The sequence below is a fragment of the Flavobacterium daemonense genome (genome assembly GCF_007341385.1).
GTDB lineage: Bacteria > Bacteroidota > Bacteroidia > Flavobacteriales > Flavobacteriaceae > Flavobacterium > Flavobacterium daemonense.
The window spans coordinates 1-115343 of record NZ_VJYD01000001.1; the positions used below are offsets into that span (position 1 = coordinate 1).

95 protein-coding genes, 2 pseudogenes and 1 riboswitch (1 of these 98 running past the window's edge) are annotated in these 115343 nt (G+C 35.3%); of the genes and pseudogenes, 53 read left to right on the forward strand and 44 right to left on the reverse strand.

Features of this window, described 5'->3' with window-relative positions; translation table 11 throughout:
• Nucleotides 1-235: 235 nt before the first annotated feature.
• Nucleotides 236-1153: a DsbA family protein gene (locus FND99_RS00005; RefSeq protein ID WP_144335951.1), complete on the reverse strand. Its 918-nt coding sequence runs from the start codon at nt 1151-1153 to the stop codon at nt 236-238.
• A gap of 168 nt (nt 1154-1321) precedes the next feature.
• Here FND99_RS00005 and FND99_RS00010 point away from each other — a divergent pair, with 168 nt between their 5' ends.
• From FND99_RS00010 to FND99_RS00040, 8 genes are all read left to right on the forward strand, one after another.
• Complete coding sequence (locus tag FND99_RS00010) at nt 1322-1639, forward strand: winged helix-turn-helix transcriptional regulator (protein WP_144336382.1); 318 nt, start codon at nt 1322-1324, stop codon at nt 1637-1639.
• A gap of 169 nt (nt 1640-1808) precedes the next feature.
• Complete coding sequence (locus FND99_RS00015; protein WP_144335952.1) at nt 1809-2285, forward strand: TlpA disulfide reductase family protein; 477 nt, start codon at nt 1809-1811, stop codon at nt 2283-2285.
• A 3-nt stretch (nt 2286-2288) separates the two neighbouring features.
• On the forward strand, nt 2289-2900 hold the full coding sequence (locus tag FND99_RS00020; protein WP_144335953.1) for a thioredoxin family protein: 612 nt from the start codon (nt 2289-2291) through the stop codon (nt 2898-2900).
• A 192-nt stretch (nt 2901-3092) separates the two neighbouring features.
• Nucleotides 3093-4901, forward strand: coding sequence for a type VI secretion system Vgr family protein (locus FND99_RS00025; protein ID WP_144335954.1), 1809 nt, complete (start codon nt 3093-3095; stop codon nt 4899-4901).
• A gap of 7 nt (nt 4902-4908) precedes the next feature.
• The gene (locus FND99_RS20130; protein ID WP_162615517.1) at nt 4909-5082 is read left to right on the forward strand and encodes a hypothetical protein; all 174 of its coding nucleotides are present in this window, start codon (nt 4909-4911) and stop codon (nt 5080-5082) included.
• Nucleotides 5083-5085: 3 nt separating this feature from the next.
• On the forward strand, nt 5086-6150 hold the full coding sequence (locus FND99_RS00030) for a DUF2931 family protein (RefSeq protein ID WP_144335955.1): 1065 nt from the start codon (nt 5086-5088) through the stop codon (nt 6148-6150).
• A gap of 37 nt (nt 6151-6187) precedes the next feature.
• Nucleotides 6188-7294 carry a DUF2931 family protein gene (locus FND99_RS00035; protein WP_144335956.1) on the forward strand — a complete coding sequence of 369 codons (1107 nt, stop codon included), beginning with the start codon at nt 6188-6190 and terminating at the stop codon, nt 7292-7294.
• Nucleotides 7295-7296: 2 nt separating this feature from the next.
• Nucleotides 7297-8694 carry a T6SS phospholipase effector Tle1-like catalytic domain-containing protein gene (locus FND99_RS00040; RefSeq protein WP_144335957.1) on the forward strand — a complete coding sequence of 466 codons (1398 nt, stop codon included), beginning with the start codon at nt 7297-7299 and terminating at the stop codon, nt 8692-8694.
• 59 nt (nt 8695-8753) lie between these two features.
• Here FND99_RS00040 and FND99_RS00045 read toward each other — a convergent pair whose 3' ends face one another.
• From FND99_RS00045 to FND99_RS00055, 3 genes are read right to left on the reverse strand one after another with little or no spacing between them, the layout of a single operon-like run.
• Nucleotides 8754-9047: a DUF3861 domain-containing protein gene (locus tag FND99_RS00045; RefSeq protein ID WP_144335958.1), complete on the reverse strand. Its 294-nt coding sequence runs from the start codon at nt 9045-9047 to the stop codon at nt 8754-8756.
• Nucleotides 9048-9065: 18 nt separating this feature from the next.
• Nucleotides 9066-9797 (reverse strand): LytR/AlgR family response regulator transcription factor, encoded by a 732-nt coding sequence (locus FND99_RS00050; RefSeq protein ID WP_144335959.1) that lies wholly within the window; start codon nt 9795-9797, stop codon nt 9066-9068.
• The gene (locus tag FND99_RS00055; RefSeq protein WP_144335960.1) at nt 9794-10840 is read right to left on the reverse strand and encodes a sensor histidine kinase; all 1047 of its coding nucleotides are present in this window, start codon (nt 10838-10840) and stop codon (nt 9794-9796) included. Before FND99_RS00055 ends, FND99_RS00050 begins: the two co-directional genes overlap by 4 nt.
• A gap of 269 nt (nt 10841-11109) precedes the next feature.
• Here FND99_RS00055 and FND99_RS00060 point away from each other — a divergent pair, with 269 nt between their 5' ends.
• From FND99_RS00060 to FND99_RS00070, 3 genes are read left to right on the forward strand one after another with little or no spacing between them, the layout of a single operon-like run.
• Nucleotides 11110-12270, forward strand: coding sequence for an efflux RND transporter periplasmic adaptor subunit (locus FND99_RS00060; protein WP_144335961.1), 1161 nt, complete (start codon nt 11110-11112; stop codon nt 12268-12270).
• 6 nt (nt 12271-12276) lie between these two features.
• Nucleotides 12277-15441 carry an efflux RND transporter permease subunit gene (locus FND99_RS00065; protein ID WP_144335962.1) on the forward strand — a complete coding sequence of 1055 codons (3165 nt, stop codon included), beginning with the start codon at nt 12277-12279 and terminating at the stop codon, nt 15439-15441.
• Nucleotides 15442-15458: 17 nt separating this feature from the next.
• Complete coding sequence (locus FND99_RS00070; RefSeq protein ID WP_144335963.1) at nt 15459-16865, forward strand: efflux transporter outer membrane subunit; 1407 nt, start codon at nt 15459-15461, stop codon at nt 16863-16865.
• Nucleotides 16866-16978: 113 nt separating this feature from the next.
• Here the strand turns inward: FND99_RS00070 and FND99_RS00075 are convergent, their stop codons facing one another.
• The 3 genes from FND99_RS00075 to FND99_RS00085 all read right to left on the reverse strand — a co-directional run bounded on the left by FND99_RS00075 (nt 16979) and on the right by FND99_RS00085 (nt 19538).
• Nucleotides 16979-17743 carry a LytR/AlgR family response regulator transcription factor gene (locus FND99_RS00075; protein WP_162615518.1) on the reverse strand — a complete coding sequence of 255 codons (765 nt, stop codon included), beginning with the start codon at nt 17741-17743 and terminating at the stop codon, nt 16979-16981.
• Complete coding sequence (locus FND99_RS00080) at nt 17724-18785, reverse strand: sensor histidine kinase (protein WP_144335965.1); 1062 nt, start codon at nt 18783-18785, stop codon at nt 17724-17726. The genes FND99_RS00075 and FND99_RS00080 overlap by 20 nt, the downstream gene beginning before the upstream one ends.
• A gap of 147 nt (nt 18786-18932) precedes the next feature.
• Nucleotides 18933-19538 carry a porin family protein gene (locus FND99_RS00085; protein ID WP_144335966.1) on the reverse strand — a complete coding sequence of 202 codons (606 nt, stop codon included), beginning with the start codon at nt 19536-19538 and terminating at the stop codon, nt 18933-18935.
• 377 nt (nt 19539-19915) lie between these two features.
• Between FND99_RS00085 and FND99_RS00090 the strand changes: the two genes are divergently transcribed.
• Nucleotides 19916-20362: a hypothetical protein gene (locus FND99_RS00090; RefSeq protein WP_144335967.1), complete on the forward strand. Its 447-nt coding sequence runs from the start codon at nt 19916-19918 to the stop codon at nt 20360-20362.
• A gap of 79 nt (nt 20363-20441) precedes the next feature.
• On the opposite strand, the gene FND99_RS00095 is transcribed toward FND99_RS00090, so the two are convergent.
• A complete protein-coding gene (locus tag FND99_RS00095; RefSeq protein WP_144335968.1) occupies nt 20442-22790 on the reverse strand; it encodes a mechanosensitive ion channel family protein in 2349 nt (782 codons plus the stop codon).
• Nucleotides 22791-22971: 181 nt separating this feature from the next.
• On the opposite strand from FND99_RS00095, the pseudogene FND99_RS20275 reads away from it, so the two are divergent.
• A pseudogene (locus FND99_RS20275) lies at nt 22972-23610 on the forward strand (Pr6Pr family membrane protein).
• A gap of 47 nt (nt 23611-23657) precedes the next feature.
• On the opposite strand, the gene FND99_RS00105 reads toward FND99_RS20275, so the two are convergent.
• The 4 genes from FND99_RS00105 to FND99_RS00120 all read right to left on the reverse strand — a co-directional run bounded on the left by FND99_RS00105 (nt 23658) and on the right by FND99_RS00120 (nt 28988).
• Nucleotides 23658-24665: an FAD:protein FMN transferase gene (locus FND99_RS00105; protein ID WP_144335970.1), complete on the reverse strand. Its 1008-nt coding sequence runs from the start codon at nt 24663-24665 to the stop codon at nt 23658-23660.
• Nucleotides 24666-24677: 12 nt separating this feature from the next.
• Nucleotides 24678-26861 (reverse strand): PepSY domain-containing protein, encoded by a 2184-nt coding sequence (locus tag FND99_RS00110; RefSeq protein ID WP_144335971.1) that lies wholly within the window; start codon nt 26859-26861, stop codon nt 24678-24680.
• A gap of 48 nt (nt 26862-26909) precedes the next feature.
• A complete protein-coding gene (locus FND99_RS00115) occupies nt 26910-27392 on the reverse strand; it encodes a DUF2271 domain-containing protein (protein WP_144335972.1) in 483 nt (160 codons plus the stop codon).
• 117 nt (nt 27393-27509) lie between these two features.
• Nucleotides 27510-28988 (reverse strand): ankyrin repeat domain-containing protein, encoded by a 1479-nt coding sequence (locus FND99_RS00120; RefSeq protein ID WP_144335973.1) that lies wholly within the window; start codon nt 28986-28988, stop codon nt 27510-27512.
• A gap of 360 nt (nt 28989-29348) precedes the next feature.
• Here FND99_RS00120 and FND99_RS00125 point away from each other — a divergent pair, with 360 nt between their 5' ends.
• The 7 genes from FND99_RS00125 to FND99_RS00155 all read left to right on the forward strand — a co-directional run bounded on the left by FND99_RS00125 (nt 29349) and on the right by FND99_RS00155 (nt 43111).
• Nucleotides 29349-30950 carry a Na+/H+ antiporter gene (locus FND99_RS00125; protein WP_144335974.1) on the forward strand — a complete coding sequence of 534 codons (1602 nt, stop codon included), beginning with the start codon at nt 29349-29351 and terminating at the stop codon, nt 30948-30950.
• Between the two features lie 209 nt (nt 30951-31159).
• A complete protein-coding gene (locus tag FND99_RS00130) occupies nt 31160-32191 on the forward strand; it encodes a LacI family DNA-binding transcriptional regulator (RefSeq protein WP_144335975.1) in 1032 nt (343 codons plus the stop codon).
• Nucleotides 32192-32767: 576 nt separating this feature from the next.
• The gene (locus FND99_RS00135; protein ID WP_144335976.1) at nt 32768-35935 is read left to right on the forward strand and encodes a SusC/RagA family TonB-linked outer membrane protein; all 3168 of its coding nucleotides are present in this window, start codon (nt 32768-32770) and stop codon (nt 35933-35935) included.
• A gap of 13 nt (nt 35936-35948) precedes the next feature.
• Nucleotides 35949-37580: a RagB/SusD family nutrient uptake outer membrane protein gene (locus tag FND99_RS00140; protein ID WP_144335977.1), complete on the forward strand. Its 1632-nt coding sequence runs from the start codon at nt 35949-35951 to the stop codon at nt 37578-37580.
• Between the two features lie 35 nt (nt 37581-37615).
• Entirely contained in the window at nt 37616-38980 is a 1365-nt protein-coding gene (locus FND99_RS00145; protein ID WP_144335978.1) for a glycan-binding surface protein, read from the forward strand.
• Nucleotides 38981-38992: 12 nt separating this feature from the next.
• Nucleotides 38993-41194 carry an endo-1,4-beta-xylanase gene (locus tag FND99_RS00150; protein WP_144335979.1) on the forward strand — a complete coding sequence of 734 codons (2202 nt, stop codon included), beginning with the start codon at nt 38993-38995 and terminating at the stop codon, nt 41192-41194.
• 330 nt (nt 41195-41524) lie between these two features.
• Complete coding sequence (locus FND99_RS00155) at nt 41525-43111, forward strand: GH35 family beta-galactosidase (RefSeq protein WP_246074135.1); 1587 nt, start codon at nt 41525-41527, stop codon at nt 43109-43111.
• Between the two features lie 145 nt (nt 43112-43256).
• On the opposite strand, the gene FND99_RS00160 is transcribed toward FND99_RS00155, so the two are convergent.
• The 6 genes from FND99_RS00160 to FND99_RS00190 form a co-directional block, all read right to left on the reverse strand.
• Complete coding sequence (locus FND99_RS00160; RefSeq protein WP_144335981.1) at nt 43257-43682, reverse strand: DoxX family membrane protein; 426 nt, start codon at nt 43680-43682, stop codon at nt 43257-43259.
• Nucleotides 43683-43797: 115 nt separating this feature from the next.
• Nucleotides 43798-45033 (reverse strand): RNA polymerase sigma factor, encoded by a 1236-nt coding sequence (locus FND99_RS00165; protein ID WP_144335982.1) that lies wholly within the window; start codon nt 45031-45033, stop codon nt 43798-43800.
• 294 nt (nt 45034-45327) lie between these two features.
• Nucleotides 45328-45666: a YciI family protein gene (locus tag FND99_RS00175; protein ID WP_144335984.1), complete on the reverse strand. Its 339-nt coding sequence runs from the start codon at nt 45664-45666 to the stop codon at nt 45328-45330.
• Nucleotides 45667-45958: 292 nt separating this feature from the next.
• A complete protein-coding gene (locus FND99_RS00180) occupies nt 45959-46411 on the reverse strand; it encodes a carboxymuconolactone decarboxylase family protein (RefSeq protein WP_144335985.1) in 453 nt (150 codons plus the stop codon).
• An 83-nt stretch (nt 46412-46494) separates the two neighbouring features.
• Nucleotides 46495-47055, reverse strand: a complete 561-nt coding sequence (locus FND99_RS00185; protein ID WP_144335986.1) for a GNAT family N-acetyltransferase — start codon at nt 47053-47055, stop codon at nt 46495-46497.
• 365 nt (nt 47056-47420) lie between these two features.
• A complete protein-coding gene (locus FND99_RS00190) occupies nt 47421-47618 on the reverse strand; it encodes a hypothetical protein (RefSeq protein ID WP_246074136.1) in 198 nt (65 codons plus the stop codon).
• Nucleotides 47619-48191: 573 nt separating this feature from the next.
• Here FND99_RS00190 and FND99_RS00195 point away from each other — a divergent pair.
• Nucleotides 48192-49205, forward strand: a complete 1014-nt coding sequence (locus FND99_RS00195; RefSeq protein WP_144335988.1) for a zinc-binding alcohol dehydrogenase family protein — start codon at nt 48192-48194, stop codon at nt 49203-49205.
• 170 nt (nt 49206-49375) lie between these two features.
• Here the strand turns inward: FND99_RS00195 and FND99_RS00200 are convergent.
• The 9 genes and pseudogenes from FND99_RS00200 to FND99_RS00240 all read right to left on the reverse strand — a co-directional run.
• A pseudogene (locus FND99_RS00200) lies at nt 49376-49987 on the reverse strand (SDR family NAD(P)-dependent oxidoreductase); the annotation flags it as partial.
• Nucleotides 49988-50242: 255 nt separating this feature from the next.
• Nucleotides 50243-50830 carry a TetR/AcrR family transcriptional regulator gene (locus FND99_RS00205; protein ID WP_144335989.1) on the reverse strand — a complete coding sequence of 196 codons (588 nt, stop codon included), beginning with the start codon at nt 50828-50830 and terminating at the stop codon, nt 50243-50245.
• 69 nt (nt 50831-50899) lie between these two features.
• Nucleotides 50900-52450 carry a DHA2 family efflux MFS transporter permease subunit gene (locus tag FND99_RS00210; protein WP_144335990.1) on the reverse strand — a complete coding sequence of 517 codons (1551 nt, stop codon included), beginning with the start codon at nt 52448-52450 and terminating at the stop codon, nt 50900-50902.
• Between the two features lie 199 nt (nt 52451-52649).
• Nucleotides 52650-53090 (reverse strand): PaaI family thioesterase, encoded by a 441-nt coding sequence (locus tag FND99_RS00215; protein WP_144335991.1) that lies wholly within the window; start codon nt 53088-53090, stop codon nt 52650-52652.
• Nucleotides 53091-53272: 182 nt separating this feature from the next.
• Nucleotides 53273-53863, reverse strand: a complete 591-nt coding sequence (locus FND99_RS00220; protein WP_144335992.1) for a TetR/AcrR family transcriptional regulator — start codon at nt 53861-53863, stop codon at nt 53273-53275.
• Between the two features lie 154 nt (nt 53864-54017).
• Nucleotides 54018-54653 (reverse strand): carbohydrate-binding protein, encoded by a 636-nt coding sequence (locus FND99_RS00225; RefSeq protein WP_144335993.1) that lies wholly within the window; start codon nt 54651-54653, stop codon nt 54018-54020.
• Between the two features lie 13 nt (nt 54654-54666).
• Nucleotides 54667-56130, reverse strand: a complete 1464-nt coding sequence (locus FND99_RS00230) for a glycoside hydrolase family 30 protein (protein ID WP_144335994.1) — start codon at nt 56128-56130, stop codon at nt 54667-54669.
• A 24-nt stretch (nt 56131-56154) separates the two neighbouring features.
• Nucleotides 56155-57150 (reverse strand): L-glyceraldehyde 3-phosphate reductase, encoded by a 996-nt coding sequence (gene mgrA, locus FND99_RS00235; protein ID WP_144335995.1) that lies wholly within the window; start codon nt 57148-57150, stop codon nt 56155-56157.
• Nucleotides 57151-57217: 67 nt separating this feature from the next.
• The gene (locus tag FND99_RS00240) at nt 57218-57640 is read right to left on the reverse strand and encodes a GlcG/HbpS family heme-binding protein (protein ID WP_144335996.1); all 423 of its coding nucleotides are present in this window, start codon (nt 57638-57640) and stop codon (nt 57218-57220) included.
• A 206-nt stretch (nt 57641-57846) separates the two neighbouring features.
• Between FND99_RS00240 and FND99_RS00245 the strand changes: the two genes are divergently transcribed.
• Nucleotides 57847-58440 (forward strand): Crp/Fnr family transcriptional regulator, encoded by a 594-nt coding sequence (locus FND99_RS00245; protein WP_144335997.1) that lies wholly within the window; start codon nt 57847-57849, stop codon nt 58438-58440.
• 1 nt (nt 58441) lies between these two features.
• Here the strand turns inward: FND99_RS00245 and FND99_RS00250 are convergent, their stop codons facing one another.
• On the reverse strand, nt 58442-58789 hold the full coding sequence (locus FND99_RS00250) for a winged helix-turn-helix transcriptional regulator (RefSeq protein WP_144335998.1): 348 nt from the start codon (nt 58787-58789) through the stop codon (nt 58442-58444).
• Nucleotides 58790-59166: 377 nt separating this feature from the next.
• Between FND99_RS00250 and FND99_RS00255 the strand changes: the two genes are divergently transcribed.
• From FND99_RS00255 to FND99_RS00265, 3 genes are all read left to right on the forward strand, one after another.
• Nucleotides 59167-59658, forward strand: coding sequence for a GNAT family N-acetyltransferase (locus FND99_RS00255; protein WP_144335999.1), 492 nt, complete (start codon nt 59167-59169; stop codon nt 59656-59658).
• A 2-nt stretch (nt 59659-59660) separates the two neighbouring features.
• On the forward strand, nt 59661-60146 hold the full coding sequence (locus FND99_RS00260; RefSeq protein WP_144336000.1) for a MarR family winged helix-turn-helix transcriptional regulator: 486 nt from the start codon (nt 59661-59663) through the stop codon (nt 60144-60146).
• Nucleotides 60147-60416: 270 nt separating this feature from the next.
• Nucleotides 60417-61385, forward strand: coding sequence for a hydrogen peroxide-inducible genes activator (locus tag FND99_RS00265; protein ID WP_144336001.1), 969 nt, complete (start codon nt 60417-60419; stop codon nt 61383-61385).
• 246 nt (nt 61386-61631) lie between these two features.
• Here FND99_RS00265 and FND99_RS00270 read toward each other — a convergent pair whose 3' ends face one another.
• The 9 genes from FND99_RS00270 to kaiC all read right to left on the reverse strand — a co-directional run bounded on the left by FND99_RS00270 (nt 61632) and on the right by kaiC (nt 70627).
• Nucleotides 61632-62402, reverse strand: coding sequence for an alpha/beta hydrolase (locus tag FND99_RS00270; RefSeq protein ID WP_144336002.1), 771 nt, complete (start codon nt 62400-62402; stop codon nt 61632-61634).
• A gap of 194 nt (nt 62403-62596) precedes the next feature.
• Complete coding sequence (locus FND99_RS00275; protein WP_144336003.1) at nt 62597-63013, reverse strand: OsmC family protein; 417 nt, start codon at nt 63011-63013, stop codon at nt 62597-62599.
• A gap of 400 nt (nt 63014-63413) precedes the next feature.
• Nucleotides 63414-64073, reverse strand: coding sequence for a hypothetical protein (locus FND99_RS00280; RefSeq protein WP_144336004.1), 660 nt, complete (start codon nt 64071-64073; stop codon nt 63414-63416).
• Between the two features lie 168 nt (nt 64074-64241).
• A complete protein-coding gene (locus FND99_RS00285) occupies nt 64242-66323 on the reverse strand; it encodes an AAA family ATPase (RefSeq protein ID WP_144336005.1) in 2082 nt (693 codons plus the stop codon).
• Between the two features lie 363 nt (nt 66324-66686).
• Nucleotides 66687-67091 (reverse strand): response regulator, encoded by a 405-nt coding sequence (locus tag FND99_RS00290; protein WP_144336006.1) that lies wholly within the window; start codon nt 67089-67091, stop codon nt 66687-66689.
• Between the two features lies 1 nt (nt 67092).
• Nucleotides 67093-68349 (reverse strand): sensor histidine kinase, encoded by a 1257-nt coding sequence (locus tag FND99_RS00295; protein WP_144336007.1) that lies wholly within the window; start codon nt 68347-68349, stop codon nt 67093-67095.
• A 1-nt stretch (nt 68350) separates the two neighbouring features.
• Nucleotides 68351-68650, reverse strand: a complete 300-nt coding sequence (locus FND99_RS00300; protein ID WP_144336008.1) for a circadian clock KaiB family protein — start codon at nt 68648-68650, stop codon at nt 68351-68353.
• A 2-nt stretch (nt 68651-68652) separates the two neighbouring features.
• Entirely contained in the window at nt 68653-68946 is a 294-nt protein-coding gene (locus FND99_RS00305; protein WP_144336009.1) for a circadian clock KaiB family protein, read from the reverse strand.
• Nucleotide 68947: 1 nt separating this feature from the next.
• Complete coding sequence (kaiC, locus tag FND99_RS00310) at nt 68948-70627, reverse strand: circadian clock protein KaiC (RefSeq protein ID WP_144336010.1); 1680 nt, start codon at nt 70625-70627, stop codon at nt 68948-68950.
• Between the two features lie 328 nt (nt 70628-70955).
• On the opposite strand from kaiC, the gene FND99_RS00315 reads away from it, so the two are divergent.
• The 7 genes from FND99_RS00315 (at nt 70956) to FND99_RS00350 (ending at nt 77169) form a co-directional block, all read left to right on the forward strand.
• The gene (locus tag FND99_RS00315) at nt 70956-71699 is read left to right on the forward strand and encodes an SDR family NAD(P)-dependent oxidoreductase (RefSeq protein ID WP_144336011.1); all 744 of its coding nucleotides are present in this window, start codon (nt 70956-70958) and stop codon (nt 71697-71699) included.
• A gap of 328 nt (nt 71700-72027) precedes the next feature.
• Nucleotides 72028-72441, forward strand: coding sequence for a cupin domain-containing protein (locus FND99_RS00320; protein ID WP_144336012.1), 414 nt, complete (start codon nt 72028-72030; stop codon nt 72439-72441).
• Between the two features lie 268 nt (nt 72442-72709).
• Nucleotides 72710-73726: an alpha/beta fold hydrolase gene (locus tag FND99_RS00330; RefSeq protein ID WP_144336013.1), complete on the forward strand. Its 1017-nt coding sequence runs from the start codon at nt 72710-72712 to the stop codon at nt 73724-73726.
• 79 nt (nt 73727-73805) lie between these two features.
• Nucleotides 73806-74216, forward strand: a complete 411-nt coding sequence (locus FND99_RS00335) for an organic hydroperoxide resistance protein (protein ID WP_144336014.1) — start codon at nt 73806-73808, stop codon at nt 74214-74216.
• A gap of 55 nt (nt 74217-74271) precedes the next feature.
• Nucleotides 74272-75030, forward strand: a complete 759-nt coding sequence (locus tag FND99_RS00340; RefSeq protein WP_144336015.1) for a DUF1223 domain-containing protein — start codon at nt 74272-74274, stop codon at nt 75028-75030.
• A gap of 374 nt (nt 75031-75404) precedes the next feature.
• Nucleotides 75405-76421 carry a sensor histidine kinase gene (locus FND99_RS00345; RefSeq protein WP_144336016.1) on the forward strand — a complete coding sequence of 339 codons (1017 nt, stop codon included), beginning with the start codon at nt 75405-75407 and terminating at the stop codon, nt 76419-76421.
• Nucleotides 76402-77169: a LytR/AlgR family response regulator transcription factor gene (locus tag FND99_RS00350; protein WP_144336017.1), complete on the forward strand. Its 768-nt coding sequence runs from the start codon at nt 76402-76404 to the stop codon at nt 77167-77169. Before FND99_RS00345 ends, FND99_RS00350 begins: the two co-directional genes overlap by 20 nt.
• 318 nt (nt 77170-77487) lie before the next feature.
• On the opposite strand, the gene FND99_RS00355 is transcribed toward FND99_RS00350, so the two are convergent.
• A complete protein-coding gene (locus FND99_RS00355) occupies nt 77488-79077 on the reverse strand; it encodes an ABC-F family ATP-binding cassette domain-containing protein (RefSeq protein WP_144336018.1) in 1590 nt (529 codons plus the stop codon).
• Nucleotides 79078-79285: 208 nt separating this feature from the next.
• Entirely contained in the window at nt 79286-79684 is a 399-nt protein-coding gene (locus FND99_RS00360; RefSeq protein WP_144336019.1) for a DoxX family protein, read from the reverse strand.
• A 477-nt stretch (nt 79685-80161) separates the two neighbouring features.
• A riboswitch (SAM riboswitch) is annotated at nt 80162-80262 on the forward strand.
• A 279-nt stretch (nt 80263-80541) separates the two neighbouring features.
• On the opposite strand from FND99_RS00360, the gene FND99_RS00365 reads away from it, so the two are divergent.
• From FND99_RS00365 to FND99_RS00410, 10 genes are all read left to right on the forward strand, one after another.
• A complete protein-coding gene (locus FND99_RS00365; RefSeq protein WP_144336020.1) occupies nt 80542-81531 on the forward strand; it encodes a TlpA disulfide reductase family protein in 990 nt (329 codons plus the stop codon).
• 191 nt (nt 81532-81722) lie between these two features.
• A complete protein-coding gene (locus FND99_RS00370; protein WP_144336021.1) occupies nt 81723-83198 on the forward strand; it encodes an aminotransferase class V-fold PLP-dependent enzyme in 1476 nt (491 codons plus the stop codon).
• A gap of 589 nt (nt 83199-83787) precedes the next feature.
• Nucleotides 83788-84039, forward strand: a complete 252-nt coding sequence (locus FND99_RS00375) for a hypothetical protein (RefSeq protein ID WP_144336022.1) — start codon at nt 83788-83790, stop codon at nt 84037-84039.
• 595 nt (nt 84040-84634) lie between these two features.
• Entirely contained in the window at nt 84635-85840 is a 1206-nt protein-coding gene (locus tag FND99_RS00380) for a DcaP family trimeric outer membrane transporter (RefSeq protein ID WP_246074137.1), read from the forward strand.
• Between the two features lie 44 nt (nt 85841-85884).
• Nucleotides 85885-87333 (forward strand): aspartate ammonia-lyase, encoded by a 1449-nt coding sequence (locus FND99_RS00385; protein ID WP_144336023.1) that lies wholly within the window; start codon nt 85885-85887, stop codon nt 87331-87333.
• A 24-nt stretch (nt 87334-87357) separates the two neighbouring features.
• Nucleotides 87358-88425, forward strand: coding sequence for a type II asparaginase (locus FND99_RS00390; protein WP_144336024.1), 1068 nt, complete (start codon nt 87358-87360; stop codon nt 88423-88425).
• A 126-nt stretch (nt 88426-88551) separates the two neighbouring features.
• Nucleotides 88552-89568 (forward strand): glutaminase A, encoded by a 1017-nt coding sequence (glsA, locus tag FND99_RS00395; RefSeq protein ID WP_144336025.1) that lies wholly within the window; start codon nt 88552-88554, stop codon nt 89566-89568.
• A 29-nt stretch (nt 89569-89597) separates the two neighbouring features.
• Entirely contained in the window at nt 89598-90707 is a 1110-nt protein-coding gene (locus tag FND99_RS00400) for an amidohydrolase family protein (RefSeq protein WP_211356609.1), read from the forward strand.
• 44 nt (nt 90708-90751) lie between these two features.
• Nucleotides 90752-92041, forward strand: a complete 1290-nt coding sequence (locus FND99_RS00405) for a hypothetical protein (RefSeq protein WP_144336026.1) — start codon at nt 90752-90754, stop codon at nt 92039-92041.
• A gap of 135 nt (nt 92042-92176) precedes the next feature.
• Nucleotides 92177-92917 (forward strand): ZIP family metal transporter, encoded by a 741-nt coding sequence (locus FND99_RS00410; RefSeq protein ID WP_144336027.1) that lies wholly within the window; start codon nt 92177-92179, stop codon nt 92915-92917.
• Nucleotides 92918-93095: 178 nt separating this feature from the next.
• On the opposite strand, the gene FND99_RS00415 is transcribed toward FND99_RS00410, so the two are convergent.
• Complete coding sequence (locus tag FND99_RS00415; RefSeq protein ID WP_144336028.1) at nt 93096-94166, reverse strand: BamA/TamA family outer membrane protein; 1071 nt, start codon at nt 94164-94166, stop codon at nt 93096-93098.
• 243 nt (nt 94167-94409) lie between these two features.
• On the opposite strand from FND99_RS00415, the gene FND99_RS00420 reads away from it, so the two are divergent.
• The 11 genes from FND99_RS00420 (at nt 94410) to FND99_RS00470 (ending at nt 107117) form a co-directional block, all read left to right on the forward strand.
• Nucleotides 94410-95744, forward strand: coding sequence for a TolC family protein (locus tag FND99_RS00420; protein WP_144336029.1), 1335 nt, complete (start codon nt 94410-94412; stop codon nt 95742-95744).
• 11 nt (nt 95745-95755) lie between these two features.
• On the forward strand, nt 95756-96817 hold the full coding sequence (locus FND99_RS00425) for an HlyD family secretion protein (protein WP_144336030.1): 1062 nt from the start codon (nt 95756-95758) through the stop codon (nt 96815-96817).
• 3 nt (nt 96818-96820) lie between these two features.
• Nucleotides 96821-98389, forward strand: a complete 1569-nt coding sequence (locus tag FND99_RS00430) for an MFS transporter (protein ID WP_144336031.1) — start codon at nt 96821-96823, stop codon at nt 98387-98389.
• Between the two features lie 30 nt (nt 98390-98419).
• Complete coding sequence (locus FND99_RS00435) at nt 98420-99115, forward strand: ion channel (protein ID WP_144336032.1); 696 nt, start codon at nt 98420-98422, stop codon at nt 99113-99115.
• Nucleotides 99116-99146: 31 nt separating this feature from the next.
• Nucleotides 99147-100241 carry an AI-2E family transporter gene (locus FND99_RS00440; RefSeq protein ID WP_144336033.1) on the forward strand — a complete coding sequence of 365 codons (1095 nt, stop codon included), beginning with the start codon at nt 99147-99149 and terminating at the stop codon, nt 100239-100241.
• A 181-nt stretch (nt 100242-100422) separates the two neighbouring features.
• Nucleotides 100423-101523, forward strand: a complete 1101-nt coding sequence (locus tag FND99_RS00445; protein ID WP_144336034.1) for a hypothetical protein — start codon at nt 100423-100425, stop codon at nt 101521-101523.
• Nucleotides 101524-101548: 25 nt separating this feature from the next.
• The gene (locus FND99_RS00450) at nt 101549-102043 is read left to right on the forward strand and encodes a DUF4280 domain-containing protein (protein ID WP_144336035.1); all 495 of its coding nucleotides are present in this window, start codon (nt 101549-101551) and stop codon (nt 102041-102043) included.
• Entirely contained in the window at nt 102036-104804 is a 2769-nt protein-coding gene (locus FND99_RS00455) for a T6SS phospholipase effector Tle1-like catalytic domain-containing protein (protein WP_144336036.1), read from the forward strand. The genes FND99_RS00450 and FND99_RS00455 overlap by 8 nt, the downstream gene beginning before the upstream one ends.
• Before the next feature lie 78 nt (nt 104805-104882).
• Entirely contained in the window at nt 104883-105818 is a 936-nt protein-coding gene (locus FND99_RS00460; protein WP_246074138.1) for a DUF2931 family protein, read from the forward strand.
• Nucleotides 105819-105886: 68 nt separating this feature from the next.
• On the forward strand, nt 105887-106852 hold the full coding sequence (locus FND99_RS00465) for a DUF2931 family protein (protein ID WP_246074139.1): 966 nt from the start codon (nt 105887-105889) through the stop codon (nt 106850-106852).
• 4 nt (nt 106853-106856) lie between these two features.
• Complete coding sequence (locus FND99_RS00470; protein ID WP_144336039.1) at nt 106857-107117, forward strand: hypothetical protein; 261 nt, start codon at nt 106857-106859, stop codon at nt 107115-107117.
• Nucleotides 107118-107259: 142 nt separating this feature from the next.
• Here FND99_RS00470 and FND99_RS00475 read toward each other — a convergent pair whose 3' ends face one another.
• The 4 genes from FND99_RS00475 to FND99_RS00490 all read right to left on the reverse strand — a co-directional run.
• Nucleotides 107260-107844 carry a hypothetical protein gene (locus tag FND99_RS00475; protein ID WP_246074140.1) on the reverse strand — a complete coding sequence of 195 codons (585 nt, stop codon included), beginning with the start codon at nt 107842-107844 and terminating at the stop codon, nt 107260-107262.
• 150 nt (nt 107845-107994) lie between these two features.
• Nucleotides 107995-109923 carry an OmpA family protein gene (locus FND99_RS00480; protein WP_144336040.1) on the reverse strand — a complete coding sequence of 643 codons (1929 nt, stop codon included), beginning with the start codon at nt 109921-109923 and terminating at the stop codon, nt 107995-107997.
• An 11-nt stretch (nt 109924-109934) separates the two neighbouring features.
• On the reverse strand, nt 109935-110858 hold the full coding sequence (locus FND99_RS00485; RefSeq protein ID WP_144336041.1) for a PorP/SprF family type IX secretion system membrane protein: 924 nt from the start codon (nt 110856-110858) through the stop codon (nt 109935-109937).
• A gap of 20 nt (nt 110859-110878) precedes the next feature.
• A protein-coding gene (locus FND99_RS00490) for a PKD domain-containing protein (protein WP_144336042.1) crosses the window boundary here: on the reverse strand, nt 110879-115343 show its 3' portion. It continues 8333 nt past the right edge of the window; the window shows 4465 of its 12798 coding nt (coding positions 8334-12798); its start codon lies beyond the right edge, outside the window — the gene reads right to left on this strand; its stop codon occupies nt 110879-110881.

Sequence of the window (115343 nt, forward strand, 5' to 3'; positions counted from 1 at the left end):
AACAGTTTACTTTTGCTTCCTTTCTCAATCATAAATCTACTCAAAATTTCAAAAAACAAATCTAAAGGAGGAACGAGAAATCTCCACAAGAAACTCTACAAAGATTGGAGATACTAGGTGCGGAGCTACTTGTGGAGATTTCTCGTTCCTCGAAATGACAAACTTTGTAAACTATGTGTGGAAACTAGTTTCTTCTAATTTCTTTTTTTGATAAAAATTCTATGTTCCAATGTGTTTAATTTTTTTTAAAATACAACGAACCATTTTTTATAGATCGTTTTCCTAATTCACCGCTTTTAAATAATTTTTCCAAAATCACAATAGTTTCAACATAAGGAATATCTAGAATAACCGAATATTCTTTTGGTGCCAATGTTGGATAAATTTCAAAAATGGATAACGGATTTGTATTTTCAATACTTTTCTTTTTTGCTTCAGGAAATGCGGCACGCAAAGCATTTTCGTATTCAGAATATGATTTTGAACCGTAAACCGCAAAACGATTGTTGTTTTGGTCGGCAAAAAACAGTGTTGGAAAACCTCTCACGCCAAGTTTTTTTCCGAGATCTAAATCTTCCTGAAAAAGCTCTTCAGCATCGTCAAAATCTGATTTCATTTTTTGAATATCGAGTCCAGCAATTAGCGCCGCTTCTTCAATATTATTGCATTTTGCAATGTTTTTCTTCTCAAGATATAATTTCTCGCGAAGTACACGCATAAAATGAACCGCTTTTTCTTTGCTCTGCATTTGTGCCGCTTTCATCGTAATGCAAGGAGGATAAGAAGAATCCAACGGATCTTCAAGCCATACATCTCCATCAATTGGCATTTCATAAATTAAGCTGGCTTCATCCCAATGGTGCGCCACATCAGAGGGTTTGCTGATGCCACCGCTGTTGTAGCTCCAGTCTGGCAATAAACCGCCCATTTTGTATTCGATTTCAAAATAATCTCCGTATTCTAGTTTAAGCTTTCTGAGTTGAGGCTCGATTCCCCAGCAAGAGGAGCAAATTGGGTCAGTATAATAAATTATTTTTACAGGTTTGTGTTCTGTTGTAATGACGGCATTTTCAATTGAGTCTTCGCTGAAAGGCATTTCGCAAATTCCTTTTGAGGAATCGCACAGCAACGGATTTGCATTATTTTCGTTCATTTTTTAAATGGGTTAATGACTCACAGAGCATACTGTAGATCAGGATTAATACTAATGATCCTATTTTCATAAAAACTGGTTGGAAAATAGATGCTAGGCATATAAAATTTTATATTTTTATATCAAAGTTCGCAGATGTTTAACCAAAAGTCAATTAGTCAAGAAAATATGACTACAGAAAATAAAGTAGAAAAAGATAGCGGCTGTCCAGCAGAAGGATTGCTGAAATTATTGTCAGGAAAATGGAAACCACAGATTTTTTTATTAGCAGTTGATGGACCAATACGTTTCAACGGACTTTTAAGAGATATCAAAGGTTCAAACAAACAATCTATTTCGGTAGCATTGCGCGAACTCGAAGAATTTGGACTTTTGGATAAAAAAGTCATCAAATTAAAACCACTACATATTGAATACACTTTATCGGAAAAAGCAGAATCATTGATTCCAGTTTTTAGACAATTAGAATCTTTTTTTGAGAAATAAGGCTTTGATTTTTAGATTTTCAAGATTCAATAGAATAAAACTAACCTTTGTTTCTCTGAATCTTTGCACCTCTGTACCTAAAAAATAATTCATTAAATTTTCATTAACAAAAAGTACGTTTTCATTAGTTTATATTTGTAAGAGACAAATCAATTAAACGAACTGTTTTATGAAAATCAAAACTCTTTTATATCTTTTTTTAGTGATCGTTTTTTCGACAGTTTCTTATGGTCAAAATGTAAAGCTTATTACTGTTGATCAACTGAAGGAACGAATTCAAAAGGGAAAAGACAGTATTTATGTAGTCAATTTCTGGGCGACTTGGTGCGCGCCATGCGTGAAAGAATTGCCAAATTTTGAGAAACTTCAGGCCGAATTTAAATCGGAGAAATTGGCGGTATTGTTAGTAAGTGTTGATTTTAAGTCAAAGCTTAATTCAGCCGTAATTCCATTCGTCAAGCGAAAAAACATGCAAAATGAAGTGTTTTTATTGGACGAAAGCAGTCCACAAGAATATATTGACCGAATCGATCCTTCATGGTCAGGAAGTATTCCGGCAACGCTTTTTATAAAAGACGATAAACGAAAATTTGTCGAGACAGAATTCAGTTACGAACAACTATTAACCGAATATAAAAAACTATAAATTATGAAAAAGATTATCACTTTATTAGTACTAGTATTTACGGCTTGGTTATCTCAAGCGCAAACAGGAACGCTGAAAGCAGGAGACGCCGCACCTGATTTTAAACTTAAAAATGTTGACAATAAAGAAGTTTCTTTCGCAAGTTTTCCTAAAGCAAAAGGTTTTATTGTCGTTTTTACTTGCAATACTTGTCCGTACGCAGTGGCTTATGAACAACGAATTATTGATTTAGATAAAAAATTCAGACCACAAGGATATCCAGTAATCGCAATCAACCCAAATGATCCAGAAGCATCAAAAGCAGATGCTTTTAATAAAATGCAGGATTTGGCAAAGGAGAAAAATTATCCGTTCCCATATTTATTTGATCCAGGACAACTTATTACAGATCAGTATGGTGCAAAACATACGCCGCATATTTTTATTGTTTCTAAAACTGCAAAAGGAAATGTGATTGAGTACGTTGGAGCAATTGACAACGATCCAGAAGGAACAAAAACAGAAAAAACAAACTACGCCGAAGACGCAATTGCGGCTTTGCAAAGCAACAAAAAACCTGCTGTAACACAAACTAAAGAAATTGGTTGTACAGTAAAAAGAAAAGCGAAAGCTTAATTTTAGATTATTAATTTGTGAAAAAAGAGCTGTCTCAGAAATGAGATGGCTCTTTTTTTATGGATGAAAATTTAAAAGTCTTATTGTGTTATTAATAAGACTTCACAATGCTTCTCTTTTCGATTTGTAGCTATATGTTTACTAAATAGACATCTTATTTTTATTTAACGAACTAAAACTCGAATCGAACTTATGGGACATTTCTCAGACCAAATACATATTACCATCGGTGGCTTTACGCAGAACATTATCTACTATGATTTGAAGCTTTCGCAGAAAATGGTCGACCATCACTATTTTTCGTTTGTCTGGCAATATACCGGAAAAGCCGTCATAAAGCCCGAAGATCAGGCCAAAGCGATGATGCGCTACAACGGAAGCGAAGTCATCTTCACCTTCAAGAGCGTGACGGGAATCAGGCTGATGAGCAAAGGCATCATTACAGGATTGTCTTCAATTGACCGGAACGGCAGCGCCGTAGGGCTTCACGTAAGCGGGACAAGCCACAGCATCGTGCTGAACGACATGCCAAAATCAAGAACTTTTCTGGAAAGGCGCATGGATGACATTGTGCTGGATATCCTGTATGAAGGCCCGACGGAATTCTATCAGAGGGACGCCATAAGGGCAACCTATCGAAAGGAGTTCAATTATATGGCGCAGTACAACGAAACCAGTTTCGATTTCCTGAAAAGGCTCGCCCAGCGCTATGGTCAGTGGTTTTATTTTGACGGAATGCGCATGCAGTTCGGACAGATCAAATCGTCAAAGACAAGGCTCATCAACGGGGCCTCGCTTCACAGCTTCAAAACCCAGGTCAACATGGCGTCGCACAAGATTCTGCTGACGGGCTATGATTACGGCAAAGCTTCGATTATCAAGAATTCCTCGCTGAGAACCTCCGAGGGAAGCAGGGACAGCTTTGCCTCGAATGTAGGCTTCAATCAGGGATCCGTCGCCCAGCCTGACCTTAGCGCCGGCGCCTACACCAGCAACGCCCGGAACAAGGACGAGATAGACGAAATGGTCGCCCTGCAGACCGCAGGAAGCAATGCCAACAGTGTGTACTACAGCGGCATATCCTATTTCCCGATAGGTCTTGGGCAGATTTTCAAGATTGAAGACCAAGGCACCGAGTATCAGCTTGTGTGCATCGAATCGACCCATCATTCAGAGGTGCACGGCAACTACACCTGCGAGTTCAAGGCCATTCCGGCAGATGTCTCTGCACCGCATTATACCGACACCAAAGCCTTTGCCAGAGCTGAAACCCAGCCGGCAACCATAAAGGACAACAACGATCCCGAGGGATTGGGACGCGTGAGGATTGAGTTCTTTTGGGGCAACGACGGCAGGACAACCGACTGGATCAGGATGATCCAGCCCCACGGCGGAGCAGGAAAAGGCGTTTATTTTATTCCCGAGATCGGCGAGGAAGTCCTGGTTGGCTTTGAAGGCGCAAATGTGCAGTGCCCTTATGTTATGGGTACGCATTATAATGGGAAAGAAAGTTCTGGTTATGCCACTGAAAAAAACGACATGAAAGTAATTCAAACCCGAAGCGGGAACCGCATCATTTCGAATGATGCCACAGGCGATGTTACCATAGAAAGCAAGAAAGGACAAACAATTGCTGTAATTCATGGAGACGGAAACATCAGGTTCAAGGCTCCCAAAAATATTGAACTTGAAGCCGGAGAGGATATTATCATGAATGCTGGACGAGATATTAAAGCTGATGCCAAGGAAAATATTGAAATTGAGGCAGGCAACAACATTTTTCAGGAAGCAGCACATGACATTTTTATTAGTGCAAATGGGGATATTATGGAGAAATCAGATCATAGAATTGAAATTGCTGAAAAAGATTTTTCAAGAACCTCAGATACTTCTAATGAAATTGCTACTGAAGCTAGTCTTTACAGTCATCAAGAGAACATGACAATACAAAGTGGCAAACAAGTTATAATTAATAGTGCCGAAAATTCTAACCTTTTTTAATTAAAGTATGGCAATTACAAAGAGAGCAAAAAATATTTCAATAAAAGTGACTGATGCTCATCAATTGAGCGTTGGCGGTAAGCTTATAAAAAGTGCAAACAAATTAAATTTTGAAGCAATAAAAGGTAATTTGAGTTTAATAAGTGGAAAAAAAATAATGGCACACGGAGAAGAAAAATAAACTATGAAAAAACAAATCATTTTATTGCTTTTAGCAATATCAATAAGTTCATGCTCTGAAAAAAAGTATGAATGGTCCGCAAGTATTTCTGTCCCAAGTGAATATCCTGTAGCAATACAAAGGGGATTAATTGGTAAATCATTTTTCGGTCCCTCTTGCATTAATTCAAGCTGGGGCGAGGGAATAGAAGTAGCAAAAAAACAAGGGTTTACTGCGCCTGATACTTTTGAAATAACATGGCTATCAATGACAGAAAGAAAGTTTTACAAAGGAAAATGGAATTTACCAAAAAATAAAATAAAACAATATCTTGAAAATGGCTTTATAAAAAAGAATAAAAAAATAGACTGTAATAAAATACAGATTGGTCTTGCTCCAAAGGGCTTAGTTATTGTTTGGTTATCAGGAAATCAAGGAATACAAATAGAAATAGGAAGGTATCAGGCGACACAAGTAAATTTAAATTCTGTGGATGTTTATGGTAGTTCTAAATTTATGTTTGAGAAAAATTTCATAGAGGAGAAACTAAATGATTCAAAATTTGTTAATCAAGAAGTTAGAGAAAATATTAAAAAATATGGTTATCCTTCAGCATCACTTTACGATGTATTTAGGGAAAAGTACATTTGGAAACCACAAATTTTACTACCTGATGGATGTAAGATGTCTGAAATTACTTTGAAAATGTGTAATGGAGAAAATGAAATAGGTAATACAATCTTAGATACAAATCAAAAATCGATTCCTTATTTTTTTAAAATAATATGGAAAAATAAAAAAGGTCAGGAATTTATAAGTAGAATAGTTTTTATAAAAGACAGAGAGTATTGGCAAAGATATCTTGTATATGAAAAAGAAAAGTTGCCTTTAAATTTTGACAGAACTTTAATTTTTACTCAATTCAAAGAAAAAATACAAAAAAAACAATCAGTAATAATCGCTGTAAAAATCATTAAAGACTCCGTGTCAGATATTTATTTAGAGCAAGATAGTTATAAATACCCAATTAATGAATTTAGTCAGGAGACAAAAAAAATACTAAAAAATAAACCTTGTATTTGTAAATAGCAATTTAAAGGACTAGTAAATTTTTATAATTAAAGGGATGAAGATAAAGGAGAATTTAAAAAAAGCAAGTGTTTTAGTGGTTTTAGCAATAACAATAAGTTCATGTATGGAAAAAAAATATGAATGGTCAGCAACTGTTTGCGCGCCAAGGGAATATCCTGTAGAAGTATATACAGGAGCAGCAGGAGGCTATTTTTTTAGCCAAATGGGAGGTTTTAGCAATTCTGGCTGGGGAGGCGGAGGAAGAATAAATGATATAAAAGCCCCCTTGCCTGAAAGGTTAGATATGACATGGTTGTCGTATGTAGACAATAAATTTTATACTGGTGATTGGAAGCTTCCTACTGAAAAAATAGAACAGCTCTTTGATGAAGGCTTTTATTCTAAAAGAGGGGCTCAAGCAGAAACGGCACCTTATCAATCTATAAACATTGGTCTTGGACCAAAAGGGATGGTAGTTGTGTGGGTCAGAGCTGGAGTTCATAGACAAGTTGAAGTAGCCCGATTTCAGGCTCATGAAACCACCATAAACCCTAAGCTTATCACTGAAGATGAAAAATATATGTTCAAAGAAGATTATGCTAAAAGGTCTCTAACCTATGAAGGTACTATATCTAAAGATGTACGAGAACAAATTCAACAACATGGTTATCCTGCCCCGGAAGTTTATGAGGCGTATAGAGAAAAATACCTTTGGAAGCCAAAAGTAATCTTGCCTGAAGGTTGCAAAATAACTTCATTATACATTAAAATGTGCAATGGTGAAATTGAAAATCCTTATGACAGACCGATAGATCAAAAACATAGGGCAATTCCTTTTTCTTTCGAAATATACTGGTCAATAGGAAGTGGCAAGATAGAACAAGAATTTGTTTCAAGAATAGCTTTTACTAATGACACAGAATTTTGGGCAAAATATCTTAAAAACAATGGTGAGGATGAAATTCCGGTAGATTTTCCCAAAAATGAAATTAGAGAGTTATTTAAAAAACATATTGATAAAAATAAACCTGTTGAAATGGTTATAAAAATTGATCCAACAAAACAAGAGGATAATAAATGGGTAACCGATTTTTACATAGAACAGGGCGAAAATAAATATAATTTGAATCAAATTTGTCAAGATTCAGGAAAACTTAATTAAAAATGAGTATCGTATTTGGAAATTATACCCCACCTAAAAAGGTATTAAAAACTCTAGATTTAGCCATTGGTATTTTTTTTGATGGCACTAATAATAATATGAACAATACCAATGCCAAAGAGTATTATGATAGACGGGCAAGGGGCGAAAGATTAACACCCAAAGAGGAGATTTCGGCAGAAGCATATAGAAAAAATGGCAAAGATGATAAAAGCAGCAGTTATTATAATGCCTGGTCAAACGTAGCAAGACTTTATGATGCTTATTATCCTGCAAACCTTGCTGTATATGTTGACGGAATTGGTACAGAGACTGAAAAAACCGATTCTGTATTAGGAGCTGGTCTTGGTACTGGTTTTATCTTAAACGGTACTGGTATTTTAGGTAAAGTAGAAGAAGGTTGTAAAAATTTAGCTGACAGGATAGTTCGAATAAGCAAAACTAAAAATAAAGAAATACCAATACTTTATTTAGATGTTTTTGGTTTTAGCCGTGGTGCAGCGGCAGCTAGAGTTTTTCTTAATGAAATTAGTCTAAAGGCTTTTCCTTTATCTGTCAATAGAAAAAATAAAGGCGGTTACCTTGGATACCTTTTAGCTGAAAACGGGATCAAAGTAAGTTTGATTAAAGTACGTTTTTTAGGCCTTTTTGATACCGTCTCATCATATTCTGAAGGAATTACTGTAAATCCTGATTTTGATAATGATACCAAAGAACTTCCGCTGAATAATTTAGCTAAAGCAAAAACCGTAATGCATTTTACAGCTTCAGATGAGCATCGTAAAAATTTTTCACTTACCAAAACCAGAGTAGGAAAAGAAAGAGAGTTTCCAGGTGTGCATTCTGATGTTGGAGGGAGTTACAATGATGGCTTTGAAGTGGTTAAGGCTATTGAGAAAAATAACAAAGAAGAGTTAGAAAAACTTTCCCAGACTTTAGTAAATAAATCTTGGTATTTAGAGGATCAATTAGAAATTTCTTTTTTTGGGCCAGTGCATGAACTAATGGGTATACGAGAATTAAAAAAAACATACAGTTATATTCCGCTTCATTTTATGGCAGAATCTGCAATAGCAACACAAAAAATACCTTTTAATATGACCAAATTAAAAACTAATAAATATAATATTTCTAATGATGCTTTGCTTATGCGGGTAAAAAAACGTCTGCGAGATTATGTTTTGGGAGAAGGAAAACCCTATACATTTAAATGGTATGGAGATATTCACGAAAAATATAAAGGTGTGCAGGAAGGCGACCGAAATTTTGGTGCTTATCAACAGGAAGTACAAGAACAAAAAGATTTACGAAAACTTCGAAATCAATATTTGCATTGGTCAGCCGACTGTGGCTCTCTTGGTATGGAACCAGCAAAAGACAGGAAACGTAAAACGTTTTAGAAAAGCTTATGATTTATAAATAAACAAAAAAACGCCTCAATCAAGCCGTTTTTCCATTTCTACAAACTCTTCAATTTCTTCATAAAAACCGGAAAAACTTCATTCAATTCATCGAATAAAGGGTTTTTGCGGTGTTTTAGTTTGATTTCGCTGAATAATTTTAGTCCGAGGGCAAATTGAGTAGCTTCATTGGGATCGTCGAATACGTTTTTGTCTTTTATTTTTTGAATGATGCCAAAAATCTCATCGTGGTTAGAAAATTCAATTCCGAGTTCTTTTGCGGGTTTGGTTTCTCCGTTTGCGTATTCTTTTAAGCTTAATGTTAAATAGTATTTGTTTGATCTTTTTTCCATGATAATTAAAAATCTATTTTATTTCAACCATTTGTCAACGATGGTTTTGAATGGCTCTTTGTATTGTTCTCCAACAGAAATTTCGGTTTTTCCGATAAAAACAGAATGCTTGCTGATCGCACTGATTTTGTCTAGTGACACAATAAACGAACGATGAATTCGCATGAATTTTGCCGATGGCAGTTTTTCCTCTAAAGCTTTTAAAGAAATCAACGAAAGAACCGTTTTTTGCGAATCGTCGAGATGAACTTTTACATAATCTTTTAAACTTTCGATGAATAGAATATCTTTTAAAGAAATTCTAACCCAATTATACTCGACTTTAAGGAAAATAAATTCATCATCGGTTGTTATGGGTTGAAAGTTGTTTGCGCTTTCTTCGGTTATTTGCAAAATTTTATTGGCGGCGCGCAGAAACTCTTCGTAGCTGAAAGGCTTTAAAAGATAATCAACCGCATTTACTTTGTATCCCTCAATTGCATAATGATTGTACGCAGTCGTAAAAACTATTTTTGGCATTAATCCCGGTGTATCCTGCAAAAGTCTCGCCAGTTCCATGCCTGTTAAATTTGGCATATTAATATCCAGAAAGACAATATCGGGCTGTTTTTCTCTAATCAAACCCATCGCTTCGACGGCATTATCACAGCTTGCGGTCAATTCCAAAAACGGAGTTTGTTCAATAAAAGTTTCCACAAGCTTTAATGCTAATGGTTCATCGTCAACTGCTATACATTTTAATATCATCATTCTTCTAAATTTAGCTGCAGTTTTACATTATATTTTCCATTTTCAGCAACTCCAGCTTTTAAGCTGTGTTTGTTTGGATAAATCAACTGAAGTCGGCGCTTCGTATTAGTCAAGCCAATGCCACCTTCGCTTGTCGTTCCTGATTTTTCAAAATATGTATTTTCAACTTCAAATTCGAGTTCGCTTCCGTTTTGGCGAAGCTTGATATAAATTTCGCTTTTGTCTGTAGCGTGAACCCCGTGTTTAAAGGCATTTTCAACCAAAGGAAGCAATAACATCGAAACAATCGGGAAATCATGCAATTTCTGCGGAATATCAGTAGTAATTGTCAATTTGCTGTTGGCACGAAGTTTCATCAAAGCGATAAAATCTCTCATAAATTCAGCTTCTTTGAGTAAAGTTGTGCGTTCTTCTGTGCTGTAAAGCAGGTAACGCATCATTCGACTTAACGTATGAAGCGCATTTCTGGAATCTTCAATATCTGTGTAAGTTAATGAGTAAATACTGTTTAGCGAATTGAAAAAAAAGTGCGGATTAATTTGTGCCTTCAGCATTGCTAATTCGGCCATGGTTTTATCCTGTTCTAATTTTTGTTTGTGCTGCGCTGCTTTTTGCCAATATTGCAGCATTGCCCAACTTGTACTGATTCCTAAAACCAATAAAGTGAGCGTAAGAACGTAGTTGTCAAAATAGGGGTTTTTGTATTTTTTGAATCCTAAAACCAAGCTGATTTTATTATGAAGATCGGTTTCTGAGGTATATAAAAAGGCAATAAACTGCATAACAACAATGGCAAGAAAAGTCCAAATCAAAAACGGCGATGTATTGTCTTTAATAATGGTTTGCGGAACTACGATTTTGGCATTGGTATAAAAAACAACAATCAGCAAAAACAATACAATCATCTGCCAAAGCCAAAAAACATCTGGAAGAACAACATTCCAAGTTAAAGGAATGTAAAACAGCATAATAAAGCCCAGCGATAACCACCCGAGAATGTGCAGTCCGGTAAATAAATAGGGTCTGTAAATATTTGAAGCCATTATATTTTTTGATTATTTAAAGACAATATTACATTTTATTTGAATACGATCTAGAACCAATCGTCCAAAATAACATTACAGCCACCAGAAACCATTTTTTGACCGACGAGCCATCAAATTAAACACTTGTTTAATTCTTGAAAAAAGTCCGTCGTGTGTCAGGCTCTCTCTATCGATTGTCGTTTGCTGTTCGTCTATTCTAAAAATTTCGCGTGTTCTATTTTAGTTCTTTTGCTTATTAATAAATAGATAATTACACATTTTTGACAATGAATAAGCAATCATTTTTAAGCATTTTCGCAGCATCAGTTCTTATCGCTTCTTGCGGTAAAAATGACAAATCGGCTCAAGCCGGAGCTGCGCCACAGGTGAAGGAGTATAAAACGCTGACACTGCAGCCTGAATCTGCAACATTATACAGCGATTATCCTGCCAGTATTCAAGGACAGCAAAATATAGAAATTCGTCCCAGAGTTGAAGGTTATATTGATAAGATTTTTGTTGATGAAGGTGCGGTTGTAAAAGCGGGACAGCCTTTGTTCAAAATAAGTGCGCCAGAATATGAACAGCAAGTTCGTACGGCAACCGCGAGTATTAAAAGCGCTCAGGCGGAAGTAAGTGCGGCTAAACTGGCAGTCAATAAAGTGCGACCATTGGTTGAAAAAGGAATTATCAGTAAATACGATTTAGAATCGGCACAATATACGTATGAATCGGCTATGGCGACTTTGGCTCAGGCAAATGCAGCTTTGGTCAATGCTAAAACAAATTTAGGTTATACAACTGTAACAAGTCCGGTAAATGGAGTTGTAGGTTCAATTCCGTTTCGTTTAGGAAGTTTGGTTAGTTCAAATACTGCCGAGCCTTTGACTACGGTTTCAAGCATAGGAAATGTATATGCTTATTTTGCCATCAATGAAAAAAAGCTTTTGAATTTTACAGAAGGAACTACTCCAGGTAAAACATTGGCACAAAAAATCCAAAATATGCCTTCAGTTTCATTAGTGCTTTCTGACGGAACTCCTTATCCGGAAAAAGGCCGAGTAGAAACGGTAAACGGATTAATTAATACCGAAACGGGTTCGGTTACTTTTAGAGCACGTTTTGCTAACCCGAGAAGCATTATCAGAAGCGGAAGCAGTACAACCGTGAGAATTCCGAATGAAGTAAAAGATGGACTAATTATTCCGCAAAGCGCAACTTACGAACTTCAGGATAAAATATTTGCTGTTACAGTTGGAAAAGATGGTAAAACAAAAAGTAACAATATTACCATTTTAGAGAACAGCGCTGGAAACTATTATGTGGTAACCAGCGGTTTAAAAGCTGGAGATCAAATTGTTCTTGAAGGAGTGGCAACACTGAAAGACGGAACAGAAATCAAGAGTCAAAATCAAAATGCCGATCAAGTTTACGCCGATTTAAAATAAAAGCAAATGTTTAAAAAATTCATACAACGACCTGTACTTTCAACAGTAATCTCTGTTATTATTGTTATTTTAGGGGTTTTAGGATTAATTGAGCTTCCTATATCTCAATATCCAGATATTGCGCCGCCAACAGTAAATGTTTCGGCGAGTTATACAGGTGCCAATGCCGATGTGGTATTGAAAAGTATTGTAATTCCGTTGGAAGAGCAAATTAATGGTGTGGAAAACATGACGTACATGACTTCTACAGCCACAAATGACGGAAATGCATCTATAAAAATCTTTTTTAAAGTAGGAACAAATCCTGATTTAGCTGCGGTAAACGTGCAAAACCGAGTTTCGAGAGCGACAAGTTTATTGCCTGTAGAGGTAACTCAAGCGGGTGTAACCGTTACTAAAAGTCAGAGCAGTAACTTGCTGATTTTCTCTTTATATAGCGATGATAAAGCTTACGATCAAACTTTTCTTCAAAATTATGCTAAGATCAATTTGGTGCCTCAAATTCAGCGTGTAGTTGGAGTAGGAGATGTAACCGTTTTTGGAGCCAAAGATTATTCAATGAGAATCTGGTTGCGACCAGACGTAATGCAGCAATATAAATTAATTCCGAGTGATATTTCGGCTGCTTTGGCAGAACAAAATATCGAAGCAGCACCGGGGAAATTTGGTGAAAACGGAAATCAGGCATTTCAATATGTAATTAAATACAAAGGTCGTTTAACAAGCGCTAAAGAATTTGAAGACATTGTCATAAAATCGGTTGGAAACGGGCAAATGCTGCGTTTGAAGGATATTGCCAAAGTTGAATTAGGATCTTTAAGTTATTCATCAACAATTAAAACAAACGGTGTTGAATCGGCAGCAATGGCGATCAGTCAAACTCCGGGTTCAAACGCGCGTGACGTAATCATCAATTCTAAAAAACTAATTGAAGAAGCAGCGAAGAGTTTTCCAAAAGGAATGAAATATACCATTATGGTCGATGTCAATGAAAATTTGGATGCTTCGATCGAGAAAGTAATCCATACTTTGATTGAAGCTTTTATTCTGGTTTTCATCGTAGTTTTCATTTTCCTTCAGGATTTTAGATCGACTTTAATTCCGGCAATTGCAGTTCCGGTTGCGATTGTGGGAACGTTTTTCTTCCTGAATTTATTCGGATTTACGATCAACTTATTGACGCTTTTTGCGATGGTTCTTGCCATTGGTATTGTCGTCGATGATGCGATTGTGGTCGTCGAGGCCGTTCACGCCAAACTCGATCACGGCTATAAATCGGCAAAAAAAGCGACCATTCATGCGATGGACGAAATTTCGGGAGCGATTATTTCGATTACATTGGTAATGGCGGCGGTATTTATTCCGGTAACTTTCATCAATGGATCTACAGGAGTTTTCTACAAACAATTTGGTATTACGCTGGCGGTTGCGATTATTCTTTCCGCAGTAAACGCCTTGACCTTGAGTCCGGCTTTGTGTGCACTTTTGTTGAAACCACATGCAGATGATCATAAGCATAAAAGTTATTTACAGCGTTTTTACACCTCATTCAATGTTGCGTTTGATAATGTAACCGAAAGATACAAACGTTCTGTACGTTTCCTTTCTGTGAAAAAATGGATTGCTTTAGCGGCAATTATTATTGCTGGTTTGTCTTTATTTTATATGATGAAAACTACGCCATCTGCATTCGTTCCGTCAGAAGATCAGGGAACTGTATTTGCGAATATCAGTTTGCCACCATCGGCTTCTATGGAACGTTCTGATATAATTGCGAAAAGAGTCGATAGTATAGCAAAGACGATTCCGGGAGTTAAAAATACGCTTAGAATTGTGGGACAAAACTTTACAGCTGGAGCCGGAAGTGCATACAGTATGGTTATTGTGAAATTGAAACCGTGGGACGAACGTGATTTGAGTGTTGATGATGTTATCGGACAGCTTTTTGCGAAAACGAGCGGTATTCGCGAAGCCAACATTTTCTTTATTTCACCGCCAACGATTCAAGGTTTTGGTCAAAGTGGCGGATTTGAATTCCAATTGCAGGATAAAGGCGGACATACAACGGCCGAATTTTATAAAGTCAATAATGAGTTTTTGGCAAAACTTTCAGAATGTCCTGAAATTCAATATACAACAACGCCTTTTAATCCTGGTTTCCCTCAGTATATGATGGATATTAATTTGGCGAAAGCCAAAGATGCAGGAGTTTCGGTAAACACAATTCTGTCAACAATGCAAGGATATTATGGCGGATTGTATGCATCGAATTTCAATAAATTCGGGAAACAGTATCGTGTTATGATTCAAGCTTCTCCAGAATTTAGAACCAATAAAGAAGGTTTGAATAAAATATTTGTTCGAAATAATGCCGGAACTATGGCGCCAATTACAGAATTTGTAAATATGACGAGGGTTTTTGGTCCCGAATCAATTTCAAGATTCAACCTGTTTACGTCGATTTCGATTACTGGAGCGCCAAAACCGGGCTACAGTTCGGGAGACGCCATTAAAGCCATTCAAGAAGTTGCAGCTGAAAATCTTCCGGCAGGCTACGGGTATGAATTTTCAGGCTTAACGCGTGAAGAATTGGCATCGGGAAGTGAAACAATTTTCATATTTATTCTGTGTCTGGTATTTGTTTACTTCTTGTTAAGTGCTCAGTATGAGAGTTATATTTTGCCATTTGCAGTATTGTTCTCAATTCCATTTGGACTGGCGGGAGCGTATTTGTTCTCGATTATTTTCAAATTAAACAGTAATATTTACCTGCAGATTTCCTTGATCATGTTGATCGGACTTTTAGCGAAGAACGGTATTTTGATTGTCGAATTTGCTTTGGACAGAAGACGAAAAGGACTTCCAATCGTTCAAGCTGCAATTGAAGGAGCTGTAGCGCGTTTACGACCAATTTTGATGACCTCATTTGCCTTTATTTTAGGTTTAGTTCCGCTGATGTTTGCTTCTGGCGCAGGAGCCGTAGGAAACAGATCAATTGGTACAGGAGCGGTCGGCGGAATGTTGATTGGAACCATTTTAGGAGTTTTTGTGATTCCGGTTTTGTTTATCATTTTCCAGACATTACAGGAAAAAGTAAGTGGACCAGCAAAAGATGGTTATGATGATGACGATGATGACGACGATCATTTATTAGAAGCGCATAAAGCATAAAATTTAATTCAAAAGAAATGACACATAGTTCAAATAAATATATTTTGATGTTAACAGCAGCCGCACTTTTGAGTGCGTGCTCTGTTACCAAAAAGTACGAACGCCCCACAACATTATCGACAGATAAATTATATAGAGACCAAACGTCTTTAGATACAACAACAATTGCCGATATGCCATGGCAGACTGTTTTTAAAGATGAAAAACTGAACGCCTTGATTCAAAAAGGATTGGATCAGAATTTGAATCTTAAAAATGCAATTGAAAACATTGTGCAAGCAAGAGCTTCTTTGCAACAAAGTAAATTAGCGTATTATCCAACTTTGCAGTTGGATGCGAATGCAACGCATAACAAACAATCTAAGGCGGCGCTTAATTTCCCAGCGGGAATTAACATCAATACATTGACAACAACCTATAAATTAGGTTTAAGCACTTCATGGGAAGCTGATATTTGGGGAAAATTGAGCAGTTCAAAAAGAGCGGCTCTAGCAACTTATTTGGCTTCTGATGCTGCAAAACAAGCTGTTCAGACACAATTGATTTCGGATATTGCAAACAATTATTTTTTGTTGCTTTCGTATGACAAGCAATTGAAAATTACGCAAGAAACACTTGAAAGCCGTATCAAAAATGTCGAAACAATTAAAGAATTAAAAGAAGGCGCAATCGTGACCGGCGCTGCAGTTGTGCAGAGTGAAGCCAATCAGCATGCGGCCGAGGTTTTGATTCCCGATTTAAAACAAAGGATTCGCGAAACTGAAAATGCAATCAATATTTTGTTGGGACAAGCTTCTGGACCAATAGAAAGGGGAGATTTAGCATCGCAAATTGTTCCTGAAAAATTGGCTCTGGGAGTTTCTTCTCAATTATTGGAGAATCGTCCAGATGTTCGTCAAGCGGAATTTAATTTCAGAAATGCGTTTGAAATGACCAATATGGCGAAAACCTATTTTTACCCAAGTTTGACACTTACGGCAAGTGGTGGTTTTTCGAATTTGCAATTGACTGACTTTTTCACCAATTCTGTTTTCTATTCAATTATAGGAGGTTTAACGCAGCCAATATTCAATAAAGGGCTTAATAAAATGCGATTGACACAAGCGCAGTCACAACAAGTACAAGCGTATAATAATTTTCAGCAAAGCCTTTTAACGGCTGGTCAGGAAGTTTCAAATGCTTTGTATGCGTATCAAATGGCAGCAGAAAAAGAAGATTCAAGAACCAAACAAATTGAAGCTTTGATAAAAGCAGTCGATTATACCAAACAGTTGCTGGAATACAGTTCTGCGACCAATTATACAGACGTTTTGACATCAGAACAAAATCTTTTGGCGGCGCAATTGAGCGGTGTCAACGATAATTTGCAGAAACTGCAGGCGGTTGTTGATTTGTACCGAGCTTTGGGTGGCGGTTGGAAATAGATTTTGATTAAAATTTATTACTCTTAATTGAATTGTTAAAACGAAAATGCCTCCAGAATTGAGGCATTTTTTTATTATTGTATGTTCAAAAGTATTTTTGTTTCAATATGCACTTAATTTTCTGTTAGCCAGATTAATAATTTTCCTCTTTTTTCTCTGCTTACAATAATATCTTTTTTGAAAGGAAAAGATAAATTAATCTTGAGTTTTCTCGGAAAATAATCCGTTGCTTCTGTAATGACATTACGATTTACAAGAAATTGTCGATTCATTCTAAAAAAATCCAAACCTGCTTTATGTTCCAGTTCTTCAAGACTTTCAGTCATTGCAAAAGAGCTTCCAGAATTGGTATGCAAATAGGTTATTTCATTTTCAAGAAAAAACAAAGCTATTTTGTCTAATGTAAATGGCAGTAATCGATCTCTGTATTTGACCATGATAGTGCCACTGCTATTTTTGTTTTTTGCTTCTAATGTTGCTATTGTGGCTTCATATTTTAAAGCAATACTTCCTGCCATTACCTTTTGCATATTTTGAAATTTAAGAAGTGCTTTTTCCAATGATTCAGCGCTAAAAGGTTTTAAAATGTATTCAATTCCATTTATTCTAAAGGCTTCTAAAGCGTATTCATCAAAAGCAGTGCAAAAGATAACCGGAACTTCAATGCTTATTACTTTTGCAATATCAAAACTTAATCCGTCGCCAAGTTGAATATCACTAAATATAAGGTCTGGCTGCGAATTTTTAGAAAAATAATCAATAGCTTCTTTTACTGAACTTAGAATACTTACAATTTCAATATCTGGTTTTATTTGTTTTAAATTACTGGCAAGATCTTCGGCAACAAGCAGTTCATCTTCAATTATTACTATTTTCATGAGGCATGATTTTAAAGCTGACCGAAAAAGATTTTCCGTCATTCTTAATTATAATTTCTTCTTCTGTCCATAACTGATAACGTTCAGCTAAATTACTCAAACCACTTTTTGTAGAGGTTTCCCCAGCATTTCTAGGATTTATAGCATTAAATACGCTGATATAATTATCATGTTGTTCTATTAATAATTTTAACGGACTTTCTTTGGTTAATATATTGTGTTTTATAGCATTTTCGAGTAAAGGCTGAAGAGAAAAAGATGGAACAAATCCTTTTAACATTTCTGTTTTTTCAATTTTTAGATTCCATTCTAAAGCTTCGCCAAAACGAATCTTTTGCATTTCCATATAATTTTTGCAAATTTCTAATTCTTCTGCAAGAGTTGTAGTGTGGCTATTGTTTAAAGATACTGCAGAACGAAGAAAATCAGCTAGTTGTAATAAATAGATTTCACCTAGTTTTGGATCTTTTTTATATAAAGCCTTTAAGGTATTGAGAGAATTAAATAAAAAATGTGGATGAATTTGCTGTTTTAATAATAGATTTTCTGCTTGCGTACTTCGAAGTTGCAAACGTGAATTTTCGAGTTCAGTCTGAATTTTATTTTGACGAAAAATAACAAAATTATGAAGAAATAAAATGATCGTAGTCAATACAATTGATATGGCTATAAAAGCAGCCAGAAGTTTATAATTTTGAAGATGACTCGGAATTTTAGCTAGATATGAAAAAATAGGCCATAGGCTTAAATAAATTGCAATACCAGAAATATAACTGAGAGTGAATCTACAAAACTGAAATTTAAACAAATCATCCGGAAATTTTTTAGCACTGAATTTTAAAATCCATACCAATAAATTACTGGTAATAAACATGTAACAAGCAGTTTTAATTGCTAAAAAAAACAATGCCGAAAGCATCTCTTCAAATAAAAAAAGTAATATTAAAGTAAATGGAAAGGTAAGACCGACTAAAAGCATATTCAATCGCCGAATTTCTTTTATATTATATGGAGCGATGGTTTTTTTAATGTTGCTTATCATAAGAATTAATTATCTAATTAATATGTTTTTCATTTTTATTTAGGCTATGAAATTTACAAATATCTTATTATAAAATTGATATTATTCTGTACATAAAATTCCGACCACAAAGTTGTACTCGGAATTTATATGCAGTTTTTTATCAAATCAAAAGATATATGATAAACTCACTTGTGCTGTATTGTTTTGAAAATTAGTGTTGATGCCTGCTGTTTTAACTTTACTTACATCTGTTAGAGACAAATAATATCTAGCTCCAATTCCAAGTCCGTTTTGAAATTGGTAACCAATTCCTGCAGCAAGACCTCCATCAATCTGTTGGGCAAATTTTGTATTGGAGTTAATTCCAAGACTTTTAAAATCTTCATCGATCAAAATTCCAATTTGTGGACCTGCTTCAAAATATATACCCAAATTGGTTTTGTATTTTAAAAGAATTGGAACAGTAACGTAAGAAAGTTTTATATCTTGGCCATCTGTAAGTCCACCTTTAATTTTTGCTCCTTGAGTAGAATATAAAAATTCTTCTTGTACAGCAAAGTTATCGTTGAATTTATATCCTACAATTGCACCTGCATGAAATCCTGTTAGGCCTTCAGTATCGAAATCGGCATTTTTAAAGTTGCTATAATTGGCTCCCGTTTTTACACCAAAATAAAGGCGATCTGCTATATTTTTAAAAAAACTTTGACTAAATCCGCTTGTACATGTAAGAAGAATACAACCAATGAATATTTTTTTGACGTTTTTCATAATTTAAAAATTTTGTTTAATACTAATTATTGTTTTACGGAGGCCAAAATTATAATGACTTCATTTAAAGTAGATGTAAAATGAAGGCGAGACGGACAAAATTTAGGGTGAAACGGATTTTGAAAACTGTTTTTTAAGGATTTCCTTTGATACTAGTGAAAAACGCTAATTTATTTTAAACATTTTTACCTTCTATAGATCTTTTAAAAACGAAAAAACCTAGATTTAAAGAAGATTTTTTTTTAGAATCTATATCGACTGAGAGACACTTTTCGTCGATTGGTTTGGTGATTTTGTATATTGATAGCTGAAAAAACAAATTTTGGCATTACTTTAGATTAATATCTCTCATAATTAATATTTTAAATTTTAAAAAGATGAAAAAGTTAGTATTCGCCTTAATGCTTTTTACAAGTGTTTTTGCTCAGGCTCAGGTTTCAGTTAATGTAAATATAGGAACGCCTCCAAATTGGGGTCCAGTTGGTTACGATAACAGCAGATACTATTATTTGCCAGACATTGATGTTTATTATGATGTAAATCAAAGTGCATTTATTTATGACAACAGTGGAAGATGGGTACGCGAAAAAAGACTTCCAGAAAGATACAGAAATTATGATTTGTACTCAGGCTACAAAGTGGTTTTGAATGATTACAGAGGAGATGCTCCTTACACGTATCATAGCAAACACAGAGCAGAATATCCAAAAGGATATCACGGAAAACCTCAGAAAAACAGAGGTGAAAAACCTGAGAAACATGATAACGGGAAACACAAAGGAAACGACAAACATCATTCAGATCATGACCACGATTACCATTAATAAAATTTAAACTTGATTAAAAAACGTCCCGAATTTCGGGACGTTTTTTTTATTTTAAATAGTTTTGATTAATCAGATATTAAGTAGAAAAGGTCAATCCTTTTGCTTTAAAATTGCTGAACAAAACCTGGCGTGCACTGCTAATACTTTCTTCGGTACGGTAAATACTGCACCAAAATTTAATCAAGAGTTTATATTTTCCATCAGAAATTGCCGTGTAGAATATTTGAGGCGCTTTTTCAAGATTAATTAGCGGAATATTTTCAAGTGCTTGCATGACAATTTCATTTATAGCATCTGGAGTAGTGTCGCCAGTAATCTCGATTGAAATTTCGACAAGTTTAAAATTGTCGGTATACGTCCAGTTTGTAATGTTTTGCGATAGTAAATTTCCATTCGGAATAATAATTTCGGCACCATTTGGCGCATTGATTTTTGTAGTTCTTAATCCCATTGATTTCACTCGTCCAGATTCGGAACTAATTTCGATAACGTCACCAATCTGAATCGGTTTGTCAAAAATCAAAATGACACCCGATACAAAATTATTGACCACATTTTGAAGCCCAAGTCCAACCCCAACCCCAAGTGCGCCTAAAAGAATACTTAGTTTGTCTAATGGCATTCCTGAAGCCGCAACGGCTAAAAGATAACCGGCAATCAAAACAAGAAGTCTGGTAATTAGTAATTTAGAATGTTGCCTTTTGTTGACGTTTTCTTCGTTTTCATCATCGATTTCACCAAAAAAGTAAGCTACATATTTTTGAAGAAGATGCGCAATCCAAATAATGATAAAGAATAAAACAATATTTCCTAAAGTAAACGTAATGCTTCCGATCGTGTTTGGATGGCTTAATAAATCTCCTAAAGAAGTTCGAAGTGATTCCCAAATATTTAGATTAGAAGCAATCACCACAAGCCACATATAGCTGAGAACGATGACAAAAGGCTTTTTTAAAGTGTCCGATAAACTTTCGTAATCAAAAATCTTTTCTAAACCGCGCTTAATTCTTGTCGTATAGATTTGAAGCAGAATAACTTCCAGAATGATCTTTAATAAAACACTCAGTGCAACAATCTGCGTAAGCGAAATAAAAGCCGTAAGTGTGAGCATATTAGAAAGAGAAACTCTTCCAAAAAGATTATAAAGGATCGATAAACCATTAAAACCAATAAAAATAATGCTTGCCCATTTAAAGAATCCTTTGATATACAATTGATCTTTAATGCTTTTGATTTGCACCAATCCATATCGTATTCCCAGAATATTAATTACAATGAAAGCACAACGTTGTATAAAACCAACTTCTATAAATAAATCAAGAAAGCAAAGCGTGAAGAAAAGTCCCATCAAAAGCAACCAATTTTTCATTGATTGTGCTGACCATTTATTTTTGAAAAGTATCGTAAGAACGCCAAGCAAAATAAGCTGAAGCATTTCTAAAAACAGAGCAGGAGCATATAAATTACTGACAACGGCAATATTAAGTCCAATTACAAGAACAGGAATCAACACACCTCGATTTAAATAATTAAAGTTAAAAAGAGTCAGATTTTCAGCGTATCCGTTTTCTTTCAGGTATTTTATATTTCGGAAAATGTACCAAAACAAAATTCCCATAAAGAACAATAAAGTAATTAATCCGCCGGCGCGGTAACTGAGATAATAGGAAGCAACGCTTTTCTCAATAATTACTTTTGCTCTTATATTTTGCGATACTTTTTTCTTAGGTACAGAATCGTTTGTACTCCATAAAAACGGATATTCTTTCCTAAGAATACTAATTCCAGATTGTTCCAGTTTGTTTTCAACAGTAATCAAGGCGTTTGATACTGCAATTTTTCTTTCAACAGTCAGCTTTTTTTTGTTGTTTAAAATCCCTTGATTTTTAGTCATCAAACTGTCTGTTGCCAGATATCTTTTTTTAAGGTTGGCGAATTCCTTTTTGAATTGCTTACGGCGAACAGTATCTTTTATGAGTTCCATAAAAGTTTTGTCTTTATGCAAATCGACAAACCTAGTTTTGATTTTTTCTAGATTCGCATTTCGGGAATTGATGGCCGCATTTTGGTCTTCCAGTTCCTGCTGAATCTCTTTCAGAACAATGCGATACATTTGCTGATTACGCACATTCGGATTTGCACCTTTTAAACTTGTTAAGATGAGATCAATTTTGCTTTGCGTTCTTTTGATTTCACCAAATAAATGATGTGTTGCGCCATCAAAATCGGCATCATTGTAGGCAGACTCCATAACCTCGCCCGCTTTTTCAATTGCCATCAGGTAATCGCTGTCGGTTGTGGTTTTTTCAAATAATTTTGGATGGTTTTCTTTTTTCTGCGGAGTTGTTTGCGAATGTGCAATTGGCACAAAAAATAAGACTGCTAATAAGGCGAATAAGTAGAGATAATTTCTTTTTAGAATCATAATTTAAGAATGAAATTTGGGTTTTCAAATTTAATTTTTTTTGCCAATTTCTAAGCTCTAATTAAGTAAATATTAGGAAAAATCAACATTAATTTTTTTGCTTTTTTAATGAAATTTATAAAATGAGATATAGCAATTCGAAATAAAATTTTTATTTTAGTAAGCTCACTTTAAGTAAAATATGGGAAAACAAAATACCACAAAAAGAAAGATTTTGCCGAGTATTATTTTTATCTTGGAATTGTACGCACTGCCTGTACAATTTTATTTATTATTAAATGGATCTGAATTTACTTTTTTCAGTGCAACAGTGCGCTTTTTTAGTTTTTTTACTATTCTGACCAATTCAATAGTTTTCTTATGGGCAGGAATGTTTTTATTTAAAGGAAAATCGAACAGTAAATCTTTTTTTTCAAGATATACAACAATCACTGCTATAACAGTTTACATCATGATTGTTGGAATTGTTTTTAATGTACTTTTACGTTCTATTGCTCATTTAGATGGCCAACATCGTATTGTCAGCGAAATTTTTCATGCCGTTGTACCGTCTTTATTCTTTATTTATTGGTTTTTTGTTGTCCCTATAGAAAAGATCTCTTTTAAGGTTATTTTGCTTTGGCTGATTTATCCGATTATTTACATGATTTAGACTCTGCTTCACGGAATTTCGACCAATTTTTATCCTTACCCTTTTGTTGATGTAACAAAAATAGGCTTTGAAAAAGCAATTATAAATGGATTTTTTGTACTGATAGCGTTTGTAATTTTATCTAGTATTCTGATTTTCATTTCTAATAAAAGAAATAAAATTATCTAAAAAAAACTCAGTAGCTTAGAATCTTAGCACCTTAGTACCTAAAAAAATTAAAATTTAGCCTTAAAATGCTTTATATTAAAATTTTTAGACTTGATTACCTTTCCTTTATCCGTAATCATCAAGCAAGAATATTCAGGGTATTTTTGAATTAAAAGCAAGCCTTCTTTTTGGCCTAAAACCATTGACGAAGTGCTTAATCCGTTTGCAGTTTCGGCATTTGGACCAAAAACAGTTACGCTGCACAAACCCGTTGCAGGATAGCCCGTTGCCGGGTTAATAATATGCGAATAACGTTTTCCATTAAAAACAACAAATTTTTCATAACTGCCTGAAGTAGTAACAGCTTGTTCTTCAAGCGGAACAACTGCCAAAAGCTTTTCAGGATTAAACGGATTTGTAATACCAATTTTCCACGGTTTTCCGTTTGGTTGTTTTCCCCAAGTGCTCATGTCGCCAGAACCGTTTATTATTCCTGCTTTTATCCCTTTTGCAATCATCATGGCGCGACATTTATCGGTGGCATAACCTTCTCCTAGAGCACCAAAACCAATTTTCATTCCCTGAAGTTTAAGGAAAATTGTTGACTGAACGCTGTCCAAAATAATGTTTTTATAGCCAACTTTCTCAACCGATTTTTTTATGGCTTCCGCCGAAGGCATTTCGGTCATGGAGCCGTCAAATTTCCAGATTCTGTCCATAGCGGCAAAGCTCACATCAAATCCACCATTGGTTATTTCAGATAATTTTATGGCTCTTTTTGCAAGTTCAAAAACTTCTCGGTCGACTTTTATAGGCTTTATTCCAGCATTTTGATTGACTTGAGAAACTTGAGAATCGGGTTTCCAGTCGGATATTAAGTTTTCAATTCTAGTAATTTCAGCAATTACTTCATTTATATTTTGTTCTGCTTCAAGCGAATCTTTGGCAACAATCGAAATATCAAATCTTCCGCCCATTAAAAGAGTAGTTCTTTTTCGCAACACTTGAGCATTGCCTGAAAAGAAGGATAAGATTGCAAAAAATAATAGTAACCAATATACTAATTTTGGTTTCATGATATAAATATTTTAATAGCAATCAGTTAAAAGCTGTCTGTTATTTTTATAATAAGATACGTTTTTAAGTCCGTTTGAAAGACATAATTCATCTAAAATAGTTTCAACATCTTTTTGCATTGCAAGCGAACCACAAATCATGATAGTGCCATTTTCTTTTAATAAATCAACAAAAAAGCTAGCATCTCTCTTTATTAAATCCATTACATAAAAATGTTCTGCTTCACGCGAAAAGGCCAAATGAAAATTTTGAAGCAGTTTTTTCTCCATCATTTCCGATGCGAATTTTTTGTAGCCAGAAACCATTTCCGTTTCCATTCGGAATCCAGAATACAAATGCGTTTCAGTTTTTCTCTTGTTTTGTTTGATCATTCCAAGAAATGGCGCAATTCCAGTTCCGTTAGAAATAAAAGCCACTTTTGATGTTTTCTTCGGAAAATGAAAAGCTTGATTATTGATGATTCTTCCTTTTATAACTTTCCCGACTTCTAAATTATTTAAGAAACCAGAACCCAATCCGTGCGGATGAAGTTTAACAACTAATTGTATGTTTCCAGTATGATTTCCAATCGAGTAGAGGCGTTCTCTGTTGTCATTTGCCGGATAAACTGCCAATAAATCTCCAGAAGTAAATTTGGTTCTTGCATTCGCTCTCAGCGTCACCAAGAAAGTCTGTTCTGATTCAGAAACTAAAGTTTTGTCTAAAACCATTAATTTCTGCAATCCTTTTGGAACATGACTGTAAAGCGAAGGTGTAGTTGCCAATGAAATTCCGGTTTTGGCGCTCCACAATTTCACCCATTCTACAAATTCTACCGCCGATTTATCATTGACAGTCTGCAATTCCAAGAAACGCTCCGTCCAGTTTTGTTTTTCTAAAAGCTGATCCATTTCAACGGCAAAACCGCAAAAGTCAGGATACGATTTTGAACCAAAACCAACCACAGAAAAATTGATTTTCTGTTCCTGATTGTGTTTTTTTAATAGCGAAACAAATTTTCCTCCATTAGATGGTGCGTCGCCTAAACCGTGTGTTGAAGAAAAAGCGATTATATGTTCTGCTTTTGGGAAAACTGTATAATTGTTTAGTTCCGAAATATGCGCTTTGTGTCCTTGATCGATTAATTGTTTCAGAATCGAATTGGCAAAACGCAACGTGCTTCCGTTTTCAGACCCCGCTAAAATAATGATCGAACTTTCGGCAGCTTTGAATTTGTTTTTAATTCGGCTCGCTCTTCGTTTTAACGTAATCGCAAAACCAGAATAAATAAAAAATAGTATATTAAGGCATGCGATTGCTAAAATAACCGCCCAAATGGCATTTATTCTTCCAGTATGAATATCAAGAGTTAAAGCTGCTAACTGAACCGTCATTGGTGAAAGCTTCTCTGTAATTATAGCTCCTGTAACTTGATTAACTTCAATTTCGCGGTCTTTTAATTCAATGATATAATATTCTTCGGGATCATCTGTAAAAGGAAATTCAATTTTCTTTACATCTTTCAAAAGCGTTTTTTCAAATACAGAAGTTTTTTTGGCTTCCGCCGAAAGTTCTGTTTTTACAGGCTTTGGCTTTTCATCTCCCATGAAAAAGTTGAATCTTTCGAGAGAAAGATAAGTTCCTGTAAGCGCAATAATTAAAATCGGAATTAAAGCTAATCTTCCAAAAACAACGTGGTAATATTGCGCAAAATATTCTTTGATTACTTTCGAAAAGAAATTACGAATTCCTCTTTGACGGCTCAAAACAAGCATAAATCCTGAAATTGCAATCAGAAACAATAAAAACGAAATTACGCCAACAAAAAAACGCCCCGTTTCGTGAAGAAACAAAGAGCGGTGAAGACTTGTAATCCATTGGATAAATTCACTTTTTTTTGCAGGAGTTCCTAGCGTTTTTCCTGTTTTTGCATCAATATAAGCGTTGATGTCATTTCCATCATCATCAATTGCTTGAAGTGTTACAAATTGATTGTAATCGATATTTACTTCTGTAATTTCAGCATATTTCTTTTTTAAAACAGGAAGCGTCTGACCAAGAGTCAATGAATCAAAATTTTCTGTTTTGTATGGCAAAGTCTTTTCCTGAACAGCATCTACAGCCAAAATGATTCCAGTTACGGATGCCAGCAGTAAAAACAAAGAAGAAAACAAAGCCAAGGCTAAGTGTGTGTAACGCCAAAAAGAAAGTGTCATTGAATGAAAGCTAAAAGGTAATCAAATGTAAATTGGGAATGTAAGGTATTAAATTTTGTTTAATCTTACATATCTGATGTAGCCTTTTCCTTCAGTTTTATCAGCAAGACCAGCTGTTGTCAATGGAATTTCAAGATCACTTACGTAATATTTTTGGTCCTCAACAGCCGACTCAAATCGTAGTTTATAACCTTTATTCAATTTAGAATCATCGATTTCAAAAGTGGTAACACTGCGGTCGCCTCCAGTAACTGACGCACCTGAAATAGCGCTAACATCATCACCTTTTGAAGTATGAAATTTGTTCCATTCTTTCAATGATTTGTACCATTTTTTATCATCGCCCATTACATAAAGAGTTTTCTCGTATTCGCCTTTTGGATTGATTAAAGAAACTACGATATATGCGCCTTCTCCCATATAATTTGCCATTTGAAGCATACATTTATATTTGCTTGTTTGCGCATTAGACTGAAAAGAAATAAGGCAGATAAGTGTTGCAGTAAGTGCGATTTTGAATATTGATTTCATTTTAATTATTAATTGTTATTTGTGAAATGTAATATGTGAAATGTAATATGTGAAAAAATGAGTAAAAATTCGAAATCTACTTTTCATTTCTCACATATTACATTTCACAAAAAAAAATTATTTTAAAAATTCAATTGATATATTTTGTTTTGTAAGCGACTCGTTTTCTTTAGCTAAAGCGTAAGCACTTTCGTCAAACTCAGTTGTGATTTCTTTTTTAGCACCAATTGAAAGCAAGTACTTTAAAATCGTATCGTCTTTTGCGACCATCGCAGCTTTATGAAGTGCTGTGATTCCGTTTTTGTTTTTAGCATTTACATCAATATTTAAAACAGCTAATTTTTTCAGTAAAGAAAGATCGTTTTTCGCTGCTGCAAAATGATATAAAGTACTTCCATCTTTTTGAGGTGAAGCAAGATTCAAGCCTTTTTCCTGTAATAATTTTGCTTTTGCATCAAAAGTATCTTGTTTAGGATCTGGTTTGTAAGCTTGTACCAAGTAAAAACCTAAATTGTTTCCGTCTTTATCCAAAACTTTTACATCAGCGCCTTTTGCTAATAAAAGAGCAACAGCATCTGGAGTTCCAGATTTAACTGCCATTGTCAATGCCGATTCTCCTTTTGGATTTTGCAAATTGATGTTTTTTGCAACAGGCAATAATATCTCAAGCGAACCATTTTCTCTAGCTCCCGCAGCAAGCATAAATGGCGCATTTCCATCGCTGTTTACTTTGTTTGCATCCACATTTTTTGAAAGGAAGTACGCAATGATTTCTTTCTGGTTTGGTTTTGCGGCCAATAAATGAAGTACATTTTCCCCCGATTTACTAGTTACAGTTGGTTTTAATTTCAAATCTTCAACTAGAAATTTGTATGCGTCAAGCGAAGTTGTTTCTCTGCGGTTTCCTTGTGTTGCAAACAAAAGTGCGTTGTCAGTAGGTTTTACTTTTCTGTCTAATAATTTTTTCAGAAGCGCGATATTTCCTGTTCTAGCTGCATAATCAAATGCAGTGCTGCCGTTTTTGTCGGTATCTTTAAGCGAAAGACCTTTTGTAGTTAAAAAATCGGCAAGTTTTAAATCTTTGTCAGATGCGATGCCTAAAAGCAATAAATTTTCTCCGTCTTTATATTTTTTCTTCGGATCAATTCCAGCTTTAAAGAAAGCCTCATAAAGCGCCGGATCAGATTGTCCGCTTGTCGCAGCAAAAACTAAAGGCGTAGTGCCGTGGCTGTCTTCAAAATTAACATCAGATCCTTTTGAGATTAAATACTGAACTAATTCGGTATTGCCTCTGTAAGCAGCCCAATGAAGGTAAATACGATTATCGTGCGTAGATTTGTTGATTGGATTTCCTGGTTGGTCTAAAAGGAAAGTTATAGTTGCAAAAGGTGCATCGTTATTGATCGCTAATGTTGTAACGTCAAAAGCATTTGCATTGGCTTCAGCCGGATTATTTCCTTTGGCGATTTCAGCTTTAACTGTATTTACATCTGGAGTGGTTTTCCAAAATGAAGCATCTAATAAAGTATTTTTTTGCTGTGCATTAACGAAAAAAGCGGTAGTTAATGCCAAATAAAGAAAGATATTCTTTTTCATATTTTGGTATTTGTTGTTTTTCAGTACGTTAAGATTTGTTTGTTCTTTTTGATGAAAATCATTTGTGAAAACGATTCTATTTAGAATAAATAAAAATAACGCAAATGTAAAAATTAATATCAGTAAATCAATTTATTTGGCTCAGAAACTTTGCTCTTAAGCATATTTTAAGAGTTTTTTTATCTCATTCAGCTTTTATAAGACCTATAAAGGGGATAAAAGTTTAATTTCATTTTAAAATTATTTCTAAAACAAAAAAGAAGATAATAATCATTAAATATTAATTTAGTAGCCGTTTCCCAATCCCGTCCCAAAGTTTTAGGATTGGAATAAAATTTGAAAACCAAAAACAATCTGTAAATGGAGAATATTACTGTAATCATAATGTTGCTGTTTGGAGTCGCTTTTTTGAGCTTAATAAGCAAAAGATATAATTTTCCAATTCCTATCGTACTGGTACTTTGCGGTGTAGCCATCAGTGCAGTTCCTGGACTTCCTGTTGTCGCTTTAAATCCAGAAGTGGTTTTTATTATCTTTTTGCCACCGCTTTTATATCATGCAGCTTGGTACACAAGCTGGTACGAGTTTAAAAAAACGATTCGCCCAATTACGCTTGCTGCCGTGGGACTTGTTTTGTTTACTACATTTGCTGTCGCTGTTGCCGCACATATGCTTATAGATGATATCTCTTGGCCGTTAGCATTTTTGCTTGGCGCTATTGTTTCGCCTCCAGATGCTGTTTCTGCAACTTCGATTACAAAAGGACTTGGATTGCACCCAAGATTGATTGCCATTCTGGAAGGCGAAAGTTTGCTCAACGACGCGAGCGGACTTGTAGCGTACAAATATGCATTAACCGCCATAATCGCTGGAAACTTTGTGTTATGGGAAGCTGGACTTAATTTCTTCATTATGTCGAGTTTAGGAGTTGCAATCGGACTTTTGGTTGGGTATGTAATGAGTATTATTCACAAGAAATTTGTCTGTGATGATATTATTGAAGCGACTTTGACGCTTTTAACGCCTTTTGCCTCCTATTTAATTGCTGAGCATTTTGAATGTTCGGGAGTTCTTGCAGTGGTAACAACGGGACTTTTTCTCTCGGCGAGATCTGGAAGTATTTTCACGCACGAAAGCCGTATGATGGCTGGAACAATTTGGAATATTCTGACCAATATATTAAACGGACTGATCTTTATATTAATAGGTCTGCAGCTTCGTGATATTATTTCGGGAATTAGCAACTATTCGGGAACTTCTTTGTTTTTATGGGGCGCAAGTATCAGTGCCGTAGTTGTTTTAGTGCGTTTTTTGTGGATTATTCCGGCGACATTGGTTCCGAGATTCCTCAGCAAAAAAATCCGCCAAAATGAAGAATTTGATTACCGAAACATGATTATTTTTGGCTGGTCAGGAATGCGTGGCGTTGTGTCAATGGCTGCAGCATTGGCTTTGCCATTAATGTTGAATGAAAAAGAAGGATTTCCATTTCGAAACCTTATTATTTATCTGGTTTTCTGCGTAATACTTTCTACATTAGTAATTCAGGGATTAACACTTCCGTGGCTTATTAAAAAATTAAAGTTAGAACCTTATTCTATTTTGGCCGAAGAATATGAAATTCGGAATGTGATTGTTTCAGAAACTATTGCACATATTGAAGATAATTTTTCGCTATTAAATGATGATTTGCTTCATAATATCAAAAGCAAATATGAAGTAAAATTTAACCGTTTGCAGAAAACTGAACTTCCGGCAAATTTCTTCGGAAAAGGCAATGTAATGGGAGGGGAGATTTTCAATGATTTTACGAAATTACAGATTGATCTGCTTAATGTTGAGCGTGCAAAATTAGAATTGATGCACAAAAATGGCTCAGTAAATGAAGAGATTTTCAGAAAGATAGAAAAAGAACTGGATCTTGAAGAAACGCGCCTTTGGATGGAAATGTATGAGGAATAAAATAATTAGATAATTAGATAATTAGAAATTTAGATAATTAATAAACTCAATGAAAGAAAAGACTTTGCGACTTTGCGTCTTTGCGAGCAATTTTCGTTATTAGAGGAGAAACATAAAAAAAATACATCCATTAGTAATAGTGGATGATTTTTTTAGACAAGCATAATGTTGTAAAATAACTTATATTTACATCTCATATTATTTATTTTATGGAAGAGAATAAACATGTAACGATCTACGATATTGCCGAAAAGCTGAATTTAGCGACATCTACAATCTCAAGAGCTTTAAAAGATCATCATTCAATAAGTGATAAAACAATAAAAAAAGTCAAAAAAGCGGCTAAAGAAATGGGGTTTGTTCCCAATACTCTGGCGGCAGGACTGCGTGGAAATAAAACAAAAACGATTGGCGTTTTGATTCCGACAGTTACACAGCCCTTTTTATCATCTTTAATTAGTGGTATCGAAATCACGGCGCAAAAATCGGACTATTCTGTAATTATTATGCAGTCGCACGATTCCTATGCCGAAGAAGTTAATATGGCCAAATCCTTATACAGCAATCGTGTAAGTGGTGTCATTTGTTCGCTGGCCATGGAAACGAGAGATACTGCGCATTTTGAGCAGTTTTCAAATAATAATATTCCGCTTGTTTTTGTAGACAGGGTTCCGAAGGATTATAATACTTTTAGAGTTGTAATTGATAACTATTCGGCTGGATATAAAGCCACAAAGCATCTTATTGAGCAAGGTTGTCTGCGTATTGCGCATTTAACCGCTGGTGCCGAATTCGGAAACCTTTATAATGAAAGAAAAAGAGGTTACATGGAAGCTTTAAGAGATCACAATTTGCCTATAATTGAAGAATTGATAGTTGACTTAAAGTCGGTTACATATGGAGATGGTGTAAAGGCAAGCAATAAATTATTTGATTTGAAGCCAATTCCGGACGGTATTTTTGCTTCGGGAGATATCATAGCAGCAAGTGCCGTGCAGACAGCAAAGAAAAGAGGAATCAAAGTTCCTGAAGAATTGGCGGTTATCGGTTTTAATAATGACCCAATTTCTGAAATTATTGATCCTAATTTATCTACTATTACACATCCAGCAGAAAAAATGGGGAAAGCAGCAGCTGAAATCATTATAAAAAATCTAAAATCCCTCAAAGAAAGCGAAGTACAGGAAATTACATTCTTAAATACTGAAGTGCTAATAAGAGAATCTTCAGATAGAAAATAAAAAAGAACAGAATATTTAAGTAATTAATCCCTAGATTATTACTGACTTCATAAACTTATTTAAAGCAAAGAAAAAACTCCCGTAAGATTGTATTACGGGAGTTTTTTTGTTTTTGTAAGCAACCGATTGTTCATTTGTGTTAATTTTTCTGAATAAAATAGCGAAGCATTAATTTGCAATGATGCGCTCAAAGAACATTAAGTTTACTTACAGTTTACTCTATGATAATCTTGTAAGTGGAAAATCAAAAAAAAGTAAAATTTAATTTTTGTATTTTTTTTAGTTTTTTTGGCAAAACATAAATTTATCTACAACGTTTTCGTTATTACTCATGCTTCAATTGTTAAAAATTCAAAATTTTATCATAAAATTTGCATTATGTATTTTTTAAACTATAATTTTTTTAATTATTCAAATAAAAAAATTGCACAACCGGTTGTGTGTTGTTGTATTTTATATATATTTGTTCAAACAAAGATTTATTTTGGCTTTCATTATGATTCAAATAAAGTCCTAATAAGTGTTTAAAAAAAATAACCAACTAACCATACTATTAACTAATTAAATCAACCATTTATGACTAACTATTTAATTACTAAAAGCAAATGGAAATACTTTGAAAATCTAGGGCTCCTATTCCTGATGTTCGTATTTTCTGCTGCGGTAAATGCACAAACCACCGTATCTGGAGTAGTTTCAGATGCAAATGGACCAATACCAGGAGTTAATATCGTTCTGAAGGGAACAAACGTCAATGCAGTTTCAAATTTTGATGGAGCCTATACGATTTCAACATTGCCATCAAACGGAGTTTTGGTTTTCAGTTTTATTGGATACAAAACCAAAGAAGTAACGGTTGGAAATCAAACCAAAATAAATATTACCCTTGAAGAAGATTCAAATGACTTGAAAGAAGTTGTTGTAGTAGGGTACGGAACGATGAAAAGAGGTGATTTGACTGGTGCGATTTCATCTATTTCAAGTAAAGCAGTAGCAGAATCAGTTACTACGACAGTTGATCAGCTTTTGCAAGGGCGTGTAGCCGGGGTTCAAATTCAGGCAAACAGTGGTGCGCCGGGAGCGAGCTCTTCAGTTCGTATTCGTGGAATCAGTTCACTTAATGGATCAAATGAACCTATATATGTAATCGACGGTGTAATTATTGACGGTACTGCAAGTGCACTAATGTCAAATCCGTTGGCATCAATCAATCCGAATGATATCGTTTCGATGGATGTTTTAAAAGATGCTTCTGCAACCGCAATTTACGGATCAAGAGCGGCAAACGGGGTAATCATCATTACAACGAAACGTGGCAAAAAAGGAGACATGGCGCTTAATTTTGATAGCTATGTAGGTTGGCAGGAAATTCCGAAACACTTGGATTTGCTTAATTTACAAGAATATGGAATACTTAAAAATACACGTGCTGATTTAGGAATTGTGCAGCGTGACAATACCTTCATCAGACCTGATTTATTAGGAGAAGGAACGGATTGGCAAAAAGAACTTTTTACAACTGCTTTGATGCAGAGTTATAATTTATCTGCTTCTGGGGGTACAGACAATACAACTTATGCATTGGGAATTGGCTATTTAGACCAAGAAGGTATTGCGATAGGTTCTGGTTTTGACCGTTTTAACTTAAGAGGTGTTATCGATTCTCAGGTAAAAAGCTATTTTAAAGTGGGAGTGAATTTTGCATTGAGCAAGACAAACCAAAAAACAACCGTTACAGATGATTCTTTGATTTTAACAGCGCTTAAACAAACTCCAAACGTTGCAGTTCGTAACGCTGACGGAACTTTTGACGGTCCAGATACAACGGAATTCGTACAAAACAACCCAATTGGATTAGCGTCAATCAAAGACAATCATAACATAAACTATAATATGAGAGCAAGTACGTATGCTGAAATCAGTTTTACTAAAGACTTGAAATTCAAATCACAATACTCTGTAGATTATAGTTTTGCAAACAACTACACATTTAGCCCATCATATACTTTTGGTGCGCTTGTAAATGACGTTCGCGAAGGAACAAGAACAAAATCAAACAGCGATTATTGGAACTGGAACAATATTTTGACATACAATAAAACGTTTGGTTCACACACTATCAACGCAATGCTTTCTCAGGAAATGCAGGAATCACACTGGGAAAATCTTTACGGCTACCGTTCTGGATATTTGACAAACGGCGCAACTGATTTGAATGCCGGCGACGCTACAACAGCTAAAAACTCAAACGGAAGCAACACAAGCGGACTAAGCTCTTATTTTGCGAGAGTATTTTATTCTTTCAACGATAAATATTTAGTAACAGGAACAATTCGTCGTGACGGTTCTTCTAAATTTACAGAAGATAACAGATGGGGCTGGTTTCCATCAGCTGCATTGGCTTGGAAAGTTTCAAATGAGGCATTCTTAAAAGACAGCAAAGTAATCAACAACATGAAATTGCGTTTGGGTTGGGGAGAAGTAGGTAATCAAAACGTACCAAACTTCGCTTATACATCAACTTACAATGCTTCGGCAACAAATTGGGGAACTGGACTTTTGGCAGCAAATACAGCGAACAAAGATTTGAAATGGGAAACTTCAAGCCAAACAAACGTTGGTCTTGATTTAGGATTCTTGAATAACAGAATCGAATTGACTACAGATGTTTACTATAAAAAGACAGATAATCTTCTTTTGCAATTGCCTCTTCCAGCGTATGTTGGTACAACAGGACAAGGTTCAACTTCATCTCCTTGGGTAAATGTTGGTTCGCTTGAAAATAAAGGTATTGAGTTTACTCTGAATACTTTAAACATGGACAGAAAAGATTTTTCTTGGAGAACAAATGTTACTTTCTCAATGAACAGAAGCAAAGTACTTTCATTGAATACAGAAACCGGAATTTTGAACAAAAGTATTCAACAAGGTTCAGATGTTACTGTTGTGACACGTACTGCAGTTGGACAGCCAATTGGTCAATTCTATGGATATAAAGTAATTGGACGTTTTGAAAACGCTACTGATTTCTATTATAAAGATAAAAACGGAGTAGTGCAGCCAACCGCTTTGCCAGAAGGAATGAAAATTGGTGAAAACGGCGTTTGGATTGGTGATTATATTTTTGAAGATGTCAATAAAGACGGTGTAATTAACGAAAAAGACCGTGATTATATTGGTAACGCAAATCCTGATTTTACTTTCGGTATCAATAACTCATTTTCGTTCAAAGGTTTTGATGTTAGTATTTTGCTGACAGGTTCTTATGGAAATGACGTTGTAAACTACCAAAGACGTTGGTTGGAAAATCCTAGAGAAAATACAAACTTATTGACATCGGCTTTAGGTTATGCACAATTAGAATTGATTGACCCAACAGGACCAAACGATTACCGTAACGTACACATTGTTGGCGGCGATCCTTACATGACAAGAATTGCAGCATCATCTGCTTCTTCATCATCAAATTACCGTTTCAGCAACCGATTTGTAGAAGATGGTTCGTATGTACGCGTTAAGAATATTTCTATCGGATATAATCTTCCACAGAAATTGTATTCTAGATACGGAATTTCGAATATCAAAATTTATTCAAATGCTCAAAATGTTTTAACATTTACGAAATATAAAGGGTATGATCCTGAGGTGGGTTCGCTAAACCAAGATGCACTTTTAACAGGTATTGACAACGGACGTTATCCTTCGCCAATGATTACAACACTTGGATTAAATGTTAATTTCTAAAATATTGCAGACAATGAAAACAAAAAAAATATTATACTCGGTTCTTTTGATCGCATTACCATTTGTTTGGACTAGTTGCAGTGATCTTTTAGATGTTGAACCCCAAGATCAAATTACAAAAGAAAATTTTTATAAGTCGGAGGCCGATTTTCAAGCTGCGACTGGACCACTTTACAATAAAGTTTGGTTCGATTTCAACGATAAATTTTACTATGGTTTAGGCGACGGACGCTCAGACAATTTGTACGCTCCGTATTCTGACTACGTTTATCCTTTTACCGATTTATCTGAAACAGGATTGACAGGACCTTTAGTTTCGGCTTGGGGATCTTTATACAATGTTGTACAACAGTCAAATAACGTTATAAACGGTATTTCAGACAGCAGCGTAAGTACGGCAATCAAAAACAAATACATTGCCGAAGCTCGTTTTATGAGAGGAACGGCTTATTGGTACTTGGCTTCACTTTGGGGCGATGCGATTATTACAACTGACCCGAGAGAATTGGTTAAAAACCCAATTGTGAACAAAAGCCCTATGAAAGATGTTTATGAATTTGCGATTCGCGATTTAGAATTTGCTGCAAAATATCTTCCTGAGCAGGCTGGACAAGCAGGACGTTTGACAAGATACAGCGCTTTCGGAATGCTTTCTCGTGTTTATTTGTCTTTTTCTGGTGTGAGCGATAATCCAAACAGCGGAACTAGAAAACAAGAATATCTTGATTTGGCTAAAAAAGCAGCTGAAAAAGTAATCAATTCTGGACCATATAAATTAATGGCAAATTATGCTGATTTATTCAAAATTGACAATAACAATAATACAGAATCGATGTTTGCGCTTCAATGGGTTCCAAACGGAGATTACGGAGTAAACAATACACAACAAGCCTATTTTGCATTAGGTTCTGATATTACGGGCGACGATGCAGCTTGGGGTTATTGGACAAGAGCTTCATATGATGTTCTGAAAGAATATGAGTCAAAAGACGCACGCCGTAAAGCAACTTGGATGGGTGATGACGATTTTTACCCAGAAATAAACAAATCAAACGGCGGTTATACAGTTGATCACTCAAAAGATTTCTTGACAGTGAAAAAAGGTGTTGTTGGTTCTACAAAAGACAATTCAAAAACAACGCGTATGAACTCAGGCTTGAATACTTACATGCTGCGTTTAGGCGAAGTGTATTTGAATTATGCAGAAGCGGCTTTAGGAAACAATGCTTCAACTGCAGATGCATTGGCGATCAGCGGTGTAAACTTGCTTCGTCAGCGTGCTGGACTTGATCCAAAAGCAACTTTGACATATGCTGATATTATTCACGAAAGAAGAGTAGAATTATGTATGGAAGGTCAATATTGGTATGATTTAGTTCGCAGATCGTATTACAAACAACAGGAAGTAATAAATTATGTAACGGCTCAAAATAGAGGAACTATCGTACCAATTTTATATGATACTGCAACAAATACAGTTTCAATTGATGCTTCAAAAAGCAACAGTTCGCGCTCGATTGGAGTAATTGATGCAACGATTTTCTTGCTTCCTTATCCAGAATCAGAATTGGTTCAGAATCCGTTGTTGAGAGAAAATCCGGTTCCGTATCAATTTACAGAAGAAAAAATCAAAGACTTATTCTAATCAGACTGAAAATAATAAATCTAAAAGAAGATTATATGAAATATATTTTAAATAAAAAGTATTGGGCACCCATCGCATTTCTTGGGATGATGGTTTTTAGCATGCTTTTTACTGCCTGTGATAATAATGACGGCGCGAGTAAACAAATAGTGATAAGCAAAGTATTTCTGGAAGATGTAAATTCATCTGTTCCTGACAGAGAAGTGACTTTTGCCCGATTAGGACAAACATTGCGTATTGAAGGTTCTGGATTTACGGGATTAAGAAGAGTTTTTATAAACGGGTATTCAACGTATTTTAATGTTGTTTTTGTTTCTGATAATTCGATGATTCTGAGCGTTTCATCTGATACACCAACAATTGATGCCGATCCTGCTGTAAGAAATACGATTCGTTTTGTAAATGATAATACTGAAACGACTTTCAATTTTGATATTCGTTCAGGAAAACCTGCAATCACAGATATTTCGAATACAATGCCTAATCCTGGTGAAATTATTACCGTTTCAGGTTCTGGTTTGACCGAAGTTAAAAAAGTAGTTTTCCCAGGAAACGTTACCGTTACAACCGGAATTGTTTCAGATCCTGACGGAGAATTCTTTACAGTTGCAATGCCAAACGGCGTTTCGGACAATGGAGGTTCATTATTTGTTGAAGGTTCAAACGGAGGCGTTTATTCTCCTGCTTATTTCAACTTTAAAAAAGGAGTCCTTTTAAATTTTGACGGACTAGGACAACACGGATATTGGGGAACAAGTACAAGTATGATTCAGCCAACAGATTTAGAATCGGCTGCAATTGGAACAGGGAATGTTTCTCAAGGAAAATATGTACCGCATCGTCCGGCTCGTATCGCTTCTTTTGATGCTGGAAAAAATCGCCTTTCAGAAGTTTGGACAGCAGGAAACGGAGTAGATAATTGGAGAGCGCAATTGACGCCTTATATTCCGGCAAGTACGCCATTGGACAAAGTTGCATTTCAATTTGATGTTTATGTTCCAGATGCTTGGAAAGATTCTGGTTTCTTAAAAATATGTATGATCAATAATTTTAATGGAGGAGAATGGGCTGGTGCTGTTTACAATTATGTTCCGTGGATTGTTGATGGAAAATCAGTTGATTTTAAAACAACAGGCTGGAAAACAGTTACGATTCCGTTGAACAAATTCTACGCTTGGTCTAAAGATGCATATACATTTGAAACTGTTTTGGCTTTCCGCGAAGCAGCAACTTATCAGAACTTCGGAATCTATTTCGAAAACTCAAATGTGAAGCTTAAAGATGTAACAGGAACTGCAAGCGAAGTCGAATTTGCAGCCAAAGCAACTTCTGTAAGAGTGTACACAGACAACTGGAGAATAGTTTCTTTGAACACGCCAGTTTATAACGATTTTAACTAAAATAGCATCAAAATGAAATATAAAAATATACTTCCAATAGCTGCCTTGTCTTTAATACTTTTGTCGTCTTGCGATGATAATTTAATGGACTGGGAAAAAGATCCGGAGCATGGTGCTGTAACTGGCGCAGAGCTTCCATTAGAATTAGTTGAAAAAATCAGCCGTTACGAGCCATTAAAAAACTACACCAATTTCGTTCTAGGAAACGGAATTGGAGCAGATTTGTACATGAACGACGCCGCTTACCGCAAAATTGTAAATGAAAATTTTGACGAAGTAACGCCGGGTTATGAAATGAAACACGGCGCAATGGTGAATTCAAAAGGAGAAATTAACTTCGCGACAATGGATGCTTTTATCGCCAAAACAAAAGAAGCAGGTTTAAGAGTTTTTGGACATACTTTAGTCTGGCATTCGAACCAAAATGCAAGTTATTTGAACAGCATTATTGCACCAACTGTAATTCCGGGTTCAAGTGGTACTAATACTTTAGATGTTGCGGGTTTAAAGACAGGAACTTTTGCAAACTGGGCAAGAAATAACCCAGGAAAAGGAATCAACATTGTGGCAAATTCTGGGCTTACGAGTACTTCTCAGGCAATTCAGCTGCAATCAAGCGCAACTTCTTCGGCGCCTTATAATTTACAGTTGACATCGCCAAATGTCCCTGTAAATATTGCTCATAACTATGAAATTTCATTTTACATTAAATCAGATGTTGCTGGAAAAGGGCGTATTTCGTTTAATGGCTCTTTAACAAACCAATATCCATATAAGGATTGGTACGCAACAGGAGGCGCTTGGACAGAAGCTTTTGCTACAACATCAACTTGGCAACAGGTAAAAATTAAATTGGCTCCAGCCGATTTCAAAGCAGGAAGTACAAGTTTTCAGTTTAATTTAGATTTAGGCTACTTGCCAAATGTGACGTATTTAATTGACGTGAATACAATTGCGGTTGTTGATTTAGACGCGCCAGTTGGAGTTACTAACTTGGTTGCCAATGGTAAATTCAACACTGATCTTACCGGATGGTCAAAATATAATGGCGCAACCGATGCTTTAAGTCTTGCTGGAGCAGCAAATGCTTACGAAGGAAACGGTGCTATGAAAGTAGTAAATGCAACTGATAATTCAGGCGGAGAATGGAAAACACAGATTCATGCTGATTTCACATCAACATTAACAGCCGGAAAAAACTACACAATTTCATACATGATTCGTTCCGATGCTACTGGATCTGTACGTTGTTCATCAACAGGAGGAGCTGCACAATATCAAGGAAATCAAGCAACTTCTCCAACTTGGAAATTAGTTGAATGGAAAATAACGGCTGCGGGAACTGAAACAGGTTTTAACTTCGATTTAGGTTTATTAGCAGGAACATATTACATCGATAATGTTGTAGTTTCTGATGGAACGTCAAGCGGAGGAGCAACGCCACCGGTTAATATCGATAAAACCGATGCAGAAAAAACAACTATCATTGGTAATGCCATGACAGATTGGATTACGAAAATGATGAATCACTATAAAACAAGTGTTTTCTCTTGGGATGTTGTAAATGAACCAATGAAAGAAGACGGAATGTTAAGAAGTGGAAATGAAGGCGATACGGCAACAGATTATTTCTCTTGGGTTAAATATCTAGGAAAAGATTATGCGGTTACAGCATTCAAATTAGCTCGTGCAAATGGAAATCCGACAGACAAGCTTTTCATCAACGATTTCAACCTTGAATCAAGATTAGACAAATGCGACGGATTGATCGAATACGTAAAATATATTGAAAGCAAAGGTGCAACAGTAGATGGAATCGGAACTCAAATGCACATTTCGCTAACAACCGACAAAGACAAAATTGTTCAGATGTTCCAAAAACTAGCGGCTTCAGGAAAACTGATTAAAATTTCAGAGCTGGATATCAGATTAGGAACTGCTACACCAACAGTTGAACAACAAGCTTCGCAAGCGGCAATGTACCAATATGTTATCGATATGTACAAAAAATACATTCCGGCAGCACAGCAATACGGAATTACAATTTGGGGTGTTTCAGATAGTGTTAAAGAACACGAATACTGGCTTCCTAATGAGTCTCCAAACCTTTGGGATGCAAATTATGTTCGCAAACATGCATACAAAGGAACTGCTGACGGACTTGCAGGAAAAGATGTAAGTATTGGTTTTTCTGGTGAGTTAGTTAAAAAATAACGCATTGGGTGAAATAAAAAAGATACTTTAACACATAGTAACATAGATTTTTGTGTTGAAGAAAAGAGGTCAAAAGAAACAAGTTTCTACACATAGCTGAACTATGTGAATTTGAATTAGTGAAACGCCTTTTTTAAAACCTTCTGAAAACTATGTTTCTATGTGTTGAAAATAGTTTCACACTACGGGTAAAAAGTAATTTTTTAGTTTGAAGTGATCCATGACACAAACTCGGTTTCGGGTTTGTGCATGGATTATTTGTTTTCATAAATTTTTAAAATAATCAGCATGCTGTATTTTCTAAAAAAGAGATTTTTTCTGCTTTTTATAATGTTTCTTCAGTTTGGATTTTCTCAAGAAAAATTTCCGAATCTTCAAAAAAAAGGAAATAAAACGCAATTAATTGTGAACGGAAAACCTTTTATAATTCGGGGAGGAGAATTAGGAAATTCTTCAGCAACCTCTATGGAAAGTATGGAGCCAATTTGGCCCAAACTTACTGATATGAATTTAAATACCGTACTCACGCCAATTTATTGGGAATTGATCGAGCAGGAGGAAGGCAAATTTGATTTTTCTTTAGTCGATGATTTGATTCTCAGAGCCAGAAAGGAGAATTTAAAACTGGTTTTTCTATGGTTTGGCTCATGGAAAAACAGCATGTCAAGTCACGCCCCGACATGGGTAAAATTAAATCAGAAGAAATATCCTAGAATCAAAGACGATAAAAATAAAAGCCATGAAATTCTGACGCCTTTCAGCGAAAATAATTTAATGGCCGATGTGAATGCTTTTCAGAAATTAATGAAACACATCAAAGATTTCGATCAAAAAGAGCAGACTGTGATCATGATTCAGGTTGAAAATGAAATCGGAATGTTGCCAACTGCCAGAGATTATTGTCCGATGGCAAATGCAGCTTTTCAAAAAGAAGTTCCGTCTGAGTTCTTGAAATATCTTCAACAAAACAAGGAAAAATTAGTTCCTGAGTTTTTGGAAATTTGGAAGAAAAATGGTTTTAAAACCAAAGGAAATTGGGAACAAGTTTTCGGAAAAGGAATTCAAACCGACGAAATTTTCATGGCTTGGTACTTTTCAGAGTTTGCCAATAAAGTTGCCAGAGCAGGAAAAGAGGCTTATGCGTTACCAATGTTTGTAAACGCCGCTTTGAACGCGCCAGAAAAGAAACCGGGCGAATATCCGAGTGCAGGACCGTTGCCACATTTGATGGATGTTTGGAAAGCAGCTGGAACTGCAATTGATTTTCTTTCGCCTGATTTCTATAATCCTAATTTTAAGCATTGGAACGATTTGTTTACGAGTCAGGGTGATCCGTTGTTTATTCCAGAACATCGTTTTGATAACACCGCGCCCTTTAAAGGGTTATATGCAATTGGTCATTATGAAGCGATTGGTTTTTCGCCTTTTTCAATTGAATCGGTTGCTGATGCAAAAAAAGAGCCACTCGGAAAAATTTACGAATTAGTTAAACAATTAACTCCAATAATTGAAGCTAATAAAGGACAAGGGAAAATTGATGGTGTTTTATTAGACAAAGAAAATCAGTTGCAAATTATTCAAATGGGGAATTATGAATTCACTTTCAAACATGACTATACTTTGAATTGGTCAGATGGTGCAAAAGCCGAAGTTTGGCCAATGACAAGTGCTATTGTCATAGAAATTGCTCCCGACGAATTCTATATTTCCGGTTCTGGAATTGTGGTTACTTTTAAACCTTTAAAAAATAAAGAACTCAATGCCGGAATCTTAAAAACAGATCAAGGAATTTTTGAAAACGGAGTTTGGAAAACCATTCGACATTTTAACGGAGATCAAACACATCAAGGCCGACACATAAGAATTGCCGTTGATGATTATGAAATTCAGAGGGTAAAATTGTACTCTTTTGAATGAGGCTCAAAGGTTCAGAGGGGCAAAGTTGCAAAGGTTTTTCCCTTAGACTTAAACGCAAGAAACCCGACAGGTTTTTAAAACCTGTCGGGTTTACTATTTCACGAAAAAGAAACCTCTGTCCCTCTGAACCTTTGTCCCTTTGCACCTAATCCAAAGAAAAAGAAGTTCTATCAATTGCAGAAAGTGTTAAAGCCGCTGCAAAACTGGTAAAAACAGAATAATCTAAAGGCGCTTTTATAGAAATTGAAAAAGCCATACTTAATGCAAAAAGCAACATTAATCCGGCTGTTCCAAGTGCAGCATATTTGGTTTTAAAACCAATAATCAAAAGTATACTAAAGGCAACTTCGCAAAAAGTAGCTAATGCGCCCAAAACTTCAGCAACCGATTTACTGGCATAAGAATTCAGCGTTTGGGTATAAGCAATAAAATTCTCCCAATTTCCCCATGCAACTCCCGGCGCTCCCGGCGCTCCCCAAAAACCAAAACGATCAGCAACGGCAGAAAGCATTGTAATTCCTAGAAAGATTCTTAAAATAAAACCAGCATTTGATAATGATATTTTTTTCATTTGGACATTTTTTTATTTTTATTATTAAGTAAACCCGACAGGTTTTTAAAACCTGTCGGGTTTAGTATTTTCAAGAGAAAACCTTTGTTCCTTTGCACCATTGTACCTCTGAACCTCAAAAAGAAAGATTCGAAATGTTTTTGCTGATAATATTTTTATCCGAAACTGTTTTGGCTAGTTTAAGAGCCGTTTCAAAATGATGAATTGCTTTCAAATTATCAATTTCAGTATATAAATTTCCTAGCAGTGAATGATAGAAATGATTCTCAGCCAAATTTAATTTTTCTGCTTCAATTATAGCTTCTTGTTTACCAATGGCTTTTGATAATGCGTAAGTCCTGTTTAAAGCCACAATGGGAGAATATTCTAAAATAATCAAATGATTATACAACTCCAGAATATGTTTCCATTTTTCCGAGGTATCGCTTTTCAGTGTATGCCAATAGGCAATTCCGGCTTCAAGATGGTATTTTGAAAGCGTGTTTCCGATAGAAGATTTTCCTAAGAAATAAGTGCCGCGATCAATTAATTCCTGATTCCAAAGTGCTTTATCTTGATCTTGGTACAAAATAATTTCACCGTTTTCTGACGTACGCGCTTCAAATCTCGACGAATGAAAACACATCAGCGCCATTAATGCATTTGTTTCAGGCAAATTAGTTGTTTGATTCTGAATCAATAAATAAGTTAGACGCATGGCTTCCGCACAAAGATCTTTTCGTAATGTAGCGTTTTGTGAAGTCGAGTAGTAGCCTTCAGAATAAAGTAAATAGATTGTTTTTAAAACCGTAGCAATTCGTTCTGAAATTTCAGCCACATTCGGACTTTCGATTTTAATATTTTCTTCTTTGAGTTTTTCTTTTGCACGATTGATACGCTTGTAAATCACTTCTTTATTCGACAAAAAAGCATCTGATATTTCGCTAATTCCAAAACCGCATAATAAATTCAGCGCCAATGCAATTTGTGCCTCATTTGAATTACACGGATTACAGACCGCAAAAATCATCGCCAGCTGACTGTCGGCAATATTCTTTTCAGACAAATCGATTTCCATTTCCTGACCATCCAATGGTGAATTATATTTTATTTCAGATACTATTTTCTTTTCAAAAATATCAGTTCGCTTAAAATGGTTTTTGGTTTTATTTTTCGCCACAGTATACAGCCAAGCCGTCGGATTTTCTGGAATTCCCTTTATAGCCCAAGTTTCAGTAGCAGCCAAGAACGTGTCGCTCACAATATCCTCGGCAATTTCAATATGATGAATGCCAAAAAGACTACAAAGCACTGAAACAATCTTCTGATATTCCGTCCTAAATAAATTGGGTATAAGTTCTTTTTCCAAAATTTTGAGTTGTTGTGAAAAGTGAAAAGTGAAAAGTGAAATGTGAAAAGTGAAAAGTGAAAAGTGAAAAGTGAAAAGCGAAATGTGAAAAGTAAATAGTAAATAGTAAATAGTAAATAGTAAATAGTAAATAGTAAATAGTAAATAGTAAATAGTAAATAGTAAATAGTAAAAAGGTGATTAGTAGGAGTAAAAAAAAATGAAATAAATCTTCATTTTGATCTTCCATTTCACAATTCACAACTCACAATTCACAACTCACAATTCACATTTCACATTTCACAATTCATAATTATTCTAAACCGCCATTCTAATTTCAACATTGCCTCCAAAATCCAAAACCGGACAACCTTGCGCGATTGTGGCAGCTTCGTCATAATCTTTGGCTTTAATAACGATCAAACCGCCAATAGATTCTTTGATTTCAACAAAAGGGCCATCTGTGATTCCTTTATTTGAAGTTACTAGTTTTCCTTTTCCGTCCCAGCGTTGTAAAGGTCTTGCCAGTTTATCCTGTGCAGCCAAGCTTCCAAACCAGTTTTGCCATTGCTGTAAATGCTGTTGGTATTCTTCGGGAGAAGGCTGAAGTTCTTTTGTTGTAAAATCTCTTCTGAAAATTAATATGAATTCGTTCATTTTGATGCGTTTTAATGATTTTCTAAAAATAAGTAGTTATTATCAAAGTTTGTCATTCCGAGGAACGAGGAATCTCCGCAAGCAACTCCTTAACGAGGAGCCAATCTTTGTAGAGTTTCTTGGAGAGATTCCTCGTTCTTCAGAATGACAAGATTGTATACACTATGTTTATTTAAACAAGTGAAACGCCTTTATAGACAAAGAAAAGCTATGTTTCTATGTGTTAAAACTAATTTCACTAACTGTTTATAAATTTAGTGTTTTTACCAAATATAAAAACAGCTCGGTTTATTTATCCAAATTGTCCCACTCTGTATGTTCCTGGAGTATTTGCAAAAGCAATGTTCATGCGATTCCAGATATTAATTGTCCCAATGGCAAGCGTAAGATCAATTAATTCTTCTTCAGAAAATTCGGCATTTGCGATATTGTAGATTTCATCTGGAACATCACAGGCGTTTACTGCTTCTGCGTAAGCCAAACCAATTCTTTCACGTTTTGTAAAATACGGAGTTTCTCTCCAAGCACTCAAACCAAATAAACGTTGCGTTGTTTCGCCATGTGCAATCGCTTCTTTTGTGTGCATATCAATGCAATACGCGCAATTGTTGATTTGCGAAATTCTAAATTCGATTAATTCTAAAAGTGATCTTTCAAGAGCTGATTTTTTCAAATAACCGCTAATTCCAAATAATGTTGAGATTGCTTTTTGACCTTTTTCGAATACATTAATTCTAGTTTCCATTTTGTATAATTTTAATTGTTTATACCCTAATGACAACTGAAGTTTCAGAATTGGACAAATTTTTTAAAAAAAAGAAAAATATTTTACTTTGCTTGTATTTGCAAGTGTTCCAGCGTTTTTCCGACTAAAGTTTTTTTACCAACAGATTGAAATCCGAGGTTTAAATAGAGTTTTTTTGCTTGCGGATTATCTTCATCGACCAATAATCCTAAAGTCTGATTGTTTTTGGCAACAAATTCTTCAATCAAATACTGAAGCAGTTTTGAGCCAATGCCTTTCCCCTGATATTTTGGATTTACGCCCAAAGAATCGATATAGAATTCGCCCGGTTTTGTTTCTAATTCGGGATCAAAATCAGGATTAAAATGTTTTCTGACGTATTCAATAATTGGAGTTCTTAAAGCTTCTAAATCAGCTCCATTGTAAATATTTACAGCGCCAATAATTTCATTATCAGCTTCGGCAACAAAACAATTTTGAAAGGAATATTGATTGTTTTCCCTTCCAATGAAATACTGCAGGAAATCTTTCGCGGCAGCGTAATCTTCTTTTTTAAGAAACTTATAGATGATATCTTCCATTGCCAGCAATAGGATAGGAGCAATTTGTTCTGAATCTGATAGTGTGGCTTTTCGGATATTCATTTTTGTGACGCATTTATTTCTAACAAAGTTAGAGTTTTATTTAAACAGATAGAAACGTAGCTTGCCACAATTTTGTCATCTCGACGGAGGAGAGATCACACAAGAAACTCTACACTGTATGCCGCCAATCTTTGTCGAATCCCGCGTGTGATCTGCTTCGCCTGTTCACTATCGCTCGAGTCTCCTCCGTCGAGATGACAAACTATGCTGACTATGTGTTAAAAAAACGAGTTTTTTTAATTCACCTTTTCAACACAAAAAAATCTATGTTTCTATGTGTTTAGAATTTGTACTCAGATTTTAAATATCGAAAAAATTAAAAACACTAATTCAAGAATAATCCTAATTAAATTCTTGTAAACAGTTTAAGAATACTGGTCTATAATTTTCTGTACGTTGCCGATGAAAATTTCGGTGTTTTTGATTTCTTGTTTGATTGATGGTTCATAATACAATAATTTGTATTGTTCCACCATGTAATTTTTTTGATATTTAATAATCGATTCAAAACTTCGGATTTCATTTTCATCATGCCTTTTCAATTCCCTTTGTTTACTCTTCAAATAATGTAAAGATTTTTTTAATCTTTCAATTTCTAATTTTTCCAAACTGTAACTTCTTAAAATTTAATAAAACAAACGATAGTCAGCACCTTAATTCTCGCCTTTTTTATCCTTACCTACGATAAAATTTGAACCTTGGATTTTGCATTATTTAAAAAAAGTTGAAAATATTTTTAATTTTAAATTGAATAAAAATGAAGTATTTGAAATTCAATTATTTACACTTGAAAAAGATTTGAATAGGTAATGATTTTTTTTATTTAAACACATAGAAACATAGCTTTACTTTGTCTGTAAAGGCGTTTCACTTGTTTTAATAAACATAGTTGTTGCTTAAAGCTTTGTCAAAGTTTGAAACTTTGACAAAGTCCTTCGCAAAGAAACCCGCAAAGCTATGTGTTAAAAAACGAGTTTTTTTTAAATTTACCTTTTCAGCAGAAAGAAAAACCTATGTCTCTATGTGTTTAAATAAAACTGCAGAATTTCTACCAATATTGTATAAAAATATACAACCCGTACAATAAAAACAGCTCGTATCTTTGTTAGTATATTTTAATTAAAAATTAAAAGAAGATGAAAGCAATCGGATTTAAAACATCACTACCCATAACAGAAAAAGAAAGTTTTATAGAATTTGAAACTCAAAAACCAGTTCCTGGCGCGCGCGATTTATTAGTAAAAATTGATGCGATTTCAGTAAATCCAGTCGATTTTAAAATTCGCCAAAACAGCGCAAAAGATACAGTATTGGAAACACCAAAAATAATTGGTTGGGATGCTGTTGGAATTGTACAAGCCGTTGGTGAAAAAGTAACTTTGTTTGAAGTTGGCGATCTCGTTTATTATGCTGGAGATATTACCAAACAAGGAAGCAATGCTGAATATCAGATTATTGATGAAAGAATTGTAGGCAGAAAACCAAAATCATTAAGTATTGAAGAAGCTGCAGTGATTCCGTTGACAGCTTTGACAGCTTGGGAAATTTTGTTTGACCGCATCAGAATCAGTGCTGAAAGAGACAAAGGAAAATCAATTTTGATTATTGGAGGAGCAGGTGGAGTAGGTTCAATTGCCATTCAATTAGCCAAGAAAATTGCCGGATTAACCGTTATTGCAACAGCGTCGCGTCCTGAAACAATAGATTGGTGTAAAAAACAAGGAGCTGATTATGTGGTAGATCATAAAAATCTTATTTCGGCAGTTAGAGAAGCAGGTTTTGAACATGTTGATTTTATTTTGGATTTTGTCGATACCAATGCTTACTGGGACATTATGACTGAATTGATTAAACCTCAAGGACATATTGCCTCAATTACCGGAAGTAGCAACCCTATTGCATTAAACAGTTTGAAAAGCAAAAGTGTCTCTTTTTCTTGGGAATTGATGTACACACGCTCAATGTTTCAGACCGATGATATGATCGAACAGCATCATATTTTAAATAAAGTGGCCGATTTGCTTGATGAAGGCATTTTGAAAACCACTTTAAACCAAACTTTAAACGGATTAACAGTTGAGAACCTAAAGAAAGCGCATGAGCTTTTAGAGTCGGGGAGAACGATTGGGAAAATTGCAATCAAGTTTTAGAATAAAAAAAGCGAGACTTTCTATACAGAATTCTCGCTTTTTCAATTAAATCAGAAATCAAATTAACCGTGAGCTGCGACAGAAACATCTGCCCATTCTTCCCAGGTTTTTAGTTTTTGTTCGTAGGTTTGTTTAGCAAATGGCAAAGCAACCTTTCCTAAAAATAGGCGTCAAGGAGGATTTTCGGCTTCGACTAATTTAATGATTGCCGGAACTGTAGCACTTGTTTTTCCGAAAGTATCAGGATCATGTCCTTCTGCAATTGCTTTTTTGATTCCGTCATAAGCAGGGATGCTTTCGCTGTTGAAACCGTTACCCCAGATATCGGTAACATAACCATTTGGTTCAACCAAAGTAACATTTATTCCAAATTGTTTTACTTCTGAAGCCAATGTTTCAGTAAGACCTTCAACAGCAAATTTAGAAGCGTTGTATAAACCAATTATTGGCAGAGTAGCAATTCCTAAAATCGAAGAAACCTGAATAATATGACCGCTTTGTTGTTTTCTCATAATTGGCAATACCGCTTGTGTTAACCAAAGCGTACCAAAGAAATTAGTTTCGAATTGTGCTCTTGCTTCTTGTTCTGAAGCTTCTTCTACAGCTCCGTTTAAAGCATAACCCGCATTGTTGATCAAGATATCTATAGTTCCGAAATGTTGCTGTACTTTTTCTACAACCGCAAACGACTCTGAACGGTTGTTTACGTCTAGTTTAAGAGGCAAAATCGCTTCTCCGTATTGCGCTTTTAAGTCGGCTAGGGTATCAATATTTCTGGCTGTTGCAGCTACCTTTTATCCTTTTGCTAAAAATGCTTCTGTCCAGGCTCTCCCGAATCCTTTTGACGCTCCCGAAATTAAAATTGTTTTCATAATTGTAAATTGTAAATGGTGAATTGTTAATTGATAATTGTGAATGAGTTGGTTTTTCGATTCTTTTTTATTGCTTTTATTGACTTTTTAAGTATTGAAATTGATTTTTGATATTGTTATTGTGATTCAGAAATGACCAATCGGTCATTTTTTGAATAAAAAAAATTAGAGGCTGTTTTCCTCTATTATATTTTTGAGGGTTTTAGAGATGATTTTCATTTTATCGTTGTTGCCTGACATTCTTGAAATTAAATGACCGCCTTCCATCATGGCGAACATTATTACCGCAAATTCTTCGGCGTTCCAGTTTGGATTAAATTCTCCGTTGGCAATTCCCTTATTGACGCTGCTGGCTAATAATTGTTGGTTGGCATTACAACCTTTATTGATTTTTTCTTTTACAATAGGGTTAGTATCATCAGCTTCGGTTCCGAAATTCAATAACGGGCAACCACCAGTTAAGGGCGGATTCACGGCATTGCTAAAAAAGTCGATATAAGCAAACAATTCGTCTTTTGCTGTTTTACTTTTACTGATTTCAGAAATCAGTTTATCGCCTAATACTTTCATATTATGATCGACAGCAGCACAGGCAAGAACTTCTTTGTTTTCAAAATGAACATACATGCTTCCTTTGGACAATTTGGTAGCCTCCATAATATCGCTCATAGAAGTCGCTGCAATCCCTTTTGTATTAAAAATCGGTGCTGCTTTTTCTATGATAAATTGTCTGGTTTCTTCTCCTTTTGCCATGATAGCTCTTATTTAACGGTACAAATATATGACCGATTGGTCATAAAAACAAATTTTTTGAAAGTTTTTTTAATGATCGGATAGAATAATGTTTGGTTTTGGCTTTTTAGATTTGTTCATTACCAGCAATAGCAAGGGAAGCGTGAGAACAAAAAATAAACCTACAAACAGAAATGCATCTCTATAACTTAGCAAAGAAGATTGTCTCATTACTATATTTTCCATTAATTTCAGCGCTTTTGATCTTGCGTCATTATAAGGAAAACCGCGATGCTGAAAATAATTGATATACCCATTAAGACGATTCATTGCTTTTATATTATCTAAAGTTACGTTTGAAACCAAAACATTTCGGTGTTCGGCAAAACGGTGCGCGATATAGGTATTGATGATGGATACGCCAAAAGAACCGCCCAATTGACGCATCATATTATTGAGCGCGGCACCTTGGCCGACATCTTTATCATCGAGCGAAGAAACGGCAAGCATCGTCAGCGGAACCGTTAATAAAGCCATTCCCAAAGCTCTGAAAATAAGTGCTGTTGAAACTTCAAAAGCGCTGGTGTTCAAGTTTATTTCAGACATTCGCCAATTAAAATATATGAACAATAAAAATCCTGCTGCAATAATAATAACCGGCGAAACGCCTTTTTGAAGCAAAGTACCGCAGAGTTTTAAAGCAACCAGAGCAAATAATGCGCCCGGAAGCAACAGTAAACCCGTTTGATATGGTGAAAAACTCAAAAGGCGCTGAGCCACAACCGGACTGATATAAATAGAAATAAACATCCCGAAGCCGGTTACAAATGTTAGAATCGCGGCAATACTCAAAGATTTACTTTTAAGCACTTTCAGATTAACGACGGGTTTTTCGATCGTTAATTCCCAATAAATAAAGGTTAATAAAGCGATTGTGGCAATAACAGTCAAAACTACAATATAACGGGTTTCGAACCAATCTTCGACTTCGCCTCTTTCTAAAACGGTTTGAAGCGAGCCAACTCCAATCGCCAAAAGCGCAATTCCTGTCCAATCTACTTTTGCAATTTCAGGTTTTACTGGTGGTTCCGTCAGAAGAAAAATACACGAAATGGCAACTAAAATCCCGATAGGAATATTGATCAAGAAAATCCATGGCCAATCATAATTTTCGGTAATATAACCGCCGAGCGTTGGCCCAATTGTCGGTCCGATGAAAATACCGGCTCCAAATAAAGCACCTGCTGTTGATTGTTTGTCTTTCGGAAAAAGTTCAAACACAACCACCTGAGATATTGATAGTAAAGCGCCACCGCCAATTCCCTGAAAGAATCTAAAAAATACAAGCATCCAGATATTTGATGAATGTCCGCACATGAAAGAACAAAAAGTAAATAAAATTACCGAGCCAATATAATAGTTTCGTCGCCCGAGATTAGCGCTTAAAAAACTCGTAATCGGGATAATAATTACGTTAGCAATTGCATAAGCCGTAATTACCCAAGAAGTATCTTCCAGCGTTGCGCCCAAATTACCGCTCATATGCGAAAGTGCAACATTGACAATCGAAATATCAATAAGTTCCATAATCGCCGCCAAAATGACGGTGATTATTAAAAGTTTGCGTTGTAAAGGAATCATTTTTTTAATGGTGAATTGTGAATTAGTAAATGCGGGTGATTTAACCGCAAAGGGCGCTAAGGTTTACGCAATCCCGATAGCTGTCGGGAGCAAAGTTTTTTTTGCAAAGCTTTGCGTCCTTTGCGTTTTTATCAAATCCAATAAGGCAAAATCATTGCGTGCTTTGCGGTTAAATCTATTCGCATTTCAACTTGAAACTTTATAATTCTTGCTTAACAATATTGGTTTTAAAAAGATTAGAGTAGGCCGTGGCGATTAATCGGGTTTGTGGTTCGTTCCAAATTTCGCATTGGGCATTCACAAATTGTCTGCCTTTTTTGATTATCGAAGTTCTGGCAATAATCGTATCGCCAACGCGAGCCGGAGCAAAATAATCCACATTGAGATTTATTGTTGTATAAAAGTTTTCTTCGTTTAAAGAAAACATCGTAGCGCCAATGCAATCATCAGCAATTGCTGCAATCACACCGCCATGAAGTGATTTCACCGGATTCGACATTTCTTCTCGAACAACATATTGAAAAGTAACACTGCCATCTTCGGCCGCTAAAACGATTGGGCGCATCCAAAGCATAAAAGGTGAAGGTGATGCTGTAAATTCTTTGTCAATGTGGTTTTGAAGTACTTGTAATCGTGTCATTTTTATTTTAGATTTTAGATTTTAGATTTTTTGTTTAAAGTTTAAAGTTTCAGGTTTCTCCTGAAGGATCGGGATCGCTGAGCCTTACAATAAAATTCATAATTAACAATTCACAATTCATAATTAAATTATACCGTTCGGTATATTTTTGTTGATAAAAAAAAGCAATTGCTAAAACTGCTTTATTCTAAGTCATCCACTATTTTGTTGACAGATGACATAATATTGGACAAATCTTTTAAATTTCCGGTTAGTTTGCTGATCATTATGGCGCCTTCGATTAAGGCAATTATGGTTAGGGCAGTTCGTTCAACATCAATTGATTTAGCTTTAAATTCTCCTGCTTCAATTCCTTTATTAATGAAAAACATTATTTTTTCTTTCCAATAAGTAAGCGTTCTTTCGGCATATTTTTTCAATACCGGATGCGTATCATCAGATTCTGTGGCGGTATTCAAAATAGGACAGCCACCTTTGGTTACTTTTAAATTGGCATATTCCGAATAAAGTTTTGGGTACGCTAATAATTTGCCTTTAAAGGTTGTCTGTTTGTCAATTTCTTGCGAAAAAGCATCTTGAAGCTTTTTGACATTGAATTTGAAAGCCGCAACAGCAACTTCGTCTTTATTTTCAAAATTGCCATAAATGCTTCCTTTTGTCAGGCCGGTCGCATCTGTAATATCGCTCATAGAAGTACCGCTGTATCCTTTCATATTAAAGATTGCAGCGGTCTGTTCGATGATAAATTGTTTTGTTCTTTCTGCTTTGCTCATGATTAAATCATTTTGACACTGCAAATATATACCAATCGGTATTATTTTTCATCTTTTTTTGGATTTTTTTTCAAAGAGAAGTGAAAATAAGGTCAAAACAGAAAAATAAAAGCTCCCATTTGGTTAGTAATGGGAGCTTTCGGGGCATTATAAATTATTGGGCAGTAAAAGTCAGGTAATCAAAATTCATATTTCCGTTTGAGACAATATGAAGCCGAAGCGTTTGTTTTCCTTTTTGGAGTTTAATAGTTCCAATATTTTCAGAACTGTTCCAATGGTGCCATTGTCGCCAATCTACAGGGTCTTTGTCATCATGCGTAGAAGCGATTTTCATTGTTCCGGTTGCATCTTTTCCGTTTACATCGATACTGATTTCGCCGTCGCCATTAGCCGTATAAAGCACGCCTATTTTATAGGTTCCAGTTTTTTTTACATCAACGGTATAATTGATCCATTCTCCGGGCATTGTCCAGCCTACATAAAGTTCGCCAATGCTTCTTTCAACTTTATTGTACGGATTATTGTCAATGTCACCGTCTTTTGAATACGAAATATCAACACCTTCTTTTATTCTAAATTCGTTCAGCGGATTTCCATTTACCGGATTCAATTTTCCGCTTCCATTATTTACAGCATCAGTGTCATGATAAGCGATGCCTTCGCCACCTTGATCGTACAATTCGCATTCTATTTTTCCCGGAATCTGTTGTGGTTTTAATGCTTTTGAAGTTTGTGCTATACCGACAAAGCAATTCAGTAAAATGATATTCGTTATTAAAAGTGCTTTCATAGAATTAATTTTTTTATTGAATTTCTAAAGTTGCAATCGAATGTGCAGCGCTTGTTACTTTCGCCGCTTTTCCTTTTATCCAAAGAAAATAGTCAATATCAGTTTCGCCTGAATTCATTACGATAACTTCCAAATTGTTGTTTTCATTCACAAAAGCAGTCGATAAAAGCTTATTACTGCTTGAATTACAAGCAATTCGTTTAGCGCCCGGACGAATAAATTTAGAAAAATGTCCTAAATAATAATAGCCATTTGTATAAATAAGATTTCCAGTTTTCAAATCGGCGTGAATAGGAGCCATGCAAAAATTCTGAACATGATTTGGCCCGCCTTTTTCGTCTAATAAAACATTCCAGTCGGTCCAAGCAACTGTTCCGATATTAAAATCATTGATCATCGACATGCCGTATTTTTCTCCAAAACTCCAGTCGGTTAATAGTTTTTGGTCAAAATCGGCAGCACAACCTTCCGTTAAAATTAATGGTTTATCAGGAAAAGCTTCGGCTACTCGGCGTTCAGCCTCAAAATTCATTCCCGCTTTCATCCAATCTTCGTACCAGTGATAACCAACGCCCCAAACATATTTTGCAGCATCTTTATCTTCCAAAACCGTACTCACACGCTGATACATCAAATCGCGATTGTGATCCCACATAATCAGTTTCTTTTTTGATAATCCGGCTTTCTGCATCGTTGGTCCCAGATAGTTTTTTATGAAATCACGTTCTTCTTCAGCAGTGAAAATGCAAGATTCCCAACGCTGAACCGCCATTGGCTCATTTTGAACCGTATAACCCCAAATTGGGATGCCTTCTTTTTCGTATTCTTTGATGAATTTTACAAAAAAGTTAGCCCAGCTTTGGTGGTATTCTGGTTTCAAGGTACCGCCATGCAAAACATCATTATTGGTTTTCATCCAAGCCGGCGGACTCCAAGGCGAAGCATACAACGTAATTTTTCCTCCCGCTTTAGCAATAACTTCTTTAATAAAAGGAATACGATATTTTCTGTCATGGCTTATGTCAAATGTTTTCAGGTCTTTATCGCCATCTTTTATGTAACTGTAGCTATCACTCGAAAAATCGCAGCTTTGCATATTCGTGCGTGCCAAAGTGTATCCAATTCCTTTTTCTTTGTCATAATAAGCCGTCAGGATTTCCTGTTGTTTGTCTTTTGGAAGCTGATAAAAAACTTCTGCCGAAGCGTCTGTCAAAGCACCTCCAATTCCTAAAAAGGTTTGAAAGGTTTTGGCTGGATCGACAAAAACTGCAATTTCTTTCTCTGTTGTTTGTGGCTTTGATGTAAAAGAAAGCGTTTCGGTTTTGGTTAACTTTTTATCCGAATTTTTAGCTGTAACATAAATAGTTACGCTTTTATATTCTGTCGTTTTACTGGCTTTTTGCTGCGCCAGCAAACCGACAGATAAAAATCCGGAAAACATGATGGTCAGGCATGTTTTAGGCAAATTAGTAATCATAATTGAGGTTTTTTGGTTAGGTAGTTAGCTTAAAATCTGATCGATAGTCTGTAGTTCATATTCTGAAAATGAAGTATTTTGAAGACAGCCTAAAGAATCAATTACTTGTTCTGGTTTGCTTGCGCCAATGATTACCGACGAGATTCTTTTGTCTTTCAAAACCCAAGCCAACGCCATTTGCGCCAAGCTCTGACCGCGTTCTTCGGCCATTTTATTTAATCGTTTTACTTTGGCAATATTCTCTGGTGTAATCGCATCTTTTTCCATTGCGCCGTTGCCACGATTGGCATTAGCTCTTGAGTTTTCTGGAATTCCGTTTAAATATTTGTTGGTCAAAAGTCCTTGTGCAAGTGGAGAAAAAGCAATTCCGCCAATTCCGTTGACTTCTAAAACATCCAATAAACCATCTTCAACAGAACGCTCAAACATAGAATATTTAGGTTGATGAATTACACAAGGCGTTCCTAAATTTTTTAAAATTGAATAAGCCTTTTCGGTTTCAGCTGGGCTGTAACTCGAAACTCCAACATACAAAGCTTTTCCTTGACGAACAATTAAATCAAGCGCTGCCATTGTTTCTTCCATTGGCGTGTTTGGATCTGGTCTGTGGTGGTAGAATATATCAACATAATCGAGTCCCATGCGCTTTAAACTTTGGTCAAGACTTGCGATTAAATGTTTTTTTGAACCAAAATCGCCGTAAGGTCCGTCCCACATTGGCCATCCTGCTTTTGTTGAGATCAAAAGTTCATCTCTGTAATTTTTAAAATCTTGTTTGAATATTTCGCCAAAAGTAATTTCAGCAGAACCCGGAGGCGGACCGTAATTATTAGCAAGATCAAAGTGTGTGATACCATTATTAAAAGCAGTATGCAGAATTTCACGCGCATTAGCAACGCTGTCAATTCCGCCAAAGTTGTGCCACAATCCTAACGAAAGAGCAGGCAATAATAAACCACTGTTTCCGCAACGACGGTATTGCATTTTTTGATAACGGTTTGTATTTGCTATGTAAGTCATTTTTAATTGTTAATTATAAATTGTGAATTGTAAATTATTTTAAAGCTTATTGCCTAAAGCCTATAGCTTAAAGCCTAAAAAAAGCTTTTTGAGCAATTTCTAAATCCGTTGTGCCTCTGAAACCGCTGAAACCTACAGACAGTTTTGTACCATTTTTTAAAGTTATCGGTTGTCCGCCTTGCCAGCCAATTAAATCTGGAGCTTCGATTCCGTTTGCATTTTCATCGAAAATTCCGTTGAAAACCATTTTTTCGTATTCTCCTGTTTTTACGCCGGTTAGCCAAACCTGACTTGCTTTTGTCCATGCAATTTTATAAGATTGTCTTTGACGCGGTTTGTCATTTCCGTACATTTTGCCGTGCACAGTTCCATCTTCATCGATGATGCAAACCGCAACATTTCCGTTTGAAATCTGTCGATCTTCTTCAATTTGAAGGTATTGCGGAATCAGTTTTTCAATTTCGGCGAAAGCCAGAGCAATTTCATTCATTTAAATTGTTTGTTGTTTGTTGTTTGTTGTTTTGTGCGACTGTAAAAGCTTATTACCTAAAGCCTAAAGCTTACAGCTTACAGCGAAACAAAGTTTCAAAATTAAATTATTTCATTTCTTAAACTAGATCAAGAAATAATTAAAACCTCTTATATTTACTTTTTGTTTGTAAATGAAGTTATTGCCAATTCCTAAAAAGAGATAAAATGTTTCAGAAAATTCACGATTACCTTTCCAGATCTGCGCGTCTTTCTAAAGAAGAAGTGAAAATCTTTGAAAAAAGTCTTGAATTCAGAATGGTTCCGAAGAAAACGATTCTGCTCAAAGCCGGAGAAATCTGCAATTTTGAAGCTTACATCAATAAAGGATGCATTCGCGAATATTTTATTGACCGAAACGGACAAGAATTAACGCTCCAGTTTGCCATTGAAGACTGGTGGGTGAGCGATATTACGAGTTTTGAAGATCAAGTGCCGAGTGATATGTATATTGAAACTTTAGAAGATTGTGAACTTTTGGTTTTGACTAGACAATCAAAAGAAAACCTAATCAACGAAGTACCTCATTTAGAAAGAATGTTTCGTTTGATGATCCAAAGGCATTTGTCGAAACTGCAAAAACGACTTTTTAAAACCGTTTCATCGACAGCAATGGAACAATATGTAGAATTTATTACACGATATCCGTCAATTTCACAGCGTGTTTCACAGCAATATATCGCTTCATATTTAGGAATTACGCCTGAATTTTTAAGCCGATTGCGCACCAAACATTTAAAAAGTTCTAAAACCCAAGAATAATTTAGCTTTTTGAAGCTTCTCTATTCTTAATATGATTTCGATGCGAAATTCCCCATTTGATCATTTCAGAAATTATGGGTCCGAAAGACTGGCAATACGGTGTTGATTCATAAAGAATTGGCACTAAAGCATCGCGATCTTCGGTTCTTTTGACCAAATTATTTAGTTCCATATCTTTTAATTCCTTTGATAACATTCGGGAAGTAATACCCGGAATACTTTCTTTGATATCTTTAAAACGATTATTTCCGTTGCATATCGAATTGATAATTGGAAGTTTCCATTTTCCTCCCAAAACATATAAAGTATCCTGAAGCGCCTGAAACTCTTCTTTTTGATTTCTTTCCATAATTTTTTAAACCATATAAGTTATATAAGATAATTTTAGTTTTTAAGTACCGATAATTTCTGTGCGTTTTTTGCTTTTCTTGCATTTTCTCTCTTTTTTGTCATCCCGAGGAACGAGGGATCTCCGCAAGAAACTCCTCACGCAAAATTCCTAATCTTTGTCGAGCTACTCGCGGAGATTGCTTCGCCAGTTCGCTATCGCTCGTGTCCTCGTTCCTCGGGATGACAAACTATGCGGGAAATTATATAAAAAAAAATCTGCAAGAGACAAAAGAAAACTTTGTGCCTTCGTGGCAGAAACAAAAGTATAAATAAATCATAAATAATTGCATTTATGTATTTAACTACGTAGTTTTGTTTAATAAAATTTTAATAAAAATGAAACCTGTAATAATTCCAATAGAAAACAAGTTTGAAAATGTCATTGCCGACTTGATATTAAACATTCAGATAAACGAATTCAATGTTCCGATTACAAGAGAAGACCAGCCGGATTTATTCAATATTCAGAATTTTTACTATGCTAGTGGCGGTGGATTTTGGGGCGCATTTATCAATGACGAATTAGTTGGAACAATAGCCTTAGTTAAGTTTGATGACCATGCCGCAGCGATACGAAAGATGTTTGTAAAGAAGGAATTTAGAGGAAAAGAATTCGCAATCGCACAGAAATTGTTGGAGACTTTAATTGAATATTGCCGAGAAAATGAAATCGATGATTTATATTTGGGAACCGTTGAAATATTACAAGCCGCATTACGCTTTTATGAAAAGAATGATTTTGTGCGAATTGAAAAAGAATCGCTTCCAGAAAAATTTCCGTTGATGAAGCCGGATAACGTTTTCTGTCATTTAACTTTAAAGAAATAAAGATGAATATTATAGACGAATCGGGAATTTTGGCTATTTCGACACGATTGCAGCGTTTAAGCGAGCAATTGCGAAAAGATGGCGCACTGGTTTATAAATCATACGGAATTGATTTTGAACCGAAATGGTTTCCAGTTATTTACACGCTTCATTATAAAGAAACATTAAGTGTGGTTGAAATCGCTAATGAAATTGGTTACACACATCCGTCAACAATAAGTTTGTTGAAAGAACTGGAAAAACAAAAACTGATTCGCTCTAAAAAAGACAAAATCGACGAACGCAAAAGGCTCATTCAGCTGACTGCAAAAGGGCAGGAGTTAATTGAACAGATGAAACCCGTTTGGGAAGTTATGAAAAGTGCTTTAACCGAAATCACCAACAATCAAAATAATCTGCTTCGAGCAATTGAAGAAGCCGAGAATAAAATTTTGCATCAGAGTTTTTTACAGCGGGCTTTGCAGTTGAAGAGTCAAGGAGAGGAATAAAAACAAAAAGCGATCTAAATTAGATCGCTTTTTTTATATAATTGGTTTAGTAAAGCTGATAATCAGGACAATGTGATAAAGTTCGATATGCTCCAAAAACTACTCCATTCTCATTTGCCACACACCTAAATATCATTTCTATTATGTACGATAAAGTGTATGTTTTTGGTTTTGAAAATTTGCTGTTTTTGTAAAACTTTAACATCTTCTAAAATTTGGAATATAAGACAAATTGATATTTTCATATCTTTATAAAATAAAATTATAATCATGACCATTCAGCAGTTAAAATATATTGTTGCTTTAGACGAAGAACGGCATTTTGCAAGAGCTGCCGAAGTTTGTATGGTAACACAGCCCGGACTTACGATTCAGCTAAAAAATCTCGAAGAAGAAATTGGAATCAAGATTTTTGACCGAAATAAAGTGCCGCTTACGCCAACCGTTTTAGGAATTGAGATTATCAATAAAGCCAAAAAGATTCTTCGTGAAGTAGATGAAATTAGGGATTTTGTGGTGAATGAGAAAAATCTGTTGGAAGGAGAATTGAAACTCGGAATAATTTCGACTTTATCGCCTTATCTGATTCCGCTTTTTATTCAGGCCATGAAAGAAGCGGCGCCCAAAGTGCATTTTATTATCAAAGAAGCTTACACCGGAGTTTTAATGAAAGAGTTAGAAATCGGTGCGATTGATGTTGCTATTATGGCGACTCCAACGGGAAATCCAAATTTAATAGAACATGTGATTTTTAAAGAACCTTTTGTGGCGTATTTAAATCAAACCCATCCGATGGCGAATGATGAATTTTATGAAATGCAACCCGGTGATAAAACCGAATTATTGCTTTTGCATCACGAATATTGCTACAACGCACAGCTTCTAGATATTTGCGGATTAAAATCATCGGATAAAATAAAGGAACAATTCACCTACGACATCAATTCCATCGAAACTTTAAAAAATCTAGTTCGCGCGCATCTAGGATTCGCGATTATTCCGAAGCTTTCAACAGTAAACGAATCCGGCGGACTTTTCAAGCCTTTTAAAGAACCCGTTCCGGTAAGGGAAATAAGTTTAGTAGTTTCGGATTCGTTTTCAAAAAAGTTATTACTCGAAAAAATGAACGAAGCGATCTGGAATTGCCTTCCGGAATCCCTCAAAAAAGATTTCGCGTATAAAAAAATACGCTGGAATGATTCGCCTTATTTTGTAAAAGCGGTTAGTAAGTTTATGTAATGCTGATTTTTAAACACATAGAAACATAGCTATACTTTGCGCAGAAAGGCGTTTCACTTTTCTAAATGCACATAGAGCTATGTGTAAAGATTAAGCACAATATTGTCATTTCGATCCCGAGGCTTCGGGAGAGAAATCACACTAGAAGCTCCACACAGAATGTCGCCAATCTTTGTAGAGTTACTTGCGGAGATTTCTCTCCCGAAGCCTCGGGGTCGAAATGACAATATTGTGAAAATTTGAAATTTATTTCTGCGAAGCTGTAATAATTACTGCAGCAACTTTCTCTGGCTGCGAAATAAAAACCACATGACTTCCTTTTATTTCAATGATTTTAGTGTTCGAACGTTTGTACATAGCGCGTTCGATATCAGGATTAATGCTTTTGTCTTCAGTTGCAACGATTCCGTAAGAAGGTTTCGTTCTCCAAGCGGCTTTAGTAATTGGTGTTCCGAAACCTTTTGCGTAGAAAGCACCTTGTGAAGCAAACATAAAATCAGCGTCTTCTTTGCTTAAATCACCTGCAAAACCAGCGTGGAATTTCGCTTTATCATAATAAGCAATACCTTTATCATCTGGAGCCAAAACACCATTTTCAGGAGCTGGAGGCGCAGTTTGCAGCCATTGTACAGAAGTTTCGCCATTGTCAGGCTGTAATGCAGCAACATAAACTAGAGCCGCAACTTTTGGGTGATTTCCAGCTTCAGTAATTACAGTTCCGCCCCAAGAATGTCCAACTAAAATTGTTGGTCCGTCTTGTTTGTCTAAAGCTAGATTTGTTGCTCTCACATCATCTTCCAAAGAGCTTAACGGATTCTGAACAATTGTTACATTATATCCTTTTTTAGTCAAAATTTGGTACAAACCTTTCCATCCAGATCCATCCGCGAAAGCGCCGTGAACCAATACTACGTTTTTAATTTTAGGAGCAGTTTGAGCGTTTACGTTTGTTGATGTAAGTGCCAAACTAAAGATTATTACTGCGAATGCTAAAAAGCTTTTAAATATTGTTTTCATGTTTAAAATTTTAGATTGTTGATTTTAGATTTTAGATTATTTGTTGAAATCTAGTTCAACCTTGTCATTTCGACGGAGGAGAAATCTTCACGAGAAGCTCTACAAAGATTGGCGACTTAGCGGACGGAGTTACTTGCGAAGATTCCTCGTTCCTCGAAATGACAAGATTGTGTTAAAATTTTATTATTTAGAAATTAGTTTAAGGTTACAGCCAAAGTAATTTCAGTATTCAGCAACTTAGAAATAGGACAAATTTCTTTTGCTTTTTGAGCTGTTTTCTGAAAATCTTCTTCAGAGATTCCAGGAACTTTTCCAGTAAGTTCTAAAGCAATTAAAGTAATCGTTCCGTCTTCAAAAGTTACTTTAGCCGTTGTGTCTAAATCTTCTGGCACAAATCCAGCTTCAGATAATAAAAAGCTCAATTGCATGGTAAAACAGCCAGAATGTGCCGCTGCAATTAATTCTTCAGGATTAGTTCCAACACCTTGATCGAAACGAGTTTTAAAAGATAATTGTGCGTTATCTAAAGTTGTGCTTTGAGTACTGATGGTTCCTTTTCCTTCCATTCCTGTACCTTTCCAGTTTGCGTTTGCTCTTCTTGTAAATTTCATGATTTCTATGTTTTAAATTATTTTTTAAGATGATCAAATCATTTCTTTGATTTTGATGAAGCAAAGGTATAGCGAAGGTGTTTATTAATCAAATTAATAATTTTTTATTGTTATAAAATTTATTTATAACTATTGGGTTTAGAGAGGTTGGGGGGTTGTTAGGTATTGAAAATAAAAAAGCGCAAACTCGAAAGAGTTGCGCTACTAATTATTTTAAAGATTTTGAAAAAAAATCGATGTCTATTTCTGAGTTAATTCACTATAGTCAATGATTAAGATTTTTTCGTTTTTTTTATTATCATAAACTTCATAAAAAAAATATTTATCGTTATTGTAAATTAATACTGGCTTGAATTTGAGATTGTATTTTTTGATAATTCTGTTGTCTAAAATTTCTTTATTAATCAAATTCTCTGGAAAGACAAGGAATTGATGGAAGGTTGACGTATAAGGGTTCAGATCTACCAATATAAGTTTTATCAAAAAAAACAGAGATTAAAATTATAGCAGTGGAAATAATAGAGATAAAATTTTCTTTAAATTTTTTATTATCTCTGATTTTAATAATAAACTTAAGTAGAATGTTAGGATAATTATAAATAAAGTTCTCAAGCAATCTAAAAACACCTAAAAAGAACAAACCAACCGTGATTGTCATAATTGGGATTAATAGTACAATTTCAAAAATTTTAATTGATTGTCTTTTGTAAATATCTTCGAGTAAAGGAAGTGGTATAAAGAAAAAAACAATAATACTAAGAGGAATGGTGATTATAGAATACCAAATTGACGGTGGCTTAGTATTATCAAATTGAAAATCATTTTTTTTAATCATTTTACCACTTATATTGAAAGCAATATATAATATACTAATTATAAAAAGTATCAATATTCCATCTGCAACTAATTGAGTAATAGAAAAAAATCTTATAAATGATGTTGATATTAAAGATAGTTCTAATAGTTGCCATATTCCTCCAATTATAGTGGGAATTAGAATCAGAATGCTTAAATTATCTTTTATAGAGTTGTAATTTTCCTTAAAATTTTGTGTTTTCAAATTATAACCTATTAAATTATTAGTTTTTGATTTTTGACATAGATCACTAATTTAATATTTATTCTTCTAAATGTAAAAAAGTACTAAAATAAAGATTTTATAACAATTTAAGAGGAGAAGTTAATTTAGTAAAACAGATATAAATGCTTTTATGCAAAAAGATAAATTTTAATTTATCCATTCAACAAAGTCAGGATACTTTTCATATGTTTTTTTTAAGAATTTATATACGTCACTATTTTTGTCTTTAATTGTTATTATTAGAGTGTCTATTGCGCGAGTAAGTGGAATCAAAGACCACAAATAAACAAATCTGTTTCGTTTTTCTTCCAATGTTTCTAAAGCTAATTCATTTGTTTCTTGTTCCTTAAATGTTTGCATTTTAAATTTTATAAATTCATCAAGATCTAAACATACTACTGTCCACCCCTCAAGACCACGACATGAGTCATATTGTAGAAGACGATGTTGATTTAATTCAACGACATATTGTGTTCTTAAATCGGTATTTGTTAAATCCCATATTGAAATCCCATGATTTCTAAATTCTTCGGCATATTTAAATTCTCGTCTTTCTTTTTCATTTCCATAATCATCAATTTCTTTTACTACACTAACAAGATTTGGTGGAACTAAAAACATCATTTCGTATTCTGAATTTTCACATTCTTTGCATCTATTTAGTTCTCTAACATGTAATTCTTTAGAATAACCACTACTTGAAATTATTATTTTGCCACCCATTAATTCAGGTTTAGGTTCAATTTCCCAATTGACACCTACTTGTTTAGCATATTCATTAATGAATGATATCAAATTTACTTCTTGTCTTAATCCCTTTTTTTCATTTGTTCTTTTAAAATCAGTATCAGGTCTCAGTCCTTGAACCCAATTACATTTTTTTTGTGATCGAATCAATTGATCTACACCATCGGTTATGATTGTTTTATTTTTGCCAAAAATTGTAAAAATTATTTTCTTCTCTAATTCATTCCAATCTTGAGATTCATCAATTAAAACATAATCCCATGCAACTTTATCATGACGGGTCTTCATTAATTCTTGAATTTCTTTTTCTTCAATTAATCCTGTTTCGATGTAATCAATTAATTGTTGTAGAAATTCCTCGTATTTTTCAAGAAATTCAGGAACCTGTTTAGCTTCCTCTTCTGGATCTTTGTAATTTTTGACTAATCCAAAACCAATTATTAATTCATAAATGAATTTGTGTAAAGTTGTAATATTAACAGTGTAATTATCAACTTTGTCTGGAATTTCAGCTAATGCTAAAATTCTTTTTATATCACTTACAAGCGCATGATTATAGGTTAAAATTAAGACTCTAGATTCGTGATTAATTGCTAGATCGCATGCTATTCGTAGTAGTTTGATTGTTTTTCCAGTTCCTGCTCTACCGGAAATTACAATTAACTTTTCACCAATTGCTTGAGCGTATTGTTGTTCGTCTAATAGTTTTCTTGTGATATGTTCAATTTTTCGACGAGTTAATTGACCACTTCCATTTTTAATTCTAGTAAATAAATCAAAAATTTCTTCAATCTTTCCAAAATCTAAATAATCATCTTTTTTTAGTGAATTGTATGAGCAAAAATTTTTATAAGACCCATCAGGATTAGAACTATTATAAGGCGGTTTTTGATTACATGCTAATTGCATTAGAAATTGAAACGTGAATTGGGAAGGAAGAAAATTATGTTTTGAATATAAATTTGAATTGTTGTCTAAAAGATTTTTAATAGATTGCCAACTAACATTTCTAAACCAAATGAAATTTGCAATGTATGGTGAAAAAGTTAATCTATCTTCAAAGAAATTTTTTAATGAATATTTTTGTTTCTCACTTTGATTTGTGGCGTCTGAAAGCTTGTCATTGTACTTTACTAACATGTGTAATCCATCTAATCTAATATCTTCTGCTCGATGTCTTTTTGTCTCAATTGTGAAACAAAAATTGTTGACATATGCAGTTCGAGATCTAGCCGGTAATTCTTCATGGTTTTTCCCAATTGCCTTTGAATTTACTTTGCATGTGTAATTTTCAAAATTGCCTATAACAATTAAATCAACATCCTTAGTTTCTTGACCAAATAAAGTTGCATTACATACAATTAATATTTGCCCTTTAACAGAAGCCATACCTAAGGAACTTTGAAACATATCTCGTAAAACTTCAGCATCCTGAAACTCGTTTGTGTCAGTATTTCCTTTTATTTTGATATCTATAGACATTTTATTTTTTTTTTTTTAAAGTCAGTAATATTTGTTATATCTATTTCAATTTTAAAGTAATGAAATTGAGATTTTTAAAAAAGTAAATGCCATTGTTTAATAATTTTAATCATAACGGAAATCCATAATGTGAAAAAAATATATTACTCACAAGTGTAATTAAAAATAAGAATCAAGCACAGAGTATATTTACGGTATTTTTCCAAACAAGAATAAAAACAAAACCCCCAACCATAAAAATGATCAAGGGCTTATAAATTTAAAAAAAAAAAACAATTCACTCCACATCCAAATAAGCATTCAAAATCTCCGCGAATTCATTAATCAAGTAAAAACCATTTTTAATTTGATTAAACAAAAACCCTAACCCTCAATAATACTCAAAATAGTCTTTGGAATTTCGGCGAAAGCCTCAAAAGAATAAGGTTTAATAAGATAGGCTTTTACGCCCAGAACGTCGCATTTTTCTTTGTACGACGGATTTATGCTGGTGGAATAAACAAAGCAGGGAATGTCCTTTAAACTAGAATTGTTTAGAATTTGCTGTAAAGCTTCGATGCCGTCAACAATAGGCATATTGATATCGGTCAGGATTACGTCCGGGTTTTCGTTTGAACTGTCTTTTAGGTAATTGAGCAGTTCTTCGCCATTTGATACTAAGCTTACTTTCCCGAAATGTGGGTTTTGGTTGAAGGTTTCACAGATAACGTCAGCGTCATCGTCGTCATCTTCGGCGATTATGATATGTAGGTTGTTTTTTTGTGACATTTTATACAATTGGAAAGTAAAGATTAAATGTTGTGCCTTCGTTGAGCGTACTTTCGACGGTTATTTTTCCGGAATGGTTTTCCATGATTTTTTTACAAATCGCAAGGCCAATTCCGTTTCCTGAATATTCGTTTCGGGCATGTAAACGCTGGAAAATGGTAAAGATTTTAGTTAAATGATTTTCTTCCATTCCTATACCATTATCTTTAATTTGAATCTGTACAAATTTAGCATTTTGATTTGGTATTTTGGTATCTAAGTTTTCGGGCTGAAAAATTTCTATAAACGGAGCCGTTGTTTCTTTGCTGTATTTTATAGCATTCGAAATAAGATTTGAAAAAAGCTGGCGCATTTGTACTCTTGAAGCTTTTATGATTGGTAAATCTCCAATTTTAATGCTGGCTTTTTTATCAGAAATTATAATTTCAAAATCCTCCATAACTTCAGAAATGATGGTTTTCAGGTTTATTTTAGTTCGTTCTTCCTGCGCTGTATGTGATGAATAACGTACTAAATCATCAACAAGCGAGTTTAAACGCAAAGCCGATAATTTCATGACATTTATTGCTTTGGTATCTACTTCGGTAAAATAACTTCCGTCAATTCGGCTTGTGTTCATTACAATTTTTCGCAGTGGTTCTTTTAAATCGTGTGATATCACGTGAATAAATTCTTCTAGATTTCGATTGATTTTATTCAGTTCGTTAATTTTTTCTTCTAATTCCTCTTGATGACGAATTAAAGCTTCTTCGTGTTTTTTCTTTTCGGTTAAGTCGGTAATTACAATTCCTATGGCTGCTACGGCAGGTTCAAGATCTGTTAAGGCGATATAAGAGGGAAAAGTTTTTTTGTCGTTATCCGATTTAAAAAGAATTTCGTGTGTCGCGATTCCGTATCGCAGCGCCTGAATAAGCTGCACAAACTGCGCCGGATTATCAAAATATTCGTTTAAATACGTTCCAACAATTTGCTCTGAAGGAATACCAACGAGTTCTGAAAAATAGTCGTTGCAATACAATATGAGTCCTTGGCGCGAAATACTTAGCGCGCCTTGTCTGAATTTTTCAATAAGAAGCCTATAAGTATAATCCGCAGTTTGAAGCGAATATACTTCTGGAACTCCGTTTGTACTTAAAACTAACGCATCTACATCACCTTGTTTTATAGCATCTACAATACTATTAGACTCAAAAAGCTCTTCTTTTAAGGATTCTATTTCTGCTAATAATGATTCTATATTTCTTTTTTTTTCCTCCAAATTATTGTTCTAGGTTTAGTAAATACAAAACCTTTTCTTTATCTGATAAATCACCCAAAATGATTCTTTTGGGTTCAGGATGTATTTTGATTAATGTTGGGATTGCCACAATTTGATGAATTACAGCTTGTTCCTTATCACGACTGATATCGATAATCTCTATTTCGTAGTTTTTTTTGAGATAGGTGTCGCAGATTTTTCGTAAATTTTCGATTGCATGTCCTGATTTAACAGACATACCTGAAACAAAAAGTTTGAACTTATGTTTGGTTGTACTTGTGCCATCAGATGAATCTTCCATGATTATGAGTTTATAGGTTTGATATTAAGTCCTACAAGCACTCTTTCTTCGTTTGAAAGGTCACCTATAATTTTACGAATAGGCTCAGGAAATTTTCTCACCAAGGTTGGTACAGCCAAAATTTGATCGCCTTCTGCCAATTGCGGATTCTTCAGCAAATCGATGATCTCGATGCTGTATTTTCCTTTTAAATGTTCCTCGGCATATTTTTTTATGTTCTCAAGCGCCTTGATTGATTTTGGCGTTTGACCTGCTATATAGAGCAATAATTGCCATTCGGCTATTTCTTTTTTCATTTTAATTTTCTTTTTTCTTAGAAGACAGTCTTTCCTGCAATTCTTCTGTTGCTTTAAGGATACTTAATTCTTCTTCCGCCGATTCAAATTCGGTTCTCAACGCTTCAATATTGGCTTCAAGAACTTTACGTTTGCGTTCGATTTCTCGGTCTTTTCTGTTAATTTCGTTTTGAAGCTTAATATTCGAAATGGTTTTTTTGGCTTGATGTGATTTTCTCGCCGTTCCTGTCAAAATTCCTTGTGGTCCTAATTCTACATCTAGTAGTTCGATTCCGTTATTGGTAATCACAAACTCTCTAACTTGGTTAGAATGTCCCATTCCACGGGCTTTGATAATGAAAATACCGCGGTTTCTTTCGCCAACGCCTTCCATATCACGAACCGTAATCCAGGTATCAACCAATGACGATACAGATTCTTCGGCCAAATCGGGTCTGAAATTATCTGTTTGTTTGTTTAAAGAGGTAAACATGGCGGTAATATTATTGGCTTTGAGCATATCAATTAATCGAACGAGCATTGAACGAACTTCATGTTCGCTTCCTACCGAAATAAGATTACTAATTGGGTCAATAATGATTGTAGTAGGTTTAAACTCTTTGATTAGTTTTCTAAGCGTAAGCAAATGCAGTTCAAGACCGTTTAATGACGGGCGTGAAGAATGAATTTGCAATAAGCCATCTTTAATATGTTTTTCAAGATCAATTCCGATTGATCTCATATTGCGAACCAATTGTTGCGGCGATTCTTCAAAAGCGAAATAAATCGTTCTTTCTTTATTCTCGCATTGTTCGTTGGCAAAATAACAGCCAATAGTAGTTTTTGCTGTTCCGGCTGTTCCTGATACCAAAATATTGCTTCCGCGGAAAAAGCCGCCACCTTGAAACATATCATTTAATCCGGGAACTCCGGTTGAAATAATATCTGAAGAAACTTCATTATCGAGTTTTAATGAAGTAATAGGAAGTACCGAAATACCTTCTTCATCAATTAAAAATGGATATTCGTTTGTTCCGTGCGTTGAACCTCTGTATTTTACAATGCGAAGTCTTCGGGTTGAAACCTGCTCAATAACACGATGATCGAGAACAATAACGCAGTCTGATACGTATTCTTCTAATCCTTGACGTGTAAGTGTTGCCTCACCGCGTTCGCCTGTAATTACGGCTGTTACGCCTTTAGCTTTTAGCCAATGAAATAATCTTCGCAATTCGGCTCTCAAAATCGCCTGATTGTCAAGGCCTGCAAATAAAGATTCTATAGTGTCCAAAACAATGCGAGTTGCTTTTACAGAATCGATGGCATAGCCTAATCGTATAAATAAACCATCGAGATCGTATTCTCCGGCTTCTTCAATTTCTGATCTTTCGACACGAACGTGATCTACTACGAGTTTTTTATCCTTTTTAAGTTGTTCGAGGTCAAAGCCAAGAGATTTTACATTTAAAGTAAGATCATCCGAAGGTTCTTCAAAAGACATGAAAACTCCAGTTTCGTTGTATTCAGTAATTCCTTTTATAAGAAATTGCATTGACAATAATGTTTTTCCGCATCCTGCGCCACCGCAAATTAAAGTAGGACGTCCTTTTGGGAAACCTCCTTCTGTAATTTCGTCTAGTCCGTCAACTCCCGTTGGAGTTTTTGGGAATATAAAATGAGTTGTTTTTGTTTTTTCTTGCACGATAATATAAATTCAGTATTATCTCAAATATACGTTTTCCTACACGATCTACAATGAATTCTTGTTAAGATTTAACAGCTGTTTAATGAAGTTTTAAAAATAAATTAAGAAAATTGCGCTTTAAATATGAATAAATCGGAGAATTTTAACCAAATAATTGAAAAAATGATTTGAATATTTAACACTAATTTTTCTGTTTTGGCTAAAACTGATTTTTAAGAATAGGTAAATGTTAAAATCGATTTTGCAGTATACTCCATGATACCACCAAAAAAGCAACCTCTTTTCCGATTTAACTTTGTCCAGTTAATTTAAAAAACATAAAATAATGGATAATTTAAAAGATAAAGTAGCAGTAATTACAGGCGGAAATAGCGGTATAGGTTACGCAACAGCAAAACAATTAAAAGAGCAAGGTGTTCAGGTTATTATCACCGGAAGACGAAAAGAAGCCATAGAAAAAGCTGCACAAGAATTAAGCGTAACAGCAATTACGGCAGATCAAGCAAGTGTTTTGGATATTGAGAATCTGGTTGCTAAAGTAAAAGCGGATTTAGGTGCGGTTGATATTCTTTTCATCAATGCCGGAATTGCGGGTTTAGGAACAATTGAACAAACTTCAGAGGAATTGTTTGACAGTATTATGAATGTCAATCTGCGAGGCGCTTATTTTACGCTGAGCAAATTTATCCCAATTTTAAAAGACGGTGCTTCGGTCGTGTTTCTTTCTTCGAATACTGCGAGTATGCCGGGGCCGGGATCTTCGGTTTATTCGGCGAGTAAAACGGCTTTGAATTCGGTTATGAAATCGGCGGCATTGGAATTAGCGCCTCGAAAAATCAGAGTAAATTCCGTTAGTCCCGGACCAACAGAAACAGAGGTTATGAAAAAAGTCGGTCTAGACGAAACCACCGTAAAAGGTATTATGGATGTCGTAGTCGAAAAAGTGCCGCTGAAACAAATGGGAAAATCAGAAGATGTAGCTAAAATGGTTTCGTATTTAAGCAGCGACGCCGCAAAATTCATCACCGGTGCCGATTTCATTATGGATGGGGGAATGGTTCTTTCTTAATTGTAAATTGTAAATTATTAATTGTGAATTAAAAAATTAACCGCAAAGACGCTAAGGTTTACGCAAGGTTCGCAAGGTTTTGTTTTCAAAGCTTTGCGAACTTTGCGTTTTTACAAAGTCTCATGAATCAAAAAAAACTTTGCGTGCGTTGCGGTTAAATCACCAGCATTCAACAACTCACAATTCACAACTCACAACTCACAATTATAAAAGTCCACTTCGTCTTGAAGTTTGTCCGTTTGGGCTATTTTATGATTTCTCAGGAAGCATTATCGATATACTTTTGACTCAGAAATTAACTGATAACAACTAATTTAAATCAAAAATCATGGAAACTAAAAAACAAAAAACCTGGGTTATTATTGCAATTATTATTTTAGGCATTATCGCCTTTTTGGTTCCCAACCAAATCGCTGCTCAAAACGGAATAAAACGTACTGATTTGCAAAAACACGATTTAAGTATTCCGGGAAGAGAAACCGTTCAAGCTAGAATCGATTTTGATGGACATTCAGCTTTCGGGAAACACTTTCATCCCGGCGAAGAGATTATTTACGTACTCGAAGGTTCATTAGAATATGAAGTTGAAGGCCAAGCGCCGGTTACCTTAAAAACCGGAGAAGTACTTTTTATTCCGGCAGGCGTGGTGCATTCGGCAAGAAACAGCACTAATGCAAAAGCCTCAGAATTGGCAACTTATATAGTCGAAAAAGGAAAACCTGTATTGACTTTGAAGAAATAGTTTAATAATTGATAATTGATAATTGATAATTAACAATTAACAATTAACAATTAACAATTAACAATTACCAATTACCAATTACCAATTACCAATTATCAATTATCAATTATCAATTATCAATTGTCAATTAACAATTATCAATTACCAATTGTCCATTTCAACCCAAACTTTGTCCACTTCACCTTTTTTCTCCTTTTAAAACGAGGATTGTCAAGATACCTTTGAAGAAGAAATTAACTGATAATCAACTAATCAAAAAAATAAAATTATGAAAACGCTATTGAAAATTACAAACAACATTTTTGCAAAATCAATCTTAATCATCATTCTTTTTATGAATGTGAATGTAACGAATGCACAGGCTTCAAAACAAACAATTGAAGCAAGCAGCTCACTCGGAACTTTAAAACAAATCAATGCGGGATTATTAAACGTAGGTTATACCGAAGCAGGTCTGTCAAACGGAACTCCGGTTATTTTGCTTCATGGCTGGCCTTACGATATTCACAGCTACAACGAAGTCGTTCCGATTTTGGTTGCAAAAGGATATCATGTTTTTACGCCTTATTTAAGAGGTTTTGGCACAACAACCTTTCTTTCAAAAGATACGTTCAGAAACGGCCAACAAGCGGCTTTAGCGAGTGATATTATCGCTTTTATGGATGCATTGAAAATTGATAAAGCTGTAATTGGCGGATTTGACTGGGGAGCGAGAACAGCAGTTGTAACAGCAGCACTTTGGCCAGAACGTGTAAAAGGCTTAGTATCGGTAAGCGGTTATTTGGTGGTGAATTTAGAAGCAAATTTAAAACCGCTTCCTCCAACAGCCGAATTAGGATGGTGGTACCAATATTACTTTGCTACCGAAAGAGGAAAACAAGGTTACACACAAAACACATACGATTTCAATAACCTAATCTGGAAAATCGCTTCTCCGTTATGGAATTTCGATAAAGCGACTTACGATCAAACAGCACAATCATTTGATAATCCAGATCACGTAGCAATCGTAATTCACAACTACAGATGGAGACAATCTCTTGAAGCAGGAGAATCAAAATACGATAATCTTGAAAAACGCTTGGCAGCGAGACCAGAAATTAAAGTTCCAACAATTACAATTGGAAGCGATTTCGATGGCGCTTTCGCGGATGGAAAAGCATACGCCAACAAATTCACAGGAAAATACGAGCACAGAATCTTGAAAGGAATCGGACATAATGTGCCACAAGAAGATCCAAAAGCGTTTGCACAAGCAATAATTGACGTGGATAACTTGAAATAAATTCCAAAAATTAAATTCCAGATTCCAATAACAAAAATCATTTTACTTTTTACAAATAACATTTTACACAGAAAAAATCATGGAAACAAAAGTTTTATACACAGGAAAAACACACACAACAGGCGGTAGAGAAGGAGCTTCTCAAAGTTCAGATGAACAATTGAATATCAAATTAAGCGCGCCGGGATCATCACGTCCGGGGACAAATCCGGAGCAATTGTTTGCTGCAGGCTGGTCGGCTTGTTTTATTGGCGCTTTAGGAATTGCAGCTTCAAAACAAGGAATTAAACTTCCGGCAGAAACTGCTGTAGATGCTGAGGTTGATTTATGTGTAATTGAAGGCGAATATTCTTTACAAGCTAGATTAAATATCAGTTTGCCAGGTTTGGATTTAGAAACTTCTAAAGCATTAGCGGCTCAAGCGCATCAAACTTGTCCGTATTCTAAAGCGACAAGAGGAAATATAAACGTCGAACTTAATATTCTGTAAATAGAGAAACCCGACAGGTTTTTAAAACCTGTCGGGTTTATAAAATTTAGAAATCATGAAAAATATAAAATTATTGACAGTATTCGTAATGCTGTTTCTTTTGGCTGGAAACACTATTTTTAGTCAAAATGCAACAAAAAAAGGTTTTGCCTTTTTAGAACTCTACACTTCCGAAGGCTGTTCAAGCTGTCCTCCAGCAGATGAATTGATGGGTAGAATCCAGAAGCAATACAAAGACAGCAATGTTTATGTTTTATCGTATCATGTTGATTATTGGGACAAACAAGGTTGGAAAGATGTTTTTAGCAATGCGGCAAATACCAAAAGACAGTATGATTATGCAAAATTTATGGAAAAAGAGCCTGTTTATACGCCACAGCTTATTATCAACGGCAAAATCGATTATATCGGTTCGCAGGAAACCGCAGTTCAAAACGGGATACATTCAGCGCTTTCAAAACCCGCAGTTACAGAAATTGCCTTAGAAGCTAATCAACAGGGCGATAAATTGAATTTGAATTACAACATCAATAAAATTTCAAAAAACAATCGTTTGTATGTTGCCGTAGTTCAAAAATCGGCTAAAAGCAATGTAAAAAGAGGGGAGAACGCCAATAGAGTTTTGTCTCATTTTCAAATTGTGCGTAGCTTCAATAGTTTTGCTTTAACAGGAAATCCAAAAGGAAACGTTTCAATATTTTTACCAAAAGGTTTTAATCCGAAAGATTTTGAAATAATTGGTTTCGTTCAGGACATGAATTCGGGGATTATTTTGGGCGCAGATCGGGCGATTTTTACACAAAATTTATTGTAAGAAACAGAAAAACAAATTGGTTTTTTACAAAGTAGGAGCGATTTTATAAGGTGAAATTTGAGCTTTTATTTTGCAATTGAAAAACTGTCATTTTACAAACAAAATTTAGCTAAACGATACTTTTTTTAGCTCTGACAAGATGACAGTTTGTGTTTTTTATTTGTATTTAACTAATTGTAATCCAGTTTTTAAGTGTGTTTATTGTAAAGTTTTTGTTTAATTATTTTTTCGGAATAAAAACAGAGCAATTAAAATTTAGAATCTCGTGTTTTTTAGCCAAAATCCCGTTAATTTATTGCTATCTTTGACAAAGTATATCGAACTTGAAACCTGATCCCGAAGCTTCGGGATGAAACTTGAAACAAAAAAAATATATGGAAAAAGTAAAACGCTTTCAGGTTTCTCCGCGTGTCATTTGGGGAAGTTCTATAGCACTTGCAATTCTTGCGTCTATTCCCAAATTATTCGATGCCGCCACAACGCCTGGCGACTTGGTAATCAATTCTTCGATTACATTGTTGTTTTCTCTTTTTATTTGGTATTACAATATTTACAGTCTTCCGAAATTTTCCGCACAACGCACTAATAAAAGCTTGTTTAACTGGAAGTTATTGTTGAGTGTTGTATTAGGGATTTTGCTGATGGTGATTCTGGTAGTTGCACATCAGGAGATTTTTCAAGTTTCTAAAATGGATGCGCCAATCATGTTTGAACTGCGCGGTGTTTTGATTAATTTGATTGTGTATATGTTTTTGCATCTGCTTTTTCAGAATTATCAAACGCAACAAATAGGAGTAGAATTGGAGCGAACCAAAGCCTTAAATCTTGGTGCACAATACGAACTTTTGAAGCAACAGGTGAATCCACACTTTTTATTCAATAGTTTGAATACGTTAAAATCTATGGTCGATATTCAGGATCCGCAGAGTTCTGATTTTATTTTAAAATTATCTGATTTTTATCGTTTTACGCTAGATAGCCGAAAGCTTGACTTGATATCCTTAAAAGAGGAAATTCAGATATTAGATTCGTATATTTATTTGCTGAAAGCGCGTTTTGAAGACGGATTTGAAGTGATAAATGAAGTTGATCAAAAACAATACGATTGCGCAATTCCGCCTTTTTCACTACAACTTTTAATTGAAAATTGCATCAAGCATAACGTCGTTTCTTTAGATAAGCCACTGCGAATTAAATTGTATACCGAAAATGATTTTCTGGTGATTGAAAATCCAATTCAGCTGAAACGAGGCGTTTTATCGACTGGAGTAGGTTTGGATAATATCAATCAGCGCTTTATGCATTTGGCTCACAAGGAAATCGAAATTGATAAAAACGATATTATTTTTAAAGTCAAAATACCCCTTATTTATGAATATCATAGTAATTGAAGATGAAGTAAAAACGGCCAAAGCACTTGGTCAGCTTATTTTGAGTATCAGGCCAGACGCCAAGATTTTATCGTACATCCAGAGTATCGATGGCGCGGTGAGTTATCTTATGGAAAACGATCAGCCGGATCTTATTTTTATGGATATTCAGCTGGCGGACGGGCTTTGTTTTGAAATTTTTAAAAACGTTGAGGTTTTGTCTCCGGTGATATTCTGTACGGCTTTTGATGATTATGCGATTGAAGCTTTTAAATCAAACGGAATCGATTATGTGTTGAAACCTTTTTCGAGAGACAGCATTTCGCAAGCGATTAAAAAAGCGGGCGAGCTGAAGAATTTCTTCCAAAGAAATAAAAAAATGATGCCGGATTTCGATTATCTTTTAACGAGAACGGGCGAAAATACGGGTAAAAGCAGTTTTTTGGTTTTTAAAAACAATAAATACCAAACGATTCAAACCGAGAATATTGCGTTTTTCTTCATCAAAAACGAAACGCCAACGATTATGACTTTTGATAAAAATGAATATCAGATTACGCAGTCGTTAGATGAGGTGTACAAACTGTTGTCGCCAATTCAGTTTTTCAGAATGAACAGACAATATTTAGTGAATTTTTCGGCAATTAGGGAAGCGGAGCATTACTTTTCGCGCAAGCTGATTATCAAACTTAATATTCCGACTGAGGAAAAATTATTGGTCGGAAAAGAGAAAGCGACGGCTTTTTTGAGCTGGCTGGAAAACCGTTGATAATTGTGAATTGTGAATTGTGAATTGTGAAAATTTAACCGCAAAGCACGCAAAGGTTTACGCAAAGTTCGCAAAGTTCGCAAAGTTTTTATTAAAGATTGCAATATCCAGTTTGTCACCCTGAGCGAAGTCGAAGGGGGCGCAAGTAGCTCGGCAAAGAAATTCTTCAAACAAATTAAACTTTGAGGAATAACTTTGCGGTCCTTCGACTTCGCTCAGGATGACAAAAAATGAGAATTATTCTTTGCGAACTTTGCGTAAACCTTCGCGTTCTTTGCGGTTAAAATTTAATTTAAGTTTTTATTTATATGAAATATTTTAAAGTAAACTAATACTGTTGTTTACGTTTATTTCTTTTAAGAATGTTTCGTCGTGTGAAACCACGATTAATGTGCCTTGATATTCGTTTAAAGCATTTGTCAAAATTTCGATATTTTGGATGTCAAGATTGTTTGTCGGTTCGTCTAAAACGATTAAATCTGGTGCTTGATTTGCAATTGTCAAACCGCAAAGCATTAAACGCATTCGTTCTCCTCCGCTTAAAAATTGACAAGGTTTGTCCCAATCTGATTTTCCGAAAAGGAAACGATTCAATCGCATTTTAATATCGTGTTCTTCTAAACCTGATGTATTACTTTGTTGCGCCTGTTCATAAACCGTTATCGAGTTATTAATTAAGGAATAATCCTGATCAATATAAACACTTTTGCATTCAGCTATTTTCAGATTTCCTAATTTTGACTGAATTTCTCCTAAAATCAATTTGATCAGCGTTGTTTTTCCGGAACCGTTGTTTCCTTTTAGCGCCATTCTTTCACCCGAAAGAATCTGAAAATTCAAATCAGTTTTCCATATGTTTTCTTCCTTGTAGCGATAATTTAGTGATTCGGCGGTTACCATTATTTTTCCTTTGTGCAAACGCGAATTATCAAGACCGAATTTCATTTTGTCCAAACTCGAAACATTTTCACGCAGTTCTCTCAATTCCTGTGATATGCCGCCAATTTTCTCTTCATGAACGCTTTTGGTTTTCGATGAACTGTTTTCAGCTTTATTCTTTAACGTATTCATCATAATGCGGGCAACTCCGGCTTTTTCTTGTTTCTTTTTGCCTTTTGCATCCAGTTTTTGTTGTCTTTCAATGGTTTCTCGTTGTTTTTCTTTGGCTTTCTGAAGCGCTTTTTCCTTTGAATGAATATCAAGTGCTAAAGCATTCTTTTCGATATTCTTTTGCTCCAAATAAAAATCATAATTACCGCCGTAAGTCTTGATCCCGTTTGATTTTAGCTCGCAGGTTGTATCGAGTAAATTCAGCAGTTTTCTGTCGTGGCTTACTATCAGCATCGTTGTTGTTGAAGTTTTTATAAATTGATATAGCAAATTTCTGCCTTCAACATCTAGATGATTGCTTGGTTCATCCAATAAAATAAGTTTAGGCTGATGAATAGCAATTCCGGCGAGAAATACTTTTGTTTTCTGTCCTCCGCTCAAAAACTGCATTTTTTGATTCAGATCTAAATCGTTTAATTTCCAATAGTTTAAAGCTTCGTTACAACGATCTTCAATTGTCCAGTCGTCGTTGAGAACATTCAAATTGGTTTCGCTTACATTCCCTTCAAGAATTTCGCGGAAAGCAGTTAATTTTTTATCTATTTGTAAAGCTTCAGCAATCGTCAAATGGTTATATTGCCCGAAGATTTGCGGAATATAATACGGTTCAGTCTCAATTGCGATTGTTCCGCTTGACGGAAATAATTCTTTTGCTATAATTTTAAGCAAAGTTGATTTTCCAGCGCCATTATGGCCTGTTAAGGCTATTTTATTGCCCGTATTTACTGTTAAACTGATTGCGTTGAACAGCAATTCTGTATTAGAATGTGTATATGAAATGTTTTGCAGAATGATCATAATCTCTTTCTTAAGCATTAATAAATCAGCAAAAACCAAGTCTGGCTTGCTGTCTCTATATCTGAAAGAAATTATTTATTCACATTTACGGAAGTAGTTTATTTGAAGTGCAAAGATAATAAATGTTTTAAAAACTCATAACAAAACAAAAAGCGCCTGAGGAGTTCTTGACGCTTTTATGTTTTTGTAATCTTAAAAAGCTTTAAAATTAGCTTACAATCGCGTTTTTAGAATAATTAGCGGCATATAATTCTCTAAACATCGCATATGTTACGCTCACCATCGCAAAAGCAATAATAGCATCAATTGTAGCAGGAAAACCCAATACGGCTATTTTTGAAAAGAAAGCAAAAGTAATGTCAAAGAAAATTCCGGCAAAGACCCATTCTTTCAATCGTAATAATTGATTCGGAATTAATAATGTGATTACTCCGGCGATTTTAAATACTCCAAGAATGTAAATAAAATGTGCTGGATAGCCCAATTGTTGTGTGATTCCCCAAACAATTGGATTTGAAGTTAATTCGAAAAACCCGCTGGCGCCAAACCATAAAGAAGTTAAAATGATTCCTGTCCAATAAATAATTTTTGTTGTTTTTGCGTTCATAATTTTAATTTTTAAGTTGTTAAACAGGACAAAATTGCGTCAGATGCAACAGAAAACATATTCGTTTTTGGGTGAGACGGACAAATTGATTTCTGAAATAGACAATCCGAAAGTTCATCTGATTTTATAACTTTACAAAAAGACTTTTAAAAGTGAAATCTATTAGAACATCCACAATCTTGTCATCTCGACGAAGAAGACTCGAGCGATAGCGAACAGGCGAAGCAGATCTTCGCAAGTAGCTCCGCAAAGTAGTAGTGCAGATTTTTTGAATATAATTTTGGATATTCTATTGAAATAATACAGCACTTTCTTTAATAAAATAGAAAATTTTTACTATTGTAAAGTATTGCTTTTGAGTTTGTTATTGAGTGGGAATAACTTAATTCAAAATAAATTTCAAAAAAAACACAATTTAAACTTGACTAATTCGGTAGAATTAATATATATTTGCAACACAGAAAACATCTGTAATGATACTTATCCAGAAAGACAGAGGGAATAGGCCCTGTGAAGTCTTAGCAACCTGTTGCTGAACAAGGTGCTAAATCCTTCCCGTTTTGCGGGACAGATAAGAGAAGATTTCAAAATCGGAATAAGATCATCAATATTAAAATTATTTATGTTTTAAGATGAAAAGTAAACTACATCATTTGTATACCAGTTTTGAGCTTTTGAATTGCGCTTTCGAAGAAAACAGTCTCGCGGGTTTCCGAATGCATAGACGTTAATTTCTCTCTGAAATTTATTAGAAACAACATATCTAAAATCCTTATTTTTTTAAGGTTTCGAAAATTCTATTGCCCAATATTTAGCTAAAAATTTAAAAATCAAACTCACTTTAAAATCAAATAAAAATGAAAAGAATACTATTAGGTTTTGCCTTATTTCTCGGATTAGTACAAACTCAAGCGCAGGAAAATAATCTGCAGTTAAAAGGAACTGTTGCTGATACTGTGGTGCAATATGTTTACTTGCAAAAGTTTCATAATAAGATGTTTACTACGATTGATTCGGTTAAAGTCAAAGACGGAAGTTTTAGTTTTAAAACCAAAGTAAAAACGCCCGAATTATATGGATTAAGCGTTAATACGGCAAGTTCACCATTGTACGTTTTTCTTGAAAAAGAACCGATAACAGTAAAATTGAGTCCGAAAAAATATTACAATGCTTCAACAGTTTCGGGTTCGGCATCACAGGATTTATTCGAAACTTATAAAAAAAGCAATGATATAGAAATCAGCAAGTTCATTACAGAAAATCCAAAATCGATTGTTTCAGCTTATGTATTGTATAGAAACTGGTCGTATCGATTGACTCCAGAACAAATCACTCAAAATATCGCTTTGTTGGATAAAAGTCTTCAAAACACCACTTACGTGAAAGAGCTGAAAGATTTGGCCATTGTATTATACGGATTAGCAGTTGGAAAAAAAGCGCCAGATTTTACGGAGAAAGATACAGAAGGAAAACCAGTTCGTTTTTATGAAAATTTAAAAGGGTACACTTTGGTTGATTTTTGGGCATCTTGGTGCGGACCTTGCCGACGCGAAAATCCAAATATTGTAGCGGCTTACAAAGAATTTCATGATAAAGGTTTCAACATTATCGCGATTTCTTTGGATAAAAAGAAAGAAAACTGGGTTAAGGGAATTCAGGATGATAAATTGGATTGGCTTCAGGTTTCAGATTTGCTTTTTTGGAACAGCGCAGTGGCTAAATTATATGGAGTGAGAGCAATTCCGGCAAATTATTTAGTGGATTCTAACGGAATTATTGTGGCGAAAAATCTTCATGGCGAAGAATTGCAGGCAACGCTTAAATCGCTTTTGGAGAAAAAGATTTAAAAATATAAACATAACCCAAGATTATCCACAATCTTGTCATTCCGAGGAACGAGGAATCTCCGCGAGAAGCTCGACAAAGATTGGAATCACTTAATGGAGTTACTTGCGGAGATTCCTCGTTCCTCGGAATGACAAACAAACCGGTAAAAACTCATCAATAATAAAATCAGTTAAATTTTAATGACAAGGAAATGAATGCAATTGAGACAGCGTCACCAATAGAGTTGGAGTGTTATTTTTCTAAATTTAGAGAAAACACTATAGGAGTAAATCACAGTTTTGAATCGGTTTATGGCGAGCAGGATTTGCTTTATGCAGATTGGGTGGCCAGCGGAAGGTTATACGTTCCGATTGAAGATATCATGCTCAATAAAATTGGTCCAATGATTGCCAATACGCATTCCCTTTCCAGTCAAACAGGAAAAACGTCAACGTATGCATATCAGCGTGCGAGAGAAATAATTAAAAAGTCAGTAAACGCTAATGAATCAGATGTTTTAGTTACGGCAGGAACTGGCATGACGGCTGCGTTGTCAAAACTGCAGCGCATTATAGGTCTTCGAAAAAAAGCCGAAAACGAAAATGAAAAACCTGTAGTTTTCATCACACACATGGAACATCATTCCAATCAAGTTTCTTGGTATGAAACCAATGCAGATGTTGTGATTTTGCCTGCCGATGAAAATAATTTAGTTGATCCCGATATTCTTTCTTCAGAAATAAAAAAATATGCTCACAGAAGCTTGAAAATCGGCTCGTTTACGGCTTGCTCAAACGTAACCGGAATTATTACGCCTTATTATGAATTGGCTAAAATCATGCATCAAAACGGCGGATTTTGTTTTGTAGATTTTGCAGCTTCGGCGCCTTATGTTGAAATTGATATGCATCCAAAAGATCCAGAAAAACAATTAGATGCTATTTTCTTTTCGCCTCATAAATTTCTCGGTGGCCCCGGAACATGCGGAATTTTGGTTTTTAATGAAAAATTATACAAAACTGAATTTCCTGATAATCCAGGCGGAGGAAATGTAAAATGGACGAATCCGTTTGGGAATTACGCCTACAGCGATTTAATAGAAGTAAGAGAAGATGGAGGAACTCCGGGATTTTTGCAGGTTATTCGAACGGCTTTGGCTTTAGAATTAAAAGAGAAAATGGGAGTGGAGCAAATTGCCAAAAGAGAAAAGGAACTATTGGATATTTGTTTCTATAAGCTTCAAAAGATACGAGGATTATCAATTTTAGGTGATCTTAATAGTGACCGAATTGGCTGTGTTTCCTTTGTAATCGAAGATATTCATTATAATTTAATCGTCAGGCTTTTAAATGACCGTTTCGGAATTCAGGTTCGTGGTGGCTGGTCATGTGCGAGTACGTATGCGCATTATCTTTTTAACATCGATGAAAAGCGATCAAGAACGATGACGAATGAATTGCTTCAGAAAAACCAAACCAATAAACCGGGCTGGGTCCGCTTGTCGCTTCATCCGATAATGACAAATGAGGAGCTTTTGTTTATTTGTGATGCTATTGCGCAAGTGGCTTCGAATTATAAAAAATGGCAAAAGGATTATGAGTACAACCCTGTTTCAAATGAATTCGAAAATCCGCAAATTAGTGATGCAATTTCAAGAGAAGTAAATGATTGGTTCAAGCTCGATTAAATGCAAAGCAATCTGAAGTTTGAGACATAAAAAAACAGACAATATCTTTTTGATTTTGTCTGTTTTTTGTTTTTTATGAAAGATAATTTAGGTTTTGGAAGCAAATTGAAATCACGAAATTTCAATTTTTCTTCATTAAACAAAGGTTTTTGTAGTCGTAAATACATTTTTTAATCAACAAAAAGATGTTTTTAAGCGCAAATGAAATAATGCCAAAAGCAAATCTTATAATTTTTATTTAAAAACAATAACGAAGCGTAGCACTTGCTTTTTAACACTTCTTCTTTTTTCTGTTTTATTAAAGTTGTCTAACGGCTTATTATTGTTGAAAATATGGCTTAAAAAGGCTGTTTTCTAAAAATGATGCATTTTAAGCACAAAAAGAACATTAGGTTTCATTTTATAATATGGAACAGACTTGCGCAGAAAATAATGTCTTTTACGTTTTATTGCTGCTTAACTTTATCTTTTGTAAAGGTGTATGTTGTTGAAGTATAGTTTTTTAGTTTTTGATGAAGAAAACATTTTCCTAATTTTTCTTTTGCATGCCGCAAAATCAAAAGTCATTTAATTTTATAAATTGTATAGTATGTCTGTTCCAAAAGAGTTATATAATTTAAAGTTTTCAGAATACTTAGAATCCTTAAAAATTTTATATCTGTTAGATGATAATTTTAAGGCAATCTGCGATGATTACTGCGCCAGTACACTGAAAACAGAAAAGTACAAGAAAAAATTTGAAAAATATTTTCAATATAAACTTGAAGCTGAAAATTTAGCTAAGGAATTAGAAGAAGAAATTTTAATTTATTTGATTAGAAACGGATGGGATAAAAAATAAAACGTCTTTTTTGATCGCAATATAAATCACTATAGAAAATCCTGTTTCGTTTGAAATGGGATTTTTTGCGTCTAGTGGCTTTTTCAACCTCAAAAAAAAATAAAAAAAGATGTTTAGGCTGTCCTCTTACACTTTTTTGCACGAATTAGTTTTTGATGCTGTAAGAAAAAAATTAACGGTCGTTTTAACTATTGTTTAGGATTATAATTTTTAAAAAGCCAACGATTTTTTTTTTGGATATTTTAAAGACACCAGTATTTACAGTGCTTAACAGCGATTTTTTTTGAAATTTTCACTTCAATTCTTGATGTTTCAAATTATAAAATGAAACGTAAATGTTGGACTTTTATATGAGTTTACTTTGTAATTTTGACATAAAATCCAAATAATCAATATTTTACACATTTGAGTACGACGCCAAAAACAAATTTATTATCCGCACTTTTAAAAGCCTAATTCCGCCATAGGCAGCATTGATTCTGAAATTTATATGCCCATTTCGAGAATATCACATATTGGAGTCCCCATAATTTAGTTCATTATTCGTAACAAACAATTTTAAACTATAATCATTATGAAGAAAAAGCGTTTTAGCATGGCTAAGATCAGGTATCTGGCCATTTTAGTTTGCTTGCTGGCCGTAAACCTCATACGCGGGCAGGATGACGGAGCAAAAAAGAGCATGGAAATCTATGGTTTTATTATGACCGATGTTGGTTATAATTTTAACCAGATTCAATCGGATTGGTATGATGTTGTGCGACCAACAAAACTGCCATCTTACAAAGATCAGTATGGTGTCGATGGAAACTATTACGCATCTGTGCGCCAGACTCGTTTCGGAATAAAAAACTGGGTTGACACCGGAATTGGTGAACTAAAAACCCAATTTGAGTTTGAATTGTTCGGAACCGGAGTTGATGCCGGCCAAACTACTTTTCGTCTTCGCCACGCTTATGCCGAAATAGGCAAATTTGGAGCAGGACAAACTTGGAGCCCTTTCATGGATATCGATGTGTTTCCGAATACGTTAGAATATTGGGGACCAACGGGAATGGTATTTTTCAGAAACATTCAAATTCGCTATATGCCAATCCAAGGCGATACTCGTTTGACCATTGCTTTAGAAAGACCGGGAGCAAGTGCTGATCAAGGCGTTTATGCAGACCGTATCGAACTTCAAGGTGTGCGTGCAAGATTTCCTTTTCCAGATCTTTCAGCAGAATATCGTCAAGCATTCTCTTTCGGTTATATTGAGTTAGCCGGGATCCTTAGAAAAATAGAGTGGAAAGATCAAAATAATGATCAATATGACTTATCCGGAAACGCACTTGGCTGGGGTTTAAACTTGAGTACCAATGTGAAATTTGGCAAAAGTGATGTTTTCAGAGGGCAGGTGGTTTATGGTGAAGGAATTCAGAACTACATGAATGATGCGCCGGTAGATATCGGAATTCAGAATAATTTTGGAAACGCGGTAAAACCTATCAAAGGTGTTGCGCTTCCTTTAGTTGGAGTTGTTGCTTTTCTTGACCATTCATGGAATGAAAAATTTACAACCTCTATAGGATATTCTATGATAGACATCGACAACTCTGACGGAATGACAAACGATTCATTTAAGAAAGGCCAGTATGCAATTGCAAACTTGCTTTATTCTCCTGCAAAAAACTGCTTAGTTGGTGGTGAATTTCAATGGGGTGACCGCGATAATTTTAGAGACGGCTGGAGTACATCGATTACAAAAGTGCAGTTTTCATTTAAGTACAATTTCTCAGAAGCATTTTACAGAAAAAATTAATACTTGATAGTTCTAGAAAGTTACCAATAAAAAAAATAGAAAACATGTATAAAAAAATACAATACATATTACTGTGCGGTTTATGTATTACCTCTCTAAAAGCCCAAACCCGAACAGAAAAAGATCTTTTGGGTGATAAGCAAATCCCCGCTAATGCATACTACGGCGTTCAAACGGCACGTGCATTAGAAAATTTTCAGATAAGCGGCATGACCACGCAATTTTATCCTGATTATGTTAGGGCATTTGCGATGGTAAAACTGGCCGCCGCAAGAGCAAATGCGGATGTTGGCCGACTTAAAAAAGACCGACTCGCTGCTATCGAAAAAGCCTGTCAGGCGGTAATTGATGGAAAATACCACGATCAATTCTTGGTAGATTTGTATCAAGGCGGTGCAGGAACATCGGCAAATATGAACGTGAATGAAGTTCTTGCTAATATCGCTTTAGAAATGAGCGGACACAAAAAAGGAGAATATCAGTTCATAGAACCTCATGACGACTTGAACATGGGACAATCTACAAATGATGTGTATCCAACTGCGATCAAAGTGGCATTATTGCTTCATAACGACAAACTTCTAAAAGAAGCCGAATTGCTTTCTCAATCCTTTCACAAAAAAGGAGATGAGTTCAAAGATGTCTTAAAAATGGGACGTACAGAAGGGCAAGATGCTGTACCAATGACCGTTGGACAAGAGTTTCATGCTTTTGGAAATCAGCTTGACGCCGAAATAGTCACGCTTCGCAAAGTCGAGGCGCTTTTATGCGAACAAAATATGGGCGCAACAGCCATAGGAACAGGAATTACAGCCTCCCCGGGTTATGCTGAAAAAGTAGCCACACATTTAGCTAAAATTACTGGAAAACCTATCGTATTGAGCAAAGATCTTATTGCGGCAACCACTAGCCAGCAAGGATTTGTGATGTATTCATCGGCGCTTAAAAGCATGGCGGTGGCCTTGGCAAAAATCAGCAGTGATTTAATTATTCTGGCTTCTGGACCTCGTACAGGAATTTTTGAAATCAATTTGCCGGCTTTGCAGCCTGGATCTTCAATTATGCCAGGAAAAGTGAATCCGGTAATGCCAGAGCTTATGAATCAGCTTTGCTTTAAAGTAATGGGAAATGATTTAACGGTTACGATTGCCGCTCAGTCTGGTTTACTGCAATTAAATGCATACGAACCAATTGAATCCATTGCAATGATGGAATCACAAGGATTGTTTTTTAAAGCAATGCCATTATTCAGAAAAAATTGTATTGATGGCATTACGGTGAATAAAAGTACTCTAGATCATTATATGGAAAGAAGTGTTGGTATTGTTACGGCTCTTAATCCTGTTTTGGGATATGAAAAAACAACCGAATTGGCAAAAGAAGCGCTTGCAACCAATAAAGGAATTCTGGAACTGATTCGTGAAAAGAAATTATTGACAGAAGACCAAATCAAAAAGCTTCTTGATCCGGCAAGTTTAACAGGTCAAAAATAACCCTCAACTTAAAAGTATATAATCATGAAACTAAATATAATATTTTCTAAGAAAGTCCTTTTACTGCTGTTGTTGGTGATAAACATCAACGTATTTGGGCAGGCAAAACCAAAAGTTCTTATTCTGGCAACGGGAGGAACAATTGCAGGTTCTGCAAAATCTGGAGTGCAGTCTGGATATACTTCGGGGCAAGTTACTATTGATGCAATGGTAAATGCCGTTCCAGATGCTATGAATTTGGCGGATATAAAAGGCGAGCAGATTTCGAATGTAGGATCTCAAGATATGTCTTTTGAAATTATGCTGAAAGTCGCAAACAGGATTAATGAACTAGCTTCAAGTAAAGATGTTGACGGTTTTGTGATTACTCATGGAACCGATACAATGGAAGAAACAGCTTATTTTTTAAATCTTGTTGTAAAAACTGATAAACCTGTAGTTCTCGTAGGTTCAATGCGTCCTTCAACAGCGATAAGTGCCGATGGACCTTTGAATTTATACAACGCAATTTCGGTTGCTGCTGATCCGAATGCGAAAGGTCATGGCGTACTTTTGGTAATGAACGACTGGATTCACTCTGCACAGTCATTGACAAAAGTGAGCACTACAGCAGTTCAAACTTTTATGTCCCCAATTCGCGGACTTATAGGAACAACTGCTTATGGCGTAAATGATTTCTACCATTATCCTGATCAAAAATTTGGAAAAACTTCAGAATTTGATGTAAAAGGCGTGACTGCCTTTCCGCGTGTTGACATTATTTATGCTGACGCCGATATGAAACCAGATTTGATCGACGCTTCAATCGAAAAAGGAGCAAAAGGAATTGTAATTGCAGGAGTTGGAAACGGAAATATGAATAAAGCATCGCTTGATGCCTGCGCCAGAGCCAGCAAAAAAGGAATCATCGTAGTGAGAAGTACACGTGTAGCAACAGGAATTGTTGGGCGCAACGTTGAGTGCAATGATGATGAATTAGGACTTATCGCATCATATGGATTAAATCCGCAAAAGTCAAGAATTCTTTTGACTGTGGCATTGCTTAAGCCAAGAAAACTGGACGAGCTTCAAAAAATATTCATGGATTATTAAAATTTTAGAAAAATAATAATTGGCGTTTGGTTTATTCTCCAACTAAAAGAGAATAAGCCAACTCTATTTATTTTGGCTCTAAATCTAGTTTCAAAATCTACTTATAACCCTCCTAAATTAAACAAGATGAAAACAAAATTTCAAGTATGCTTTGCTTTGAGTGTATTGTTGCTGTTAACGCCTTTTTTTGACGCAAAAGCGCAAAAAGAATTGCCTTATCAAGCGGCTATAGATCATGCTTACGAAAAATTCAAGAACCTTCAGGAAGGCAAAAATGCCGATTATATAAAAGAATTAGCCAATGTTGATCCCAATATATACGGCATCGCGATTGTAACTGCTGATGGAAAAGTATATACTAAAGGCGATTTAGAACAGCGTGTCTCCATTCAGTCAATTTCAAAAGTATTTACGCTGGCGCGTCTTATAGAAGAGCAAGGACCAAGAGCGGTGGCTGATAAAATTGGAGTAGATGCAACGGGTCTTCGTTTTAATTCGATTGTTGCCGTTGAACTTCAAAAAGGAAAAGAAATCAATCCGCTTGTAAATCCGGGAGCTATTGCAGCTGTGAGTTTGATAAAAGGAAATGATTCGGTGGCAAAATGGAAAAATATTGTCGATACACACAACGCTTTTGCAGGAACCAAATTAAAACTAAACATGCCGGTTTACATTAGCGAAGCGGGCGATAATTTGCGTAATCAGGCAATTGCGCACTTGTTGTTGGCTTATGGGCGCATGTATTTTGACCCAGTTCAGTCAACAGATGTTTACACAAAACAATGTGCTATAAATGTCAATGCAAAAGAACTTGCTGTTATGGCCTCAACTTTGGCAAACGGCGGTGTGAATCCAATTACGAAAGAAAAAGTAGTTTCGCCAGAAACGTGCGCTTTTACTATGGGAATTATGTCAACAGCAGGACTTTATGATGATTCTGGTCAATGGCTGTATGCAGTTGGCTTGCCAGCAAAAAGTGGTGTTGGTGGCGGAATTATAGCCGTTTGCCCAGGGAAATTTGGAATTGCCGTTATTTCACCGCCTTTAAACGCGGCCGGAAATAGTATCAAAGCGCAAAAAACAATTTTTGAAATTGTGAAAGAACTTGGCGTAAATCCATTTATGGTTGTTCCGAAAAAATAGACAGATCATAAATCCCAAAAGAAAAGAACATGCAATTAAAATCTAAAATGCATTTCGTCTTGTTTGCCATCTTTTTGCAGACCGTTTTTTTATTCGGGCAAAATAATGCATCAAAAGGGAAATATCTGTTTAATGACAGCCATTTTCATTTGACAAATTATATTCAGGAAGGAATTTCGGCCAAAAAATTTCTGGAAATTATGGGAGACAAAGCAGGGCGATCTACTTTATTTGGTATTCCGCTGCAACAGCAATGGTCGTATCAAAATTCAGGAAATTACAGTCCGACTTACTATTTGCAGACTGATGCTCCTTTGTATTATTATTCTTTTACAGATGCCTTTATTGCCATGCAGTACAAAAGTCTGACAAAGGAACAACAAGCGCGTTTAGACCCAATGATTACCGGATTTAATCCCGCTGATATGTATGCGTACAAACATATAGAACGTGTTTTAAAAACGTTTCCAGGAGTTTTTACGGGCATAGGCGAGTTTTCTATTCATAAGGAATTTGTTTCGGCAAAAGTAGCCGGAGAAGTAGCCAGTTTGACGAATCCGGCATTAGACAGTATTCTGGATTTTGCAGGGAAAACGGGATTACTTGTTATTCTTCATAATGATATGGATATGCCGATGGCGAAACAAAAAGCAGATCCGGTTTATCTTAATGAAATGAAAGATTTGCTTAAACGCCATTCAAAAACTACAATCATCTGGGCGCATATTGGTCTTGGCCGAATTGTGCATCCTGTTGGCTCTGGTTCTGATACATCAACAGAAAGAGCGCCAAATCATACCGATATTGTAGAAGGGATTTTAGAAGATCCGGCTTTTTCAAACGTATATTTTGATATTTCTTGGGATGAAGTTGCTAAATATATTTTGGCTTCGCCCGAAATTACTCAAAAATGCGCTGCCTTGATGAATAAATATCCCGACCGATTTTTGTTTGGCACCGATGTCGTTGCACCGCCTGACCAGAAATTCTACATGGCTGTTTATGAAATGTATCAGCCTTTATGGAAGGAATTAAAACCGGAAACAAGCGAGAAAATAAGAATGCAGAATTACAACAGGCTTTTTGATGAAGCCCGAAAAAAAGTAAGAGCATGGGAAGCAATTAACGTCAAACAGTAATTTTTTAATGATTTGACAAATCTAAAAATCTAAAAAACACATATATGCGATTAAAATATATACCAATATTGCTTCTGTTATGCCATTTTACTTCTTGGTCGCAAATCAGCAATACTTTGCAGGACAGTACCGCTTTTAAATTAGAAGAAGGCGAGCACCGCGGTGGAAGCGGTTTCAAAATAGCCGAAGGAAAATATGGCTCCATGACGCTTTCATTTTATGTTTTGGCCCGATATTTAAATCAAATGGGAATTGACGATCATTACACCAATCATAAAGGTGAAACTTTTGATATTGACAGACGAAACGATCTGCAGTTTCAAAAGTCAAACCTTTATTTTAGAGGTTGGGTAGGTGATCCTAAATTAAGATATACGGTTTTCGTATGGACATCAAATGCCACCTTGGGTCAAGGTGCACAAGTTGTTGTTGCGGGTAATTTACAGTATAAGTTTAACAGGCATTTTGAACTCGGAATCGGGATTAACGGTCTGCCTTCTGTACGATCTATTTTGGGTCAATGGCCAGAGTGGCTTCGTTCTGATGCTCGACCAATTGCCGATGAATATTTTAGAGGATCTTTTACCACTGGTATTTATGCACAGGGTGAAATCACCGATAATATTTTCTATAAAACAATGCTCGGAAACAACTTGAGCCAGTTAGGTGTTGATGCCGGACAGCTTGATAATAAGTTTGATACTTGGAGTGGCGCGATCTGGTGGACAACCAATAATTTTGGAAGAATTCCGACCTACGGCGACTACGAAAAACATAAAAAGCCAGCAACCATTTTAGGTGGTGCTTATACACGAAGTACAGAAAACCGTCAATCACAGCCAGATAGTGATGCACCAGAAAACTCTCAAATCAGATTATCAGACGGTACTGGAATTTTTGCCGTAAATGCATTTGCGCCAAATACGCAGGTAATTGACGCCAAATACCAAATGACATCAATTAATACGGGTGTTAAATATAATGGTTACTCCTTTGACGCTGAGTTTTTTATGAGATGGCTTTCTGATTTTAAAACCGCTGGCGAAATTCCGGTGACAAACTTATTTGATTCGGGTTTTTCTCTTCAGGGTTCGGCCATGCTAGTGGACAAAAAATTGCAGCTTTACAGCACGTATGCGTATATAAACGGTGATTACGGAAAACCTTGGGAAGTAACCTGCGGGTTGAACTGGTTTCCGTTCAAAACTAAATTTTTCAGAATAAATCCAGAGGTAATGTATGAAAAACATTCGCCTGTGGGATATTTAAGCTACCCAACACAAGTGGGTTCAAATGGAATAATCGGTATGCTTAACATTGAGTTGAATTATTGATTATTAAAGGTTGAAAATAGTGGTTTCATGTTTTTTATAATTGGTTTAGTTAATGGATGGCGGATTAGGTTTTATTATATATGGGGTTTAATAAAACCTATGAAGCTATTTTAATCTGAATCTAAAATCAGTTTTATGTTCCATGCTTTTTTATTTGGATTATTAGCGACATCTTCCTTGATTTTGGGAGGTATCATTGCTATTAAATACAATTTAAGCAGCAGTCTCATCGGAAAAATTATGGGATTTGGAGCAGGAACGCTGATTTCGGCTATTTCTTATGAATTGGTTTTTGAAGCCGTAAAACTAGGAAGAGGCAGTTATTATCCAACGTATGGATTTTTTAGCGGCGCATTATTGTTTTATGGTGCTGATAGGCTTATTGGGCATTTTGGAGCAAAAAACCGTTTAAAACTCAGCGAAGCCAAAGAATCAAATCTGATTGTACCGATGGTTTTGGCTATAATACTCGACGGAATTCCAGAATCAATTATAATTGGATTGGGCTTTTTTAAACATCAAACGGGAAGTTTGGCTATGCTAGTGGCCGTTTTTATTTCGAATCTTCCCGAAGCAATTGCAGGTTCATCTGGAATGAAAAAAGGAAATTGGAGCAACCTGAAAATAATTTCGCTCTGGATATTTATCACGTTTTTATGTGCTTTGGCATCAATGGCGGGTTATTCCTTTTTTGGAGATGCTTCAAGCGAATGGCTTTCGTTTATTCAGGCTTTTGCAGGTGGCGCAATTTTGATGATGCTTGCCAATTCAATGATTCCAGAAGCTTATGAACATGGACATAAATCGGCTGGAGTTTATACCGTTGTTGGCTTTTTTGTTTCGGTTTGTGTGGTGGTTTACGAGAATATGGGATAGTGAATAATTGATAATTGACAATTGATAATTGATGGATAAGATGTTTTTTTTTAATCTTGATTTTCACACATAGCTATCTTTGTTAATGTAAGTAAAACGCCTTTTATCAGTTTACAAAACTATGTTTCTATGTGTTTAAAATAATTACTCACAATTAATGGGTTAACGTTTTTTAAATTTAAAAAGCTTCTCCAATTCTAAAATAAATTCCCCAATCTCCTTTCCCGACAGCGCCGTCAAGACCAACATTGAATTTTTCATTTTTAAATGCTCTGTATCGGTAACCTACACCAGCTCCTGGATATAATTTCCAGTCAAAGCTTGGAGTATCTGAGCCATAAATTGTTGCAACCCCGGCAAAACCTACAACACCCATTCTTTTTTGAAAATTATATCTGTATTCGCCTTGTATAGCCATCAATCCGTCGCCGCGATATTTTCCTTCAGAGTAGCCTCTGATGTCATTGCCACCAATAGTTACCTGTTGTTCAAAAGCAATATTTCCTAATCCGAATTTGCCTGCAAAACGTGCCGCAAGTACATCTTTTTTGTCACGCATTGGGTAATACGTATTGTATTCTGAAATGATTTTATTGGCATCAACAGCATTGCCAAACCATTCTGGATAACTGATCCATCTCGCTCTTATTTTATTGCCCGTTGTAGGATAATAGACCGCATCACGAGTATCGTATAGCATAATTAATTGAAGACCATTTGTATGTGTACTGGAAGCCGGCTGAACATCATCTTGATAAGTCGTATCATAATGCGCGTAGGAATAGCCAAGTCCGGTATAAAACGATTTGAATATTTTTCGGAGTCCGCTCACGCTGATCAGGGTTGTTTTGGTTCCGTAATCATAAAATTCGCCACTGTCAAAATCGTCCATAAAAAATTGGGCATTTTTATTTCCGGTCATTAAAAAAACCTGTGCACGCCATTTGTCTTCATCAAAGTGAAGTTTGTTGAACGAACAAATAAAATACGATTTGTTTGTCGTATAAATAGCACTCATGCCCGATAATGATTTTGGCGAAATCGTATCGTTTTTATCAGTTCTATACATCATCATTGGGATTGCTCCAAACATAAAATCCAATGTTCTGTTGTAGCTGATGTAAGGCATCACATTAAAATCATAGTTTTTTTTAGGCTTTGCCGATGCCGTACTGTCGGCTATTTGAGATTGTGCCAATGAACCGAAAGAAACGAATAACAGAAGCACTATTGTTGCGATTTTGTGCATGTAGATGGAGATAAAATTAGTAATCAAGATTGTTTGACATCTAATTTAAAACCAATTTATTTTTTACAGCATTGAAGCAGGGTTTAAAGTGTTTCATTTTATAAAATGAAACAAGTTATTACATTTTTCTTATTAGGAATTCTCTACATTTATTTAATAATAAGAAGAATCAAAAAGCTTCAAAGTTCATTTATATAGTTAAATACCAGTATTCTAATGTCAAGTTTAAATGCATAAAATTCGATGAATTATTGTCAGTTAAAAGATTTGAAAATAAAGTTTTTGGCTTTAATTTTCTGTTGCGTCAATTTAAGTTTTGGCCAACAGGATAGTCTTGGAACGGCAAAAATTATACGATTGGATGAGGCAATAACATTAGGAATCCAAAACAACCGCCAGCTTAAAATCGCCAATACCGATTTGGCCATTGCCAATGAAAATGTCGGTCAGGCAAAAATTGCAAAAATGCCTCGCATTGGCGTAAACGGAGGCTATACCTACATTGGCGATCCTAAAATTTATAAAGGATTTTATGAGAGCAATATTTCAGTCGATTATTATAATCATCAGGCTTTCGCGAATATCATTTCGTCGCTGCCCATTTACGCCGGAAGCGCCATCAACAAACGTATCGATCAGCAGGAATTGTTGAGCCAAATGCAGGAATCTGTTGTTAAAATGACCGAAGCCGATGTTAAAAACGCTATTACAGAACAATATTTTACACTCGAAAAATTATACCGCCAGATTGAAGTAACGAAACAAAACATCATCAATACAGATCTTCGAATCAGACAATTGCAATCGCGTGTCAACAATGGTCAAAATATAAAAAGTGATCTTTTAAGAACTGAATTGCAACAGTCAAACTTTAAAGTTTCTGTTTTTAGAAGTACCAATACTATTGAATTAATCAGCAATTATTTGGATATTTTAATTGGTTTTCCAACAAATACTATTCTGAAACCCGTTGTGACAGAAAGCATGCTTCCGACAGAAAATATTAATCTGCAGGAGAGTTTAGCAGAAGCTTTTCAGAACCGTCAAGAAATCAGAAGAGCCGAGACAAAAATCAAATTATCTGAATCGTCTTTGAGTTTGACTAAGAGCGGTTTTATGCCCAATATAAATGCGAATCTGATTTTAAATACCGAATATCCAGCGCAATGGCCGAATTATGTAAATATTCTGAATTACTGGGCTGCGGGCGTTTCATTAAATTGGGATGTTTCGAGTTTTTATAATCTAAAACACCGTATTTCTGGCGATAGGCTAGAAGTCGATAAAAGTAATATTGCGTTGCAGGTAACTAAAGATCAAATAAGTACAGAGGTGAAAAACGCTTATGTGCGATATGCTGAAAGCAAGGAAAACATAAAAACGTACAAGAAAGATGTTGAGCTCTCGATGAGCAATTACAAAATTGTAAAAAGCCGTTATGACAATGATTTTGCGCTTATCAGCGAAATCGTAGATGCCGAATTGCAGTTGAACAACTCTAGAATTTCATTGGTAAATGCCAATCTCGATTTGATTATTCAATATTATTCGCTGCAATATGCAATGGGAAAACTTTAATATAAAAGATTATGAGCGAAGCAAATACACAAAGCGAAACCATATACAAAGATAAAAGGAGAAATACGCTTCTGACTGTGCTGTCTTTTGTTTTTTTGATTGCCGGAGGAGTGTGGATTTTGAGTTTGTTTTTTGATTTCAGTACTTATGAAACGACGAATAATGCTCAGGTCGAAGCTTATATCAACAATGTTGCAGCAAGAGTAACCGGACATATTGACGAAATCAGGTTTGAGTCCAATCAATTTGTGCATAAAGGAGATACGCTCGTAATTCTTGATGATTTAGAATATGAAATAAAAGTAAAACAAGCGGAAGCAGATCTGGCTATAGCCGAAGGGAATCTTCATTCATTGGAACAAAATATTACGACCTCAGCATCGAATCAAGCATCAGGAAAAGAGAAATTGGCGGGCGATATGGCAAGTCTAGAAAAAGCCCAAAAAGATTATCAGCGCTTTAAAAATATGTACGCGGATTCTGCTGTAACGAGAAACCAATACGATCAAGTAATTTCAAAATTAAAATCGGAAGAAGCCTATGTAAAAGCCGGACAAAAAAGTCTGGAAGCAAGCATTTCGGTAACCAAACAAAGCAGTATCAATCTTGAAGCCGCCAGAGCAACCGTTGCCCGCAAAAGAGCTGATCTTGACGCTGCAAAACTGCAATTGTCATACACGGCGGTTATCGCGCCCGGCGATGGATATGTAGGCGAACGCAATTTGTCGATAGGAGAGTTAATCAATGCTAATCAAACCATTGCGTCAATTGTGCTGAATCAGAAATTATGGGTTTCGGCTAATTTCAAAGAAACTCAGATCGAAAAAATAAAACCCGGACAAGAAGTGACCATTACAATCGATGCGCTTGACGGAAAAGAATTCAAAGGAAAAGTAATTGGTTTTTCACCCGCAACAGGAGCCAAATTTTCGATGGTAGAACCTGATAATTCAACAGGAAATTTTGTAAAAATCACACAACGAATTCCGGTTCGAATAGAATTTGAAAACGCAGCAAAAGACTTGCAGGATGTAAGACCGGGAATGAATGTAACTGTCGATGTAAAAAAATAAAACATGATTGCAGGAAAAAAAGGAAGCATTTTTACTCTTTTAGGATTGTATATCCTAACGATTCCTTTTTTTAATGGGTTGAACGTCACGGCTTATGACAATTCGCAGATCATGGGACATTTTGGAGTTTCAACCACCGATTTTAGTTATGCGATTTATATTCCCATTTTTGTAATGCTAGCATTTATGCCTTTAGGATTAAAATTAGGAAAGCAAATCAAAATCAGGACGATGATTTTGTGCGCCAGTTTTTTGTCGATTCTTTTCAACACAGCCTTATTATTTGTTTCAACCATCGAATGGTTTGTTTTTTTTAGATCGCTTTTGGCTATCATTTCTGTCATTGGAATATTTGCCTCGATGGTGCCTATTTTATTAAAATACAATCCGGTTTTTAATATGGCGCTGCTGTACGGAATTCTTCAATTTATTCAGAAAGGTAGTCAGCATTTGTACCAATATTTAGGAGCACATTTTACGAGCCTTCACAATTGGACTTTTGGTATTTATTTTTTGAATGTCAACTTCTTGATAGGTATACTTTTGGCTTGGTTTTTTTACAAAGCCGATGTTGCGCCAATGAAACAAAAGTTTCAGTTTGACTGGAGAGGCTGGATCATCATGATTTTGTTTTTAACGATTATTCTTTTTTTATGTGCCGAAGGACAAACCCGAAATTGGTTGAGTGATCCAAAAATTGTGTTGGCAATCGGATTTTTATTTATTACTGCCGGAATCTATTTGCTTCACGTTCGTTTTACAGAAGAACCAATCATAAACCCAGATGTTTATAAACATAAAAATGTCGTTGTCGGCGCTTTTTTGATGTTTTATATCGGAATAATGAACGGAACAGGAAGTGTTATAACCGGTTATATGACCAATGTTTTAGGATTTGATCCTTTATTGAACGCATTGACCCATTTGGCAATATTATTTGGTTTGTGTTTGTCAATTCCGCTTTCGACTTATTTGTTGTACAAACGTATTTATCTAGCAACCATCTGGATTATTGGGTTTTCCTGTTACGGATTGTATCACATCATTCTCTTCTTTAGATTTTATCCCGGAATAGATTCTTCTGATTTTTTTGTACCGTTGGTTTTTAAAGGCATCGGAATGGGATTTCTTTTTCCAGTTTCCCTGCTTTACATTTCCGAAGGCGTTCCGCCGCAATTAAGCACTTCAAGAATGATGAGCGGTATTATTGCACAGGCAGTTTTTGCTTCAATATTAGGTGGTGCTATTTTAGGAACTTTTATTTCGAATATGAATGTGCAGCATAAAACCGGTTTGAGCCAGCAATTATCTGAAATCAATAAAATGGCGAAAAATCAATTAGAAAATTCCAAAAGGAACTTCAAATACATGGGTTTGTCCGATGCTGAGGCGCAGAAAAAAGCAGAAAAAAGTCTTTCGAACCAAACCTCGCAAGCTTCCATATTATTAGCTTATAAAGATGTTTATCTCGTCATGTCGGCGATTTGTTTTTTGCCCATTTTTATAATTCTGCTCTTTAAACTTTGGCGCAGACCAATAGGAAAAGTAGAAGTAGAGCCAATTCCAATTTAAAGTATCAACCCAAAAATAGCAGCAAAAATTATGATGTCACAAAGAAAAGAAAGGTTTTTATATGGCTTATGGCAAAAGGAAAGCGGGCTCGGCGGTATGCTGGTTTTGCTTTGCATTATGCATTTTATCGCCATTCCGTTTTTTGGGAGTTATCCGCGTTTTATGGTCGGACTCAATATTTTTTGGATGTTGTTTTTGTTTGCCGGAATTTTTTCGCTTTCAAAGCATAAAAAACAGGCGTTTATCATCTCCATTATTCCTATTTTGTTTGTCATTATTCAATGCATCGATTATTTCAATCGAAACATCATTATTTTATTTGCAGACCTCTTTTTGACGACCGCCGTCATGGTACTTTTAATAATTCTGGTTTTAAGAAAAGTACTAGAGCCAGGGCCTGTTACAACGTATCGCATTATAGGTTCGGTTGTAGTTTATATGTTATTGGTGCAGCTTTGGTGTACGCTGTATTTATTTCTTTTTAGGCATATTGAAGGTTCTTTCAACATCGCCGAATCTCAATTTTCAATCAACAGTGATCAGGCTAGTTTTATGTATTTCAGCTATATCAGTATAACTTCAACCGGTTTTGGAGAAATCGTGCCGTTGCATCCGTTGGCACGCTCGCTTGTCCAGCTTGAGGTTCTCGTTGGGGTTTTATATCCCGTAATCTTAATAGGAAGATTGGTTTCTGATGCCAATTTTTCTATCAAAAAACAAGAATAATTAAACCAATCATATCTAAATCAAAATAAACATGGAAACTACAAATTCAAATAAACGAAAAGAGCTTTTTGATACTATTTTACAATTATTTTTCATTTTCCTGATTGTTGGATTTTGTCTCAAATTACTGTTGCCTTTTTTTATGCCAATTCTTTGGGCAGTAATACTTTCTGTGGTATTTCTTCCTTTATTTGAGTTTCTGCAGAAAGTCTTAAAGGGACGAAAAACATTAGCGTCCGTGATTATAACTATTGTAATCATAGCAATTATGCTAGTGCCGCTGATTTACTTTTTAAAAGCAGCAACAGCTAATTTTCTAGAACTGAAAAGCAGTTTTGATGCCGGAACACTTAAAATAGCCCCTCCGGGACAATCGATAAAAGAGTGGCCAGTAATAGGCAAGCCTTTATATGAATTTTTGCTCACTATGTCAACCGATTTGGAAATGGGCGTAATCAAATATCAAGATCAGATAAAAGAGTTCTCGGCAACCATTATGGGAAGCATTTTAAGTTCTGGTGCTGCATTTCTGCAATTTATATTATCGGTAATTATTGCTGGTATTTTATTGGTAACGCCTGGGGCCAAAGTTTTTGCAATGAAATTTCTTAAAAAAATAGCCGGAAATGAAGCCGATGAAATCATGACTATTTCCGTTTCTACTATTTATCAAGTGGTAAAAGGAATATTAGGAGTTGCTGTTATTCAGACAATTATTCAAGCCATCGGATTGTTTTTAGCTGATATTCCATATGCGGGAATTTTGACTTTGATTTGTCTGATATTTTCCATTCTGCAAATTGGGCCAATTATTATTAATATCGGTGTTATCGTTTATTTATTTTCCACAGGCGATTCGGGTTATGCCATTGGCTGGACGATATTTTTCATCATCAGCGGACTTTCAGATAATGTGCTGAAACCACTTTTATTAGGGAAAGGTGCGCTCGTGCCCATGCTGGTCATTTTTCTCGGTGTGATTGGCGGTTTTATTATGTCTGGATTTATTGGCTTGTTCGTAGGACCAATTGTTTTTTCAATTGGCTATAAATTGTTCATTGCTTGGGTTAATGATCATCAAGAACCAGTTGTTGATCCTTTGGAAATTCCAGAACCTTTGGAATAAGTTTGTTTTGAGTTAATTATAGAATGAAAAAATCCCACTTTGTTATGAAGTGGGATTTTTTTTGGTCTAAATTATTTTTGAAAGAATTTTATTATAAATCAAGATATTTTTTACATACATTAGTACTCTGTAGTAATAATCTTATTTTTTTTAAATGTATAATGACGCAAATATGAATAATATGAAGATAAAATTTGATTCTAATTTTACTCTAGATTTTGGTGCTGCGAATCAAACAAGAGTTTACGGATTTCTATATGAGAATTTTCAAAATGATATTTTAAAAAATCAAGTGTTTTATGAGATTGAAGTAACCTTTAAAGATTTCAATGGTAATTATGTTTTTGAAATAAACAGAAGAGAAGTTCATATCAATAATAAAATTCCTGCTTCAAAAATAGAACAAATTGCAAACGTTGCGGGTCAAGCCATTTTTCCGATTAGAATAAAACTAAAAAGAGATGGTCAAATAGATGAAATTCTTAATCAAAATGAAATTGCAAAACGATGGTCAATTGAGCGCAAAAATATCTTCGAATATTATAAAGGATCAAATGCGGAAACAATAATTTCTAAAATTGACGACTTATTTTTAGATGAGTGTCGCTTAATGCAATCAATTAATCAAAATTGGTTTTTTCATCTTTTTTTCAAACCTCTTTATGTAAGTTATTCCGAAAAACTTCGCATTAAACATATTTGGAAATCACCAGTCTTTGGGAATCAATTTATTGAATATGGCGCCGTACAGACCGTACAAGAAAAATATTCTCATGATGATAAAATAAGCATCAACGTTGATGGAATTAGTATTGACGAAAGAACCATTGATGAAATACGATCGGGATATAACTTTTCAAAATCAAAATTTTCTGAATCAGAAGCAGCGTGCGTCGAGTCTAAATTCAATGTAGATTATAAATTATACACAGAAGATCGAAGTATTTTTTCGGTAAATGGAACTTTTGATACAAAAATAGATGAAAATACAAATCATAAAATTCAGGTTGAAATTTACCATTTAGCCGAGAGTTCTTCATACAGACCTTGGAGTGACGCCGGAATGAAAGAAAATGCTAGAATATTTCAAGCATGGCAAGAATCAATAGATGATGATATTATTGATTTTAGAAAACCCAAATGGCAAGTGCCAAATACACCAAAGCCAAAAATCCCAAAACCTCCTGGCGAAAGAATTGAGCTTTTTGTAGGCGTAGGGCCTACGGTAAAAACAGATTCTGGTTTTTGGCACTGGATAAAATCTATTTTCAAAAAAAAATAAATAAGTCATATTAAAAAATGGAATCATGAGCGAAAAACATTTTGTAGTTCAAGGAGCGGTTTGTCAGTGTCAATTTAGTGATGCGCCAGAAACAGATACTTTACTTGTAAAAACACATTCTAAACATTACGCTAACGACGGAGAGGGAAAGGAAAAACTTATTGCTACTGACAAAGAAATTGGCCAGACAATGAAGAAAAATACTTTTGGAAAATGTAAAAAACAGCCCGCAGGCACTGATTATCTGCCCTGTATGATTAACATAACCAAATGGTCTGGTGTGTATGATAAAGTGACCTATTCGAACAAAGGGAAAGCGCTACTTGAAGACAGTAAAGCGACTTGTAAAATGGGAACACCAGATTGTATATCAATTAAAAACCACGGGCAAACAGCCGAATTGACGGAGAAAAATATTAAAAACAGTTCGCCTGAAGTACTGGCTGAAATCATGCCGGGCATCAATTTTAGTGATTTAGAAGATGAAGCATTACTAATCAATAATACACAAAATGAGTAAGAAACTGCATATTGTACCTAAAGAGCCAGTGGCAGTAGGGCAAAAATGGAATGCACACACAGGGCATCTAGTACTTTCAAAAGCGGGAACATTTGATGTTTTAATTATAGAAATGGAAGGTTTTTTAGATAATCCGAAACATCCAAAACCGGAACCGTTTGAAAAGTTAAGCAAGGAAGATTTTCAAAAGTTGAGTTTTATAAAAAAATCAGTTTATGAAAGAGAACTCAAAATTTATGAGGAAAAACAAATGTATTATGAACACAGCCTGCAAAAAATTAGGGAAAGTGTCTGCTGGTGCTGGGAAAAAGTTGGCAAAGGCATGGAGGGAAGAAAAATTTCGCATAATAACTCGTTTTCAAAAGGGCTTCCATTTGATTTACGCAAACAAATAAAATTCCCAAAAATACTTGAGGGAGGTGCTCCAGCCTGGCTTGAAGTTTTTACAGAAAACGATCCAGCAACAGGACAATTACCTCACGGGATATTTGTAAGCGCAACAGGAACTCCAAAAGTTATTGCTGCAGAATGGCGTGATTATGCAGGAAAACTTATAACTGAGGAAATAGCATTTGGATCAACCGTTTACCTGCATATTTATACGGAGGCGTTGTATGGGCAAAACATAAAAGTCCAGCTTGCAGATGACGGCGTGATAACAGATACAAATCTTACGCCCACGCCAAGTGATAAAGATGGAAATCCTGTTCAAAGACTTGATCCTAACGCACTGACTACTTTTAGCCGGTCTGTCAACACTCATCAGTGGAATAAAATTACACAACCGCCAGATGGGACAATAACTAACTCGATGGTTATTGACAAAAGCAAAGAACAACTTTCGGTTACCAGTGTACAAAAATGTGTTTTTCCTGTTTTTATAGAACAGGCATGGCAGTTTCAGGCAAAAGGAAATTTTGATAGCGGAAAATCATTAAATATAAAGCCTATAGTATATCATGATAAAATAAAAAATCAAAAAATAGATTTAGATGATTGTGTACTCAAAGTTTCTCGAAACGGAATATTAATGCAAGGCGAATTAAAAGGCAATAATCCGTTAGTTCTTGGTGAAGCTGATAAAACCGGAGCACCAGAGGAGAAAAAGAAAATCGATTTTACGTTTGGGGTTTTTATTGATGGGACATTAAACAATATGTACAACACAATTGCAAGAAGAACTTGGGAAGAAGATCAAATTAAGAAAAAGCATTCTAAACTTTCTTATGAAGAACAGCAAAAACAAATAGAGAATCCCGAAGAACATTTAAAAGTAGCGGCATCAAGCCAAGATCAAATAGGAAAAGAAAAAGAAAGTAAATATAAATATTCAGACGACAATAGTTTTGAAAACGACTTAAGTAATCCTGCCATTATTTTTAAAAATTATTTAGACGATTCTACAAATAAATCACATCCTGTGTTTAAAATTTATACTGAAGGAATGGGAACAAATACTTTAAATGATGACGAGAAGAAAGCAGATACTGGAATTTTGCCTCTCGAGAATTATGAACAAGACGATATAATGGAAGGACCCGGATTCGGGCAAGGAAAAGCGGGAATACTAGATCGTGTAGAAAGGGCTGTAAAACTGATGGCTGATAAAATTATTGAAATTGGCGAAACTGAAGTGGGAACAATAACGGTCGATGTTTTTGGTTTTAGCCGTGGTGCCGCATCAGCCCGTGCTTTTGTTCATGAAATCACAAGACAATCTTATATGGCGACAGGAACAAATTATAAGGGAGAGAGGTACTATAAAGATGCAAACGGTCATGAAGTAAGCAGTAAATACAGTGATAAAAAATTGCCAAGTAACGGTAGATTAGGATACCACTTAACAGAAACAAAGAACCCAATAACTTTCGACCGGTTAATCATTCGTTTTGCAGGATTGTACGATACAGTACCACATCATGGTTTCGTGCAATGGAATGATGTTAAAGATTTAGGGCTTAATTCTATAAGTAAAGCCAAATTTACTGTACACATGGTAGCGGCAGATGAACATCGTGCCAATTTTGACTTAGTAGATATTTCTTGTATTACAGGAAAAAAAGGAGGAGGAAAAACGGATCGCGGTGTAGAACTTTATTTGCCGGGAGTACACTGCGATGTGGGAGGCAGTTATGTTGAGGGTAGAAGTGAGGTAAACGGTAGATTATTGGTCACGCAATCAATGTTTGGTGATGAACTTGAAAAAGAAAAGGAACATCTTATTACCGAAGGATGGTTTAAACCAAAAGAATTAACCATTCATTGGGACAATGCCCAGCGCACTATAATAAACGGTGTGGCGCGTGTATTATCGTCTAAGAGAGGATCTATAAGCAACCAGTATAGTTATATTCCGTTGCATTTGATGGTGAATTTTTGTTTGGATAAAGGTGTTATTATAAAAGAAAAATCGCTTAAAGAAATATATAATTTCAAAAACACCAAATTCTCCAATGCAGACTTTTTAGAAAAAATTAAAACCCGATTAGAGGATTATGCTTTTCGTGATGGTCAGCCTTTTGTGTATGAAATTGTCCCTATGCGTACTATAATCTATAGCACTGATGATCATACAGCCGTTGTTAAAGAAGAAGAAAAACGAAAAAACGAAGAAGACAGCTATAATGCGGTATTAAAAAAATTACGTCATGAATATCTGCACTGGAACGCCGTTTACGGAGAAGGAGTGGTAAATACTTTAGTACAGCCCAATAAACCCAATTTCGAAGATGGTAAGCGAAAAAGAAATATAAACGGATAATGCATGAAGATAATAAATCAATTACTAGGATTAGGGATAGTAGCGTTACTATCCTGCAACAATTCAAATAAAAAAAACATGGAAAACAAAGATAGTTTTAGCTGGGGGTCTACAATAACGGCACCTCATAAGTACCCTATTGAAATTTATAGAGGGTATTTATCTAATAATAAAGAAATGATTACTGCTTATATTAATACAGGAGCGAGTACAGGTGATTGGGGATTTGGCAATAATGCTTATGCAGGTGGGAAAACAATTCCAACAGATTTATCACTGACATGGATAAGTTATGCTGATAAAAAATTTTATAAAATAGAAGCAGAATTACCACATGATAAAATATTAGCCTTGTTTAAGAAAGGTTATGAGGGTAAAGATAAGTCTCATATCACTTATAATGATATTACAGTTGGGCTTGCTCCTGGAGGATTTGTGGTAGTATGGCTTACAGGTAAAAATCGCAGTATAGAAATAGCACATTTTCAAGCAGTAGAAACTTTTGTAAGCGCTAATGAATTTTACAGAAATCCTCATGAACGTACACAGCAAGAGTTTTTTGATGTTTTTTATGATAATGAAGTTCCAAAAGAAACTCAAGCATATATCAAAAAAAATGGAGTTCCTGTAAAGCTGTGGAAAGAGTTTAGAACCAAATACAATTACCGTTTTAATATTCATTTTTATAAATCAGACAAAGAAAGTGCTGATCGAGAATCAGAATATGTAAATGGCGAGAAAGAAATAATAAGAGTAGAAGATCTTAATGTTTTCCAAAATAAACCTTTACCATCTTATTGCAGGTTTTGGTTTAGCCAGTATAATGCAGAAGCAGAGTTTGATGGGGAAGAAGTGTTAAATGCCTTTAAAAAACTTACTGCTGCTCATCCTAATAAAAACATTGAAATAGAAGCAAAAGTTGCTTTTATGTACAAAACCACAACTTTTACAGTAAGATGCGAGGGAGAAGAAATTCCTTTACTGAAAACGGTTGTTAGAATGTGGAAGAATTAATGAAAAAGTATTTTAATATAATTATTTGTTGTTGGCTCTTTTTTATTTCCTGTAACCAAGAAAAAAATATGAGTACTAAAACTGATTTTGCATGGTCTGGAACAGTAACTTCTGTTGAAGATTACCCTATCGTAATTCATAAAGGTTATTTTGCAACAAAAGATAAATTTATAACAGCATTACATAGTTCAGGAACTGAAGATGATGGATGGGGATATGATGGAACAGATATTGGAGCTGGGGGTAACATCATACCAACAGTGTTGTCACTTACTTGGGTAAGTTATGCCGAAAAAAAGTTTTGGAATATCGAGGCAACGATAGATCAAACTACTCAAAATAAAATGCTGGAGTTGTTTCGAGAAGGCTTTTATAATTGGGATCGTGTAACAGAAAAAACTAAACACGAGACTTACAATCATATTACGATTGCTGTTGCTCCTGGCGGTGTTGTCGTGCTTTTTTTAACAGGAATTGCACATCGAGTAGAAGTGGCAAGATATCAAGCCAAAGAAACGTTTGTGGATGTAAATGCTTTTTATGATAATCCAGATGGAGATACTCAACAGGAATTTTATGATTGGTGGTATCAACATTCGGTTCCAAAATACCTTCAGGAAAAATTCGCAAAATCTGGAATTCCTTATGGCATTTGGGATATTTATCGAGAAAAGTACAAATGGCGTTTTCATCCTTTCTTTTATAAAGAAGATTCTTTTGTTGATTTATTTATCACTTATATAAATGGTGAAGAAGATTATTTTAATAATGAAGAATTAGATAAAAAGTTATTTAGTCATGTGGCACTTCCCCTTAATATTTCCTTTTATTTTAAAATTTATAATGGCGAAGCAAAATTTGATGAAGAAGAAATTGTAGCAGTTTTCAAAAAAATGAAAAAGAATCATCCTGATAAGAATATAGAGATAGAAATAAGACCTGCTTTTATGTACAAAACAACATCATTTACTGTAAAATGTGAAGGTGAAGAAATCCTTCTTGAAAAAACGGAAGTAAAAATGTATAAAAATTAATCATATGAAAAATATATTTAGAGAAATAATATTAACTCTGATTTATTATGTTCTTGTTTATATCCTGATGACTTTAGTATTTGATGCTTATCCTTCAAATGGAGGACCGAGTGAAGCTGTTTTTATATTGTTTGGATTTGTTTTACTAAATGTAATAATACTTATATATTATTTTGTAAAATTAGTAAAAGGTGATACATCAAAATTCGTATTGATCATAACTCATATAATTGCGATGAATATCTTATATAAATTATGGACATAAAAAATTAAAGTAAATATTTAGATTGTTTTGAAGAAAAGTTTTAGAGTTTACTAGAATGTAAAAAGTGTTTGACTCACTCCAAACAAAAAAAATCCCACTTTCATAAAAAGTGGGATTTTTTGTTTTCAATTACAATTTTTACTTATTCCTTATATAAAACAATAGTAGCTTTATAACCCGTTCCAACATTCCATTGGCTGGATTCAATCACAGTACCTTTATCGTCATAGACTTGGAATTCGGCAGTATTTGGCGAAGCTGAGCCTTCATTTAAAGCTTCAAAATCAATTTTGTTGATACCAGGAACCAATTCAATCTTAAAACCTTGGTATTCGCCTTTCATTGTAACTTCGGGCTCAATTACTTTATCGTTTACATATACTTTGATTTTATCGCCATCCACAAAAGCAGCGTCACGATAACGAATTGTTGAAGTAAATGTTGAGGTTTTAAAACTTCCCAAAAATTGATTTTGTCTGTAAAAAATGCCTTCTGTATTTGCCGGAGTTTTGTACAGATTAGTATTGCTGAACAATTCCTCAGGATTGATTTTTGAAGGATCTGGTTTTTCAACAGGCGCTGGCGGATTCACTTTTGGAGCTTCTTCTTTTGGCGGTACAACTTCTTTTGTTTTAGGAGTTTTCGCCGGAATTGGCTTGTATTTGTTATCCAGTTCTTTTTGCGCAAACCCTTCAATCGATGTCCCGATTGCAAGAAGTAAGAACAAAAACGTTATCCTATTTTTCAATTGTAATAAATGCATATATTCTTAAAATTAATTTGTTTATCTCTATATGTATAAACATTTAATTGTTGCATTTATTGCATTTACAACAAACTGAAAAAGATTTTACAAGTATTTTTTTGTTTCCAAAACCTACATTTTAGTAATAATAAATTCGCTTCGTCTGTTCATTTGATGTTGTGCTTCGGTACACGGAACGCCGTTTGAACAATCATTGATAAGCTGTGTTTCGCCATAACCAATAGCACTTTCAATACGTTCAGGAGCAATGCCTTGCGAAATAATGTAATCGCGTGTGGCTTTTGCTCTTCGGTCAGAAAGTTCGAGGTTGTATTGATCATTGGCACGAGAATCGGTGTGGGATTCAATTTTAATGACAACGCTAGGATATTGAGTCATTAAAAGGACCACTTTATTCAGCTCGATTGCGGCGTCATAGCGAACATCCGATTTATCGAGATCAAAAAATATAATTCCAATTTTGATTTTCAGCAAACCGTCTTTTCGTTCAATAAGAGCAGGATCAAGTCCAATAGGAACTTCGGTTATGCCCGAATTTTCAGGAGTAAGAATTGCTTTTGTACTGGTCGTAAAATTATCTTTTGCCGCTTCAATTGTATACGGCGTACGGCATTCAATGTTATCAGCAAATTCGAATTTTCCATCAATGCTGGAAACCGTTTCCTGCAGTTTTTGGTTATCACTATTTTTTAAAGTTACGATCGCTCCGGGAATATTTTTGTTCGAAATAGCATCAAAAACATAGCCGTTTATCGACTGAACGCAGCTTCTTTCAAAGGAATAAATATCGTCATCGCCTTTGCCTGTTTTTCTGTTTGAGCAAACAAAACCCTTATTGGTTTCTTCATTTACAATATAGCCAAAATCATCCATACTGCTGTTTAGCGGAGCACCGAGATTGACAGGTTCTTCAAAAACTTCATTGTTGAGTCGGCTTTCAAAAACATCAAGTCCGCCAAGACCTAAGAAACCATCAGAAGCAAAATAAAGGGCTTTATCGGTAATGAAAGGAAACATTTCGCGTCCGCTGGTATTTATTTTTTCTCCAAGATTTTTTGGATTCGAATATTGGTCATTTCCTAAAATATCAACCACAAAAATATCAGCAGAACCAATTGTGCCCGGCATATCAGAAACAAAATACAGTTTTTTTCCGTCTTTGCTCACCGTTGGCTGTCCAACGGAATAACTATCACTGTTAAAAGGCAATTCTTTTACATTTTCCCACTTCACAGATCCATTGCCATTTTCTACAGCAGTAGCCGAGTAAATTTTTAAATTATTAACGCCTTTGCTGTCTCTTTTTAGTTTTCCGTTGTAGTTGTTTCGGGTAAAATAAATGGTTTTTTCGTCAGGCGAAAATGCCACACAGGCTTCATGGTATTGCGTTGTGATTTCTTTTCCGAAACGTTCTTTAAAACTCACATTTGTCTGTTGCGGACTTATTTTTCCGAGCTGCATATTTAAATAAGGTTGATCATTCCATCCATATTTATTTGTTTTTAAATAGGAGGAATCAACTGTTGTGGAATACACCAAATCACCTTTGTAGAACATTGGTCCCATATCAGAGTAAGCCGAATTAATGTCGAGATTTTCAAGCAAAAACTGTGGTTTTAGCTTTTTGATGTCTTCGAGCGTTACAGTTTTAAGAGAGAAATTCTGACCTCTGGAATCGGATGTTTTTTGTTTTTCAGAAAAGTTTTTCATCCATTTTTTTGCCAATTCATAATTCTGAATTCCCTGCAAAGACTGCGCATATCGGAAATAATATTCGGCAGAAACTTCATTTGGATAATCAGACAGCAGTTTTTTGTAATATTTGCTGGCATTTTCCATTTGCGTATTGAAGTAATAAGCATCGCCGGCGCGCTGAAGCATTTCTTTAGAAACATCTCCGTCATTAATAGACATTTCATACGACTTTGCTGCATCTATATAATACATTTTATCAAAAAGAGCATCGGCCGTTTTGTTCTTCGTTTGCGAACAAACCAATTGAATGGCGAGCAAGACAAGTATAGTAATTCTTCTTTTCATAAAATACAGTATTAAAAGAATCGTGGAGATTTTAAACCTTTTTTGCGTGATACTAATTCAAATCGGAGCATGATTTCGTGCGTTCCGCTGTTATAATTCTGCAATGCGGTTGTGGTATAATCATAAGCGTAACCTACGGTGAACTGAGGTGCAATTTGCAATGCGGCCATAGCGCTCACAGAATCGGAAGTACGGTAGGAAACACCAAGCGTAATTACTTCACTAAACATAAAATTGGCTGAAAAATCTGCAATTAATGGCGCTCCAGATACATATTTAAGCAACATTGCCGGTTTGAATTTTGTATTTGGCGAAAGATCGAAAACAATACCTCCAATTAAGTACAAATGCATTCTTTCGTTTACAAGATCATCGGCGATGTCATCATAATTATAGCGTTCTCTGGTCAGAAAATTTGGAATTGATAATCCGATATAATCGCGTTCGCCATGCCAGTATAAACCAGCTCCAACTACGGGCACAAATTTATTGGTGATGTTGTCACGAAACTGTACATCAGGATCGCGGTGGCTTCCTTTTGTCCAGTCGATGTTTAAAACCCTTCCGCCGCCTTTTACACCAAAAGACAATTTATGGGTTTGTCCCGATTGAATGGTATAAGAGAAATTTCCATCAATATATTGTTCTTCAGAAGGACCGATCGATTCACTGACAACAGACAAACCAAGTCCGACATTTTTGGCAATTGGCGTGTCAAGCGAAAAAGACTGCGTAGTTGGCGCTCCGTCCAGACCGACCCATTGCGTTCTGTAGATTCCTCTTATGGCCAAATGTCCCAATGATCCTGCATAAGCCGAGTTTACCGTGAGTGTATTATACATATACTGCGTGTATTGCGGTTCCTGTTGTGCATAAGCACCAAAGACAGAAAGCGCTGAAATTATCGTAAAAATCTTTTTTATATACTTAATCATAGCCAATAATTTTGGTTATCCTAATTTTTTAAATAAACCCATCCAGAAGTTTTTTCAGAACCATCTCCAAGATCCAGAATGTAGAAATAGGTTCCTTCTGGAAGTGTTTTCGCAGATCCTTTTTCTTTACCGTCCCAAGTGTTGTCATATCCTTTTTTGAAGTAAACTATATTACCCCAACGATTAAATATGGATAGTTCATTATTTGGATACTGTGTAATACAATCGATATAGAAAGTATCGTTCTGACCATCATCATTTGGTGAAAATTCATTCCAGATTTTCAAACAACTCGGCTTAACAGTTGCACTGTCTTGATTGTTTGAAGGATTGGTATCAATTTGATCCATTGATGACAAGAAAGCAATGTTTAGATAATCGTTAACATCAACCACTTTTACTTTTAAAGTCAATGTTTGAATGCCTTTTGGCGCAACATTAGGAATTTTCCAAATTCCGGTTGATCCGTCATATGATCCAGCCGTTGCTGTGGCATTTTCTAATTGATATCCTTTTGGAAGAAGATCTTTTATCTCAACATTTGTTGCCGCTAGGTTTCCAAGGTTTTCGGCCGTAATAGTAAATACTACGCTGCTGTACATGGCAACATCTGTTTGGTCAACTTCTTTATTTATCGCAATATCCGTTGACGGAATGTTGATGAATTCTGAATCTTCGTCATCTTCGCTTTGATCGCCATTGTCATTATTTGGTTTACTGTCGGGATCAAATTGGTTCGAAGCTGTAACCTGCGCCATATTCACATAATCGGTATGTTCAAGTCCTTTAGGATTAGCAACTGTAACTTGATAAGTTAGCGTCACGCCACCAACAGGAACAGTAAGATTTGCCCATTTGATTGTATTATTGCTGAAAATTCCGCCGTTGCTGATGTTTGTAATATTGCGATAACCTAACGGAATTATATCATCAACATTAACTCCCGTTGCAACACTTGGACCTGCATTGTCGAGCTGTAACGTAAACGTTATCACTTCATTTACATTTGCATTTTTGTTGCTTACTGTTTTATCCAAACTTAAATCGGCAACCGCAACGTTGATATGAAGGCTCGCATAATCATCTTCGGTTACAACTCCATTATTAGGCGTTGAGTCTGGATCAGGCAAATTGCTGGCTATAATTTCAGTTGTATTCGTGTATTCATTCGCAGCTCCTGATGGCGGATTTACGGTTGTATAAATATCAAGCGATTCATCGTTGCCCGCAGTAACAATACCTACATTCCAAACACCAGTAATATAATTGTAAAGTCCGCTGGTAGGAGCGCTAGTTAAATATTTGAATCCCGGAGGAAGCAAATCTTTAACAGACACACCACTAGCATTTGCCGGCCCGTCATTTTTAACCGTAACGGTGAAAATAACAGTTGAACCTACATCATAAGTTGCATTAGCATTTAATGCCGTTTTAGTCAACGATAAGTCGGCCATTACAATTACTGGTGTAACCGAAATACTGTCATAATCATCCTCGGTCACAACTCCATTTCCTGGAGTACTGTCTGGATCATGCTGATCTGATGTCATGATTTCGGCAGTATTCAAGAATTCATTTGCCGTGCCAGTTGGCGCTTTTACAAAAGCATTAATCAATAACGTATGGCTGTTTCCTGGTAAAATTGGTCCCGGAGTCCATATTCCGGTTGCAGGATCGTAGCTTCCAGATGTTGAGTTGAAAAATGCATATTGATATCCAGAAGGCAGAACATCTTTAATGGTTACTCCAGTTGAAACACTTGGACCATCATTAGTTACCGTAATTGAAAACGCAATTGCAGAGCCAACAGCAGGAGTGAGGTTATTGCCCACGACATTTTTCTCTAAAGAAAGATCTGTTTCTGCTGGAACCGGAGTAATCAATACAGAATTCATATCATCTTCACCGGCAACATTATTGTTTGGTGTCGAATCTGGATCGGCTATATTTGATGAAAAGACCTCTGCAATATTATTGTAATTGCCAGTTATATTTACTTTGGCACCAATCAATAAAGATTCTGAAACTCCATTCGGAATTGTTCCAATGTCCCAAATTCCAGTCGTATTATGATATTGACCTTTAGTTGAGCTATAAACAACATATTCAAATCCGCTTGGAAGCAAATCTTTTACGCTTACTCCAGTCGCTGTTTGCGGACCGCTGTTTGTTACTATGATTTCAAAGGTAACAGTTGCGCCAAAAATCGGACTTAAATTTCCACCAATAACAGATTTAGTAAGCGATAAGTCGGCCATAGGAATAGTTGGGACAGTAGTCGCTGTTGCGTAATCATCTTCTGTCGTAATTCCATTGTTTGGCGTTGAATTTGGATCTGGCAGATTGCTCGCCGTTACTTCAGCAATATTAGTGTAATTGCCTGTAGCATTTACTGTTGCTGTTATTTGCAAAGTTTGAGAATCGCCATTTAGTAAAGAACCAATATTCCATCTTCCAGTTGTTCTGTTATATGTTCCTTTAGTAGCGCTGAAGCTGCCAAAAGTATATCCTGTCGGAAGCAAATCAGTAACGATTACGCCAGCCGTATTTTGAGGCCCGCTGTTTGTAATCACAACTTCAAAAGTAACTGTAGAACCAATTAGTGGTGTTGCATTATCTACCGTTTTAGTCAACGATAAATTAGCAGCCTGAGTGATAGGTACTGTCGTCGCAGTCGCATAATCATCTTCGGTTGTAACACCATTATTTGGCGCCGAATCAGGATCAGGAAGACCAGCCGCAGTAATTTCGGCTGCATTTACATAATTTCCTGTGAGATTAACGGTTGCGGCAATCTGTAAAGTTTCAGATTGTCCGTTAGTTAAGTTTCCAATCATCCATAATCCCGTTGTTGGATTATAAGTTCCTGTTGTTGCTGTAAATCCGTTGTAAGTGTATCCTGTCGGAAGCAAATCAGTAACTTGAACGCCTGTATTATCCTGCGGACCATTATTAGTAACTACAACTTGGAAAGTAACCTGAGCACCAACTAATGGAGTAGCATTGCTTACCGTTTTAGTCAATGATAAATCCGAACTTAGACTCGTTGGCGTTACAGTTGCAGTCGCATAATCGTCTTCCGTAGCAACGGCATTATTTGGTGTTGAATCTGGATCAGGAAGACCAGCTGCAGTTGCCTCAGCAATGTTTAGATAATTACCAGTTGGGTTTACAGTTCCTGTTATTTGCAAAGTTTCCGATTTCCCATTGATTAAATTTCCAATGTTCCATAATCCCGTTGTTGGATTATAAGTTCCTGTTGAAACTGTAAATCCGTTATAGGTGTATCCTGTCGGAAGCAAATCAGTCACTTGAACGCCTGTATTGTCTTGCGGACCATTATTAGTTGCCACAACTTCAAAAGTAACCTGAGCACCAACTAATGGCGTCGCATTATTTACTGTTTTAGTCAATGATAAATCTGAAGCCAAACTTGTTGGAGTCGTCGTTGCAGTCGCATAATCATCTTCCGTAGCAACGGCATTATTTGGCGTTGAATCTGGATCAGGAAGACCAGCTGCAGTTACCTCAGCAATGTTTAGATAATTACCAGTTGGGTTTACAGTTGCAGTAATTTGAAGCGTTTCAGTTTTTCCATTGGCTAAGTTTCCAATTACCCATAATCCCGTTGTTGTATCATAAGTTCCCGTTGTTGATGTAAATCCGTTAAAGGTGTATCCTGTCGGAAGCAAATCAGTAACTTGAACGCCCGTATTATCCTGCGGACCATTATTAGTCACCACAACTTGGAAAGTAACATGAGCCCCCACTAATGGAGTAGCATTATTCACTGTTTTAGTCAAAGATAAATCCGAAGCCAAGCTTATAGGCGTCGTGGTGGCTTCTGCATAATCATCTTCTGAATTTGGACCATTATTTGGAGTAGAGTCAAAATCATTTTCATCAGCTGCGGTGACTTCGGCACTATTTGTATAATTTCCAGTAGGATTAACTGTCGCTAAAATTTGCAAAGTTTCCGATTTTCCATTGACTATACTGCCAATATTCCATATTCCTGTAGTTGGATTATAAGTTCCATCTGATACCGTATAAGCATTAAATGTATAACCAGATGGTAATAAATCAGTTACTTGAACTCCGGTGTTATCAAGAGAACCATTGTTTGTCAATACAACTTCAAAAGTAACTATTGAACCTACTAATGGCGTTGTATTATTTACTTTTTTAGTCAATGATAAATCAGAATCAAAAAGAAGTCGTACTGCTACTACAGCATCTTTTGCATAATCATCTTCCGTTGTAACACCGTTATTTGGCGTTGAATCAGGGTCAGGAAGATCGGCGGCGGTAACTTCAGCAATATTAGTGTAGTCACCTCCGTCATTAATAATCGCTAAGACTTGTAAAGTCTCTGATTGGCCAGCTGGTAAATTCCCAATATTCCATAACCCTGTTGCTTGGTCATAAGTTCCTCTAGAATTTGTATAACTAGTGAAAGTATATCCAGAAGGAAGTAAATCTTTA

Bases quoted from the DNA above. Each gene is read 5' to 3' on its own strand.
- FND99_RS00005 (WP_144335951.1), bottom strand. From the start codon at position 1,153: ATGAACGAAAATAATGCAAATCCGTTGCTGTGCGATTCCTCAAAAGGA.
- FND99_RS00010 (WP_144336382.1), top strand. From the start codon at position 1,322: ATGACTACAGAAAATAAAGTAGAAAAAGATAGCGGCTGTCCAGCAGAA.
- FND99_RS00015 (WP_144335952.1), top strand. From the start codon at position 1,809: ATGAAAATCAAAACTCTTTTATATCTTTTTTTAGTGATCGTTTTTTCG.
- FND99_RS00020 (WP_144335953.1), top strand. From the start codon at position 2,289: ATGAAAAAGATTATCACTTTATTAGTACTAGTATTTACGGCTTGGTTA.
- FND99_RS00025 (WP_144335954.1), top strand. From the start codon at position 3,093: ATGGGACATTTCTCAGACCAAATACATATTACCATCGGTGGCTTTACG.
- FND99_RS20130 (WP_162615517.1), top strand. From the start codon at position 4,909: ATGGCAATTACAAAGAGAGCAAAAAATATTTCAATAAAAGTGACTGAT.
- FND99_RS00030 (WP_144335955.1), top strand. From the start codon at position 5,086: ATGAAAAAACAAATCATTTTATTGCTTTTAGCAATATCAATAAGTTCA.
- FND99_RS00035 (WP_144335956.1), top strand. From the start codon at position 6,188: ATGAAGATAAAGGAGAATTTAAAAAAAGCAAGTGTTTTAGTGGTTTTA.
- FND99_RS00040 (WP_144335957.1), top strand. From the start codon at position 7,297: ATGAGTATCGTATTTGGAAATTATACCCCACCTAAAAAGGTATTAAAA.
- FND99_RS00045 (WP_144335958.1), bottom strand. From the start codon at position 9,047: ATGGAAAAAAGATCAAACAAATACTATTTAACATTAAGCTTAAAAGAA.
- FND99_RS00050 (WP_144335959.1), bottom strand. From the start codon at position 9,797: ATGATGATATTAAAATGTATAGCAGTTGACGATGAACCATTAGCATTA.
- FND99_RS00055 (WP_144335960.1), bottom strand. From the start codon at position 10,840: ATGGCTTCAAATATTTACAGACCCTATTTATTTACCGGACTGCACATT.
- FND99_RS00060 (WP_144335961.1), top strand. From the start codon at position 11,110: ATGAATAAGCAATCATTTTTAAGCATTTTCGCAGCATCAGTTCTTATC.
- FND99_RS00065 (WP_144335962.1), top strand. From the start codon at position 12,277: ATGTTTAAAAAATTCATACAACGACCTGTACTTTCAACAGTAATCTCT.
- FND99_RS00070 (WP_144335963.1), top strand. From the start codon at position 15,459: ATGACACATAGTTCAAATAAATATATTTTGATGTTAACAGCAGCCGCA.
- FND99_RS00075 (WP_162615518.1), bottom strand. From the start codon at position 17,743: ATGAAAATAGTAATAATTGAAGATGAACTGCTTGTTGCCGAAGATCTT.
- FND99_RS00080 (WP_144335965.1), bottom strand. From the start codon at position 18,785: ATGATAAGCAACATTAAAAAAACCATCGCTCCATATAATATAAAAGAA.
- FND99_RS00085 (WP_144335966.1), bottom strand. From the start codon at position 19,538: ATGAAAAACGTCAAAAAAATATTCATTGGTTGTATTCTTCTTACATGT.
- FND99_RS00090 (WP_144335967.1), top strand. From the start codon at position 19,916: ATGAAAAAGTTAGTATTCGCCTTAATGCTTTTTACAAGTGTTTTTGCT.
- FND99_RS00095 (WP_144335968.1), bottom strand. From the start codon at position 22,790: ATGATTCTAAAAAGAAATTATCTCTACTTATTCGCCTTATTAGCAGTC.
- FND99_RS00105 (WP_144335970.1), bottom strand. From the start codon at position 24,665: ATGAAACCAAAATTAGTATATTGGTTACTATTATTTTTTGCAATCTTA.
- FND99_RS00110 (WP_144335971.1), bottom strand. From the start codon at position 26,861: ATGACACTTTCTTTTTGGCGTTACACACACTTAGCCTTGGCTTTGTTT.
- FND99_RS00115 (WP_144335972.1), bottom strand. From the start codon at position 27,392: ATGAAATCAATATTCAAAATCGCACTTACTGCAACACTTATCTGCCTT.
- FND99_RS00120 (WP_144335973.1), bottom strand. From the start codon at position 28,988: ATGAAAAAGAATATCTTTCTTTATTTGGCATTAACTACCGCTTTTTTC.
- FND99_RS00125 (WP_144335974.1), top strand. From the start codon at position 29,349: ATGGAGAATATTACTGTAATCATAATGTTGCTGTTTGGAGTCGCTTTT.
- FND99_RS00130 (WP_144335975.1), top strand. From the start codon at position 31,160: ATGGAAGAGAATAAACATGTAACGATCTACGATATTGCCGAAAAGCTG.
- FND99_RS00135 (WP_144335976.1), top strand. From the start codon at position 32,768: ATGACTAACTATTTAATTACTAAAAGCAAATGGAAATACTTTGAAAAT.
- FND99_RS00140 (WP_144335977.1), top strand. From the start codon at position 35,949: ATGAAAACAAAAAAAATATTATACTCGGTTCTTTTGATCGCATTACCA.
- FND99_RS00145 (WP_144335978.1), top strand. From the start codon at position 37,616: ATGAAATATATTTTAAATAAAAAGTATTGGGCACCCATCGCATTTCTT.
- FND99_RS00150 (WP_144335979.1), top strand. From the start codon at position 38,993: ATGAAATATAAAAATATACTTCCAATAGCTGCCTTGTCTTTAATACTT.
- FND99_RS00155 (WP_246074135.1), top strand. From the start codon at position 41,525: ATGTTTCTTCAGTTTGGATTTTCTCAAGAAAAATTTCCGAATCTTCAA.
- FND99_RS00160 (WP_144335981.1), bottom strand. From the start codon at position 43,682: ATGAAAAAAATATCATTATCAAATGCTGGTTTTATTTTAAGAATCTTT.
- FND99_RS00175 (WP_144335984.1), bottom strand. From the start codon at position 45,666: ATGAACGAATTCATATTAATTTTCAGAAGAGATTTTACAACAAAAGAA.
- FND99_RS00180 (WP_144335985.1), bottom strand. From the start codon at position 46,411: ATGGAAACTAGAATTAATGTATTCGAAAAAGGTCAAAAAGCAATCTCA.
- FND99_RS00185 (WP_144335986.1), bottom strand. From the start codon at position 47,055: ATGAATATCCGAAAAGCCACACTATCAGATTCAGAACAAATTGCTCCT.
- FND99_RS00195 (WP_144335988.1), top strand. From the start codon at position 48,192: ATGAAAGCAATCGGATTTAAAACATCACTACCCATAACAGAAAAAGAA.
- FND99_RS00205 (WP_144335989.1), bottom strand. From the start codon at position 50,830: ATGGCAAAAGGAGAAGAAACCAGACAATTTATCATAGAAAAAGCAGCA.
- FND99_RS00210 (WP_144335990.1), bottom strand. From the start codon at position 52,450: ATGATTCCTTTACAACGCAAACTTTTAATAATCACCGTCATTTTGGCG.
- FND99_RS00215 (WP_144335991.1), bottom strand. From the start codon at position 53,090: ATGACACGATTACAAGTACTTCAAAACCACATTGACAAAGAATTTACA.
- FND99_RS00220 (WP_144335992.1), bottom strand. From the start codon at position 53,863: ATGAGCAAAGCAGAAAGAACAAAACAATTTATCATCGAACAGACCGCT.
- FND99_RS00225 (WP_144335993.1), bottom strand. From the start codon at position 54,653: ATGAAAGCACTTTTAATAACGAATATCATTTTACTGAATTGCTTTGTC.
- FND99_RS00230 (WP_144335994.1), bottom strand. From the start codon at position 56,130: ATGATTACTAATTTGCCTAAAACATGCCTGACCATCATGTTTTCCGGA.
- mgrA (WP_144335995.1), bottom strand. From the start codon at position 57,150: ATGACTTACATAGCAAATACAAACCGTTATCAAAAAATGCAATACCGT.
- FND99_RS00240 (WP_144335996.1), bottom strand. From the start codon at position 57,640: ATGAATGAAATTGCTCTGGCTTTCGCCGAAATTGAAAAACTGATTCCG.
- FND99_RS00245 (WP_144335997.1), top strand. From the start codon at position 57,847: ATGTTTCAGAAAATTCACGATTACCTTTCCAGATCTGCGCGTCTTTCT.
- FND99_RS00250 (WP_144335998.1), bottom strand. From the start codon at position 58,789: ATGGAAAGAAATCAAAAAGAAGAGTTTCAGGCGCTTCAGGATACTTTA.
- FND99_RS00255 (WP_144335999.1), top strand. From the start codon at position 59,167: ATGAAACCTGTAATAATTCCAATAGAAAACAAGTTTGAAAATGTCATT.
- FND99_RS00260 (WP_144336000.1), top strand. From the start codon at position 59,661: ATGAATATTATAGACGAATCGGGAATTTTGGCTATTTCGACACGATTG.
- FND99_RS00265 (WP_144336001.1), top strand. From the start codon at position 60,417: ATGACCATTCAGCAGTTAAAATATATTGTTGCTTTAGACGAAGAACGG.
- FND99_RS00270 (WP_144336002.1), bottom strand. From the start codon at position 62,402: ATGAAAACAATATTTAAAAGCTTTTTAGCATTCGCAGTAATAATCTTT.
- FND99_RS00275 (WP_144336003.1), bottom strand. From the start codon at position 63,013: ATGAAATTTACAAGAAGAGCAAACGCAAACTGGAAAGGTACAGGAATG.
- FND99_RS00285 (WP_144336005.1), bottom strand. From the start codon at position 66,323: ATGTCTATAGATATCAAAATAAAAGGAAATACTGACACAAACGAGTTT.
- FND99_RS00290 (WP_144336006.1), bottom strand. From the start codon at position 67,091: ATGTCACAAAAAAACAACCTACATATCATAATCGCCGAAGATGACGAC.
- FND99_RS00300 (WP_144336008.1), bottom strand. From the start codon at position 68,650: ATGGAAGATTCATCTGATGGCACAAGTACAACCAAACATAAGTTCAAA.
- FND99_RS00305 (WP_144336009.1), bottom strand. From the start codon at position 68,946: ATGAAAAAAGAAATAGCCGAATGGCAATTATTGCTCTATATAGCAGGT.
- FND99_RS00315 (WP_144336011.1), top strand. From the start codon at position 70,956: ATGGATAATTTAAAAGATAAAGTAGCAGTAATTACAGGCGGAAATAGC.
- FND99_RS00320 (WP_144336012.1), top strand. From the start codon at position 72,028: ATGGAAACTAAAAAACAAAAAACCTGGGTTATTATTGCAATTATTATT.
- FND99_RS00330 (WP_144336013.1), top strand. From the start codon at position 72,710: ATGAAAACGCTATTGAAAATTACAAACAACATTTTTGCAAAATCAATC.
- FND99_RS00335 (WP_144336014.1), top strand. From the start codon at position 73,806: ATGGAAACAAAAGTTTTATACACAGGAAAAACACACACAACAGGCGGT.
- FND99_RS00340 (WP_144336015.1), top strand. From the start codon at position 74,272: ATGAAAAATATAAAATTATTGACAGTATTCGTAATGCTGTTTCTTTTG.
- FND99_RS00345 (WP_144336016.1), top strand. From the start codon at position 75,405: ATGGAAAAAGTAAAACGCTTTCAGGTTTCTCCGCGTGTCATTTGGGGA.
- FND99_RS00350 (WP_144336017.1), top strand. From the start codon at position 76,402: ATGAATATCATAGTAATTGAAGATGAAGTAAAAACGGCCAAAGCACTT.
- FND99_RS00355 (WP_144336018.1), bottom strand. From the start codon at position 79,077: ATGATCATTCTGCAAAACATTTCATATACACATTCTAATACAGAATTG.
- FND99_RS00360 (WP_144336019.1), bottom strand. From the start codon at position 79,684: ATGAACGCAAAAACAACAAAAATTATTTATTGGACAGGAATCATTTTA.
- FND99_RS00365 (WP_144336020.1), top strand. From the start codon at position 80,542: ATGAAAAGAATACTATTAGGTTTTGCCTTATTTCTCGGATTAGTACAA.
- FND99_RS00370 (WP_144336021.1), top strand. From the start codon at position 81,723: ATGAATGCAATTGAGACAGCGTCACCAATAGAGTTGGAGTGTTATTTT.
- FND99_RS00375 (WP_144336022.1), top strand. From the start codon at position 83,788: ATGTCTGTTCCAAAAGAGTTATATAATTTAAAGTTTTCAGAATACTTA.
- FND99_RS00380 (WP_246074137.1), top strand. From the start codon at position 84,635: ATGGCTAAGATCAGGTATCTGGCCATTTTAGTTTGCTTGCTGGCCGTA.
- FND99_RS00385 (WP_144336023.1), top strand. From the start codon at position 85,885: ATGTATAAAAAAATACAATACATATTACTGTGCGGTTTATGTATTACC.
- FND99_RS00390 (WP_144336024.1), top strand. From the start codon at position 87,358: ATGAAACTAAATATAATATTTTCTAAGAAAGTCCTTTTACTGCTGTTG.
- glsA (WP_144336025.1), top strand. From the start codon at position 88,552: ATGAAAACAAAATTTCAAGTATGCTTTGCTTTGAGTGTATTGTTGCTG.
- FND99_RS00400 (WP_211356609.1), top strand. From the start codon at position 89,598: ATGCAATTAAAATCTAAAATGCATTTCGTCTTGTTTGCCATCTTTTTG.
- FND99_RS00405 (WP_144336026.1), top strand. From the start codon at position 90,752: ATGCGATTAAAATATATACCAATATTGCTTCTGTTATGCCATTTTACT.
- FND99_RS00410 (WP_144336027.1), top strand. From the start codon at position 92,177: ATGTTCCATGCTTTTTTATTTGGATTATTAGCGACATCTTCCTTGATT.
- FND99_RS00415 (WP_144336028.1), bottom strand. From the start codon at position 94,166: ATGCACAAAATCGCAACAATAGTGCTTCTGTTATTCGTTTCTTTCGGT.
- FND99_RS00420 (WP_144336029.1), top strand. From the start codon at position 94,410: ATGAATTATTGTCAGTTAAAAGATTTGAAAATAAAGTTTTTGGCTTTA.
- FND99_RS00425 (WP_144336030.1), top strand. From the start codon at position 95,756: ATGAGCGAAGCAAATACACAAAGCGAAACCATATACAAAGATAAAAGG.
- FND99_RS00430 (WP_144336031.1), top strand. From the start codon at position 96,821: ATGATTGCAGGAAAAAAAGGAAGCATTTTTACTCTTTTAGGATTGTAT.
- FND99_RS00435 (WP_144336032.1), top strand. From the start codon at position 98,420: ATGATGTCACAAAGAAAAGAAAGGTTTTTATATGGCTTATGGCAAAAG.
- FND99_RS00440 (WP_144336033.1), top strand. From the start codon at position 99,147: ATGGAAACTACAAATTCAAATAAACGAAAAGAGCTTTTTGATACTATT.
- FND99_RS00445 (WP_144336034.1), top strand. From the start codon at position 100,423: ATGAAGATAAAATTTGATTCTAATTTTACTCTAGATTTTGGTGCTGCG.
- FND99_RS00450 (WP_144336035.1), top strand. From the start codon at position 101,549: ATGAGCGAAAAACATTTTGTAGTTCAAGGAGCGGTTTGTCAGTGTCAA.
- FND99_RS00455 (WP_144336036.1), top strand. From the start codon at position 102,036: ATGAGTAAGAAACTGCATATTGTACCTAAAGAGCCAGTGGCAGTAGGG.
- FND99_RS00460 (WP_246074138.1), top strand. From the start codon at position 104,883: ATGGAAAACAAAGATAGTTTTAGCTGGGGGTCTACAATAACGGCACCT.
- FND99_RS00465 (WP_246074139.1), top strand. From the start codon at position 105,887: ATGAGTACTAAAACTGATTTTGCATGGTCTGGAACAGTAACTTCTGTT.
- FND99_RS00470 (WP_144336039.1), top strand. From the start codon at position 106,857: ATGAAAAATATATTTAGAGAAATAATATTAACTCTGATTTATTATGTT.
- FND99_RS00480 (WP_144336040.1), bottom strand. From the start codon at position 109,923: ATGAAAAGAAGAATTACTATACTTGTCTTGCTCGCCATTCAATTGGTT.
- FND99_RS00485 (WP_144336041.1), bottom strand. From the start codon at position 110,858: ATGATTAAGTATATAAAAAAGATTTTTACGATAATTTCAGCGCTTTCT.